Origin of the sequence: Pseudomonas sp. P5_109 (assembly GCF_034009455.1) — a bacterium.
GTDB lineage: Bacteria > Pseudomonadota > Gammaproteobacteria > Pseudomonadales > Pseudomonadaceae > Aquipseudomonas.
This window is the reverse complement of the sequence record NZ_CP125380.1, coordinates 635,436-750,778: the sequence shown is the minus strand read 5'-3', so window position 1 is coordinate 750,778 and position 115,343 is coordinate 635,436. Positions and strand designations below refer to the sequence as shown.

The 115,343-nt window shown below is 60.5% G+C and carries 106 protein-coding genes and 1 pseudogene (2 of these 107 cut by a window edge); 63 read left to right on the top strand and 44 right to left on the bottom strand.

All coding sequences use genetic code 11. The features are described 5' to 3' along the window. Positions 1-249: the start of an acetyl-CoA C-acetyltransferase gene (locus QMK54_RS03240; RefSeq protein WP_320402054.1), read on the bottom strand. The gene continues 1,029 nt to the left of window position 1, outside the view; the window shows 249 of its 1,278 coding nt (coding positions 1-249); it begins with the start codon at positions 247-249; its stop codon lies beyond the left edge, outside the window. 238 nt (positions 250-487) lie between these two features. Between QMK54_RS03240 and QMK54_RS03235 the strand changes: the two genes are divergently transcribed. Together QMK54_RS03235 and QMK54_RS03230 are read left to right on the top strand one after the other, a co-directional pair. Next, positions 488-1,840, top strand: a complete 1,353-nt coding sequence (locus QMK54_RS03235; protein WP_110662327.1) for a 3-oxoacyl-ACP reductase — start codon at positions 488-490, stop codon at positions 1,838-1,840. Positions 1,841-1,842: 2 nt separating this feature from the next. Then, on the top strand, positions 1,843-2,697 hold the full coding sequence (locus tag QMK54_RS03230; protein WP_320402053.1) for a MaoC family dehydratase: 855 nt from the start codon (positions 1,843-1,845) through the stop codon (positions 2,695-2,697). 1,035 nt (positions 2,698-3,732) lie between these two features. On the opposite strand, the gene QMK54_RS03225 is transcribed toward QMK54_RS03230, so the two are convergent. Both QMK54_RS03225 and QMK54_RS03220 read right to left on the bottom strand, forming a co-directional pair. Then, entirely contained in the window at positions 3,733-4,146 is a 414-nt protein-coding gene (locus QMK54_RS03225) for a response regulator (RefSeq protein WP_110661099.1), read from the bottom strand. Positions 4,147-4,211: 65 nt separating this feature from the next. Then, entirely contained in the window at positions 4,212-4,421 is a 210-nt protein-coding gene (locus tag QMK54_RS03220) for a Flp family type IVb pilin (RefSeq protein ID WP_110661098.1), read from the bottom strand. 324 nt (positions 4,422-4,745) lie between these two features. Between QMK54_RS03220 and cpaB the strand changes: the two genes are divergently transcribed. From cpaB to QMK54_RS03195, 5 genes are read left to right on the top strand one after another with little or no spacing between them, the layout of a single operon-like run. Next, a complete protein-coding gene (cpaB, locus tag QMK54_RS03215) occupies positions 4,746-5,690 on the top strand; it encodes a Flp pilus assembly protein CpaB (protein WP_320402052.1) in 945 nt (314 codons plus the stop codon). A 26-nt stretch (positions 5,691-5,716) separates the two neighbouring features. Further along, positions 5,717-6,907 carry an AAA family ATPase gene (locus QMK54_RS03210; RefSeq protein WP_110661096.1) on the top strand — a complete coding sequence of 397 codons (1,191 nt, stop codon included), beginning with the start codon at positions 5,717-5,719 and terminating at the stop codon, positions 6,905-6,907. Then, positions 6,904-8,184, top strand: a complete 1,281-nt coding sequence (locus QMK54_RS03205; RefSeq protein ID WP_110661095.1) for a CpaF family protein — start codon at positions 6,904-6,906, stop codon at positions 8,182-8,184. The genes QMK54_RS03210 and QMK54_RS03205 overlap by 4 nt, the downstream gene beginning before the upstream one ends. A gap of 9 nt (positions 8,185-8,193) precedes the next feature. Then, positions 8,194-9,078 (top strand): type II secretion system F family protein, encoded by an 885-nt coding sequence (locus QMK54_RS03200; protein WP_110661094.1) that lies wholly within the window; start codon positions 8,194-8,196, stop codon positions 9,076-9,078. Positions 9,079-9,080: 2 nt separating this feature from the next. Next, positions 9,081-9,971: a type II secretion system F family protein gene (locus QMK54_RS03195; protein WP_320402051.1), complete on the top strand. Its 891-nt coding sequence runs from the start codon at positions 9,081-9,083 to the stop codon at positions 9,969-9,971. Here QMK54_RS03195 and QMK54_RS03190 read toward each other — a convergent pair. From QMK54_RS03190 to QMK54_RS03180, 3 genes are all read right to left on the bottom strand, one after another. Continuing rightward, on the bottom strand, positions 9,968-10,273 hold the full coding sequence (locus QMK54_RS03190) for a DUF6124 family protein (protein ID WP_320402050.1): 306 nt from the start codon (positions 10,271-10,273) through the stop codon (positions 9,968-9,970). The two genes, QMK54_RS03195 and QMK54_RS03190, sit on opposite strands and share 4 nt — an antisense overlap. A 945-nt stretch (positions 10,274-11,218) precedes the next feature. Beyond that, positions 11,219-11,992 carry a response regulator transcription factor gene (locus QMK54_RS03185; RefSeq protein ID WP_110662346.1) on the bottom strand — a complete coding sequence of 258 codons (774 nt, stop codon included), beginning with the start codon at positions 11,990-11,992 and terminating at the stop codon, positions 11,219-11,221. 114 nt (positions 11,993-12,106) lie between these two features. Beyond that, positions 12,107-12,577: a prepilin peptidase gene (locus tag QMK54_RS03180; protein WP_223594058.1), complete on the bottom strand. Its 471-nt coding sequence runs from the start codon at positions 12,575-12,577 to the stop codon at positions 12,107-12,109. Between the two features lie 75 nt (positions 12,578-12,652). Here QMK54_RS03180 and QMK54_RS03175 point away from each other — a divergent pair, with 75 nt between their 5' ends. Both QMK54_RS03175 and QMK54_RS03170 read left to right on the top strand, forming a co-directional pair. Further along, on the top strand, positions 12,653-13,093 hold the full coding sequence (locus QMK54_RS03175; RefSeq protein WP_223594055.1) for a TadE/TadG family type IV pilus assembly protein: 441 nt from the start codon (positions 12,653-12,655) through the stop codon (positions 13,091-13,093). After that, positions 13,090-15,831, top strand: coding sequence for an ATP-binding protein (locus QMK54_RS03170; RefSeq protein WP_320402049.1), 2,742 nt, complete (start codon positions 13,090-13,092; stop codon positions 15,829-15,831). Before QMK54_RS03175 ends, QMK54_RS03170 begins: the two co-directional genes overlap by 4 nt. Here QMK54_RS03170 and QMK54_RS03165 read toward each other — a convergent pair. From QMK54_RS03165 to QMK54_RS03145, 5 genes are all read right to left on the bottom strand, one after another. Then, positions 15,828-17,810 carry a pilus assembly protein TadG-related protein gene (locus QMK54_RS03165; protein ID WP_320402048.1) on the bottom strand — a complete coding sequence of 661 codons (1,983 nt, stop codon included), beginning with the start codon at positions 17,808-17,810 and terminating at the stop codon, positions 15,828-15,830. The genes QMK54_RS03170 and QMK54_RS03165 overlap by 4 nt on opposite strands. 141 nt (positions 17,811-17,951) lie before the next feature. Continuing rightward, a complete protein-coding gene (locus QMK54_RS03160) occupies positions 17,952-18,515 on the bottom strand; it encodes a DUF4136 domain-containing protein (RefSeq protein ID WP_223594047.1) in 564 nt (187 codons plus the stop codon). Between the two features lie 55 nt (positions 18,516-18,570). Continuing rightward, positions 18,571-19,179, bottom strand: coding sequence for a DUF4136 domain-containing protein (locus QMK54_RS03155; protein WP_223594045.1), 609 nt, complete (start codon positions 19,177-19,179; stop codon positions 18,571-18,573). A gap of 12 nt (positions 19,180-19,191) precedes the next feature. Further along, positions 19,192-19,941 (bottom strand): methyltransferase domain-containing protein, encoded by a 750-nt coding sequence (locus tag QMK54_RS03150; protein ID WP_223594042.1) that lies wholly within the window; start codon positions 19,939-19,941, stop codon positions 19,192-19,194. Then, a complete protein-coding gene (locus tag QMK54_RS03145) occupies positions 19,941-20,243 on the bottom strand; it encodes a MazG-like family protein (RefSeq protein WP_007971343.1) in 303 nt (100 codons plus the stop codon). The genes QMK54_RS03150 and QMK54_RS03145 overlap by 1 nt, the downstream gene beginning before the upstream one ends. 173 nt (positions 20,244-20,416) lie before the next feature. On the opposite strand from QMK54_RS03145, the gene QMK54_RS03140 reads away from it, so the two are divergent. Both QMK54_RS03140 and QMK54_RS03135 read left to right on the top strand, forming a co-directional pair. Further along, complete coding sequence (locus tag QMK54_RS03140; protein ID WP_110659980.1) at positions 20,417-20,710, top strand: hypothetical protein; 294 nt, start codon at positions 20,417-20,419, stop codon at positions 20,708-20,710. Between the two features lie 194 nt (positions 20,711-20,904). Beyond that, entirely contained in the window at positions 20,905-22,254 is a 1,350-nt protein-coding gene (locus QMK54_RS03135; protein WP_110659979.1) for an MATE family efflux transporter, read from the top strand. A 16-nt stretch (positions 22,255-22,270) separates the two neighbouring features. On the opposite strand, the gene QMK54_RS03130 is transcribed toward QMK54_RS03135, so the two are convergent. The 6 genes from QMK54_RS03130 to QMK54_RS03105 form a co-directional block, all read right to left on the bottom strand. Then, the gene (locus tag QMK54_RS03130; RefSeq protein ID WP_223594033.1) at positions 22,271-23,071 is read right to left on the bottom strand and encodes a DUF4123 domain-containing protein; all 801 of its coding nucleotides are present in this window, start codon (positions 23,069-23,071) and stop codon (positions 22,271-22,273) included. Continuing rightward, positions 23,068-24,387, bottom strand: coding sequence for a type VI secretion system Vgr family protein (locus QMK54_RS03125; RefSeq protein WP_320402047.1), 1,320 nt, complete (start codon positions 24,385-24,387; stop codon positions 23,068-23,070). Before QMK54_RS03125 ends, QMK54_RS03130 begins: the two co-directional genes overlap by 4 nt. 231 nt (positions 24,388-24,618) lie before the next feature. Beyond that, positions 24,619-26,532, bottom strand: a complete 1,914-nt coding sequence (gene speA / locus QMK54_RS03120) for an arginine decarboxylase (protein ID WP_103397199.1) — start codon at positions 26,530-26,532, stop codon at positions 24,619-24,621. 218 nt (positions 26,533-26,750) lie between these two features. Next, positions 26,751-27,122 carry a translation initiation factor Sui1 gene (locus QMK54_RS03115; RefSeq protein ID WP_007991289.1) on the bottom strand — a complete coding sequence of 124 codons (372 nt, stop codon included), beginning with the start codon at positions 27,120-27,122 and terminating at the stop codon, positions 26,751-26,753. A 301-nt stretch (positions 27,123-27,423) separates the two neighbouring features. Next, entirely contained in the window at positions 27,424-27,981 is a 558-nt protein-coding gene (locus QMK54_RS03110; RefSeq protein ID WP_110661300.1) for an NUDIX hydrolase, read from the bottom strand. 3 nt (positions 27,982-27,984) lie between these two features. Then, positions 27,985-29,052 carry a DUF2333 family protein gene (locus tag QMK54_RS03105; RefSeq protein WP_110661298.1) on the bottom strand — a complete coding sequence of 356 codons (1,068 nt, stop codon included), beginning with the start codon at positions 29,050-29,052 and terminating at the stop codon, positions 27,985-27,987. A 486-nt stretch (positions 29,053-29,538) separates the two neighbouring features. On the opposite strand from QMK54_RS03105, the gene gcbA reads away from it, so the two are divergent. From gcbA to QMK54_RS03035, 14 genes are all read left to right on the top strand, one after another. Then, the gene (gene gcbA, locus QMK54_RS03100; RefSeq protein WP_320402046.1) at positions 29,539-31,209 is read left to right on the top strand and encodes a diguanylate cyclase GcbA; all 1,671 of its coding nucleotides are present in this window, start codon (positions 29,539-29,541) and stop codon (positions 31,207-31,209) included. Positions 31,210-31,261: 52 nt separating this feature from the next. Next, positions 31,262-33,208 carry a methyl-accepting chemotaxis protein gene (locus QMK54_RS03095; RefSeq protein WP_320402045.1) on the top strand — a complete coding sequence of 649 codons (1,947 nt, stop codon included), beginning with the start codon at positions 31,262-31,264 and terminating at the stop codon, positions 33,206-33,208. A gap of 207 nt (positions 33,209-33,415) precedes the next feature. Continuing rightward, positions 33,416-35,161: a protein-disulfide reductase DsbD gene (locus QMK54_RS03090; protein WP_320402044.1), complete on the top strand. Its 1,746-nt coding sequence runs from the start codon at positions 33,416-33,418 to the stop codon at positions 35,159-35,161. Between the two features lie 132 nt (positions 35,162-35,293). After that, positions 35,294-35,749 (top strand): type II 3-dehydroquinate dehydratase, encoded by a 456-nt coding sequence (gene aroQ, locus QMK54_RS03085; RefSeq protein ID WP_110662152.1) that lies wholly within the window; start codon positions 35,294-35,296, stop codon positions 35,747-35,749. A gap of 24 nt (positions 35,750-35,773) precedes the next feature. Further along, positions 35,774-36,232 carry an acetyl-CoA carboxylase biotin carboxyl carrier protein gene (accB, locus tag QMK54_RS03080; RefSeq protein ID WP_110662153.1) on the top strand — a complete coding sequence of 153 codons (459 nt, stop codon included), beginning with the start codon at positions 35,774-35,776 and terminating at the stop codon, positions 36,230-36,232. A 17-nt stretch (positions 36,233-36,249) separates the two neighbouring features. Then, a complete protein-coding gene (gene accC / locus QMK54_RS03075; RefSeq protein WP_110662154.1) occupies positions 36,250-37,608 on the top strand; it encodes an acetyl-CoA carboxylase biotin carboxylase subunit in 1,359 nt (452 codons plus the stop codon). A gap of 282 nt (positions 37,609-37,890) precedes the next feature. Beyond that, positions 37,891-38,769, top strand: coding sequence for a 50S ribosomal protein L11 methyltransferase (gene prmA / locus QMK54_RS03070; protein ID WP_110657352.1), 879 nt, complete (start codon positions 37,891-37,893; stop codon positions 38,767-38,769). A 30-nt stretch (positions 38,770-38,799) separates the two neighbouring features. After that, on the top strand, positions 38,800-40,044 hold the full coding sequence (locus QMK54_RS03065) for a DUF3426 domain-containing protein (protein WP_320402043.1): 1,245 nt from the start codon (positions 38,800-38,802) through the stop codon (positions 40,042-40,044). A gap of 184 nt (positions 40,045-40,228) precedes the next feature. Further along, complete coding sequence (gene dusB, locus QMK54_RS03060) at positions 40,229-41,239, top strand: tRNA dihydrouridine synthase DusB (protein WP_103397188.1); 1,011 nt, start codon at positions 40,229-40,231, stop codon at positions 41,237-41,239. After that, the gene (fis, locus tag QMK54_RS03055) at positions 41,236-41,556 is read left to right on the top strand and encodes a DNA-binding transcriptional regulator Fis (protein ID WP_015093301.1); all 321 of its coding nucleotides are present in this window, start codon (positions 41,236-41,238) and stop codon (positions 41,554-41,556) included. Before dusB ends, fis begins: the two co-directional genes overlap by 4 nt. 82 nt (positions 41,557-41,638) lie before the next feature. Next, entirely contained in the window at positions 41,639-43,246 is a 1,608-nt protein-coding gene (gene purH / locus QMK54_RS03050) for a bifunctional phosphoribosylaminoimidazolecarboxamide formyltransferase/IMP cyclohydrolase (protein ID WP_320402042.1), read from the top strand. Between the two features lie 157 nt (positions 43,247-43,403). Further along, on the top strand, positions 43,404-44,699 hold the full coding sequence (gene purD / locus QMK54_RS03045) for a phosphoribosylamine--glycine ligase (protein ID WP_110657359.1): 1,296 nt from the start codon (positions 43,404-43,406) through the stop codon (positions 44,697-44,699). A gap of 100 nt (positions 44,700-44,799) precedes the next feature. Beyond that, complete coding sequence (locus tag QMK54_RS03040) at positions 44,800-47,577, top strand: hybrid sensor histidine kinase/response regulator (protein WP_320402041.1); 2,778 nt, start codon at positions 44,800-44,802, stop codon at positions 47,575-47,577. 65 nt (positions 47,578-47,642) lie between these two features. Beyond that, a complete protein-coding gene (locus QMK54_RS03035) occupies positions 47,643-48,239 on the top strand; it encodes a MarC family protein (protein WP_223594022.1) in 597 nt (198 codons plus the stop codon). Between the two features lie 18 nt (positions 48,240-48,257). On the opposite strand, the gene QMK54_RS03030 is transcribed toward QMK54_RS03035, so the two are convergent. The 7 genes from QMK54_RS03030 to cobG all read right to left on the bottom strand — a co-directional run bounded on the left by QMK54_RS03030 (position 48,258) and on the right by cobG (position 55,319). Further along, a complete protein-coding gene (locus QMK54_RS03030; RefSeq protein ID WP_320402040.1) occupies positions 48,258-48,941 on the bottom strand; it encodes a hypothetical protein in 684 nt (227 codons plus the stop codon). 51 nt (positions 48,942-48,992) lie between these two features. Further along, a complete protein-coding gene (locus QMK54_RS03025) occupies positions 48,993-49,802 on the bottom strand; it encodes a hypothetical protein (RefSeq protein WP_223594017.1) in 810 nt (269 codons plus the stop codon). A 152-nt stretch (positions 49,803-49,954) separates the two neighbouring features. Further along, positions 49,955-50,722, bottom strand: coding sequence for a hypothetical protein (locus QMK54_RS03020; RefSeq protein WP_320402039.1), 768 nt, complete (start codon positions 50,720-50,722; stop codon positions 49,955-49,957). A 236-nt stretch (positions 50,723-50,958) separates the two neighbouring features. Further along, entirely contained in the window at positions 50,959-52,662 is a 1,704-nt protein-coding gene (cobJ, locus tag QMK54_RS03015; protein WP_320402038.1) for a precorrin-3B C(17)-methyltransferase, read from the bottom strand. After that, positions 52,662-53,393 carry a precorrin-2 C(20)-methyltransferase gene (locus QMK54_RS03010; RefSeq protein ID WP_110657399.1) on the bottom strand — a complete coding sequence of 244 codons (732 nt, stop codon included), beginning with the start codon at positions 53,391-53,393 and terminating at the stop codon, positions 52,662-52,664. The genes cobJ and QMK54_RS03010 overlap by 1 nt, the downstream gene beginning before the upstream one ends. Next, positions 53,393-54,019, bottom strand: a complete 627-nt coding sequence (locus QMK54_RS03005; RefSeq protein WP_320402037.1) for a precorrin-8X methylmutase — start codon at positions 54,017-54,019, stop codon at positions 53,393-53,395. The genes QMK54_RS03010 and QMK54_RS03005 overlap by 1 nt, the downstream gene beginning before the upstream one ends. Further along, positions 54,012-55,319, bottom strand: coding sequence for a precorrin-3B synthase (gene cobG / locus QMK54_RS03000; protein ID WP_320402885.1), 1,308 nt, complete (start codon positions 55,317-55,319; stop codon positions 54,012-54,014). The genes QMK54_RS03005 and cobG overlap by 8 nt, the downstream gene beginning before the upstream one ends. A 183-nt stretch (positions 55,320-55,502) precedes the next feature. On the opposite strand from cobG, the gene cbiE reads away from it, so the two are divergent. The 19 genes and pseudogenes from cbiE (at position 55,503) to urtE (ending at position 74,510) form a co-directional block, all read left to right on the top strand. Then, positions 55,503-56,714, top strand: a complete 1,212-nt coding sequence (gene cbiE, locus QMK54_RS02995) for a precorrin-6y C5,15-methyltransferase (decarboxylating) subunit CbiE (protein ID WP_320402036.1) — start codon at positions 55,503-55,505, stop codon at positions 56,712-56,714. Next, positions 56,707-57,804 carry a cobalt-precorrin-5B (C(1))-methyltransferase gene (locus tag QMK54_RS02990; RefSeq protein WP_110657379.1) on the top strand — a complete coding sequence of 366 codons (1,098 nt, stop codon included), beginning with the start codon at positions 56,707-56,709 and terminating at the stop codon, positions 57,802-57,804. Before cbiE ends, QMK54_RS02990 begins: the two co-directional genes overlap by 8 nt. Beyond that, positions 57,801-58,523 (top strand): cobalt-precorrin-6A reductase, encoded by a 723-nt coding sequence (locus QMK54_RS02985; protein ID WP_320402035.1) that lies wholly within the window; start codon positions 57,801-57,803, stop codon positions 58,521-58,523. Before QMK54_RS02990 ends, QMK54_RS02985 begins: the two co-directional genes overlap by 4 nt. A 258-nt stretch (positions 58,524-58,781) precedes the next feature. After that, complete coding sequence (locus QMK54_RS02980; RefSeq protein ID WP_110657383.1) at positions 58,782-59,180, top strand: DUF2946 domain-containing protein; 399 nt, start codon at positions 58,782-58,784, stop codon at positions 59,178-59,180. Positions 59,181-59,227: 47 nt separating this feature from the next. Next, positions 59,228-59,707 (top strand): copper chaperone PCu(A)C, encoded by a 480-nt coding sequence (locus QMK54_RS02975; protein ID WP_320402034.1) that lies wholly within the window; start codon positions 59,228-59,230, stop codon positions 59,705-59,707. A gap of 21 nt (positions 59,708-59,728) precedes the next feature. Beyond that, a complete protein-coding gene (locus QMK54_RS02970; RefSeq protein WP_320402033.1) occupies positions 59,729-60,172 on the top strand; it encodes a DUF2946 domain-containing protein in 444 nt (147 codons plus the stop codon). A 192-nt stretch (positions 60,173-60,364) separates the two neighbouring features. Beyond that, on the top strand, positions 60,365-62,482 hold the full coding sequence (locus QMK54_RS02965) for a TonB-dependent copper receptor (RefSeq protein ID WP_110657389.1): 2,118 nt from the start codon (positions 60,365-60,367) through the stop codon (positions 62,480-62,482). Positions 62,483-62,592: 110 nt separating this feature from the next. Then, a complete protein-coding gene (locus tag QMK54_RS02960) occupies positions 62,593-63,972 on the top strand; it encodes a PepSY domain-containing protein (RefSeq protein WP_320402032.1) in 1,380 nt (459 codons plus the stop codon). Positions 63,973-64,134: 162 nt separating this feature from the next. Continuing rightward, positions 64,135-64,923, top strand: coding sequence for an ABC transporter ATP-binding protein (locus QMK54_RS02955; protein WP_320402031.1), 789 nt, complete (start codon positions 64,135-64,137; stop codon positions 64,921-64,923). Continuing rightward, a complete protein-coding gene (locus QMK54_RS02950) occupies positions 64,920-65,879 on the top strand; it encodes an ABC transporter substrate-binding protein (protein ID WP_223593994.1) in 960 nt (319 codons plus the stop codon). Before QMK54_RS02955 ends, QMK54_RS02950 begins: the two co-directional genes overlap by 4 nt. Next, a complete protein-coding gene (locus QMK54_RS02945) occupies positions 65,876-66,886 on the top strand; it encodes an iron ABC transporter permease (RefSeq protein ID WP_320402030.1) in 1,011 nt (336 codons plus the stop codon). Before QMK54_RS02950 ends, QMK54_RS02945 begins: the two co-directional genes overlap by 4 nt. Positions 66,887-67,086: 200 nt before the next feature. Next, a complete protein-coding gene (locus QMK54_RS02940; protein WP_320402029.1) occupies positions 67,087-67,500 on the top strand; it encodes a hypothetical protein in 414 nt (137 codons plus the stop codon). A gap of 243 nt (positions 67,501-67,743) precedes the next feature. After that, a pseudogene (locus tag QMK54_RS02935) lies at positions 67,744-67,839 on the top strand (transporter substrate-binding protein); the annotation flags it as partial. Between the two features lie 212 nt (positions 67,840-68,051). After that, positions 68,052-68,474 carry a hypothetical protein gene (locus QMK54_RS02930; protein WP_320402028.1) on the top strand — a complete coding sequence of 141 codons (423 nt, stop codon included), beginning with the start codon at positions 68,052-68,054 and terminating at the stop codon, positions 68,472-68,474. A gap of 329 nt (positions 68,475-68,803) precedes the next feature. After that, positions 68,804-70,069 (top strand): urea ABC transporter substrate-binding protein, encoded by a 1,266-nt coding sequence (urtA, locus tag QMK54_RS02925; RefSeq protein WP_320402027.1) that lies wholly within the window; start codon positions 68,804-68,806, stop codon positions 70,067-70,069. A gap of 164 nt (positions 70,070-70,233) precedes the next feature. Next, complete coding sequence (gene urtB / locus QMK54_RS02920) at positions 70,234-71,736, top strand: urea ABC transporter permease subunit UrtB (protein WP_320402026.1); 1,503 nt, start codon at positions 70,234-70,236, stop codon at positions 71,734-71,736. Then, positions 71,736-72,815: an urea ABC transporter permease subunit UrtC gene (urtC, locus tag QMK54_RS02915; RefSeq protein WP_110658159.1), complete on the top strand. Its 1,080-nt coding sequence runs from the start codon at positions 71,736-71,738 to the stop codon at positions 72,813-72,815. Before urtB ends, urtC begins: the two co-directional genes overlap by 1 nt. After that, positions 72,812-73,681, top strand: a complete 870-nt coding sequence (urtD, locus tag QMK54_RS02910) for an urea ABC transporter ATP-binding protein UrtD (protein WP_320402025.1) — start codon at positions 72,812-72,814, stop codon at positions 73,679-73,681. Before urtC ends, urtD begins: the two co-directional genes overlap by 4 nt. A gap of 130 nt (positions 73,682-73,811) precedes the next feature. Then, entirely contained in the window at positions 73,812-74,510 is a 699-nt protein-coding gene (gene urtE / locus QMK54_RS02905; RefSeq protein WP_320402024.1) for an urea ABC transporter ATP-binding subunit UrtE, read from the top strand. Positions 74,511-74,528: 18 nt separating this feature from the next. Here the strand turns inward: urtE and QMK54_RS02900 are convergent, their stop codons facing one another. Then, on the bottom strand, positions 74,529-75,899 hold the full coding sequence (locus QMK54_RS02900) for a DUF4329 domain-containing protein (protein WP_320402023.1): 1,371 nt from the start codon (positions 75,897-75,899) through the stop codon (positions 74,529-74,531). A gap of 253 nt (positions 75,900-76,152) precedes the next feature. On the opposite strand from QMK54_RS02900, the gene QMK54_RS02895 reads away from it, so the two are divergent. The 6 genes from QMK54_RS02895 to ureC all read left to right on the top strand — a co-directional run bounded on the left by QMK54_RS02895 (position 76,153) and on the right by ureC (position 80,662). After that, a complete protein-coding gene (locus QMK54_RS02895; protein WP_320402022.1) occupies positions 76,153-76,992 on the top strand; it encodes an urease accessory protein UreD in 840 nt (279 codons plus the stop codon). Between the two features lie 136 nt (positions 76,993-77,128). Continuing rightward, on the top strand, positions 77,129-77,431 hold the full coding sequence (locus QMK54_RS02890) for an urease subunit gamma (protein ID WP_007999380.1): 303 nt from the start codon (positions 77,129-77,131) through the stop codon (positions 77,429-77,431). Between the two features lie 9 nt (positions 77,432-77,440). Beyond that, positions 77,441-77,974, top strand: coding sequence for a GNAT family N-acetyltransferase (locus tag QMK54_RS02885; RefSeq protein WP_110658149.1), 534 nt, complete (start codon positions 77,441-77,443; stop codon positions 77,972-77,974). A gap of 6 nt (positions 77,975-77,980) precedes the next feature. Continuing rightward, the gene (locus QMK54_RS02880; protein WP_223593981.1) at positions 77,981-78,514 is read left to right on the top strand and encodes a GNAT family N-acetyltransferase; all 534 of its coding nucleotides are present in this window, start codon (positions 77,981-77,983) and stop codon (positions 78,512-78,514) included. After that, a complete protein-coding gene (locus QMK54_RS02875; RefSeq protein WP_223593979.1) occupies positions 78,514-78,819 on the top strand; it encodes an urease subunit beta in 306 nt (101 codons plus the stop codon). Before QMK54_RS02880 ends, QMK54_RS02875 begins: the two co-directional genes overlap by 1 nt. Before the next feature lie 142 nt (positions 78,820-78,961). Then, on the top strand, positions 78,962-80,662 hold the full coding sequence (ureC, locus tag QMK54_RS02870) for an urease subunit alpha (RefSeq protein WP_223593976.1): 1,701 nt from the start codon (positions 78,962-78,964) through the stop codon (positions 80,660-80,662). Positions 80,663-80,727: 65 nt separating this feature from the next. Here the strand turns inward: ureC and QMK54_RS02865 are convergent, their stop codons facing one another. Next, a complete protein-coding gene (locus QMK54_RS02865; RefSeq protein ID WP_320402021.1) occupies positions 80,728-85,998 on the bottom strand; it encodes a dermonecrotic toxin domain-containing protein in 5,271 nt (1,756 codons plus the stop codon). A 248-nt stretch (positions 85,999-86,246) separates the two neighbouring features. Between QMK54_RS02865 and QMK54_RS02860 the strand changes: the two genes are divergently transcribed. Beyond that, complete coding sequence (locus tag QMK54_RS02860) at positions 86,247-87,374, top strand: sensor histidine kinase (RefSeq protein ID WP_110658139.1); 1,128 nt, start codon at positions 86,247-86,249, stop codon at positions 87,372-87,374. A 125-nt stretch (positions 87,375-87,499) separates the two neighbouring features. On the opposite strand, the gene QMK54_RS02855 is transcribed toward QMK54_RS02860, so the two are convergent. Then, complete coding sequence (locus QMK54_RS02855) at positions 87,500-87,805, bottom strand: chaperone modulator CbpM (protein ID WP_057712199.1); 306 nt, start codon at positions 87,803-87,805, stop codon at positions 87,500-87,502. A 27-nt stretch (positions 87,806-87,832) separates the two neighbouring features. After that, positions 87,833-88,780, bottom strand: coding sequence for a DnaJ C-terminal domain-containing protein (locus QMK54_RS02850; protein WP_110658138.1), 948 nt, complete (start codon positions 88,778-88,780; stop codon positions 87,833-87,835). 297 nt (positions 88,781-89,077) lie between these two features. Between QMK54_RS02850 and QMK54_RS02845 the strand changes: the two genes are divergently transcribed. Then, the gene (locus QMK54_RS02845) at positions 89,078-90,352 is read left to right on the top strand and encodes an Hsp70 family protein (RefSeq protein ID WP_110658135.1); all 1,275 of its coding nucleotides are present in this window, start codon (positions 89,078-89,080) and stop codon (positions 90,350-90,352) included. Positions 90,353-90,512: 160 nt separating this feature from the next. Here the strand turns inward: QMK54_RS02845 and QMK54_RS02840 are convergent, their stop codons facing one another. The 3 genes from QMK54_RS02840 to QMK54_RS02830 form a co-directional block, all read right to left on the bottom strand. Then, complete coding sequence (locus QMK54_RS02840; protein ID WP_110662478.1) at positions 90,513-91,526, bottom strand: AI-2E family transporter; 1,014 nt, start codon at positions 91,524-91,526, stop codon at positions 90,513-90,515. 177 nt (positions 91,527-91,703) lie between these two features. Next, on the bottom strand, positions 91,704-92,012 hold the full coding sequence (locus tag QMK54_RS02835; protein WP_320402020.1) for a PsiF family protein: 309 nt from the start codon (positions 92,010-92,012) through the stop codon (positions 91,704-91,706). Positions 92,013-92,076: 64 nt separating this feature from the next. After that, positions 92,077-92,871 carry a helix-turn-helix transcriptional regulator gene (locus tag QMK54_RS02830; RefSeq protein ID WP_320402019.1) on the bottom strand — a complete coding sequence of 265 codons (795 nt, stop codon included), beginning with the start codon at positions 92,869-92,871 and terminating at the stop codon, positions 92,077-92,079. A gap of 97 nt (positions 92,872-92,968) precedes the next feature. On the opposite strand from QMK54_RS02830, the gene QMK54_RS02825 reads away from it, so the two are divergent. Next, entirely contained in the window at positions 92,969-93,844 is an 876-nt protein-coding gene (locus QMK54_RS02825; RefSeq protein ID WP_320402018.1) for a DMT family transporter, read from the top strand. Positions 93,845-93,858: 14 nt separating this feature from the next. Here the strand turns inward: QMK54_RS02825 and QMK54_RS02820 are convergent, their stop codons facing one another. The 3 genes from QMK54_RS02820 to QMK54_RS02810 form a co-directional block, all read right to left on the bottom strand. After that, positions 93,859-94,749, bottom strand: coding sequence for a triacylglycerol lipase (locus QMK54_RS02820; RefSeq protein ID WP_320402017.1), 891 nt, complete (start codon positions 94,747-94,749; stop codon positions 93,859-93,861). 96 nt (positions 94,750-94,845) lie between these two features. After that, a complete protein-coding gene (locus QMK54_RS02815; RefSeq protein WP_320402016.1) occupies positions 94,846-95,151 on the bottom strand; it encodes a multidrug efflux SMR transporter in 306 nt (101 codons plus the stop codon). Continuing rightward, complete coding sequence (locus QMK54_RS02810; RefSeq protein ID WP_320402015.1) at positions 95,152-95,790, bottom strand: FMN-dependent NADH-azoreductase; 639 nt, start codon at positions 95,788-95,790, stop codon at positions 95,152-95,154. A 109-nt stretch (positions 95,791-95,899) separates the two neighbouring features. Between QMK54_RS02810 and QMK54_RS02805 the strand changes: the two genes are divergently transcribed. From QMK54_RS02805 to QMK54_RS02795, 3 genes are all read left to right on the top strand, one after another. Continuing rightward, a complete protein-coding gene (locus QMK54_RS02805) occupies positions 95,900-96,814 on the top strand; it encodes a LysR substrate-binding domain-containing protein (protein WP_320402014.1) in 915 nt (304 codons plus the stop codon). Positions 96,815-97,019: 205 nt separating this feature from the next. Continuing rightward, a complete protein-coding gene (locus tag QMK54_RS02800) occupies positions 97,020-97,799 on the top strand; it encodes a hypothetical protein (protein WP_320402013.1) in 780 nt (259 codons plus the stop codon). Between the two features lie 78 nt (positions 97,800-97,877). Further along, the gene (locus tag QMK54_RS02795) at positions 97,878-98,567 is read left to right on the top strand and encodes a hypothetical protein (RefSeq protein ID WP_320402012.1); all 690 of its coding nucleotides are present in this window, start codon (positions 97,878-97,880) and stop codon (positions 98,565-98,567) included. 65 nt (positions 98,568-98,632) lie between these two features. Here the strand turns inward: QMK54_RS02795 and QMK54_RS02790 are convergent, their stop codons facing one another. Then, positions 98,633-100,702, bottom strand: a complete 2,070-nt coding sequence (locus tag QMK54_RS02790) for an AsmA family protein (protein WP_320402011.1) — start codon at positions 100,700-100,702, stop codon at positions 98,633-98,635. Between the two features lie 387 nt (positions 100,703-101,089). Here QMK54_RS02790 and QMK54_RS02785 point away from each other — a divergent pair, with 387 nt between their 5' ends. From QMK54_RS02785 to QMK54_RS02755, 7 genes are all read left to right on the top strand, one after another. After that, entirely contained in the window at positions 101,090-101,602 is a 513-nt protein-coding gene (locus tag QMK54_RS02785; protein ID WP_320402010.1) for a hypothetical protein, read from the top strand. Positions 101,603-101,775: 173 nt separating this feature from the next. Then, the gene (locus QMK54_RS02780) at positions 101,776-102,408 is read left to right on the top strand and encodes a TetR family transcriptional regulator (protein ID WP_110662896.1); all 633 of its coding nucleotides are present in this window, start codon (positions 101,776-101,778) and stop codon (positions 102,406-102,408) included. Between the two features lie 268 nt (positions 102,409-102,676). Beyond that, complete coding sequence (gene ureE / locus QMK54_RS02775; protein ID WP_320402009.1) at positions 102,677-103,177, top strand: urease accessory protein UreE; 501 nt, start codon at positions 102,677-102,679, stop codon at positions 103,175-103,177. After that, entirely contained in the window at positions 103,174-103,848 is a 675-nt protein-coding gene (locus tag QMK54_RS02770; RefSeq protein WP_320402008.1) for an urease accessory protein UreF, read from the top strand. Before ureE ends, QMK54_RS02770 begins: the two co-directional genes overlap by 4 nt. A gap of 24 nt (positions 103,849-103,872) precedes the next feature. Continuing rightward, positions 103,873-104,487, top strand: coding sequence for an urease accessory protein UreG (ureG, locus tag QMK54_RS02765; RefSeq protein WP_320402007.1), 615 nt, complete (start codon positions 103,873-103,875; stop codon positions 104,485-104,487). Positions 104,488-104,514: 27 nt separating this feature from the next. After that, complete coding sequence (locus tag QMK54_RS02760; RefSeq protein ID WP_320402006.1) at positions 104,515-105,087, top strand: HupE/UreJ family protein; 573 nt, start codon at positions 104,515-104,517, stop codon at positions 105,085-105,087. A gap of 173 nt (positions 105,088-105,260) precedes the next feature. Continuing rightward, the gene (locus tag QMK54_RS02755) at positions 105,261-106,394 is read left to right on the top strand and encodes an AGE family epimerase/isomerase (RefSeq protein ID WP_320402005.1); all 1,134 of its coding nucleotides are present in this window, start codon (positions 105,261-105,263) and stop codon (positions 106,392-106,394) included. Between the two features lie 153 nt (positions 106,395-106,547). Here the strand turns inward: QMK54_RS02755 and QMK54_RS02750 are convergent, their stop codons facing one another. The 9 genes from QMK54_RS02750 to QMK54_RS02710 form a co-directional block, all read right to left on the bottom strand. Continuing rightward, the gene (locus QMK54_RS02750; RefSeq protein WP_320402004.1) at positions 106,548-107,453 is read right to left on the bottom strand and encodes a cation diffusion facilitator family transporter; all 906 of its coding nucleotides are present in this window, start codon (positions 107,451-107,453) and stop codon (positions 106,548-106,550) included. A gap of 166 nt (positions 107,454-107,619) precedes the next feature. Beyond that, positions 107,620-108,390 (bottom strand): SDR family oxidoreductase, encoded by a 771-nt coding sequence (locus QMK54_RS02745; protein ID WP_320402003.1) that lies wholly within the window; start codon positions 108,388-108,390, stop codon positions 107,620-107,622. A gap of 297 nt (positions 108,391-108,687) precedes the next feature. Further along, the gene (locus tag QMK54_RS02740; protein ID WP_320402002.1) at positions 108,688-108,936 is read right to left on the bottom strand and encodes a hypothetical protein; all 249 of its coding nucleotides are present in this window, start codon (positions 108,934-108,936) and stop codon (positions 108,688-108,690) included. Between the two features lie 307 nt (positions 108,937-109,243). After that, the gene (locus QMK54_RS02735; protein ID WP_110660051.1) at positions 109,244-109,960 is read right to left on the bottom strand and encodes an ABC transporter ATP-binding protein; all 717 of its coding nucleotides are present in this window, start codon (positions 109,958-109,960) and stop codon (positions 109,244-109,246) included. Further along, complete coding sequence (locus tag QMK54_RS02730; RefSeq protein ID WP_110660052.1) at positions 109,957-110,832, bottom strand: ABC transporter ATP-binding protein; 876 nt, start codon at positions 110,830-110,832, stop codon at positions 109,957-109,959. The genes QMK54_RS02735 and QMK54_RS02730 overlap by 4 nt, the downstream gene beginning before the upstream one ends. Beyond that, a complete protein-coding gene (gene livM / locus QMK54_RS02725) occupies positions 110,829-112,112 on the bottom strand; it encodes a high-affinity branched-chain amino acid ABC transporter permease LivM (protein ID WP_110660053.1) in 1,284 nt (427 codons plus the stop codon). The genes QMK54_RS02730 and livM overlap by 4 nt, the downstream gene beginning before the upstream one ends. Positions 112,113-112,115: 3 nt before the next feature. Continuing rightward, a complete protein-coding gene (locus tag QMK54_RS02720) occupies positions 112,116-113,030 on the bottom strand; it encodes an ABC transporter permease subunit (protein ID WP_110660054.1) in 915 nt (304 codons plus the stop codon). A gap of 237 nt (positions 113,031-113,267) precedes the next feature. Beyond that, complete coding sequence (locus tag QMK54_RS02715; protein ID WP_110660055.1) at positions 113,268-114,401, bottom strand: ABC transporter substrate-binding protein; 1,134 nt, start codon at positions 114,399-114,401, stop codon at positions 113,268-113,270. A gap of 364 nt (positions 114,402-114,765) precedes the next feature. Further along, positions 114,766-115,343, bottom strand: the final stretch of a protein-coding gene (locus QMK54_RS02710) for an FAD-binding oxidoreductase (protein WP_320402001.1). 706 nt of this gene lie beyond the right edge of the window; only the last 578 of its 1,284 coding nucleotides appear in the window; its start codon lies off the right edge, out of view; the stop codon is at positions 114,766-114,768.

Sequence of the window (115,343 nt, the reverse complement as noted above, 5' to 3'; positions counted from 1 at the left end):
CGGGGTGGCGGGCGACAGTCGCGAACCGAGTACGCACTCGCGTGTCAGGTTCATGTCCCGCGACAACTTGAGCACGGCCCCGGCGACCACTTCGCCAATGCGCTGGCCGTGCAGGTTGTAACGTTCGATCAGGCCTTCGAGGGCGGCGGTGAGCATCACCTGGTTACTGGCCGTGGCGTAGGGGCCGTTGGAACGGGCGAAGGGAATCCGGTTACCGCCGATGATCGCGACACGGCGCAGCTGGGTCATGAAAGGCTCCTGACAAATTATCTGATTTCAACACCATCCCCTTGTGGGAGCGGGCTTGCTCGCGAAGGGGCCTGCTCATTCAACATCGATGCTGGCTGATACACCGCCATCGTCGGAACGCCGCCCGGAACAAGCTCGCTCCTACAATGTAACCAAGCGTAGGCCTTATCTCGTGGATCGAACGACTGATCGCCATTCATGGTCCACACTTTGAACCCCAGCTTTCGGAGCGCGTTCCATGTCTGACCGCTATATCGACTTCGCCAATTCGTCCATCGGCCATCGTCTGGTGGGCGCCCTGGGGTTGCCGGCGCCGACCCGGCTGGAGCGCTGGCAAGCAGGCCGGCTGCGGCCCGTGGAAGGTGCGCTGCTGATCGGCGGCGGGCCGTTGGTCGAACACGTCAGTGCCTTCGCCAACCGCCTGACCGACGCGATCTACAGCTACGGCACCGAGCCATCGATAGCCACCGCGTGGATTCCCGGCCATGGACCGAAACTCAAGGCCGTGGTGTTCGATGCCAGTGATCTGCTGCATACCGATCAGCTCAAGCAGCTGCGCGAATTTTTCCAGCCACTGATGAAGAATCTCGATCACTGCGCGCACCTGGTGATTCTCGGACGCGATCCGCAAACCCTGCGCGACCCGTTCGCCGCCAGCGCGCAACGAGCCCTGGAAGGTTTCAGCCGTTCGCTAGCCAAGGAGTTGCGCAGCGGAGGCACCCTGCAATTGATCTACGTCGGCGAAGGTGCCGAGGCGCAGCTGGAAGGCCCGCTGCGGTTTTTCCTCTCGCCCAAAAGCGCCTTCGTGTCCGGGCAAGTCATTCGCTTGAATCCGTGTTCGACGCCCGTCACCGACTGGACACGCCCGCTCGCCGGGCGCAAGGCACTGGTCACTGGCGCGGCGCGGGGCATCGGTGCCGCCATCGCCGAAACCCTGGCCCGTGACGGTGCCGACGTCATCCTGCTCGACGTGCCACCAGCCAAAACCGATCTCGAAGCCCTCGCCGCGCGCCTCGGCGGGCGTAGCATCACCCTCGACATCTGCGCCGAAGACGCCGCCGCGCAGTTGGTCGAACAGTTGCCCGACGGCCTCGACATCCTGGTGCACAACGCTGGAATCACGCGGGATAAAACCCTGGCCAACATGACCCCGGAATTCTGGGACGCGGTGCTGGCGGTCAACCTCAATGCACCGCAAGTGCTGACCAAGGCCCTGCTCGACAGCGGCGCCCTGCACGACAACGGCCGGGTGATCCTGCTGGCGTCCATCAGCGGCATTGCCGGCAATCGCGGGCAAACCAATTACGCGGCGAGCAAGGCCGGGCTCATTGGCCTGGCGCAGGCGTGGGCGCCGTTGCTCACCGAGCGCGGCATCAGTATCAACGCCGTGGCGCCGGGCTTCATCGAAACGCAGATGACCGCGCACATTCCCTTCGGCCTGCGCGAAGCCGGACGCCGCATGAGCTCCCTCGGCCAGGGCGGCCTGCCACAAGATGTCGCCGAAGCCGTGGCCTGGCTCGCGCAACCGGGCACCGGCGCCTTCACCGGGCAAGCATTGCGCGTATGCGGGCAAAGCGTTCTGGGGGCTTAAGGATGATCACCGACTGGCACACACTCAACCGCGAACCCAGTCTGCCGGGGCTGTACGCCCGTGCCGCAACACGGCGCAAAATCACCGGCACCACCCTGCCCGATTCGGCTTTGCGCTGCTGGGTCGATGTCGACCCCAAGCGCCTGGCGGCTTATCGCAAGGTCTGTGGCTTCGCCGACAACGGCCTGCTGCCGCCGACTTATCCACACATCCTCGGGTTCGCCTTGCAGATGCAACTGCTCACGGCCAGGGACTTCCCGTTCCCGCTGCTGGGCCTGATTCACCTGAGCAATCGCATTCGAGTGGTGCGCCCCATGGGCGGAGTGAGTCGGGTGCGCGTCAGCGTGCAGGTGCAAAACCTGCAACCCCACGCCAAGGGCGCGACATTCGATCTACTGACCACCCTCGACGATCAGTTGGGACCATTGTGGGAAGCACAAAGCAGGATGCTCTGCCGCGGCGTCAAACTCGAGGGCGAACCGCTCGAAGAGCCTCTGGCAAGCAACCTGGCCTTGAGCGAAATCGAGCACTGGAAAGCGCCCTCGGACATCGGCCGGCAGTACGCCAAAGTGTCCGGCGACTACAACCCGATCCACCTCAGCGCGGCCAGCGCCCGACTCTTCGGCTTCCCGACCGCCATCGCCCATGGCCTGTGGAACAAGGCACGCACGCTGGCTGCGCTGGCCGGGCATCTGCCGACGGCGAATGTCGAGATAGCAGTGCAGTTCAAGAAACCGGTACGGTTGCCCAGTGAAGTGACTTTGCTGGCCAGTGCGCCGGGGACGAGCGGGGACTTTCAGTTGCTGGGTGTCGGGGATCTGGAGCATATGGTCGGGCATTGGCAGCCGGTGGCCTGACAAGGCGGGTATGTACAGCAAGATAATCAGGCCGGCTGGCCGCCTTCGCGAGCAAGCCCGCTCCCACAGGTACTGAGTGCATCTGCAAGAAATGGGTTGGCTGGCAGGCCGCCTTCGCGGGCAAGCCCGCTCCCACAGGTACTGAGTGCATCTGCAAGAAATGGGTTGGCAGGCAGGCCGTCTTCGCGGGCAAGCCCGCTCCCACAGGTACTGAGTACATCTGCAAGAAATGGGTTGGCTGGCAGGCCGTCTTCGCGGGCAAGCCCGCTCCCACAGGTACTGAGTGCATCTGCAAGAAATGGGTTGGCTGGCAGGCCGCCTTCGCGGGCAAGCCCGCTCCCACAGGTACTGAGTACATCTGCAAGAAATGGGTCGGCTGGCAGGCCGTCTTCGCGAGCAAGCCCGCTCCCACAGGTACTGAGTGCATCTGCAAGAAATGGGTTGGCTGGCAGGCCGCCTTCGCGGGCAAGCCCGCTCCCACAGGTACTGAGTACATCTGCAAGAAATGGGTCGGCTGGCAGGCCGTCTTCGCGAGCAAGCCCGCTCCCACAATTTGACCGAGTACATTTGGTAGAGACAGGTTGGCTGGCAGGCCGTCATCGCTGGCAAGCCAGTTCCTACAGAAGAGTAACGGCAGCGCGGCGTACACCCACGCTCCTCACCACTCATCAGGCCGAGCGTTAGCTCGCCTGCAGCTCTTGATCTTGACTCACCCGCCCCCTCGGGAGGCTGAGGGGAGGTGTTCATCCGGGGACTGGCGCGCAGCGCCGTTCGACGCAGTCGAACTCATTGCATGTAGGTCGAAGCGAAGCCGACCGGAGGGCAATGCCCCCGGATGAATGCCGGAGCGAAGGAACGCCGAGCCTTAGCGAGGGGCCGGACGCCAGGGGCGAGCGTTTTTTGCTTACTTTTTTAGGCGCTTGTAAAAAAGTGAGTCGCCGTAAGGGCGAAACCGCCAGTGGCCGCTACCGCAAAAACGGATATGTACTCAATCAACCACAACATGGTCGGCCCAGAGGCCGCCAAGTCAACGGCTCAACCTGTAACCCGATAAACCTGCGGCTGCGGAAACAGATTATTCAGCGTCTCCAACAACCGCACGTGATAAATCGGCTTGCGAAAAAGATCCAGCACCTGCAAACGCAACAAGTCACTGACATCATCCATGCCCGCATGCCCCGACATCACAATCACCGGCAAATGCTGGCGCGACGTATGCTCGCGCAAACGCTTGATCAACGACATCCCGCTCTCCTCCGGCATGCGCAAATCAGTGATCACCAAAGCGATATCAGGATGCCGGGTCAGATGCTGCAGCGCGAGCTTGACCGAAGTGGCCGTAAAACAATTGAACCCCTCACCCTCCAGCAACTCCGCCAACTCAAGCAATGCCTCCTCTTCGTCATCCACCAGAAGCAGTTGTTGGCGCGGCTGTGCGAGAGCGTTCATGAGCTAACACCTGCAAGGGACTGGACACAAACGTTGAGATCGGACAAGTCAGCCAGCCACCGCACTCAGGGCGTCGGAACCAGATTTAACTTGATGATGTCAAAAATCCCCTTTACCGCTCCGGCAATAGGCGTCATGAAAGTCACCAGGACAACCGCCGCCATCCCGGCAACAATCGCGTACTCGATACCGGATGCACCCTCGGTATCCTTGACCAGACCTTTGTAGAAAGCGATTTCGGATTTGACCTTCTGAACAAGCTTGGAAAAAGACATGGCATTTCTCCTGGACGACGACGGGTGTTGCACGGACGCAACATGATTCCCCAGTGCCAGCACCAGCATTGTCGGCATTCCCCGCCCCAACAACTGTAAATACGCATTAACACGAAAGTATTAACCGTTTCGTTGACGTCAAAAAACAGGTCATTTCAGCGCAACTTTGCACTTTCGTTAGATATTTCCCCTGCACTAATGGCATTTCGCTCTACCTGCGCTACGGTCAAATAGCGAAATAGTTCCATGTTCATAGCTGCCTGATTGCGAAGTTGTCTCGTTAGATATGACGGGGTTTTGCGCAGCAGGAAAGGGAGAGCCTACATGAACAGCCGTGTCACCCTGGGCCTCGCCGGATTGCTTCTGGTCGGTGCAATCATTACCGGTTACTGGGGGCTCACATTGAGTCGTCAACCGGTCCCCGAATCCGTTGCCCAATCCACAGTCAGTGCACCGCTCGCCAACACACAGGCGGCCGTACCGGCAGATGACCCTACCCGCCATCCCGTGGTCGTGCTGGTCAACGACGTTGCGCCGTTTGCGCCGATCACCGCCGCCGATGTCACCCTGGAAAAACTGCGCACCGTCCCGGCCGGCAGCCTGACCAGCCTCGACCAGGCGATTGGCCGCACACCCTGGCGCACCCTGACGGCCGGGAGTTGGCTCAACGACGAAAGCTTCGAAGCCGGCAGCAAACTGTCGCGGATGATCCGCTCCGATGAGCGCGCCCTGGCGGTCGCCGTGGACGAAGTGATCAATATCGGCGGGCAACTGACACCCGGCGACTATGTCGACGTGCTGCTGTTCCTGCGCATGGACACCCTCAATCCTCAGCCAACGGCCCAACTCGTGGTGCCGGCCTTGCGGGTGCTCGGGGTCGGCGAGCAGTTGGGTTTGACCAACGACGGCCAGCCTTCCAGCCCGGCCCGCAGCGCCGATGAACAGCTCAGACAGGATCAATCGCGCGCCACGGCCCGCACCGTGTTGCTCGCCGTTCCTGAACAACTGGTGAGCCGCCTGATGCTCGCGACCCAGGCCGGCGTGTTGCGCCTGGCCGTGCGCAGCGCCGATGAAAAACGCCTTGCGCACTACTGGGCCGGTGAAAGCAATTCTGCCGCGAGCCTGGCCAATGCCAACCGCGAGTTACTGCAATTCAGCCAACTGGCCATGACCGCGCCGCCCAAACCCGCTGCCAGTCCTGGCGCCGCGCCGCGCAAAACCAGCGTGGCAGTCATTCGCGGCAATGAAATCACTCAACAAACACCCTGAATCGAGCACCACAGCGGGTTATCGCAATGAGCCAGAACCTGAGTCAAACCTTCCTCGCGATTACGCGCAACAGCACCGATCTGGAATGGTTGCAAGGCGCACTGGCGCCCCTGGGTCAGGTGGTCAGTGCCGGTGGCGGCAGCCTCGACGAGCTGTTGGCACTGGTGGACGTGACGTTCGCCAGCCTGGTGTTCATCGGCCTGGACCGCGACCACGTGGTGGCCCAGAGCGCGTTGATCGAAGGCGCGCTGGAAGCCAAACCGATGTTGGCGATCGTCGCGCTGGGCGACGGCATGGACAACCAGCTCGTATTGAATGCGATGCGTGCCGGGGCCAGGGATTTCGTGGCCTATGGTTCACGCTCCAGTGAAGTCGCGGGGCTGGTGCGGCGCCTGAGCAAACGCCTGCCCCCCGTCGCGCCAAACACGCACCTGGGTCGCCTGACCGTACTGTACGGCGTGCAGAGCAGTGCCGACGGCGCGCTGCTGGCCACGCACATGGCGCAGGTGGTGCAAAAAAGCGGTCAGCACACGCTGCTGCTGGACCTTGGTTTACCTCGCGGGGACAGCCTGGCTTTGCTCGGCCTGGAGAGTTCGTTTCATTTCGGCGATGCGTTGCGTCATTTGCGCCGCCTCGACGCGACGCTGATCGACAGCGCCTTCACCAGTTGCGAAGCCGGGCTGCGCATCCTCGCCTACGCCAGTGGCGATGAACCGCTGGAACACACCAGCGCCGCCGAGTTGTACATGCTCCTCAGCGCCCTGCGCCAACACTTCCAGCACATCGTGGTGAACCTCACCGGGCAGCCGGACAGCGAAGCGTTGCGTACCTTCGTCAGCCATTGCGACAAACTGCTGTGGTACACCGATCAAAACGTGCTCGACTGCCGCCGCAACCTCGCGGTGCTCAATCTCTGGCGCGAAAAAGGCATGAAGCTCGATCACGCCAAATTGCTCGTGGACCGCTACCTGCGCAGCGTCGCTCCGGACTCCGACACCCTGGGCAAGACGTTCGGCCTGGAGATCATCGCCACCCTCGCCTACAGCCCGGAAGTACGGCTCAACGCCAAGAACCAGGGCCTGACCTTGTTCGAACTGGCCCCACGCGAAGGCCTCACCCAGGGCCTGCGCACCCTCGGCGAGCGCCTGGCCAAGCACTCCGAAGGCCTGGCCAAACCCAAGACCGGCTGGTTCAACCGCTTGAGGGGTGCACAATGAACAGTGAAAAACTCTTTGGCTCACCCCAGCGTGGCGCGGTTGGCAATACCGACCACGATGGCCTGAAACTGGTGCTGCACCGCTACATCATCGACGCCATCGAAGAGTCGGGGAAAAACCTGCTGGAAGGTTCGCGGCAGGTGTTGTCACAGTTCGTGATCGACAAAGTGGCCGAGTACATCGCACGTTTGCACCTGGCCATTTCCCGCTATGAGATGGAGCGCCTGGCCGAGGAGATCGTCGACGAACTGACCGGTTTCGGCCCGCTGGAAGTACTGCTGCGCGACACGGCGGTGACCGAGATCCTGGTCAACGGCCCGCACCGGGTATTTGTCGAACGCGAAGGCGTGCTGCATCTGAGCGACTTGCGCTTTATCGATTCACACCACGTCGAGCGTGTCATGCAACGGATCCTCGCGCCGCTGGGTCGGCGGCTCGACGAGTCCTCGCCGATGGTCGACGCGCGCCTGCCGGACGGCAGCCGGGTCAACGCCATCATCCCGCCGATTGCCCTCGATGGCCCGTGCCTGTCGATCCGCAAATTCCGCCAGGACATGCTCAAAAGCTCCGACCTGATGGCGATGCAAACCATCGACCAGGCGATCTACGAATTCATTCAGGACGCCGTGGGCAAACGCTGCAACATCCTCATCAGCGGCGGCACCGGCACCGGCAAGACCACGCTGCTGAACATTCTCAGCCAGTTGATCAGCCCCCACGAACGCCTGGTCACTATCGAAGACGTCGCCGAACTGCAACTGGGCCACCCTCACGTCGTGCGCCTGGAAACCCGTCCACCGAATGCCGAAGGCCATGGCGAGGTGAAAGCCAGCGACCTGATTCGCAACGCCCTGCGGATGCGCCCGGACCGGATCATCCTCGGCGAAATTCGCGGTGTCGAAGTGGTCGATGTGTTGACCGCCATGAACACCGGCCACGACGGCTCGATGAGCACCGTACACGCCAACAACGCCCAGGATGCGTTGCTGCGCCTGGAGACCCTGGTGGGTTTGACCGGTCGCAGCATCGCCGAGCGCACGTTGCGGCAAATGATCTGCGCGGCGCTCGATGTGGTCATCCAGCTCACGCGCATGCCTGACGGTCGCCGTTGCGTCAGCGAAGTGGTGGAAGTCGTCGGCGTGCGCGACGACGTGTATGTCACCAACACGCTGTTCCGTCTCGACCGTCGCAGCGGGTTCGGTTTCCTGCGCGAGGCGGTCAACCCGGCTGGCGACAAATTGCGCCGGGACTCGGCGCTATCTCCCTCGGCGTACTGAGGCCACGGCATGCTCAAACCAGTGCTGCTCATCCTCGTTTGCGTGATCTTTCTCGGCCTGTCGCTGCGCCTGCTCTACAACGGTTTGCGCCAGACCGGCAACGAACGGATTCTGGGACGCCTGAGCCAGGGGCAGCCGCAACGGGTCGTGCAGAAATCATCGTGGACAGGGCTTGAGCGGGCGTTCCTGCGCGCCGGGCTCGGACGCCCCACCGAACGCCTGGGCCAATGGCTGGTGCTCTGGATACTCGGGGTGCTGCTGGGGTTTGCCTTGGCTGGCTGGATCGGCGCACTGCTGTTGCTGCTGATTCCTCCGGCAGTGGTACGACTGTTCATCAGCTGGCGTTATCAGCGTCGCCTCAGTCGCATGATCGAACAACTGCCGATGCTGCTCGACCATGCCGTACGCAGCCTGAAGTCCGGGCGGACCCTGGCCGATGCCGTGCTCGGCGCCATCGATGCCGCCGAAGACCCGCTGAAAAATGCCATGGGCCGGATTCAGCGCAATGTGCAACTGGGGGTCAGCCTGGCGGACGCTGCGTCGGACTTCGCCGAGCTGTACGAAAAAGATGAACTGCGCCTGCTCGCACTCGGCTTGAAGGTCAACCACCGCTACGGCGGCAATGCCAGTGAACTGCTGGAAAACCTGATCAAGATGATCCGCGAACGCGAGCAAGCGGCTCGCCAATTGAAAGCCATGACCGGCGAAACCCGCATCACGGCCGTGGTCCTGGCCCTGCTGCCGGTCTCGGTCGCGGGCTACTTTCTACTCACCAATCCGACCTACCTGCTTTCCATGTGGCACGACAGCTCGGGGCAAACCATGCTGGCGAGTGCCTTCGGATTTCAGGTGATCGGTTGCCTGGCGCTGTGGCGCATGTTGCGTAGCCTATGAATATGAAGATGCTCTTGCTGATCAGTGCACTGTTCCTGTTCGGGGCGGCCCTGTTGCTGCTCAGCGCCTTGCTGGAGCAACGCCGACGAGCGCGCCAGGTGGCCCATCGACTCGATGGCAAGACGCCTGGCGATAGCCGCTTCAGCGAACTGCTGCATGCCCTGGGCGCCAGCCGCCTAGGGCAAAAGTCGGTAAAGATGGACAATGAAACCCACACTTTGCTCAACCGCCTGGGCTGGCGCAGCGTTCGCCAACGTTCGATGTTTGCTGCCTTGCAGGTGGGTGCTCCGGTGCTGGCACTGTTCTTGTGCCTGCTGATCCAGGGGCTGTTCTACCCGAATGTGGAGAACCACTGGATCGCCCCGATACTCGCCACCAGCTTCGGCTATCTGCTACCCAAACGCTGGCTGGCCGCCGCCGCACAGCATCGGCAAAAACAACTCGCCACCGAGACATCAACCTTCATTGCGCTGCTGCGCACCCTGTTCGAATCGGGCATGGCGGTGGAGCAATCGCTGCGTGTACTGAGCCAGGAGGGCAAACAGTTGCTGCCCGCCCTGACCCATGAATTGCGCCTTGTCCTGGCCCGTGTCGATTCAGGCATGGAACTCGGCGAAGAGCTGAACAAAAGCACCCGACTGCTTTCGGTAGACGAGTTCACCGACACCTGCGTGATCCTTCAACAATTGATCCATCAGGGGGGTGGCGCGATGAAGTCCCTGCTGGCGCTCAAACAGTTGCTCGATGACCGACGCCTGACACGCCTGCAGGAATACGTCTCCAAGATGTCCGCCAAAATGTCCGTGGTGATGATGCTGTTTCTCTTCCCGGCGCTATTGATCGTCCTCGCCGGCCCGGGCTTCACGGCCCTGGGTCGGGCCTTTGCCCACTAATCCTGCGGATCGAGAATATCCAGCGCCCGATTCACCGCCAACTCGCCCAGCATGATCACCTGAGCAATCCCCAGCAGCGTATTGCGCTGCGAGCCCTGCAGAAACCCCGCGAAATCACTCGCCATCACACTCGCCGACGCCAGTGATTCACAGGCGTGGGCCAGCAGGGTTTCGGTATTGATGTCCGGGGCGATGACGAACATCGTGCCGGGTTTGTGGGGGACTGGTTGCTTGGGGGGATTCAGGTAGTGATCGTGGGTACGGTCGGGGGTTTCGGGGGGATTGGGAGTGGGTTTGATCATGGTGAAGCTCCAAGTATGAGATAGAGCTGCCACTGATCGCCGCGACAGCAATCAAGGGTGGCAGCTGTACGCGGGGTCGCGGACCGAGCTACTTGGAAACCCGGCATACCCGAAGGTATCCCGCGCACAGCCACCATTACATCAAACGACAAGCACCGAAGCGCTCCGGTTTGGGCCGGTGGATTATGCACCAAGTAGACTTAACAGGCCGCGACAGCCCGATCACTGAACTTGCAGTGACGGAGAAAGGCTAGAGATCACACTTCCGATGGACAACCTGAAAAACATGTCGGAGGTTTCCTCGGGGATTTGAGGAAAACTACACAGGAATGTGTGGGCTGAAAGGACGTCATCGCGAGCAGGCTCGCTCCTACAGTTGGGACGGGTACATCTGAAAGAAATGGGTTGGCTGGCAGGCCGTCTTCGCGAGCAAGCCCGCTCCCACAATTTGACCGAGTACGTTCGGTAGAGACAGGTCGGCCGACAGGCCGCCATCGCGAGCAAGCTCGCTCCTACAGAAGAGCAAAGGCAGAGCTGCGTACACCCATGCTCCTCACCACTCAACAGGCCGAGCGTTAGCTCGCCTGCAGCTCTTGATCTTGATCTACCCGCCCCCTCGGGAGGCTGAGTGGAGGTGTTTATCCGGGGATGGGCGCGCAGCGCCGTTCGACGCAGTCGAACTCATTGCATGTAGGTCGAAGCGAAGCCGACCGGAGGGCGATGCCCCCGGATGAATACCGGAGCGAAGGAACCCCGAGCCTCAGCGAGGGGCCGGACGCCAGGGGCGAGACCTTTTGGTTCCTTTTGGGGCGTTTGCCAAAAGGGACTCGCCGTAAGGGCGAAACCCTAAGCCGCCGTTACCGCAGCAACGGATATGTACACCCGCAAATAAACACATAGCCTGACGCAAAGTCTTCGCGAGCAAGCCCGTTCCCACAGTGGATATCAGTGCGCCGAAACCCGCAGCCGCCCCCCGGAACCACTGGGCGACAAGGCCAACGCCAACTGCGTCCGATTATGCATATGCGTCAACCGCAACACCTGCGACACATACAACTTCACCGTGTTCTCGGTAATCCCCAACTCACAGGCAATCTGATAATTGGTCTGCCCCTTGCCCACCAACTGCGCCACCTCCAGTTGCCGCGGTGACAGCTGATTGAAAATCGCCGGAATCTCCACTGCATCAACCTCGGCAACACCCCGGTCACCCGCTTGCGGTCCCCGCCGAACCTTGTCCAGGTCCTGATACAGATCATCGATCGACTCGGACAAATACTGCAGCTTCTGATTCAAATGCCCCAACTGCAGGTTCTTGTGCTTCTCCTGCAGGGCCACTTCCTGACGTTGCAAACCTTCGAGCAACTCATTCAGATCGATTGGCTTCTGGTAATAGTCGGCAACACCCGCGCGCAGGGCCTTGATCACGTCCTGCTTGTCGGCGCACCCGGTGAGCATGATCGCCTCGAACGCCCGGTGCTTGCCCGAAAGCCGCTGCAGCTCCTGCATCAGCTCAAGGCCATCCATGCCAGGCATGTGCAAGTCCAGCAGGACCAGGCCGATATCGAGGTCCTCGTTGAAACGCTCGATCGCCTGATGGCCCGACTCGCAGGGAACACAACGGTAACCTTTGCCCTCCAGAAACTCGCAAAGCTCTTCAACGATCAATGGCGCATCGTCGACCACAAGGACTTTTACTGCCGAAGTAAACTTGCTCACGTGTAACTCCCTGTCAGGCCAAAGGTTGACCCGTCCCTCACCGACAGCCACCGGCTGTACACCTGCTGTCTGAAAAGTAGACGTAGTTTCAGGCTCTGTACATAAAAGGGCCGACTAGTGGAGCCAGGCCAATGTCAGCATCAGCCCCACCAGCACGAACGGTGCAAACGGCTGCTTCTTTGACATTTCAGGCGCCATATAAAAAAGATGGGTTCTAAGCCCTTGACTCATATGAAGCCAGACTCTTGGCGCCAGCAGCAGCCAGAAAACACTGGCCAATCCGGCGCCAATAAACGTACCGAGCACGTGCATACCGTCCGTCGCAAGACCCAGCGCGGCCATGAGTTTCACGTCGCCGCCGCCCAGGCGCTTCATCGAATAGCCAGGTAGCGTGAAGCCCAGGGCCAGTAACAACGCCCAGCCGCCCTGTTGCGCCTCGGCACCCAGCCAGGTCGTGCCGCTCCACAGCAACCAGGCCAGGGCCAGGGCGCCAGCACCCAGGGTCAGGCCATTGGCAATGTGCCGTTGCCGGGCATCCTGCGCGGCACACAGTGCCAGCCAGATCAGTAGGACAAAGCTCTGCATTCGGTAAAAACCGTCCGTTTTGGCTGAATGATTCTATGCTGACATTACACAGTGTTGGTCAGGGTAGACACACTCATGAAAGCCAGCCTCCCCCACAAACAAAAAGGTGCCGCCGCGATTGAATTCGCCCTGGTGTTCATCATTTTTTTCGGCGTGTTCTACGCCATCATCAGCTACAGCCTGCCGCTGTTGTTGATGCAGTCGTTCAACCAGTCGACCGCCGAAGCCGTGCGCCGCAGCGTCGCGCTGGATCCGTCCACCCCCGGTTACGCTGCCGCGCTGATCGCCCGCGCGAAAACGGAACTGACCACGCAAACGGCCTGGATTCCGCCGGCCCTGAATTTCAATACCGCCACCGATGCCACCGTCACGTTTGTAAGCGGGTTGCTGACAGTCCGCATCAGTTACCCCACCAATAAAATCAAAGCCGCCATCCCGTTCCTGAACCTGCCGGGCATCGGTCAGGTGCCGAATCTGCCAGCGACCCTTACGGCTAGCGCGAGCCTGCAATTTTGAGTGCCGGCGACAAACTCTTCGGGCGCCTGCTCAACCGCCATCCGCCCCCTCCGCCGGAGCCGCAAGAGGCACAGCGGGTGCACAGCTTCGGCTTGCAGATGCAGCTCGATGCCGGGGGGCGTGTCATTCAACTGAGCGGTCCGCTGCGGCACCTGCTCGCGCAGCAAAGCCCCGGCGCGCAGGCAGCGCATCTGCTCGACTTCCTGTTGCCCCACAGCAGCCTCGTCATCGAAGGTGCGCCGGCGGACTGGCGGGGACAAACCCTGGACCTGGACTTCTACAGCCTCAACGGTCCACCGCTGCATTTGCGCGGCTGGGTGCAACCCTTGGCCGATGCCTGGCTGTTGCAGATGCTCGACATCGGCGACTTGTTGCTCGAACGCCGGCAATCACGCAACCGAGAGCAATGCCAGGTGCTGGCGATGCAAATCGCCGAACAGCTGCGCCTGTGCAGCCTGACGCGCCTGCCCGAGGTGCTGGGCGAACAACTGCAAAGCCTGGCCCAGCGTTTTCAGGTGCCCTGCATTGCCCTGGCCTTGCTCGATGAGCAGGAGCAGGGTTGGCAGATTCACCAGCACTACGCGGCCTTCGATGCACCGCAACTGTGGCAAAACGATCAACGCCTGGGCACGGGGCTGGACAGTTTGAGCGGCTCGGCACCGCAGCACCTGACCCTGCGTGAACACCCGCGCCTGCAAGACACTTTCGGCAATACCGATGGCTTCGCCGTGCCCTATCACGATGCGCAAGGGGTGGTCGCCTGGTTGCTGTGCGGTTTCTTCACGGCGCCCCAACGCGCCCCCGATGTCACTGAACGCGACTGGCTGCAAATCACCGCCGCGCTCGCCAGCCCCTTGCTCGAACGCCTGCGCGAGCATCGTCATCATCTGCAACTGGAACGCCTGGAATCGCTGCAAGCGCTGCTCGGCACCGGCTGGTGGGAAGTTTTCAGCCACAGCAACGAGGTGCAATTGGCACCGTCGCTGGCCACGGCCCTGAACCTTGGAACGTCACGTTTATCCGTGCAGGACTGGCTCGATCAGGTGTATCCCGCCGACCGCGAAGAGCTGCGCATCGGCCTGCAAGACTTGCAGGACTCAGGCATGCCACTGCTGTCGTGCGTGCGCCTGTATCGCCCCGACGATGGCCCCGAACCGGTCTGGTATCGCCTGCAGGGCCAGGCGCTGGGCGTGGGGAAAAACCGTCGGCTGGTGGGCTTCATGCTCGACATCAGTGACATCAAGAATCAGCAGCAGAGCGCCGCCGCCGCCCATGCGCGCCTGGACAACCTGATCGCCAGCTCGCCGGCGGTGATTTATGTCCAGCGCTATGACGAAGGTGCATTGCAACCGGTGTTCTTCAGCGACAGTCTGTTGCCGCTGCTCGGCTGGACCCTGGCCGACTGCGCACCCGGAACGCTGGTGGAACGGGTGCATCCCGACGACCGCCCGCAGTATTTCGAGCGCACCCGGCAGTTGCTGCGTGAAGGCTCGGTGCGCGCCCGCTATCGGTTGCGCGACAGTCGCGGCGACTATCACTGGCTGCTCGATGAAGCGAAGTTGTTGCGCGACGACCTCGGCTTGCCCGTGGAAGCCGTGGGCCTGTGGCTGGACGTCACGGACGCGACCCTGGCCACCGAACAGGTCAGGCAGAGTGAAGAACGCTACCGGATTCTGGTGGAAGATTCGCCGGCGATGATCTGCCGCTACCTGCCCGACCTGACCCTGACCTTCGGCAACCGACCGTTGGCCACGTATCTGGAATTGGCGCCGGAGCAGTTGCCGGGGGTGAATCTGGGCAGCTGGATGTCCGCGGAACAGCGCGATGCGTTCACCCAACGACTGAGCCAACTGAGCCCCGAGTTCCCGGTGAGCACCGCCGAGATCAACCTGCAACTGCCCGGCCGCGAACACGCCTGGTGGGTCTGGTCCGATCGCGGGGTGTTCGATGAACAGGGCCGCTTGCTCGAAATCCAGGCCGTGGGGCGCGACAACACCGAGGTGCGGCGCTCGCAGCAGCAGCTCACACAAAGCGCGAAAATGGCCACCCTCGGTGAAATGGCCACCGGCCTGGCCCATGAGATCAACCAGCCGTTGAACGTGATGCGCATGGCCATCGTCAATGTCCTCAAGCGCCTGAGCAACGGCGATGTGCAGGTCGATTACCTGATCGACAAACTCACCCGCATCGATTCCCAGGTGCAACGCGCCGCGCGGGTGGTGGACCACATGCGGGTGTTCGGCCGCCGCTCGGAAATCGAACAGCAACCGTTCAACCCGGCCCAGGCCATCGAAGGCACGCTGTCGCTATTGTCCGAGGGCATGCGCGGCAAAGGCGTCGACCTGCGCATCAGCGAGACCGGTTTTGAAGTACAGGTGCGCGGTTACGTCGACCAGCTTGAACAGGTGCTGATCAACCTGATGGTCAATGCCCGGGATGCCCTGCTCGACAAGCGCGAAAAACACCCCGGATTCAAGCCGTGGATTTCGCTGTACGCCGAACGGGATACGCACTCGGTACGCCTGTGGGTCGAAGACAACGGCGGCGGTATCGACCCTCGTTTGCTGGAGCGGATTTTCGAGCCGTTCTTCACCACCAAACCGGTCGGCGTTGGCACCGGTCTGGGGCTGTCGGTGAGCTACGGCATCGTCGAGAACATGGGCGGCAAACTGAGCGTCAGGAACTCCACCGAGGGCGCGCGCTTCTGCATCGAACTGCCGATTGTGCCGGCAGACTAGATCACCAGGGATGGGCGTCCCGAGTGACAACTGAGGTTGGCACCCACCTCGACTTTGTTCAGGTCGATCCCCAGGCTCGCCAGCAGCGTGTTGATCAATGTGTCCAGCAACGGGCTGAGTACGGTGTTGATCGCATTGACCAGCGCGGCACTGACATCACTCAAAATGCCCCCCAAGCCACCCACGATACTGCCCGACGGCCCATACATATTGACGCCAAGGTTGCTGACGGTGGTGCTCAGGCTGTTGACGATATTGGTCGTGGTGAAGGCGTAGTAAAACGGTGGCTGATTGATCTCCGGCAGGTTGGCCGCTGCCGGCGCTGAATAGACGTGGGACATGTTGGCATTTTGAGCAATCGGGATGTTGACCATGATATCGATGCCACCACCAACGCCGGGCTGGTGGTTGTAACAGGTTGGCGGCAGGATCAGCAGCCGTTGGCAGGTCTGCACGCCGATATCAATGACCTTCAGAGGATTGACGTTGTTGCTGGGTGGAACTGTGGGTGAGCCAAACACATCGGCAGGGCTGATCTGCCCGATCTTCAATCCGATCAGCGTGGTGGTGGTGTTGGTCGTCAGACTTTTATTCGTTGCACTCACGCAACTGTAAGCCGTGACATAACTCCAGGCTCCAGCCGCTTCCAGTGCCACGTCGATCCGTATCGGTGGTGGCAACAGCTTGATTTCCGGCGTGTCACACGGCACGAGCAACGCGCAGGTCAATGAGTTGACAACACCCACCAGGTCCAGATGCAGCAATGCATTCAGGGTATTGGTCAACGGCGCAACGAGATTGATGACGGCATTGACCAGAGGCGTGATGGCGTCCAGTACGGGCAGGTTGATCGACAGCAATGTCTTGACCTGAGCCGTGCGCACATAGATGCGGTTGGGGCCCAAGGGGGCCAATGCCGCGTTTTTCGGATTGCCGATGGCAGACAGTTGCGGCGGCTCCATCACCTGCACCCGTGCAGTGATTTGCGCCAGCCCTGCAATGTTGATCGGCAAGCTCGCGACCAGGGCGTTCTTCTTGTTGGCCAGTTGCACGAACCCTTCGACCAGATCGAACGCTTTCAGATTCACGGCAAGGGCCGAGATGTCGGTGCCACTTTCAACATGCAACATATTGCCCAGCACGACGGACGTCGTCCCCGCTGCCACTTTCAGTGCTTGCAGGCTGACGATCGTTGCGGTTGCGCCAAGTGTGCTGGTGGGGTCCAGCACGTTGATGGCGGTCTGGATCAACTGGCTGACATTGACTGTATTGCCCAGAACCTGGTTGTAGCCGGCGGCGGTCAAGCCGAGGTCAATTTTCAACCGATCGAGGTAGCCGAGCAGGCTGATGTTGGTATTGACCAAACCGTTCCAACCCGCCGCACTGACAGTGACGTTCCCCCCCAGCAAGCCCCCGAAAAGCAGACTGGTAATGGCGGCCTTGCTGGTATCGAAGGTCAGGGCTGTACTGCGGATCGTCAATGAAGCCAGGGGTGGCGGCAGCGCAGCGACCGCCGTGGCGCTCAGCGTCATCGTTGAACCCGCCGGTGCGCCGCCGAACAAAGCGCCGATGCCGCCGGCAATACTCTGTTGCACGACATGGCTGGCGATAACCCGAATAGCCTCGCTTTTGCTTGGGTCTGCACCGAATACCCGAAGGTTGTTGGCATCAAGGGTCAGTGCGCCGCACGCCACAGCCAGCGCGCGCCCGGTGGAGGGAATGGCGAAACCATTTCGTTGTGCACTGGCCGTGGCATAGGTGTTCGCGGTTGAGCTGGCGGAACAGTCGCCACCCCGTGTTGCAGCTTCAAGCGCGGCCATGTCGGCCACGCGCTGCAAACTGCGTTTTTCCAGGTACAGCCTGCCGGTATCGACCACCAACAACATGAATGCCAACGCCAGGGTCAGGGTCAAAGCAGCCATCAGGCCGATCGCCCCCCGTTGCCGGGCCGGGCCGCGAAACTGCAGGCGGGGAGACATGGCGCACTCCTTTGCCGGCACACAGCCGGGCGCAACCTCCATGGGTGACCAGCAGTGTAGACAAGGGTGGCGGTGGTTGCTGGCAACTTGCCAGCGCAGACAATAAAAAACCCTGTGGGATGATTGTTAGTATTTAGCGGATCAGGTTGAGTGCGGTGGGTAGTTGGCCAATATCCGCGTGACCGTTTCCCAGATGGCATCGCGCCGATCCGTCGGGTTCGGCGTGCGGCTGAGTATCTGCTCGTCACTGCCGCGCCACACCAGCTTGCCGTCCTTGCCATCGAGCAGGTCGATCTGGATGGTCGCTACTTTGTAGCTGACGCTACGGGTTTCGTTATACATGGGGGCGCCATAGTAGCCATACCACGGGTTACCCCAGCCGCCGCCGTAATTGGTGGTCACCTGTTGCTGGCGCTCTTCGACAATCAGGTAGGCCTGTACATTCAAATCGCCCTTGGCGCCTGCGGCAGCCGGGCGCAGACCGCGCTGATCCAGTTGATCGGCAACCGCCTGACGGATGCGCTGTTCGGTCAGGTCGCTCTTGATCCGTGGATCATCGGGACGGTACTGCAGGGCGGGTTCTTTCCAGGTCCAGCTGCGATAGGCAGCAAAATCGCGGCTGGCGTCGAAGTCATGATTGACCTGGTTGGCGGTGCAGGCGCTGAGCAGCACAGCCACTGCCAGTAAAATAAAGCGGCGGAACATGATGGTTCTCCGGTTGAAGGCATGATCCTGTGGAATGCTTCTTATCTACAAGAAGCTAACTAGGAGGATACGCCGACATTGCCTTTTCCACAGCCTCCCGTATCGCATCGGCCCGCTCGCTTTCGCTGCCCCGGTTGCCGGTTTCAGCGCTGGCGCTCCATATCGGCTGACCGCTTTTGGCGTCAAACATGTCCACCTGCACGACCACGACTTGTTCCTGGTAAGTACGGATGACCGGTACGGTGGCGTACCCGCCATATCCAGGGCCGTAGCCGTTGTAGCCACCATAAGCGCCGCCGTAATAGTCGTCCTGAACCTGACGCAAGCGAGTTTCCAGGCGCAGGTCGGCGCTGACAAACAAGTCGGCCGGGCGATTGTCATGCAGCGGGCGCAGGCCGCGTTGATCCAGCGCATTGCTGACCGCTTCGGCAACCTGCGCCGAGTCCGCCCACGCGGTGCCCGGTGGCAGATGGCCGTTGAGCCAGGCCCAACTGCGGTACTTGGCGTAATCACGGGGCGCCGCCGGGTAGGCGCTTCGATCGAAGGTATTGGCAGCCTGTGGCGGCGCCGGGGGCAAAGGATTGGAGGTGGCGACATAGGGGTTGCTGCCCTGACAAGCGGCCAGCCCCAGGCAGAACATCAGTACACCTGAATGACTTTTCATCTTGTGCTCCGATCAGACAGGCCGACAGATCCAGTGCAAGTAACGCCCAAGCCCGGCAAAGGCTGGATGACGGCGGTGGGCCAGTTCCATTTCCAGCAGGTCCACCAGCTCGGCGCGGGCCTGGAATTCCACCGGCATGTAATCGTGAAAAACCCGCACGCCACTCTGGGTTTCGACCTGCCACAGACCTTCAAGTTGCGCCGCCAGTTCGCGCGGATCAAGGGGCTGCTGCGGGGTCAGGCTCTGCTTCTCACCGGCCATGTCGTTCTTGCGCATCTTGCGGAAATGGCCCTTGAGCAAGTTGCGATAAATCAGCGCGTCGCGGTTGTAGAACGCCAGGGACAGCCAGCCATCCGCCTTGGTCAGTTGATGCAGCACCGGCAAAATGGCGTGGGGTTCGGCCAGCCATTCCAGCACTGCGTGGCACAGCACCAGGTCGTAGGGTTCCGTGAGCTGGCCGAGCAGCTCCTGCCAGGGCGCCTGAATGAACGTGGCGCTCTGCCCGGCTTCGGCAAAGCGCTGGCGGGCGCCTTCGAGCATTGGCTCGGCAGGTTCGGCGAGGGTCACCTGATGGCCGCGCTGAGCCAGCCACAGCGACATGTGGCCAAGGCCGGCGCCGATGTCCAGCACGCGCAGCGGCCGGTCGGGCAAGGTTTCGGCCAGATCGGCCTGCAACACCGCCAGGCGGATCGCACCTTTGGCACCGCCGTAGATTTTTTCGGCGAAACGGGTCGCCAGTTGATCGAAATGACGGTCGCTCATCAGCTGAACCTCCGTTCGCTGTCCGCCAGCTTGCTGCGCACCACGGCCTCCATGTCCAGGCCCAGCTCACTGCACAACAGCAACAGATAAAGCACAATGTCACCGACTTCCTGCCCGGCGTGGGCGAGTTTGTCCGCTGGCAACTGGCGTGACTGGTCTTCGGTCAGCCACTGGAAAATCTCCACCAGCTCGGACATTTCCACGCTCGCGGCCATGGCCAGGTTTTTCGGGCTGTGAAATTGCCGCCAGTCATTGCGGTCACGAATGGCGTGCAGGCGTTCGGTCAGTTCAACAAGGTTCATCGGGCTCTCCTGAAGGCGTATAGCTTCGGGGGGATGACCGAGGATGGCAAGTGACAACGGTTGAGTGCCCTGTAGGTTTTTTGTGGGAACGGTGCAACCCTCTATGCTTGTGGGAACTCGACAGCATGATCGACAGCCCAAGACTCGATTCTCTTCAATCAGGACGCCACTCCATGCAGGTAGAAGGTTTTTCCGAATGGCTCGGCCAGGTACTCGGCTCGATCATCCGCTTTATCGTTGATGGCCTCAGCGGGCTGTTCAATCTGTTGAGCAACGCCAGCAGCAATTTTGTCGAAGGCCTGTCCCAGGCGCTGGGCATGGATACCTCGGTCGTCAGCATCGTGACCTTGATCCTCGGGCTGATACTGCTGTGGTCGGCGATCCGCGCATTTCTCAATGCGTCGTTCATCATGGGGATCATCTGGTTGATGCTGGGGCTTTGGTTGCTCAGCTGGATCATTCACTGACACCACCCCACACACTGTGGCGAGGGAGCTTGCTCCCGTTCGGCTGCGAAGCAGTCGTAAAGTCAGCCCACGCGGTTGCATGAAAAAATGCTGGGGCCGCTCCGCGACCCAACGGGAGCAAGCTCCCTCGCCACAATTGATCGCAGCAGGTTATTGATGTGTCGCTACAATGCCCGCTCCCCCAAGGAGCCTGCATGTCCAACCTGACCGCCGACTGGCGCGACCGCCCGACCCATCGCCGGGTCTGGGCGCTCGCCGCGCCGATGATTCTCTCGAACATTTCCGTACCGCTGGTGGCGCTGGTCGACAGCACCGTCATCGGTCACCTGCCCCACGCCCATCAACTCGGCGCTGTCGCGGTCGGGGCCAGCCTGTATACCTTCCTCGCCTGGGCCATGGGTTTTCTGCGCATGGGCTCCACCGGGTTCGCTGCCCAGGCGGCGGGACGCGGGGATGGTGCGGCGTTGCGGCAGATTCTGTTGCAAGGCCTGTTGCTCGCCCTCGGCCTGGCCGTGGTGTTAGGTGCGGTGGGCGTGCCTTTGAGCGGGGTGGCGCTGCACTTCATGCAACCGTCGGCGGAGCTCGATCAACTGACCCGCGAGTTTTTTCACACCCGCCTGTTTGGCCTGCCGGCGGCGCTGGCCAGTTATGCGCTGGTCGGCTGGTTCCTCGGGACCCAGAATGCACGAGCGCCGCTGGCGATTTTGCTGAGCACCAACCTGGTCAACATTGCCCTGAACCTGTGGTTCGTCCTCGGCCTGGAATGGGGCGTGGTGGGTGCTGCCCGGGCCTCGGTGATTGCCGAGTGGACGGGGGCACTGATCGGCTTGCTGATGACCCGCAAAGCCCTGCGCGCCTATCCCGGGCATATCGCCTGGGCAGCATTGGCCCTGTGGCAGAGTTGGCGGCCATTGCTGACGGTCAACCGCGACATCTTCATCCGCAGCCTGGCGCTGCAATCGGTGTTCTTCCTGATCACGGTGCAAGGCGCACGGCTGGGCGACGCCACGGTCGCGGCCAATGCCCTGCTGCTCAACGGGTTACTGCTGACCGCCCACGCCCTCGATGGCCTGGCCCACGCCGTCGAAGCCCTGTGCGGGCATGCGCTTGGCGCCCGCGACCGCGATGCCCTGCGCCGTTCATTGGTGGTGGCTGGCGGCTGGTCGCTGCTGGCGAGTCTGGGTTTTGCCGCGCTGTTTCTGCTCGCCGGGCACTTGTTCATAGAGATGCAAACCGACATTCAAAGCGTGCGCGACACCGCGTTCATCTACCTGCCCTACCTCGCCGTGCTGCCGCTGATTGCCGTCTGGAGTTACCTGCTCGACGGCCTGTTCATCGGCGCCACCCGGGCCAGGGAAATGCGCAACGGCATGCTGCTGACCGTGGTGCTGGTGCTGCCCTTCGGCTGGGCACTGCAGGGGTGGGGCAACCATGGCCTGTGGCTGACCTTTCTGTTGTTCATGCTCCTGCGCAGCCTGACCCTCGGCATGATCGCCTGGCGCCTGCGCCGTAACGATGGCTGGTTCGCTGGCAGCACTCACTGAACGGACTGTTTCGACCTCACGGCCAGGGTCGGTCGTTCTGCCACAGGCTTCGCAGGCTATCGAGGCGTTCCTGTTGAGTCCGCCCCGACAGCGGCTGCACGGGGACCGCGTCGGGATACTGCAGGCGAAGCCATATCCAGCCATCAAGTACCGGGCGTTCGCTGAAACCCAGCGCCAGTCCCTCCTGCACATGGGTCCACAGGCGGGAAAAATCGGCACCGGTGGATTGGCTCCAGCGCCAGGCATGTTGCTCAAGCAGGCAGGTCTGCAGTTTTTCCTGTTGTCCGGCGCTCAGGCTCTCCTCGACTGCCAGCGGCCTGACCGCCAGTCCCGGGTTGGACAAGCGCTGCCAGCCCTCACACCCCATCGCGCGGTCGGCCCAACTGCCGCCGAACCAGCGTAACTGGTGGATAGGCCCTAGCCAGCGACTCAGTTCAACGGCATCGCAGGCATCGAAAAAATAGCTGGCGGTGATCGGGTTGTAGTAACTCAAAAGGGCCCGGTGCAGGCCAAGCGTAACCGTGAGCATGCGCCGCAAATGCGCCAGTAACGACGCAGTGCTGGCCTCGCTGACCATCAGCAGTCCGGGCCAGCGTTGTCCGTCGACGATGCATAAGTCGGCGAGCGCCGGGCAGGTGCGCAGATCGACCAGCACCGGTCCCTGCTCATGCAGAGCATGCCACTGCGTACCTTCGAACAACCCGGACCACCGGGCTCGCGCAAACATCTGCCGAAGTGTGGCCCCCGCCTGCGGCGTGCCCGGCACATCCAGCAACAGCCACTGCGGGGGTGCCTCGGGCGTGCATGTGACGATCATGCTCCAGAGCTCTGGCCAAACTGTGTCGCCAGACGACAGGTGCACAACGCCTGCGCGCAATGGTTGAAGCTGCCACCGCCGAGCAGCAGGCACAGCATCAGTAACGGCTCCGCCGACCGTAACCATTGCTCCAGGCCAGCGTCATTCGTGCAGATGGGCTGGGGCCCGGCAGCGCCTGTCACCTCGACCGGTGCCGGGGCATGCAGCACCCCGGATATCTGCGGCTGGTCGGGATCGCCTTCGACAAAACTCACGACCAGCTCGGTTCCTTCGCACAAGGGCGAGAACGTCTCGGCCTGCAACGGTCCGGCCAATGGCAACCAACAGTGACTGGGTGCCGCCCCTTCGCCCTGATAAAGCCAGTCGAACTGCACCGGTACCGGTCTTGTCGGGTCGGGACCCGGTTCATCGACCTCGACGACCCACGCCCGTTGCAGGCTATGCATCTGTGGCTTGACCACCGCACGGGGCGGCTCGAAGGGTGCCGGCCACTGCACGGCGCGGACCTGATTGTGGTAAGGCGTCGCCGTATCCTGGCTGCCCCAATGCTCAACGTGGGTCAGCAGCCAGAGTCGATTGCAATCGGCAACCGGATGACCGGACAGCGGCATCAGCCGACCGCTGCGCAAGGTCGCCAGGTCTGTCCGGCTTTCAGCACACTGCGCCGCTGTCGCCGTGCAGCGCTGGCGTTCGAGCTGCCGCACCGCTGGCCGATCGCCCTCGTTGCGCAATACCGCCGGTTCGCCGGTTTGAAAATGCTGCTGATCATCGCCAAACACCACACAGTGCCCGCGGGCCCGGTGTTCGAAGTGGTAGTGAAGCCGTTCCTGGGCGCACAGTCGCTGGAGAAATTGCAGGTCTGACTCTCGATATTGCGTGCAAAAATCCCGGGGTGGGTGGTCGCCACTCAGCTCCAGGCGTCGATCCTTGCCGGTAATACCGTGCTCCTTGAGTACCTGATCGAGGATTTGCGGCACTGAACGGGCGTTGAATATTCGTTGGCTGAAGCGCTGGGCCAGGCAAGCCAGTTTTGGCCCCAGGCGCACCTGGCAGAGTCGGGGCCCCGATGCATGATCACGCTGGACGAGTTCATGCAGTTGTCCATGCACATGGCTTCCTGCTGGCCCAAAGTGCAACGAGGCCGGGCGGTACAGCAAACTGGCAAGGTCAAGCAGCGGGTCATCGATCAGCAGTTCCAACTCGAACACGAACGGCTCGCTGATGGCTTCTCTACCGGTAAAGGCCAGAACTTCAAAGGAGTCAGGCAGACCTGCAACATCCAGACGAAAAGACGGTTCGCTGACTGGATTGAACATCGGCGTTTCTCTACAGGAGGGGCGGCCGGGGATTCTCGCTGAGAGACATGGCCGAGTAGAGTGCCGAAATACAAATTAGGAAATAACCTACGCAAAAAGAAGACCAAATGCGTTGGGTCGCCAAGGTGCGGGAAAATTCACCTGGAACAGGTGAATTTCCCTACCAGGTCATCTGAAATTTCCGCGGCAAACGGAAAGTTTTCAGACAACCTGATCAGCCTGGCGCTTACCTCAGGAAGACAGGTAAGACGAACGGGTCAGCCCCAGACGCAAGGCATCGAGGAACTGCGTGCGCTCGGATGCACTGATGCGGGCATTGGCGCACTTGTCGCGGTAGTGAGTCATCAACTCCTCCGGCGACAAGTGCACGTAACGCAGCATGTCTTCGATGGTGTCGTGGGTTTCGATACCGGCGTGATACACACTGCCATCGGCGTTCTGGTAGATGTTCACCGAGTCGGTGTCACCGAACAGGTTGTGCATGTCACCAAGAATCTCCTGGTAGGCACCGACCAGGAACACACCCAGCAAGTAGTCTTCGCCTTCGTTCAGCGCGTGCACCGGCAAACTGGTTTCGATGCTCTGCTCGTCGACGTACTGGTTGATCTTGCCGTCGGAGTCACAGGTCAGGTCCTGCAGTACCGCACGACGCAGCGGCTCTTCGTCGAGGCGGTGCAGCGGGATGATCGGCAGGACCTGATCGATGGCCCAGGTGTCCGGCAAGCTCTGGAACACCGAGAAGTTGCAGATGTATTTGTCCGCCAGCTTGTCGTTGAGCTCGTCCAGCACCTGACGGTGGGAACGCTGGCGCGCCTTCAGCGAGTTGTGCAGGCGACGGCACACGGCGAAGTAGCATTGCTCGGCCAGGGCTTTCTCGGCCAGGGTCAGCTTGCCGTCGGCGTACTGGGCGGCGACATCGCTCATGTAGTGCGTGGCGCGCCAGTAGGTTTCGGTGACCATCTCGATGTCGGTCGGGCCCAGCAGGTCCACCAGCCACTGTACGGTTTCCGGCAGCGCTTCCTTGTTCTCGATCTGCGGCACGTCGTCGTTGTGTTTCTCGACGTCGGTCACCTGGATCACCAGCATGGCGTGGTGCGCGGTCAGGGAGCGGCCGCTTTCGGAGAAGATGTTCGGGTGCGGCAGGCTCTGCGCATCGCAGAATTCCTTGAGCATCCCGACCACGACACCGGCGTAATCGTCCATGTCGTAGTTGATCGAACTGGCGTTACGCGAGTGCGTACCGTCGTAGTCCACGCCCAGGCCACCGCCGACGTCGATGTGGTCCACCGGCAGGCCAAGGTTGCGCAACTCGCCGTAGTAACGAATCGCTTCCTTGAAACCGTGCTGGTAGTCCGCCAGGTTGGCGATCTGCGAACCCATGTGGAAGTGCAGCAGGCGGATGCCCTGGTCCAGGCCCGCCGCGCGGAAACGCTCGACCACCGACAGCAGTTGCGCCGCCGACAGGCCGAACTTGGATTTTTCGCCGCCGGTGTCCGCCCACTTGGACGAGGCCAGGGACGACAGGCGCACGCGCAGGCCGACCTGAGGCTTGACCTTGAGCGAGGCTGCTTCTTCGATCACCAGGCCGACTTCGGATTCTTTCTCGATCACGATGAACACGTTGTGGCCGAGCTTCTGGCCCATCAGTGCCAGGCGAATGAACTCGCGGTCCTTGTATCCGTTGCAGACGATGGTGCCGCCCTTCGGCGCCAATGCCAGCACCGCCAGCAGCTCAGGCTTGGAACCGGCTTCCAGGCCGATGGAAACGTTCTGGGTGGCGATGATGTTTTCGATCACCGCTTCCTGCTGGTTCACCTTGATCGGATACAGCGCGGTGTACTTGCTCTGGTATTCCAGGCGTTCGATGTTGGCGTCGAATGCGCCCGTCAGCTGACGCACACGGTCTTGCAGGATGTCCGGGAAACGGACCAGCAACGGCAAGGACAGGCCGCTTTTACGCAGCTGGTCGACTTGCTCGAACAGGTCGATAGGCGAGCTGCTCGGACCGTTCGGACGAACTTCGACGCGACCGGCGTCATTGATCGCGAAATACCCGGCCCCCCAATGGCGAATCCCGTAAACACTGCGGCTGTCCGCAACTGTCCATTGGCTGCCATCGTCTTTGCGTGTGCGTCGTACGGACATCGAAGTCCCCTATAAAGAAGTCATAGTGCGTCGCCTGGGTTCAGGCCGGCGCAGTCTAAAGAATGAAAATGACGGTTCGTCAACGAGGCAATAGACCCCGCCGACCGCAGTGAGTTTAGAAACCGGTCATGAACAGGCTCTGTGAAAACCATGTGGACGACACCAGGCCTGAATGCCATCAGGACCGGATCAGCCGAGGGTGGTTTTCACAGAGGCTGCTAGCCGCCGGACTTCTTCGCTTTGAAACCGAGCTTGATCAGTTCTGCCAAGAGTAGCTCGACATGATCGCCCTGGATTTCGATGACACCGTCTTTCAGCGCCCCACCGGTCCCACAGCGTTTCTTCAACGTCGTGGCCAGTTCCTTGAGCGCGTCTTCAGCCAATGGCACGCCGGTGATGGTGGTCACCGTCTTGCCGCCACGGCCCTTGCTTTCGCGACGCACGCGCGCGATGCCGTCGCCGGCCGGGATAACGGTCTGTTTGCAGATGCAGGCGTCCACCGGTTTACTGCATTCCGGACAATGACGACCTGCGTCGGTGGAAAATACCAGGCCGCCCAAGGCGGCGAAGGATGCGGCTTTTTTGGCCACCGGCAATCCTCTTCGGAGGACAAAGACTGGTCGCAGCACTTGGGAAGGCTATCGACCGCGAAGCCCCACTCAGGCAGGGGCAGCGCTACTGAAACGGTACAACCCTAACTTGTAGGAGCTGGCTTGCCAGCGATGGACGTCAACGATAACGCGTGGCATCAGGCTACACGTGTCGCACTCTCGTTCTTCGCGAGCAAGCTCGCTCCTACAACAGCAACAACCAGCAATACCGGTTCAGTTTGAAAAGGTCGCGCAGTGTAACGGCAAAAACGCCGATTGCTAAGAGCCAATCGGCGCCAATTTATAGCTGTTTTGCGACGTCGATCCCGCGTGAGCGCAAATAGCGCTTCAACGCGGCCAGAGAGTCCGGACAGTAAGGCTTTTGCTCGATTTCCAGCATGACTTGATCGATGGGGATAAAGCGCGCTTCGAGCACCTCTTCCGGTTGCAGGGTCAACGGGCCGTCCCACACCGCCGAGAACGCCGAACACCACAGGCGATTACCGGTGTCCTCGAAGAAAAAGTGGTCATGGGCAGTCAGTTCCACGCCACTCACGCCCAGTTCTTCCTCCAGCTCCCTTGCCGCCGACTCGGCGTAGGTTTCACTGGCGAGCACCATGCCCCCCGCCGCCACATCCCAGTAACCGGGATAGATCGCCTTGCTCAGGGTGCGCCGGTGCACGCACAGCTCGCCAGCGGAGTTGAACAACATGATGTAGGTGCCGCGCCCGATCAGCCCGCGCTCGCGTAAATCGGAACGGACCAGGGCGCCGAGCAGGTTGTCCTGCTCGTCGACCCAGGCAATTTGTTCGGCATCGGAGGCCGCACGGTGCGCGGCTTCCCTGGTGTTATCAACCATGACTCAGCCCTGATTGAGCAGTTGACGCAAATCGATCACCGCGGCGTTGGCCCGGGAAATGTAGTTGGCCATGACCAGCGAGTGGTTGGCCAGTACGCCGAAGCCACTGCCGTTGAGGATCATCGGGCTCCAAACCGGTTCCTGCGACGCTTCCAGTTCACGAATGATCTGGCGCACGCTGACCGTGGCGTTCTTCTTGGCCAGTACATCGGCGAAGTCGACTTCGATGGCGCGCAGCAAGTGCGACAAGGCCCAGGCCTGACCCCGAGCTTCGTAGAACACGTTGTCGATCTGCAGCCATGGCGTCTCGACGATCTCTTCATCGACTTGCGGCGCCACACCCGGCGTCACCACTTCGGTCTTCAGCGCAGTGTTGAGCTTGACCCGGCCGACACTGGCCGACAGCCGTTGTGACAGCGAGCCCAGACGGGTACCGACATCACCCAGCCAGTTGTTCAGGTTGTCGGCGCGGGCATAGAACAGCGCGCTCTTCTGGTTCGGATCGGACAGGCGTGCCTGATAGCGGCTCAGGGAATTGATGCCTTCCTGGTACTCGGACTCACTGGACGGCAGCACCCAGCTCTTGTTGTCGAAGTTGAAACGCGGTTCGGCCTTGGCCAGGTCGGCGTCTTCGGCGGACTGCGACTGCGAACGGGCGAAGTCTTTACGCAGTGCACGGCTCAGGTCGCGAACCTGCACCAGCACGCCATATTCCCAGCTCGGCATGTTGTCCATCCACAGGCCTGGCGGGAACCGGTCGTTGGAAATATAGCCACCCGGCTTGGTCAGCAAGGTACCGGCGACAGTCTTGAGGGTTTCCACCGTGGTGTAACCGACGACCATCTGTTTGCCTTCTTTCTCGGCCGCCATCTGCGCGGTTTGCTGGACCGGGAACAGTGCCGGCTCCTGGCTCCAGTACCAGCCCAGGACACTCGCCACCAACAGGTAGATGCCCAGCAGAGTGGCCAGCGCCCGGCTGAACAACAGACCGCCCAGATAACTGCGGGCCTCCGACTTCGGTTCAGCGGCACGTTCAGGCGCACTGCCTGTGCGGTTCTTCCAGTCCAGCATGGCGATATCCTTTCAATCTCTTGAGTTCAACGGTTCGACCACAACCATACAACAACGTGCCTTGGCCCGGCACCCGCCATCGCACCGATGGGGAAAATTACCGGGTTTACGGATAAACAGTGTTCCCGCCCATACGATGACACTGCGGCCCTCGAAAACCACCTAATGGTTTGGATTGCGCCTCTAAGGGAATCCCCGACCCTCGCAAACCCGAAAAAACCAACCGATCAGAACTGACAAAAAACTCAGGCGCAGCCCAAAGCCAGTCACTCGTCATTGGCCACCCCACACCTGCCAAGTGCCCTGATCAAGGCACTTCGCCCTCCGCACACCGCGACCCTAAAGGCTAGAACAAGACCGTACGGTCACAAACTGAATGAGGCTGCATTGCAGATTATTGACGCACAGCACTCATGTAACGGAAAAGTGGTGCTAGCATAGAGCCACCAGTCGACCTCAGTGTGCACCCTAACTAGTAGTCAGGATATGACCGAGCCAGAAGACCCCAGCCGCGAGCGCCTCAAGCACCACTTTGCCCAGCGGGTAATTCATCAGGCTCGTCAGATTCTTGAGATATGGCAGCGCCTGCAACGCAGTGAGTGGTCCACCGCCGACCTTTCGGAACTGAGCGAGGCCAATCTGCGCCTGCTGCGTTTCGCCGAGCGCTTCGAGCAACCGGAACACACGCAACTGGCGCGCCATATCGGTCAATCCCTGGAAGCGGTCGACGCCAATCGCGGACGCCTGAGCAGCGGCCTGATCACCGATCTCAATCGTTTGATGCAGCGCCTGTCGCGCACCGGCCTGCGCCATGGCGACCAACTCGATCAAACCTTCCTGCCGCCGCTGCGCAAGCCCATCTATGTAGTGTTGCAGGATCACGACCGTGCCGAGCGCCTGGCCAAACAACTGGAGTTCTTCGGCCTCAGTGCCCAGTCCCTGGACAGCGTAGACGCGTTTCGCTCATCAATGGTCGAGCGTTTACCGGCGGCGATTGTCATGGACGTCGATTTCAGCGGCCCCGGCGTCGGCCTGAAACTGGCCGCCGAAGCCCAGGAAGGCCTCGACCATCAACTGCCGCTGCTGTTCTTCAGCCTGCACGAAACCGACACCCCGACCCGCCTCGCCGCCGTGCGTGCCGGCGGCCAGGAGTTCCTCACCGGCACCCTCGAAGCGTCGAGCCTGCTGGAGAAGATCGAAGTCCTGACCTGCGTGGCCCAGTACGAACCTTATAAAGTGCTGATCATCGACGACTCCCGCGCCCAGGCCCTGCACACCGAGCGCCTGCTCAACAGCGCCGGGATCGTCACCCGCACGTTGATCGAGCCGATCCAGGCCATGGCTGAGTTGGCGGATTTCCAGCCGGACCTGATCATCCTCGACATGTACATGCCGGCCTGCACCGGTACGGAATTGGCCAAGGTAATCCGCCACAACGACCGTTACGTCAGCGTGCCGATCATTTACCTGTCGGCCGAAGACGACCTGGACAAGCAACTTGACGCCATGAGCGAAGGCGGCGATGACTTCCTGACCAAACCGATCAAGCCCCGGCACCTGATCACCACCGTGCGCAACCGCGCCGCCAGGGCTCGCAACCTCAAGGCGCGGATGGTTCGCGACAGCCTCACCGGGTTGTACAACCACACGCATATCCTGCAATTGCTCGAAGACTGCTCGTTCCGCGCCCGTCGCGAAAGCAAGCCGCTGAGCTTTGCCATGCTCGACATCGACCACTTCAAACGGGTCAACGACAGCCACGGCCACCCCATGGGCGACCGGGTGATCAAGAGCCTGGCGCTGTTTCTCAAGCAACGCCTGCGCAAAACCGACTTCATCGGTCGCTACGGTGGCGAGGAGTTCGCCATCGTCATGCCGGACACCGATATCGAAGCGGCCTATAACGTGCTCGATGAAATCCGCCAACGTTTTGCCGAGATTCACTACCCCGCGCAACCCCAGGACCTGTGGTGCACCTTCAGCGCCGGGGTGGTGGAGTTATGCGAAAGCTCCGACAGCCTGATGATGGCCAGCCTGGCCGATGAAGCGCTGTATCGCGCCAAGGGTGGCGGACGCAATCGCGTACAAGCGGCGCGCACATCAAAGCAAAGTGCCACTTTTTTATCGGATTCGACCGATACAGTCATAACCCTGTAACAGAAATGCAATAACTTCAGGCACTTACCATTTCTGCCGTTGGTAGTCCGTAATGCGCCTGAAGCTGCTGACCAATCTCAATACCCTCCTTCTGGTGGCCGTGTGCGTCGCCCTCGGCGCTACGCTGTGGTGGTCGCATAAGGCCCTTGAGCGTCCGTATCTATTAATGGAGCGCTACCTGGGCCTGTCGCAGCAGTTTCAGAATGAAGTCGCGCGCAGCGTCGAGGATTACCTCGGCAGCGGCGATGCACTGCGCCTGAGCAGTGCCGCCCAAGGCATCGACAGCCTGCAAAAACAACTCGGCGAATTGCCACCGGCCCTGGCCGAGACCTTGCGTCCCAGCCTGTCGACCCTCGAAGAATTCAGCAAAACCGACCTGTTGGCTGCCGGCAAACTGGCCGGCGACCCACAGGCCTTGCTGCTGCAAGCCGAACGGGAACTGGGCGCCAGCCTCGATCAACTCAGCCAGTACGCCAGCGGTAATGCGGCCTACCTGACACCGCTGCTCACCGCGTCGCAGCACCTGGGTAAATTGTCCCTGGCCCGGGACAAACTGGTCAGCAGCGGCCGCAGTGAACTGGCCGCCGACGTTGAGCGCGAAGTGGCCAGCATCCGCACCCAGGCCGAAAAACTCGACGCCCTGCCATTGTTGGGCGTGACCACCAGCAGTGAGTCGAACACCGACGATTTCGCCTCGATGATGGGCCTTGAGAACAAGGAAAAAACCGTTGCCGAAGATGCCGGCGTCGGCCTCAAGCGCGAGCTCAACAGCCTGCTCACCCGCTACCCGGCCGAGCTCGCGCGCACCCGCGACCAAATCCAGAAACGCGCCGACCTCAGCAGCGCGACTCACTTGAAAATCGCCGACGTGCAACAGGCCATTGCCGGGCTGGAACCGGTTGTACGCGCCCAGCACGGGCAGATCCAGGGTGAAGTGCGGCTGATGCAAGGCGTGATGATCGGCCTGATTCTGCTGATCGCACTGCTGATCGACACCCTGCAGCGCAAACTCGCCCGGACCCTGACCAACCTCGCCCCGGCCCTGTCGACCTGGGCCGAAGGCGACTTCAGCCGCGACATTCAACTGGGCAACACCAACCGCGAATTGCATGACATCGAAGCCTCGCTCAACCGCTTGCGCGCTTATCTGGTGGACCTGGTGGGGACCATTCGCGTCAATGCCGAGCAAGTGGCCGGCAGCAGCCGCACCCTGGCCGACCTGAGCAACGACTTGCACAGCGGCGCCGAGCACCAGGCCGGCGACACGGCACTGATCCGTGACTCCCTCAGCGAACTGGAAGCGACCATTCAACAAGTCGCCGGCGATGCCAGCCAGGCCGCCGACGCCAGTCGCCACGCCGGCCTGGCGGTGGAGCACGGGCAGAAAGTCATCGGCCTGAGCCTCACCGGCCTGCATGCGCTGGTGGACGAAGTGCAAGGCAATGCACAAATGATCGAACACCTGGCCGAAGAGTCCGCGACCATCGGCGGCGTGTTGACGGTGATCCGCTCGATTGCCGACCAGACCAACCTGCTGGCCCTGAACGCCGCCATCGAAGCGGCCCGCGCCGGGGAAATGGGGCGCGGCTTTGCCGTGGTGGCGGAAGAGGTGCGCTCATTGGCGCAACGGACCGCCGGGGCCACGGCAGAAATCCAGACGCTGATCGCCGGGCTGCAGACCGCCGCGCGGCAATCGGTGGAAGGCATGCGCGCCCAGGTCGAACACGCCGAAGCCACGGCCAACCAGGCCCAAGCCGCCGATGGCGCGCTGGATAAAATCGTCGGGGCGATCCAGACCATTTCCGACACGGCGGTACGCATTGCCGATGTCACCGCCCAGCAGAGCGGCGCTGTCAGCGAGATTCGTGACCATAGCGAACGGATTCACCAGTTGGGTGGGGATAACTTGCTGCGTATCGGCGAAGGGCGCGAGCAAGGGGAGAATTTGCTGGTGCTGGGTGGACGATTGCACACGGCCGTTCAGGCGTTCCGCGTCTGATAGACCCTTGTGGCGAGGGGGCTTGCCCCCGTTCGGTCGCGTAGCGACCGCAATGTCAAACCACACGTTCAGACAGGAATCACGGTGTCGCTTGTTTTGGGCCCGCTACGCGGTCCAACGGGGGCAAGCCCCCTCGCCACAAACGCGTGCCTGCATACACTTCGACTGTCCGCTATCATCCCCCCAATTCCGATACGCGAGATCGTCATGCGCCGCTTGCTCTGCCTGCTGTTTTTAGTGTTCGCCCTGCCGGCCGGCGCCACTGGCCTGCTGGAGAACCGACCCAGCTCCACCTTGGGCTCGATCAACAACAGCGCCGATTTCCTGCCGGTTCGCGAAGCCTTCAAGCTGAGCCTGGTAGAAAGTACACCGCAATCGATCAAGCTGCGCTTCGTCGCCACCGAAGGTTATTACCTCTACCGTCACCGTTTTCAGTTTCGCGCCGATCCGGCCGAAGTCGTCCTCGGCGCGGCGAAACTGCCCGACGGCCAGAAAAAACACGATGAATACTTCGGCGATGTCGAGGTCTACCACGGCATTCTCGATGTCGAGCTACCGCGCACCGACCCACGCGCCTTCACCCTGGCCGTGACCTATCAAGGCTGCGCCGACAAAGGCCTGTGCTATCCGCCGGAAACCGAGCGTTTGAGCATCGACGGCGGCGGCGCTCCGGCGACGGCTTATGCTTGGAGCTGGCGCGAACTGGCGTTGTTTTTCCTCGCCGGCCTGGGCCTGACGTTCACGCCCTGCGTGTTGCCCATGTTGCCGATCCTTTCCGGTGTGGTACTGCGCGGCCAGGTCGGCGGCTGGCGTGGTTTCAATCTGTCACTGGCCTATGTGCTGCCGATGGCCGCCTGCTTTGCCCTGCTCGGAGCCCTGATGGGCCTGTTCGGTGCCCAACTCAATCTGCAGGCGCGCCTGCAATCGGCCTGGGTGCTGGTGCCGTTCGCAATGTTTTTCGCCGTATTTGCCTTGGCGATGTTCGGCGTCTTCGAACTCAAGTTACCGCACGCCATCAGCAGTCGCCTGGACCGCATCGCCGGCCGCACCGAAGGTGGGTCCCTGTGGGGCGCCGCGGTGTTGGGCGTGGTCTCCAGCTTGCTGGTTTCACCCTGTGTTTCCGCGCCCTTGGCCGGCGCACTGCTGTACATCAGCGCCAGCGGCGATGCGCTGGGCGGCGGCTTGAAACTGTTCATGCTCGGCCTCGGCATGGGCGCACCGCTATTGCTGGTGGCCACCGGTGGCGCAGCCTGGCTGCCGAAAAGCGGCCCATGGCTGGTCTACGTGAAAAACGCGATTGGTGTGCTGTTGCTGGGACTGGCGATAGGCCTGCTCAGCCGCGTACTGCCGGGCCAGATCACTTTGTTGTTGATCGGCCTTCTGGCCGGTGGCGTCGGGTTGTTCATGGGCGCGCTGGAGTTCGTCTACAAGCCGCCGCGCAAGCGCCTCGGGCAGTTGCTCGGAATGTTCCTGGTGTTTTACGCCCTGGCCTGCTGGTACGGCGCATTCAGCGGCCAGACCGACCCCTTCAATCCGATTGGCCAGCCGCGCGTCGTCGAGAGCAACCAGCTTGGGCAAGACTCCAGTGCCTGGCAAACCATCAGCACACCCGCCGATCTGGACCGCGTGCTCGCCGAGGCCCGGTCGTCTGGCACCCCGCTGCTGCTCGACTGGTACGCCGACTGGTGTATCAGTTGCAAAGTCATCGAGCACGAAGTGCTCAACGACCCTGTCGTCGTCGAACACCTCAAGGGCTACCGGCTGGTCCGCTTCGACATCACCGCCAGCAACGCCGAGCAACGCGCCCTGCTCGACCGTTACCAGTTGTTCGGCCCGCCCGCCCTGATATTTTTCGGCAAGGACGGCGTCGAACGCGCCAATGTGCGGGTGATCGGCGAGATCAACGCCAAAGACTTCGCCGATCGTGTTGCCAGGGCGAATGACCACATTTAATCAAGCAGTTATATATTTCGCGCAAACATCGGTCATCGTGCTGGCTATTGCAGAGAACTGGACAGTCACAAAGGCTTTGCGGCATAGTCGCCGGGTTCTGACAACTGCACACAGATAACAAAGGAACCGCCGATGGCGACGCTACTCGTTCTGCACGGACCCAACCTGAACCTGCTCGGCACTCGTGAACCGGGCACCTACGGCGCCACGACGCTGGCGCAGATCAACCAGGACCTGGAACGCCGTGCCCGCGAAGCCGGTCACCATCTGCTGCACCTGCAAAGCAATGCCGAGTATGAATTGATCGACCGCATTCACGCCGCCCGCACCGAAGGCGTGGACTTCATTCTGATCAACCCAGCAGCTTTTACACATACAAGTGTCGCATTACGTGACGCGCTGCTGGCGGTGAGCATCCCATTCATCGAAGTGCATTTGTCTAACGTGCACAAACGCGAACCTTTCCGCCATCACTCTTACTTCTCCGACGTAGCGGTGGGAGTGATCTGCGGCCTTGGCGCCAGCGGTTATCGACTGGCCCTGGAGGCCGCCCTGGAACAGCTTGAACTACAAGTTAACCGCCCCTGACCGACCCTTGGGAGTTGATGATTCATGGATATCCGTAAAGTTAAGAAACTGATCGAATTGCTGGAAGAGTCCGGCATCGACGAGCTCGAGATCAAGGAAGGCGAAGAGTCCGTACGTATCAGCCGTCATAGCAAGACCCCGGCTCAGCAGTACTACGCACCGGCTCCAATGCCTGCTCCGGTTGCCGCGCCTGCCGCCGCTCCGGCTGCCGCTGCGGCACCTGCTGCTGCCGCCGCTCCAGCGTTGAACGGCACCGTTGCCCGTTCGCCGATGGTTGGTACGTTCTATCGCAAATCTTCGCCAACCTCGCCGTCCTTCGTAGAAGTCGGCCAGACCGTGAAGAAAGGCGACACCCTGTGCATCGTTGAAGCCATGAAGATGATGAACCACATCGAAGCTGAAACCAGCGGTGTGATCGAATCCATCCTCGTCGAAGACGGCCAGCCGGTTGAGTACGACCAACCGCTGTTCACCATCGTTTGAACCGCGGAGAGCCTTTGATGACTGCGAAGTTGGAAAAAGTTCTGATCGCCAACCGCGGTGAGATCGCCCTGCGGATCCTGCGCGCCTGCAAAGAGATGGGCATCAAGACCGTCGCCGTTTACTCCAAGGCTGACAAGGAACTGATGCACCTGGGCCTGGCAGACGAATCCGTCTGCATCGGTCCGGCATCGGCGGCCCACTCCTACCTGCACATTCCGGCAATCATTGCCGCGGCCGAAGTGACTGGCGCCACCGCCATTCACCCGGGCTACGGCTTCCTTGCGGAAAACGCCGACTTTGCCGAACAGGTCGAGAATTCCGGCTTCGCGTTCATTGGCCCGAAAGCCGACACCATTCGCCTGATGGGCGACAAGGTATCGGCCAAGCACGCCATGATCGCTGCTGGCGTACCGACCGTTCCGGGTTCTGACGGCCCGCTGCCGGAAGACGAAGAAACCGCCCTGCGCATTGGTCGCGAAGTCGGTTACCCGGTGATCATCAAGGCCGCTGGCGGCGGCGGTGGTCGCGGCATGCGCGTGGTACACAAGGAAGAAGACCTGATCTCCTTCGCCAAACTGACCCGCACCGAAGCTGGCGCGGCGTTCGGCAACCCGATGGTCTATCTGGAAAAATTCCTGACCAACCCGCGTCACGTCGAAGTCCAGGTGCTGTCCGACGGCCAGGGCCAGGCCATCCATCTGGGTGACCGCGACTGCTCGCTGCAACGTCGCCACCAGAAGGTTCTCGAAGAAGCGCCAGCACCGGGCATCGACGAACAGGCCCGCCAGGAAGTTCTGGCTCGTTGCGTCAAGGCGTGCATCGACATCGGTTACCGTGGTGCAGGCACTTTCGAGTTCCTGTACGAAAACGGTCGTTTCTACTTCATCGAGATGAACACTCGTGTCCAGGTAGAGCACCCGGTTTCGGAAATGGTCACCGGTATCGACATCGTCAAGGAGATGCTCAGCATCGCCGCCGGCAACAAGCTGTCGTTCACCCAGGATGACGTGGTCATCCGCGGTCACGCGCTGGAATGCCGGATCAACGCCGAAGACCCGAAAACCTTCATGCCGAGCCCGGGCACGGTCAAGCATTTCCACGCCCCAGGCGGCAACGGCGTTCGCGTCGATTCGCACCTGTACAGTGGTTATGCCGTTCCGCCGAACTACGACTCGTTGATCGGCAAGCTGATCACTTACGGTGCAACCCGTGACGAAGCCATGGCGCGCATGCGCAATGCGCTGGACGAGATCGTTGTCGACGGGATCAAGACCAACATCCCGCTGCACCGCGACCTGACCCGCGACGAAGGCTTCTGCAAAGGGGGCGTGAACATTCACTACCTCGAGCACAAGCTGGCTGCCGAGAAGCACTAAGCTTCGACCCCATCGACAAAGCCGCCTTCGGGCGGCTTTGTTGTATCTGGAAGTAACTCAAATCCCATTGTGGGAGCGGGCTTGCTCGCGAAAGCGGCGTATCAGCCAAACATTCATTAACTGACACTCCCTCTTCGCGAGCAAGCCCGCTCCCACAGGGCCCTGCTTCGCTCAACATCTGCGCAGCTAATGCAGCTCCCACAAAACCCGCACTCTCGCGTAAACTTGCGCGCTTCTCGCAGCCCGCTAGGCTGCAATCAACATTTTTCAAAGGTGCCCGCCATGCCTTGGCTGCAAGTACGTCTCGCCATCAGCCCAGAACAAGCCGAAACCTATGAAGACGCTTTCCTTGAAGTGGGCGCCGTGTCGGTGACCTTCATGGACGCCGAAGATCAGCCGATCTTCGAGCCGGAACTCAACACCACGCCACTGTGGTCGCACACGCACCTGCTGGCCCTGTTCGAGGGTGGCACCGAGCCCGGCCCGGTACTGGCCCACCTGGAGTTGCTGACCGGCAGCCCACTGCCTGAACACCACAGCGAAGTGATCGAAGACCAGGACTGGGAACGCAGCTGGATGGACGGTTTCCAGCCGATGCGTTTCGGCCAGCGCCTGTGGATCGTGCCGAGCTGGCACGCCGCGCCGGAACCTGATGCCGTGAATTTGCTGCTGGACCCAGGCCTGGCGTTCGGCACCGGCACCCACCCGACCACCGCGCTGTGCCTGGAATGGCTCGACGGTCAGGACCTCAAAGACTGCAATGTGCTGGACTTCGGTTGCGGCTCGGGGATCCTGGCGATTGCTGCGCTGCTGCTCGGCGCCAAAGAGGCCGTGGGCACCGATATCGATGTGCAGGCGCTGGAAGCCTCCCGCGACAACGCCGGACGCAACAACATTGCCGAACATCTGTTCCCGCTGTACCTGCCGGAAGACTTGCCGCAAGTGCAGGCGGACGTGCTGGTAGCCAACATTCTCGCCGGCCCGCTGGTCTCGCTGGCACCGCAGCTGTCCCGCCTGGTCAAGTCGGGCGGGCGCCTGGCGCTGTCGGGCATCCTCGCCGAACAGGGCGACGACGTCGCTGCCGCCTACGCCAAGGACTTCGATCTGGACCCGATCGCCAATCGCGATGGCTGGGTGCGCATCACTGGCCGTCGGCGCTAGAATGGCCGCCTGCATAATCCGGATCGCCGCATGACCGATAGCTTCGTCACCCAGTGCCCGCATTGCCAAACCAGCTTCCGCGTCAGCCATGCCCAATTGAGCGTGGCTCGCGGAGTGGTTCGTTGCGGCTCCTGCCTGCAAGTGTTCAACGCAGCCAAACAGCTGCTTGAGCAGGCCGGCAAAGAACCGGTTGCTCCGACCGCTCCGGTCATTGCCGAAACGCCGGACCCCGCAGAACCGCGTGCCATCAGCCAAAAGCAATGGAGTGCGACCGAGCTGGACCTTGACAGTCTCGACCTCGACGAAGAACTCGCCCGGCTCGAACAGCGGGAAATCCAGCCGACCACCGAACTCGGCCGCCATCGCGACGACTCGCTGAGCGCCCGTCGCGACAGCACCGGGCAGGATGACGAGGAGCAATGGTCCGACAGCCTGTTCAGTGAATCGGCGGCTGATCGCGCGCAAGTCGACGAACCGCTCGACAGCCTTGAATCGCCAGAGCCGTCGACTGAACCGGGCAAAGCCTCGCGCACCGAGCCTTCGCTGTCCCTGGAGCCGGTTGATCTCGACGACGAACCGCAGCCACCCCAGTTGCGCCTGCACGACCCTCTCGATGCGCCGCTGCACCACGAAAGCCTGTCGGCCGCCGACGAGAGCGAAATCGACGACGACCTGCCCTCGATCGAACCGCTGCGCAAGCGACGCGAACGCAGCGAGCAAGGCGTACGCGCCGAAGTGCTGCAAGACCTGACCGACGACCCGCTGCAACTGGACTGGCAAAAACGCCGCTCGCCCTGGGGCCGACGGCTGCTGTGGTTGCTGCTGGTGCTGATTGCCGCTGGCGCCCTCGCAGGCCAGTACATCGCCTACCATTTCGACGAACTGGCGCGACAGGATCAATATCGCCCGTGGTTCCAGCAACTGTGCCCGCAGATCGGCTGCACCGTGCCCTCCAAAGTCGACATTGCGAAGATCAAAAGCAGCAACCTGGTTGTACGCAGCCATCCCGAGTTCAACGGCGCCCTGGTGGTCGACGCAATCATCTACAACCGCGCGCCCTTCTCCCAGCCCTTCCCGCTGCTGGAACTGCGCTTCGCCGACCTCAATGGCCATCTAATAGCCAGTCGCCGCTTCAAACCCGGTGAATACCTCAATGGTGATCTCGAAGGCATGGCGGAAATGCCTCCGCAAACGCCGATCCACATCGCCCTGGACATTCTCGACCCCGGCGCCAAGGCCGTGAACTACAGTCTGAGCTTTCACTCGCCGGAGTGAAACGCTTCATCGATCCCCGATTGACGCTGACTTTCTGACTCCCCCTGGCAAACCAAACCACGGGTAATAACAGATTAACTGTTCAGATTTTGTTCAATTCAGCCTTTATCCAGTCATCGAGAGCGGGTATCATGCCAACCCTTTTTCGAACTCTCATGATCCGGCCCCACAACAGGGAAGTCCTATGTCGGCGGTACGCATCGGTCCATACACATTGCATAACAGCTTGATCCTCGCCCCCATGGCGGGTGTCACCGACCAGCCCTTTCGTCAGCTGTGCAAGCGCTTGGGCGCGGGGCTAGTAGTCTCGGAAATGGTCACCAGCGACATGAGTTTGTGGAACACCCGCAAGTCGCGCATGCGCATGATCCACGAAGGTGATCCCGAGCCACGCTCGGTACAGATCGCCGGTGGGGACGCGCAGATGCTGGCGGACGCCGCCCGTGCCAACGTTGAAATGGGCGCGCAGATTATTGATATCAACATGGGCTGTCCGGCGAAAAAAGTCTGCAACAAGGCTGCCGGTTCCGCACTGTTGAAGGATGAACCTCTGGTAACCGAGATCCTGCAGGCCGTCGTGGCTGCGGTCGATGTGCCGGTTACCCTGAAGATCCGGACCGGTTGGGACCGGGACAACAAGAACGGCCTGACGGTGGCGAAGATCGCCGAGCAGGCAGGCATTACGGCGCTGGCAGTGCATGGCCGCACCCGTGCCGACCTGTACACCGGTGAAGCCGAGTACGACACCATTGCCGCGATCAAGCAGGCGGTGTCGATCCCGGTCTTCGCCAATGGCGATATCGATTCGCCGGAAAAAGCCCGGTACGTGCTCGACGCGACCGGTGCCGATGGCTTGTTGATTGGCCGGGCTGCCCAGGGGCGGCCATGGATTTTTCGCGAGATCGACCACTACCTGCGTACCGGCGAGAAACTCCCGGCGCTGGAGCTGATCGAGGTGGAACGCATTCTGCTAGAGCATCTGGCTGCCCTGCACGCCTTCTATGGCGATGTCATGGGCGTGCGCATTGCTCGAAAGCATGTGGGCTGGTATCTCGCAACCCTGCCGGGCGCCAGGGAGTTTCGCGCCCACTTCAATCGTTTGGATGGTACGGATACACAATGCGCCAACGTTCGGGCATTTTTCGCCGAGCGTTACAAGAGCCTGACAGGGGACGGAGAGTGGGTGGCCGCATGACGATGATGACCGAGACTTTAGTGAGTGGAACAACACCCGTGAGCGACAACGTAAATTTGAAACAGCACCTCAATACGCCAAGCGAAGAAGGCCAGACCCTTCGCGGGAGTGTCGAGAAGGCGCTGCACAATTATTTCGCCCACCTTGAGGGCGCTGCCGTCACGGATGTGTACAACCTGGTGCTCTCCGAAGTCGAGGCTCCCCTGCTCGAGTGCGTGATGAACTACGTCAAGGGCAACCAGACCAAGGCCAGCGAGATGCTCGGACTGAACCGGGGCACGCTGCGCAAGAAACTCAAGCAGTACGATTTGCTGTAAGCATTCAATAAAACCAGAAAGGCGCCCGCGTAAAACCGGTCGCCTTTTTTGCTGACTTCCTTTGCTTTTGATGGAAATTGAGATGACCGACCAGACTACCCGCCTGCCGATCCGCCGCGCCTTGATCAGCGTTTCCGACAAGACCGGGATCCTCGAATTCGCCAAGGAGCTTGAAGCCCTGGGCGTCGAGATCCTCTCCACCGGCGGGACGTTCAAGCTGCTGCAGGACAACGGCGTTGCCGCAGTGGAAGTCGCTGATTACACCGGTTTCGCGGAAATGATGGACGGCCGGGTGAAAACCCTGCACCCGAAAATCCACGGCGGGATCCTCGGTCGTCGTGGTATCGACGACGCCATCATGAACGAGCACGGCATCAAGCCGATCGACCTGGTAGCGGTCAACCTGTACCCGTTCGAAGCCACCATCAACAAGCCAGGCTGCGACCTGCCGACCGCCATCGAGAACATCGACATCGGCGGCCCGACCATGGTCCGCTCCGCGGCCAAGAACCACAAGGACGTGGCCATCGTGGTCAACGCCAGCGATTACGCCAGCGTTCTGGAAAACCTCAAGGCCGGTGGCCTGACCTACGCTCAGCGTTTCGACCTGATGCTCAAGGCCTTCGAGCACACCGCCGCCTACGACGGCATGATCGCCAACTACATGGGCACCGTGAACCAGGCTGCTGACACCCTCAGCACCGAAGGTCGCAGCGAATTCCCGCGCACCTTCAACAGCCAGTTCATCAAGGCCCAGGAAATGCGCTACGGCGAGAACCCGCACCAGAGCGCGGCGTTCTACGTGGAAGCCAAGCCTGCCGAAGTCGGCATCGCCACCGCGACCCAACTGCAAGGCAAGGAACTGTCGTACAACAACGTGGCCGACACCGACGCCGCGCTGGAATGCGTGAAGAGCTTCGTCAAGCCGGCTTGCGTGATCGTCAAGCACGCCAACCCGTGCGGCGTGGCTGTCAGCCCTGATGCCGAAGGCGGCATCCGCAAGGCCTACGACCTGGCCTACGCCACCGACACCGAATCCGCTTTCGGCGGCATCATCGCCTTCAACCGCGAGCTGGACGCCGAGACCGCCAAGGCCATCGTCGAGCGTCAGTTCGTCGAAGTGATCATCGCCCCAAGCGTCAGCGAAGAAGCCCGCGCCATTGTCGCCGCCAAAGCCAACGTGCGCCTGCTGGCCTGCGGCGAGTGGTCGGCTGACCGCGCTGCTGCCTGGGATTACAAGCGCGTCAACGGTGGCCTGCTGGTGCAGAGCCGCGATATCGGCATGATCAGCGCCGACGACCTGAAAGTGGTGACCAAGCGCGCTCCGACCGAGCAGGAAATCCACGACCTGATCTTCGCCTGGAAAGTCGCCAAGTACGTGAAGTCCAACGCTATCGTCTACGCCAAGAATCGCCAGACCATCGGTGTCGGCGCCGGCCAGATGAGCCGCGTGAACTCCGCGCGCATTGCCGCGATCAAGGCCGAGCACGCTGGCCTGCAGGTAGCCGGTTCAGTGATGGCCTCCGACGCATTCTTCCCGTTCCGCGACGGTCTGGACAATGCGGCCAAGGCGGGCGTGACTGCCGTGATCCAGCCAGGCGGTTCGATGCGTGATGCTGAAGTGATTGCTGCTGCCGACGAAGCCGGCATCGCCATGGTCTTCACCGGCATGCGCCACTTCCGTCACTGATACACCGATTCAAATGTGGGAGCGGGCTTGCTCGCGAAGACGGCAGCACATTCAGTATTCATGTGACTGACACACCGCTTTCGCGAGCAAGCCCGCTCCCACAGGTAAAGCATCCCAGCGGTGCTCAACAGAATTAGCGTCATCCGAGGTTTTTGAAATGAATGTTTTGATCATTGGCAGCGGTGGCCGTGAACACGCCCTGGCCTGGAAAGTGGCTCAGGATCCGCGCGTGCAGAAGGTCTTCGTGGCTCCGGGCAATGCCGGTACCGCCATCGAAGCCAAGTGCGAGAACGTCGCCATCGACGTACTGGCGCTTGAGCAACTGGCAGACTTTGCCGAGAAAAACGTTTCCCTGACCATCGTTGGCCCAGAAGTGCCGCTGGTTGCCGGTGTTGTGGATCTGTTCCGCAGCCGCGGCCTGGATTGCTTCGGTCCAACCGCTGGCGCTGCGCAGCTGGAAGGTTCGAAAGCCTTCACCAAGGACTTCCTGGCGCGCCACAAGATCCCGACTGCCGATTACCAGAACTTCACCGAAATCGAGCCAGCCCTGGCTTACCTGCGTGAAAAAGGCGCTCCGATCGTGATCAAGGCCGACGGCCTGGCCGCCGGCAAAGGCGTGATCGTCGCCATGACCCTGGCCGAAGCCGAAGACGCCGTGCGCGACATGCTGGCGGGCAATGCCTTTGGCGAAGCCGGTTCGCGCGTGGTCATCGAAGAGTTCCTGGACGGCGAAGAAGCCAGTTTCATCGTCATGGTCGACGGCAAGAATGTGCTGCCAATGGCCACCAGCCAGGACCACAAACGCGTCGGCGACGGCGACACCGGTCCAAACACCGGCGGCATGGGTGCTTACTCCCCGGCGCCAGTGGTCACCGCCGACGTGCACAAGCGCGTCATGGACCTGGTGATCTGGCCGACCGTGCGCGGCATGGCCGAGGAAGGCAACGTCTACACTGGCTTCCTGTACGCTGGTCTGATGATCGACAAGGCTGGTAACCCAAAAGTCATCGAATTCAACTGCCGTTTCGGCGACCCTGAGACCCAACCGGTAATGCTGCGTCTGCAGTCGAGCCTGGTACTGCTGGTCGAAGCCGCCCTGGCCCAGGCACTGGATAAAGTAGAAGCACAATGGGATCCACGCCCAAGCGTCGGCATCGTCCTGGCCGCTGGCGGCTATCCTGGTGACTACGCCAAAGGCGTGGCCATCAATGGCCTGGATGCAGCCGCCGCACTGGAAGGCAAGGTTTTCCACGCCGGCACTGCGCTCAAGGATGGCCAGGTAGTGACGGCCGGTGGTCGTGTGCTGTGCGCCACAGCCATGGGTGCCAGCGTCGACGCTGCACAGCAGCAGGCCTACAAGCTGGCGGCAGCGATTGACTGGGAAGGCTGTTTCTATCGCAAGGACATTGGCTACCGTGCCATCGCCCGCGAGCGTGGCGAAAACCAGGAATAAGGTAAACACCGCGCCAGGCAATGAACACCGTTTATTGCCTGGCTATTCTGGCGCCGCGCATCGTTATATTCTGGCATCAACCTAACGAAGGGATTTCGCCGTGCGCTGGCTCAGGATCGCCATAAGCTTGACCGTCACGTTGCTGACCTTGCTCTGCATGCTACCGGCCCAGGCCGCGCAAGGCAGTGGCTGGGCAGTATTGCTCGACGAACAGGGCGACCTGCAACTGAGCGACATCCGTTCCGCACGCTACACCAATCAATTCAGCCCTATCGAACTCGACCGCATCACCGCGGCCGAGCCCGATGGCGCGTTATGGTTGCGATTCAAGCTTGCACCGGGCAAACACGAACAGGTGCTGCGGGTGTTCGCGCCTGACCTGCGCCAGTTCAACATGTATGTGCTGGACGGCGACAAGCTGATCGATCAATCCAGCACAGGCAACGAACAGCCCCAATCCGAGCGGCCATTGCCCAGCAGCGACTTCATGCTGGCCCTACCGCAAAGCGACAGCCCCCTGGACGTATACCTGCGGCTGGCCTCCGACCATCAGTTGCGACCCTACATCACCCTGCAATCGGCGGTCATCGCAGCGGCCAACCACAACCAGACGCTGATCTATGGCCTGTTGTTCGGTTGCATCGCCATGTTGATCCTGCACAACCTCATCCGCTACGCCTACACTCGTTCGCACAGCGCCCTCTGGCTGGCGGCGTGCGAAGGGCTGCTGATGCTCAGCCTGCTACTGTTGCTGAACCTCGCCGGCCCCTGGCTCCCGGACTGGCACGCACTGCAAACGCCGGGGGCTTATCTGGCATTGCTACTGACTGCGCCCTGCGGCCTGATGCTCGCCTATCGCTTCTTCTCCCCGCTCGGGCCGCACCCGCTGAACCGGTTGCTGCTCGGCGAGGTCCTGCTCATCACCGCCTGCGGATTGATGCTGCTGTTCGTCAACACCTTGCCGCTGAACTTCATTACCTATGGCCTGGTAGCCCTGGCGGGCCTGACCATGCTGTTCATCAGCGCCTATCACTGGCAGAAGGGTTATCGCCCGGCTCGCCTCTTCGTAGCGGCCATGGTGGTGTTCAACCTCGGGACGCTGGTCATCCTGCCCGCACTGTTGGGGCTGACCCTGATCGAACCCCATGGCCTGATCACCACCTTGCTGGCATTCATCTGCATCAGCGGCCTGCTGATGAGCATTGCGTTAAGCGAGCGTCAGCGCCGCATCACCGAAGACCGTTTCAGCATCAGCCGAGACCTGGCGGCCAGCAACGCCGAGATCAACGCCAAGGCCGAGTTCCTGGCGAAGATCAGCCACGAGATCCGCACTCCGATGAACGGCGTCCTTGGCATGACCGAGCTGCTGCTGGGCACACCGCTTTCGGTCAAGCAACGCGACTATGTGCAGACGATCCACAGCGCCGGCAACGAGCTGCTGACCCTGATCAACGAAATTCTCGACATTTCCAAACTCGAGTCCGGACAGATCGAACTGGACGATGTGCAGTTCGACCTCAACGCACTGATCGAAGACTGCCTGAGCATCTTCCGCGCCAAGGCCGAACAGCAAAACGTCGAGTTGATCAGTTTCATCCAGCCGCAAGTGCCGCGGGTGATCAGCGGTGATCCGACACGCCTGCGCCAGACGCTGTTGAGCCTTTTGGAAAACGCCCTGAAAAAAACCGATGAAGGCGAAATCCTCATCGTCGTGGCGCTCGATGAGCGCAACTCCAAACCACGCCTGCGTATCGCCGTACAGGACAGCGGCGAGCCCATGGACGCCGAAGAGCGCGACGCCCTGATGCACGCCGAACTGCACAGCCGGCATTTTCTGTCGGCCACCCACCTGGGCGGCAACCTGGGGCTGGTGATTGCCCGCCAACTGATCCGCTTGATGCAAGGGGAGTTCGGAATCAAGAGTGGCAGCAACCAGGGCAGCACCCTGTGGCTGACCCTGCCGCTGGACCCGGATCGCCTCGAACACCCGACCTCCGACCTCGACGGCCCACTGCAAGGTGCGCGGGTATTGGTGGTGGACGACAACGACACTTGTCGCAAGGTGCTGGTGCAGCAATGCAGCGCCTGGGGCCTGAACGTCAGCGCCGCGCCTTCCGGCAAGGAAGCACTGGCACTGCTGCGCACCAAGGCGCATTTGCGCGATTACTTCGATGTGGTCTTGCTGGACCAGAACATGCCCGGCATGACCGGCATGCAACTGGCGGCCAAGATCAAGGAAGACCCGAGCCTGAACCACGACATCCTGCTGATCATGCTCACCGGCATCAGCAATGCGCCGAGCAAGATCATCGCGCGCAACTCCGGGATCAAGCGCATCCTCGCCAAACCGGTGGCCGGCTACACCCTCAAGACCACCCTGGCCGACGAGCTGACCCAACGCAACAAAGGTCTGGTCGTCACCCAGCCACTGCCAAGCGGCCCTGCCCTGCCGGTCAAGGTCCCCAGCGATTTCCGTATTCTGGTGGCCGAAGACAACAGCATTTCGACCAAGGTGATCCGCGGCATGCTGAGCAAGCTCAACCTGCAACCGGATACCGCCTGCAATGGCGAAGAAGCCTTGCAAGCGATGAAAGCCCAGCGTTACGACCTGGTGCTCATGGACTGCGAAATGCCGATCCTCGACGGCTTCTCGGCCACCCAGCAATTGCGTGCCTGGGAAGTCGGCAACCAGCGTGTCCGTACGCCCATAGTGGCATTGACCGCCCATATCCTGGCCGAACACAAAGAACGGGCACGGCAGGCCGGCATGGACGGACACATGGCCAAACCGGTCGAACTGTCGCAGTTGCGCGAGTTGATCGAACACTGGGTCGCCCAACGAGACCAACAGAATCGGGCAACGACCCAAACGTCCTGAGCCGACAGACTGCGCAACCCCTGATAGACTCCCCCTCGACTTCCCTCGCCAGTGAGCCCGGCATCATGCTCCAAGTGTTGTTCAGCGTTTACTTGAAGATGCTGGTGCTCTACAGCCCATTCTTCGTATTGTCCTGCTTCATCAGCCTGACCCGTGGTTACTCGCGCAAGGAACAGCGTCGGCTGGCCTGGAAGGTAGCGGTCGCCACACTGGTCTCAAGTGTGCTGCTGTACCTGTTCGGCCGAGTGATTTTCAGTGTTTTCGGCATTACCGTGGACGCCTTCCGCATCGGCGCCGGCAGCGTCCTGTTCATCTCGGCACTCGGGATGGCGCAAGGCAAGTCGGCGGTACAGACTGACAACGTGCAGCAGGATGTGACCATCGTCCCGCTGACCATTCCCCTGACCGTCGGCCCCGGCACCATCGGTGCCTTACTGGTGATGGGCGTGAGCCAGCCGCACTGGGACGACAAGCTCACCGCCATTGTCGGCATTGCCCTGGCCAGTTTTACCGTGGGCGTGGTGCTGTTTTTATCTGGTCGCATCGAGCGCATTCTTGGCGACCAGGGACTGCAGATCGTCAGCCGCTTGATGGGGTTGTTCGTGTGTGCGCTGGCGGCGCAGATCATTTTTACCGGGGTGAAGGGTTATCTGGTGCCGTGATGGGTTAACAAGAACACATCAGTAAAGTCTTTCAACCTCCTTTTCACGCCGTCCACCGAGAGTGTCGAGCACCCTCTTTCTTTTGTACTCTGCGTAGTCTTCGCCCAGTTGGGCGACAACGCATCTCGTTTCAACATCTCCGACAATCTCGCTCAACATGAAACTCTGGTTGAGAAAACCCGGTTCAATGGGTGTACGGGTAGCGAGGTTGATTGTCAGCATTCTCAGGGTTGCAGACTCATCCACCACGCCGGCATGGATCCTGATACGGTTGACAACTTGGGCACTACCGCTATCCGCCCTTCCCGCTTCTACGGCGTATCGCGTCAACAAATCGAGACCAGGGCTCTGCACTCCAAGACTCAAGGCGTGTTGCAGCAAAAGATCCAACGAGCTGCATTCATCAGGCGCCAACAAAGGCGTCAGCCGTTGCCTGACAAGGCTCTCGAACGTTACGCTTTTATCCACAGAAGACGAAAAGAAACCATCCCCCACCCGGCCCGATTCTTTATAGAGAAGAAATTTCAATGCCTCGGTACACCTGGCATTCCACGCGTTGAAGTCCTTGAATTCCGGGTAACTCTTGGTCGAGGTCAATTGTGCATAGAGAAATGAAGAAAGGACATCTTCACGCACCGATGCCGACAGCGATGATGAAATGACCAATAAGCACCCTGCATTAACATAACCACTACTACTCATACTGCACACTCCGTAAAAGGTCAGGTGCAGCGCACCTGACCAGACTGGAAATCAGATACCAAACTCCATTTCCAGACGCTTATCGACAGCCTCATAGAACTTGTTGGCTGCATCCTCCTTCCTCTCGGTATAGTCATCGGCATGGATGCTGAAAACACCCTTGGATTGAAACAACCTGCCAGATGAAGAGGTCTTGTCAAAGAAAGCGATCTTGGTATTTCCGGACGTGGTGTAATAACTGATAGCGCTCATCACCAGGCTGACTTCACCATCGCTATCCTGTGCACAGCTTGCGAGACCGAAGTTTGCGCCATCGCCTTTCTTGCCGTTATTTTCATAGAGCTTCAATGCTTCTTTATTGGCTTGCAGACCTTCGATCGCCTTTTCCGCCCCTAGCTTCAAGATAGGTCCTAGACCACCGCCAAGACCGCCTATCATCGATTTGGCAATGTCCAGCACCAGGTTGGACATTAGCAGGCCGCTCGCCGACTCCTGGTAATTGATCGTCGGGTTGCCGAACATGGTCCAGCCCATGACCCGCATCCCTTTAAGCATGTGTTCCCAGCGTTGAACCTGATCTTGCTCGTTGGGAAACTTGATCTGCGCAGACAGGTCGGCAAACAAAAAGGTTCGCTTTATGATTGTTTTATTGCGGGAACTCATGCCCACGGGTAACGAAACCATCGTGGAGTTTAGAATTGCCGCATTCAACTTATCGGTATCAATAACCCCGCCGGCGGCACGGCGAACTCGTCCACCGGAGTTCTGCTGCTGAATGACAGGCAAAGTTTCATTCAGACTTTCCTCGATAAACTCCAGACATTGCGCTTCGTTCATTTCTACTGCAGTAATATTAGTCATTTTGAATATCCATATAATGTATTAAAAGAGCCAATCCCGGCCCAAAACCAAAGCTAATCAATTCACAACTGAGTGTCAATACCGGCCAAATTTAAAAACGACACACAACAAATCACAACAACCACTACTTACAAAATAGCGGCAACGTGCTTTCAAAGCCTTAGCTCGATTTCGGCCATATCGTTTTCCTCGAGGACAGCCTCCAATTCCTGTTTCGTTTCCGCGTAAGCGTTTCTGTCGAGATAAAAGCTTCGGTAATTATGCTGCAACTCGGCCTCACCCTTCTGCCAACTGACAAACAGGAAACTCTCGGTTTTTCGCTTGACGTTCAACCGCGCATGATTAAGCTCCATCGTCAGTCTCCCCTTACTATCACGCCCTGCTGGTGCAACTTGAAAGGATTTGCCGTACAGCGTAGCTCCGGCATAAGCCGTCAGCCCACGAGAGTCAGATTCCAGCGCCTTGAATGCCGCTATACTGTTGGTCAGCATGGGTTCGTTACCCAGTTGCCGAACCGTTTCAATCATTTTCCCGGAAACTGTACTGGACAGGTCCTTATAAACTTTTTCACCCGGATGTCGATCCGAATACCATCCAAAATGATTAAGCGTTCTCGCGTAGCGATTCAGCCAATCGCCAAGACCAAGTTCCTCATTTTCGTATGTATCACACAGCAGACTGGCAATCTTGATGCTGTTCTTGATTTCTTTCTTTTCTTCCCGGCTCAAGCCTGCCATACAGCCCAGCAGCGTTCTGCCAATCAACATCGCACTTTGCGCTCGATCATCATATGCCCCGACGTTATCGCCAACGGCAAACTTCCTGATCTTGCCTGAACGCTGGACACGAAGAAGGTCCATACTCAGAATAAACTCAAGGCGTTGTTCAAGATTAGGGATAACAGAAAAATCAAAATCCATATTTATTGCTCTCCACTAACACATATTGCACACCCTATCGAAACAACGAAATTCCCGACATATAAAAACATACGCCAAGAAATCGTTATCAACAGGCACACCACACAATATCAAAACAGCCACTTATAAATACTTTCAATATTTAAACTTATATTTCCAGAAAAAAACCCACAAACCAGAAACTTGTTGATGCAGGATTCTTCGCAAAAAAAACGCCTCCAAAGAGGCGTCTTGATTCAGGAAGCGGGTTTGTCGCCATACCAACGCGGCGTGTAGACCCATTCGCCCCCCCCAGGACGAGGGAAAGAGCAGGTGGTGGACGAGCCGATCAGCACCATGGTGCGCATGTCAACCTGATCCGGGGTCAACTGCCCCAGCGTCGTAACGCGCAAGGTCTGGCCCGGACGACCAATGTCCCGACCCAGGACCACTGGTGTTTCAGGCGCGCGATGCTCGGCGACTATCTCTAACGCCCTCCCTAACTGCCACGGCCGTGAACGGGAGATCGGGTTGTAGAAGGCCAGGGCCAGATCGGCTTGAGCGGCCAAATCCAGGCGTTTCTCGATAATCGACCAAGGCTTGAGGTTATCCGAGAGCGACAGCACACAGAAGTCATGCCCCAGCGGTGCGCCGGCCTGGGCAGCCGTCGCCAGCGAGGCGGAAACTCCCGGCAAAATCTCGAGATCGACGTTGTGCCAATGGACGTCAGTGGATTCGTGCAGCGCCTCCAGCACCGCCGCGGCCATGGCAAAAACCCCCGGATCCCCCGAAGAAACCACCACCACCGAACGTCCCTGGGCCGCCAGTTCGAAAGCGTGACGGGCGCGCTGCATCTCTTCGCGGTTGTCGGTGCAATGCAGCACCTGATCGGCGCGAAACGGCCCAGCCATGCGCACGTAGGTTTCGTAGCCCAATACATCGTTGGCGCGGGCCAGCTCCGCCTTCACTGCCGGCACCATCAGTTCAGCAGCGCCCGGCCCAAGGCCGATCACCGCCAACCGTCCACGAGGCCGGCCAATCTGCAACGAGTCCAGCGGCTGCTCTGCTATCGCAATGGCAACGGTGTCGTTACCAAGCAGGGAAACAGGTTGACCCACGGCAGTACGCAGACGTTCGCCAAGGACCTTCCCAGTCTGGCCAAAGCGCAACGGCACGCCCAACTCAAGCGCCGCTTCACGCAGCGCCGGACTGGCCATTTCGGTATCGGCGGCCAACAGACAGGCCAGCGACTGCACGGCGATTTTGGCCTGATGCAATACCTCGCGAACTACCACCGCTACGTTAACCAGACCAACCTCAACAGCGACCACCACATTGCGCGGGTAGATCAACAGTTCATTGGCTGCGGGTGCCCGTTCGGCATGACTGACGTGCACCGCCAATCGGGCCTGCGCATCTTCAGGCAACTGCGCCTGCGCCAGCCACGGGGCCTTACCCTCAATGCGCACCGTTTCCCCGGCGAGCAAATCGGAAACGAAACGCTTGCCCAGTTCCAGATCGCCCAAGGCATAGCCGCTGGGCGGATTGAGCAGGCAGGTGCCAAAACGCAACTCGCCGCTGGTGGTGATCGCCGCAGCGACTTCAAGCGTGGCGGCAATCTCGCGCGCCATCACATTCACCCCACCGAGACCGCCTAGCAGTGGAACCACGGCGCTGCCGTCTTCGGCCACCGCCAATACCGGTGGTTCGGCGCCTTTTTCCAGCAACAAGGGCGCCAGCGTGCGAATCACGATCCCGGCCGCGCACAGGGCAATGATCGGTGTGCCCTGTTGATAGAGCTCGCGCAGGGTCGCGCCGAATTCGTGATAGACCCGATCCGCGCCTTCGACCCGTTCGGCCAGGCCAAGGATCTGGGCTTCGGGGTACACCTGCTGAATACGGCGCGCGGTCGCGAGGCTGCCATTGCCAAGAATGACAATCGCCGGAACTGGACGGGTCATCAGCCTTGCCACCTTTCGCCGGGAACGATGATCAACGAGAAATACGGCGAGGACATCGGCTCGACCTGATCCAGCGGCACGATCTTCTGATTGGCCATGGTCGCGCGTTCGACGTACAGCGCACGCTCGGCCAGACCGAGTTCTTCCAGCACCTGGCGAACCTTGGGAAAGTTGCGCCCCAGTTTCATGACGACGGCCGCATCGGCATCGGCCAGGCGACGCTTGAGTTCGTCATGCGGCAACACACCGGACAGCACCGACAAACTCTGATTGCGATACACCAGCGGTGCACCGAGCACCGAGGCACCACCCAGCATGGAGCACACACCGGGCACGACTTCAGCCTGATAACGCTCGGCGAGCCGGTCGTGCAGGTACATGTAGGAGCCGTAGAAAAACGGATCGCCCTCACAGATCACCGCCACATCGCGGCCGGCATCCAGATGCGCCGCCAGCTCTTGCGCAGCGTCATCATAAAAGTCGCTGATCACTTGCTCGTAGGACAACGGCGCCGGCAAGGCTTCGGTGGTCACCGGGTACACCAGTGGCAACAGATTCTGTGCTTCCTGCAGATGCGCTTCGATGATGCCGAAGGCGTTGCCTTTCTTGCCCTTGGCGACGAAGTACGCCACTACAGGCGACTCGCGCAGCAACCGCAGCGCCTTGACTGTAATCAGTTCCGGATCACCAGGGCCGACGCCGAGACCGATCAAACGTCCAGGTTGCTGCATCATTCGATCTCCGTGGCGAGGGCATTGACAGCGGCGGCGGCCATGGCGCTACCGCCCAGCCGGCCTTGCATGATGACAAAAGGCACGCCGCGGCTGTCAGCCGCCAGCGCAGCCTTGGATTCGGCGGCGCCGACAAAGCCCACTGGAAAACCGAGGATCAGCGCCGGCTTCGGCGCACCGGCGTCGAGCATTTCCAGCAGGTAAAACAGCGCCGTCGGAGCGTTGCCTATGACCACTACACTGCCTTCCAGATGTGGACGCCACAGCTCCAACGCTGCGGCTGAGCGGGTATTGCCCAATTCACGGGCCAGTTCCGGAACGCTCTCGTCGCGCAAGGTGCAGATCACCGCATTGTTCGCCGGCAGGCGCGCGCGGGTCACACCTTCGGAGACCATCCGCGCATCGCACAAAATCGGCGCGCCGGCCGCCAGCGCATCACGCCCGGCCTTGCCCGCCCCTTCGGAAAACTGCAAACCGTCGATGGCCTCGACCATGCCGCAGGCGTGAATCACACGAACGGCGAGTTTCTCCAGATCGGCCGGAATGCGCTCGAGGTTGGCCTCGGCGCGAATGATCGCGAAGGAGTTGCGATAGATCTCCTGACCGTCGCGGATGTAATCAAGCATCAAGGGGGCTCCGTGAGCGGGCGTCGAGCAAGGTCGCGACCGCTTCAATAGTAAGGTTGTGTGCGTGCAGCACGCCGAAACCCGGCTGCGCTGCATCGCGAAAATAGAGATCGTAGTGGCCGGGGGCAACGGCCAACAGTGTGACGGGCGCGGTATGTGCGGCAGCGCAGGAACGCGGACAGCCACTCAGGTGTATGTTCAGCGCCGGTCCATGGCGGTGCAGCAGCGCGGCCAGTTTCAGGGCATCGCCCTTGGTCTCGGCCAGGCCTTTACCACAGCCGTTTGAGCCGGTGCAGGCGATCAACCGGGACAAGGGTTGATCGGCTTCGCACTGCAAGCCCAGACATTGCAATTGCCGAATGACCTCAGCGGCGTTTTTCGCGCGGACGTTGGGCAGCAGCAGGCTTTGCCAGGGCGTGAAGCGCAGACTGGAATCACCGAACTCGCGTGCCAGTTGTGCCACACCGCGCAGCATCGTCGGATCGAGCCGCCCCAACGGCGGGACAGCCCCTACATAGACAACACCAGGCTCGGCCTGGGGATGTGCGCCAATGTGCAAATCAGCGCCACCCGAAACCCGCTGCCAATCGACGACCGCTTGCAGCGATACACGCCCAGCCAACCGAAGCAGAAGGCCCTCGACCGAGTACTCGGCCAGCAAATGACGCATACGCGTCTGCTCGGGACGCGCCAGTTCAAGGAACAATTCCAGGACCGCCACCACCAGCGCGTGCCCGTCAGCGAGAGCAATCGAAGCGGCGGGTCTGTCCGTCGGGCACCCCGCCAAACCAAACGCCAGCCGCTGCTCGCCGTTTTGCGCAAACGCAGAGAGCCACAGGTCATGGGGATGTTCGAGCATCGCCAGGTCTTCACCGCCATCCAGCTGCACGGCGAACTTGGCACTGAGATCGTGAAAAGCTTCGTGGCTTTGCAATGTGGCGAGGATCTGCCCGGCCAGCGGGCGAGTGTCGAACAGCATGCGTCGATCGATCCCGGCACCGGGGCTGAGCATCAGGTTGCGTACATCGTCGCCCGCCGCGTTTTGCGGTCCCAGATCGGCGGCCAGCAGGTTGTCGATCAACGCCGTTTGCTCGCTGACGATGCCGCGGATCTGCAGGTTGGCCCGATTGGTCGCCTCGATCGCTCCGCTGGCGAAATGCTCCGCCGCCAACGCCACGGCCTCGGCCTGGTCGCTGTTGATCGAGCCACCGTTCAACTTGATCCGGCAAATGCCGCCATCCAGTGCCGGGACAATACGCAACAACCCCGGACAGGCCGAGGGACGTAAGGCAGTGGACAGCGGACGTTGGTTCAAGGCGGACCCGTTCAGGTGGCGAGGCGATTCACGGCGAAAGTGCGCGGTATTATGCCTGCTTTACTTCGCTGCATGAAAAGACTCCGGTCGGGAAGAGAAGGCAGTCAGCTCAAGGAACCCGCGCTATCATGCCGCCCTACAAGGTTGAACGCGTGATAGAGGAACGGCATGGCACCCTGGCTGACGGTAGTAGGCATCGGCGAAGACGGTTTCAAGGGCCTGGGCAAGAACGCCCGGCATGCGCTGTTGCGCGCCTCGAAAATCTTCGGCGGCCAAAGGCATCTGGATTTGCTCCCGCCGTGCATACGCGGCGAGCGCCAGCCGTGGCCAAGTCCTTTCTCCCTTGAGTCGCTGCTGGCACACCGTGGCGAACCCGTTTGCGTGCTGGCCAGCGGCGATCCGATGTTCTTCGGCGTCGGCGCCAGCCTCGCCCGGCAACTCCCCGCGGCCGAAATGCTGACGCTTCCCGCGCCGTCCTCCTGCTCACTGGCCGCAGCGCGAATGGGTTGGCCCCTGCAGGATGTGGTCACTCTGTCGGTGGTGGCCCGGCCTGTCGCCGCACTCAACGCCCACCTGTCCAGCGGCGTGCGCTTGCTGGTATTGAGCAACGACGGCCGCAGTCCCGCCGCCATCGCTGCACTGTTGCGCGAACGTGGCTTCGGCCCTAGCCGCCTCACCGTGCTGGAGCACCTGGGCGGGGAAGCCGAGCGGCGTGTCGACGGTATCGCCAGCGGCTGGAACGATCCGCTGATCGCCGACTTGAACCTGATCGCCATCGAGTGCATCGCCGAGCCGAACACGCTACGCCTGTCGCGACTGGCCGGCCTGCCGGACTCGGCCTTCCAACACGACGGCCAACTGACTAAACGCGATGTGCGCGCCATCACCCTCGCGCGCCTGGCCCCAGTCCCCGGCGAGTTGTTGTGGGACGTCGGTGCCGGCAGCGGCTCGATTGGCATCGAATGGATGCGCGCTCACCCAAGTTGTCGCGCGCTGGCCATCGAAGCCGATGCGGGCCGACAAGCGTTGATCGAACACAACCGCGATGCCCTCGGCGTTCCCGGCCTGCAACTGGTTCGCGGCAGCGCGCCACAGGCATTGGCCGGGCTGGAGCGGCCGGATGCGATTTTCATCGGTGGCGGTGTCACCCGCGAAGGCGTGCTCGATACCTGCTGGGCCGAACTCAAGCCCGGCGGCCGGTTGATTGCCAACGCGGTCACCCTGCAAAGTGAAATGACCCTGATGACCTGGCGCGAGCAACATGGCGGGGAGTTGACCCGCATTCATATCGCGCAGGCACAACCGCTGGGCGACTTCGACACCTGGCGCCAGGCCTTGCCGATTACCTTGCTGGACGTGACGAAACCCTTCGATGCGTGACGAAACCGCCGAACAACCCGCCCCCCTGCGCAGTGGCCTGACCACCGGAAGTTGCGCCACGGCTACCAGCCTCGCCGCCGCGCGCCTGCTGCTGGATGGCACATCGGCCGATGCAGTGGAAATCGTGCTGCCCAAAGGCAAGCAGGTGCAGATGCGCCTGGAATTCTGTCGCCTCACCGGGGACGGCGCCGAAGCGGGAACCCTCAAGGATGCCGGTGACGATCCCGACGTGACCCACGGCGCCCTGCTCTACTCCCAGGTGCGCCTGAGCCCCGAGCCGGGGACTCGCTTCCATGCCGGCCGCGGCGTGGGCACCGTGACCCGGCCCGGGCTGGTGCTGGGTGTCGGCGAGCCCGCGATCAACCCGGTGCCACGCAAAATGATCAGCGAACACTTGGCCCGTCTGGCCGACGAACTCGGCTACAGCGGTGGTTTCGAGGTCACGGTCAATGTCGAGGACGGCGAGGCACTGGCACTGAAAACCATGAACCCGCGCCTGGGCATTCTTGGTGGCCTGTCGATCCTTGGCACCAGCGGCATCGTCCGGCCATTTTCCTGCGCGGCCTACATCGCCTCGATCCATCAGGGGATCGACGTGGCGAAAACCAACGGTTACCTGCACATCGCCGCCTGCACCGGCAATGCCAGCGAAGACACCATGCGCCGGGTCTACAACCTGCCGGAAATCGCCCTGATCGAAATGGGCGACTTCGTTGGCGCCGTGCTCAAGCACCTGCGCAAAGTCCCTGTGGATAAACTCAGCCTGTGCGGTGGTTTCGGCAAGATCAGCAAACTGGCGGCCGGGCATATGGATCTGCACAGTCGCCATTCGAGTATCGATCTGCCGCAACTGGCGCTATGGGCAGCGCAGGTCGGCGCCGATGCGGCGTTGCAGCAGAGCATCCGCGAGGCCAACACCAGCCAGCAGGCATTGGCCATGGCCGCCGCCGCCGGGGTCGCCCTGGGTGATGCAGTCTGTCAGCACGCCCTGGATTTTGCCCGCAGCGTGGTGCCGACTCAGGTCCAGGTGGAAGTCTTTGCCATCGATCGCCAGGGCGGGATTGTCGGCCATGCGGGAGCTTTTCAATGAAGCGCATCCTGTTGCTCGGCGGTGTGACCGAAGCCATGGCGATTGCCCGCACGCTGGGACCGCAGCATATCTACAGCCTGGCCGGGGTCGGTCGGGTGCCGACCGATCTGCAATGCCAGGTTCGTGTCGGCGGCTACGGCGGTGCCGAGGGCCTGGCGCAATTCATTCGCGATGAAGGGATCGATCTGCTGCTCGACGCCACTCACCCCTACGCCGCCCAGATCAGCCAGAACGCCGCGACTGCCGCGCACTTGAGCGGCGTTCCCTGCTGGGCGCTACGGCGTCCGGCCTGGCAAGCCCAGGTGGGAGACGACTGGCGGGAAGTCGCCGATTGGGGCGAACTGATCGAAGCCCTGAAGCTTTTCCGCCGGCCGCTGTTCACCCTCGGTCGCGAGCCCCTGCAACACCTGGATGAAATTCCCCCGGAGCAATTCTGGACCCTGCGCGCACTGGACGTGTATCCGGGCAACGAGCGCTGCGAAGTGATCGGCGCACGGGGGCCTTTCCTGATTGACGATGAACGTGAGCTGTTCGAACGGCGAAACATCGACGTGCTGATCAGCAAAAACAGCGGCAGCACGGCGACCGAGCCGAAGCTGGAAGTGGCGCGTGAGCGTGGTCTGCCGGTGATTGTATTGAAACGGCCGACGTTGCCTGGGGTTGATCGGGAGTTTGAAAGGGTGACAGAAATCCTGACCGCCTTGTCGCTCTTCGACTGATCTTGATCCCTACCCGCCGAGATTTTTCTTACGGCTCTTTCGGAGCACGCCGATTATCCATTCCCGGATTCCAACCCTATAGTCCGGCGGAATCTGAACAAAGCTCAAGCACTACTGGCACTTTGAAATTCACGACTATCATTAAAGCTACGAAAGGATCGCGCTGCGACACCACACCGCACGTCGCCTTTTTACTTATCGGCCCTGATCAGGCTAAATAGCCCGCGCCTGATCGCCCACCCAAACGGATTTTGTCCCATGTCCCGACAACGGCTCGCAATTGCCTGGATAGCCTGCTTCGCAGTGCTGTTCAACCTGCTCGCCATGCCGATGTCCGGAGCGATGGCGCAAACGGCGAAGTCATCCGCCGAGCAATTGTTGTGGGGTAGCTTCTGCAGCTCCAGCGGCACCAGGATGGTGGCGATTTCCATCGGCGACCTTGAACAGAAAGCCCCGCAAAACGACGATCATTCCAACATGCAGCATTGCTGGTGCTGCTCGGGTTCGGCGCCATTGGTGGCGTTGCCAGGGCATACGCCACAGATGTATTTCGCGCACTTCGAGTCCAACCGAAGCCTGCCTGCGACCTCTCTCCAAAGCCCGTCACCGCGCCAGCAATGGCCGAGTCTCAACCCCCGCGCGTCCCCTCTGGTGTGATTTTTTCTCGCAATTGACCTGCGTTTAAATCGTTCCGGAGAACTGCCATGTTGAACAAATTCATCGTTCTGGCCGCGTTGCTGCTGCCTGCCTGCTTTGCCAATGCCCACGAATACAAGGTCGGCGCACTGGAAATCGCTCATCCGTGGTCCCAGGAATTGCCACCCAATGCGCCTACCGTCGCGGCGTATTTCGTGATCGACAATAAAGGCCAGACCGCGGACCGCCTGCTCAGCGTCGACACCCCCATTGCCGGCGAAGCGCAATTGCATGAGCACCTGATGCAAGGCGACGTGATGAAAATGCAGCACGTACCGAGCGTGGAAGTGCCCGCCGGTGGCGAGGTCACTTTCGCCCCGATGGCCTATCACGTGATGTTGCTTGGCCTCAAGGACCGCAGCCTGCTGGTTGATGGCAAGCGCTTCCCGATGACGCTGCACTTCGAGAAGGCCGGTAATGTAACGGTCGAAGTCGCGGTGCAGAAGCAGGCGCCGGACAGCATGCAAGCGCACGTGCACAATCCGTAATCGCCTGAGCTGAAAACGCCCATGCGCCCGCTTAGCGCCAGGTCATCCAGGTCGCGCAATCAGGCATTGAGTCTGACACGCGGCAGCTGGATCAGCCTGTTCGCCATGCTGATGATCTTTATCGGTCCGCTGATTTCCCAGTCGATGCCGATGGATTCGCGCACCATGTCGATGACCATGCCAGTGGGTATGAGCATGGACATGTCGGCGATGGAGCATGCCGACCATGGCACGCAAGCCACTGCCGAGCATTGCCCGCCAGCCCCGGGGCACCACGTGCTGTGGGAAAAGTGCGGCTATTGCAGCCTGCTGTTCAATTGCCCGGCACTGACCGGTGGCGTGTCTTTCGCCAACTTCGTCATCCCGCCCGTCAACACCTTCACCACACCCTCTCCGCGCCTGGGCCATGCCCGGCAAACCTTCTTCCCCGGCGCCCGCACCCGCGCCCCGCCCGTCGTCGCGTAAACACTCACATCTGATTTCACACGGTCCGCAAGACAGCCACAGCAACCTGTGGGAGCGGGCTTGCTCGGGAAAGCGGTGTGCCAGGCGACATCTGTGTTGACTGACACGCCCTCTTCGCGAGCAAGCCCGCTACTACAGGGAATTGCGCAGGCTGTCGGCCGTGTCGTTTACGACTGTTCGATGGAAATTGTCATGTCCAGCTTTTCTGCTGTCCCGTGCTTGAGCCCTGCCCAAGCCTCTTATGCCCTGAACGAATCCGGCGTTCGTTTCAGGCACGCCACCGCGATTTTGTGCGGTGCTTTGCTGGCGCCCTCTGCGCTCGCCGATGAACATGCCGGTCATAGTGAAGAATTGAGCCCGACGGTGATTACCGCCATTGCGCCCAGCTCACCCTTGACCATCGTCACCAATCCCAAGGACCCGCGCCAACCGGTGCCGGCCAGCGACGGCGCCGACTACCTGAAAACCATCCCCGGCTTCGCCATGGTGCGCAATGGCGGCACCAACGGCGATCCGGTGCTGCGCGGCATGTTCGGTTCGCGGCTGAACATCCTCACCAACGGCAGCATGATGCTCGGTGCCTGTCCGGGCCGGATGGATGCCCCGACCTCGTACATCTCGCCGGAAACCTACGACAAGCTCACCGTGATCAAAGGCCCGCAAACCGTGTTGTGGGGGCCGGGTTCTTCGGCCGGCACCATCCTGTTCGAGCGCGAGCCGGAGCACTTCGGCGAACTTGGCACACGGGTCAACGCCAGCGTGCTGGCCGGCTCCTACGGCCGTTTTGACAAACTGGTGGACGCCGCAGCCGGCGGCCAGTCGGGTTACATACGGGTCATCGGCAACACCGCGCACTCCGACGACTATCAGGACGGCAACAACGACACCGTGGCGTCGCGCTATGAAAAATGGAACGGCGATGTGGCACTAGGCTGGACGCCGAATGCCGACACCTTGCTGGAACTGACCGCCGGCCGTGGCGACGGTGATGCCCGGTACGCCGGCCGCGGCATGGATGGTGCGCAATTCCTGCGCGAAAGCCTCGGCTTGCGTTTCGAGCAGTCCAACATCGGCGAGGTACTGGATAAGGTCGAAGCGCAGGTCTACTACAACTACGCCGACCACGTGATGGACAACTACACCCTGCGCACGCCGTCCGGCACCGGAATGATGGCCGGCCCCATGGCCTCCAACGTCGACCGCCGCACCCTCGGTGCACGGGTCAAGGCCACCTGGCGTTGGGCTGATGTGCAGCTGGTCAGCGGCATCGACGCGCAGACCAACGAACATCGTCAGCGCAGCGCCATGGGCGTCGACACCTACAAGGACCTGCCGTACACCAAGGATGCCGACTTCCATAACTACGGTGTGTTCGGCGAACTGACCTGGTACGCCGCCGACCGTGACCGCTTGATCAGCGGCGCACGCCTGGACCGCGCCTCGGCCAAGGATTATCGGCAAACCACCGGCTCGGGCATGATGACCCGCCCGAACCCGACCGCCGACGACACCCGCGCCGATACCCTGCCGAGCGGCTTCATCCGCTACGAGCACGACCTGGCCGATAGCCCGACCACGCTGTATGCCGGCCTCGGTCACACCCAGCGGTTCCCGGATTACTGGGAGCTGTTTTCACCCAACTCCGGCCCCGCCGGCTCAGTGAATGCCTTCGATTCGATCAAGCCGGAAAAAACCACCCAGCTCGATTTCGGTCTGCAATACAAGACCGAAACCCTCGAAGCCTGGGCCTCGGCTTACGTCGGGCAGGTACGCGACTACATCCTGTTCAACTACACCCCGACGATGATGGGCATGACCTCGCAAGCCGAGAACACCGACGCGCGAATCATGGGCGGCGAACTGGGCGCCGCTTACAACTTCACCGACAACTGGAAAGCCGACGCGACCCTGGCCTACGCCTGGGGAAAGAACAGCAGCGATGGCAGTGCATTGCCGCAGATGCCGCCGCTGGATGCCCGTTTCGGCCTGACCTACAGCGAAGACAACTGGAGCGCCGGCGCACTGTGGAGAGTGGTCGCCGCGCAAAACCGCATCGACCAGAACAAGGGCAACGTGGTCGGCAAGGACTTCGACAAGACGCCGGGCTTCGGCGTGTTCTCCCTCAACGGTGCCTATCGGATCAACAGCAACTGGAAGGTCAGCAGCGGCGTCGACAACCTGTTCGGCAAGGCGTACGCCGAGCACTTGAACCTGGCCGGCAACGCCGGTTTCGGCTACCCCGCCAATGACCCGCAAGCCATCAAGGAACCGGGGCGCACGCTCTGGACCAAGGTGGACATGAGCTTCTAAAAGCTTCGCGAGCAAGCTCGCTCCTACAGGGGAGCGGGTTTGCCCGCGATCGGTTGCAAGGCAACCGCAAAACAAACAACTAAAAGATCCAGCCAAGCGGAGCACACGTGATGAAACAGCCCAAAGTGAATTTCTACAACCTGGCCTGGCGCTGGCATTTCTATGCCGGATTGTTCGTGGCGCCCTTCATGGTGATGCTGGCCCTGACCGGCACCATCTACCTGTTCAAACCGCAACTCGACTCGTTGATGTACAGCAGCCTGCTCAACGTCCCGGCCGGGCATCACACCGTGCCGGCCGACGACCTGCTGACGCGGGTGAAAACGGCTTATCCACAAGGCCAGGTCACCCAATACCTGCCGCCGGTCAACGCCGAGCGCAGCGCACAGTTTGTCGTGCTCAACGATGGCAAGGAGCTGAATGTTTTCGTCGACCCTTACCACGGCGATATCCTCGGCGAGCAAGACGCCAAGAAGAACCTGCAAGCCATTGCCCGTGCGATTCACGGCGAACTGATGATCGGCACCGTGGGTGATCGACTGATCGAACTGGCCGCCGGTTGGGGCGTGGTGCTGGTGGTGTCCGGCATCTTCCTGTGGTGGCCGCGCGGTCAGGCGGCAGGCATCTTGTGGCCACGCCTGAACAGTCGTGGTCGCGTATTGTGGCGCGACCTGCACGCGGTCACCGGGTTCTGGGGCGCGTCCCTGCTGCTGGTGATGCTGCTCAGCGGCATGACCTGGACCGGCTTCTGGGGCAAGCAATACGCCGAAGTGTGGAACGTGTTTCCGGCAGCCATGTGGGATGACGTGCCGAAGTCCGATATCGAGGCGCGCAGCCTCAACACCGCGACCCGCCAGACCGTGCCGTGGGCCATGGAAAACACGCCGATGCCGATGTCCGGCGACCACGCCGAACACATGGCCCACGACGGTGCATCGGCCGGCCCGGCCGCGCCGACAATCCGCCTGCAAGACGTGCAAAACATCGCCAGCGAGCGCAAGGTCGAACCGGGTTACAGCATCACCCTGCCGACCACCGCGACCGGGGTGTTCACCATCGCCGTGTTCGCTGACGACCCGCGCAATGACGCCACGCTGCACATCGATCAATACACCGGCAAGGTCCTGGCCGATGTTCGTTTCGAGCACTACGGCACCGTCGCCCGCGCCACGGAAATCGGTGTGATGCTGCACGAAGGCAAAATGTTCGGCACGCTCAATCAGATCATCGTACTGCTGATCTGCCTGATGATCCTGCTCAGTGCCGTCAGCGGTGTGGTGATCTGGTGGAAGCGTCGCCCGCAAGGAAAACTCGGCGTACCGCCACTGCGCCACGACCTGCCGAAATGGAAAACCGCCATGGTGATCATGTTCGCCCTGGCGGTGGCCTTCCCGTTGGTGGGGGCTTCGCTGGTGGTGGTGTGGGTGCTGGATCGCGTGCTGTTGTCGCGTTTTACCCGGCAGACTGAGAGCGCCTCATCTTCATCATGAAACAGGCGAGATGCGTACAGGGGTCAGCAATGTAGACTTCCCCCGCGTTTCACCCTTATGGGCCCCATCGCTGGCAAGCCAGCTCCTACAGAATTCGCACGAACCCTGTAGGAGCTGGCTTGCCAGCGATGAGGCCATCAGCATCACCTCAAGAGTCACTGCATGACCTCGCTGAACCTCACAAACCTGACCTGGACCCCACTGGGACACGGCCATTGCCACCACCAATTCCAGCTGCGTGATGCCTCGCTACACGTAGCCGCCGGTGAGTTCGTCGGGCTGATCGGCCCCAACGGCAGTGGCAAGACCAGCCTGTTGCGCTGTGCCTGGCGCTTCAGTAAACCGGAAAGCGGCGAGGCCAGGCTCGATCACCAGAACGTCTGGAAACAGTCCTCGCGTTGGTGCGCACAACGCATCGCCGTGGTCTTGCAGGAGTTCCCCGACGCCTTCGGCCTCACCGTCGAGGAAGTGGTTGCCATGGGCCGCACACCGCACAAAAGATTGTTCGATGGCGACACGCTTGAGGACTCGAAACTCATTCATCAGGCCCTGGAATCGGTCGGCCTCAAGGGGTTCGAAGACCACGGCTTCGCCACCCTCTCCGGAGGCGAGAAACAGCGGGTGATCCTCGCCCGCGCCCTGGCCCAGCAGCCACAGTTGCTGATCCTCGACGAGCCGACCAATCACCTCGATCCACGCTATCAGCTGGAGCTGTTGCAGTTGGTCAAGCGCTTGCACATCGGCACCCTGGCGAGCATCCACGACCTCAACCTGGCCGCGGCTTTTTGTGATCGGCTGTACGTGATCAACCATGGCCGTATCGTCGCCAGCGGCACACCGAAGGAAGTCCTGACGGCTGCATTGCTGCGCAATGTGTTTGGTGTCGAAGCGTTGATCGATGAACATCCGCTGCACGGCTACCCACGAATTACCTGGATAACCCAATCATGACTTTGCGTTCCCTGCTGCGCTCCTGCCTCTCTCTCGTGATGCTGCTGGGCAGCGCTCAAGCCTTGGCCGAAGCCACCCATTACCCGCTGACCATCAAAAGCTGCAACCGCGAAGTGACCTTCAAGCAGGCACCGCAACACGCCCTCAGCCACGACATCAACATGACCCAGATGATGCTCGCCCTCGGCCTCAAGCCCCGGATGGCCGGCTACAGCGGCATCAGTGGCTGGAAGGCCGTGACACCCCAGATGCAGGGCATTCTCGAAGGCCTGCCGGAGCTGGCGGCCAAGTACCCGTCGGTGGAGACCCTGCTCAATGCCAACGTCGATTTTCTCTTCGCCGGTTGGGACTACGGCATGCGCATCGGCGGCGACCTCACGCCGCAAACCCTGCAACCGCTGGGCATCAATGTGTATGAGCTGAGCGAATCCTGCGCCTTCGTGATGAAGCGCCCGCCGGCCAGCCTCGAAGACACCTACAACGACCTGCGCAACCTCGGCAGAATCTTCGACGTGCAGGATCGCGCCAACGCCCTGATCGCCAACATGCAGGCGCAAGTGGCGGACATTGGCAAAGACCTGCCCGCGGAAAAACCACGGGTCTTCCTGTATGACAGCGGCGAAGACCGGGCCATGACCTCAGGCCGTCTAGGTATGCCACAGGCGCTGATCGACGCCGCAGGCGGGCGCAATATTCTGGAGGATGTCGACGCGAGCTGGACCCGGGTCAACTGGGAAACCGTGGTCGAGCACAATCCGCAGGTGATCGTGATCGTCGACTACAGCGAAATCACCGCCGAACAGAAGATTCAATTCCTGCTGGCCAACAAAGCCCTGCAATCGGTGGACGCGATCAAGCAGCGGCGCTTCATCGTCATCCCTTACGTACAAGCCACGCCGGGGATCGATAACGTGCTGGCGGTCGCAACCCTGGCCAAGGGCTTCCACGGCGAATGATCAACCGTCGCTACGCCTTGTTGTTGATTGCCCTCGCTGCGCTGTTGCTGGTGTCATGCGTGGTGTCCCTGGGTTTCGGCCCGGCACGGGTGCCGCTGGATGTGGTGTGGCGCATCCTGTTGCACAAACTGTTCGGTTTCGCTGTGCCGGACTGGAACCCCGGACAAGAGCACATCGTCTGGCTGATCCGCGTCCCGCGCATGCTGCTCGGCGCGCTGGTGGGCGCCGGCCTGGCGTTGATCGGCGCAGTGCTGCAAGCGGTGACGCGCAATCCGCTGGCGGACCCGCACTTGCTCGGCGTCACCTCCGGCGCGACGTTGGGCGCGGTGATCGTGGTGCTGCATGTCGGGGAAATCGCTGGCTTGCTGACCTTGCCCATCGCGGCTTTTATCGGTGCATTGCTGAGCATGCTGGTGGTGTTGATGATCGCCAGCCGCCACGGTCGCCTCGACAGTGATCGGCTGTTGCTGTGCGGCGTGGCGGTGTCGTTCGTGATGATGGCGATGGCCAATCTGCTGCTGTTCATGGGCGACCATCGAGCCAGTTCGGCGGTGATGTTCTGGATGCTCGGCGGACTCGGGCTGGCACGCTGGGAATTGCTGGCGGTACCGACAGCCAGTGTGTTGCTCGGGCTGGTTTTACTGCTGGGCATGGCGCGACCGTTGAATGCGCTGATGGCCGGTGAGCAGACGGCGGTGACCCTCGGCCTGAATACGCGCACCGTGCGCCTGCGAGTGTTTTTGATCGCGTCATTGATGACCGGCGTGCTCGTGTCGATCAGCGGTTCGATCGGATTTGTCGGGTTGATGGTGCCGCATATCGCACGGCGCCTGGTCGGGGCCGAACACCGAAGAGTGCTGCCGGTGTGCGTGGTGCTCGGCAGTCTGTTTCTGGTCTGGGTCGACGTCGCAGCACGGACGCTGATCGCCCCCGAAGACTTGCCCATCGGTGTTGCCACTGCGGCGATTGGCGGGTTGTTTTTCATCGGCTTGATTCGCCGTCGTTAAAGCCAAGTTTAATTAAAGCAAAGTTAAAAACTGCAGTTATGCCTGGAAAAACCTCGTATTGAGTTAGCGCTTAACAAACTCACTGCCACGGCCATACTCTGCCTCCGCAAGTTTGAACAATAAAACACTCACACACTTCAATGACAATTATTCCTACACTTAAATCGTCATAACTCCCACAAAAGCGGAAAGAGGTAACTATGCTCAAGAAATTCATCGTATCCCTTGCACTTGTTTCAGCGCCCGCATGGGCAGTGCAGCCACCCTTTATTGGCGTTGACTACAGCGGCCAATATCATTGCACCGGACAAGACAGCGACATCGGTGCTGTCCTCGACATGAAGCTCAATGCCGAACAAAGTACCGGCCATCATGGCGCCTATGATTTTACCCTGACGCTGCCCAACAACGCCTGGTTTAACGGGTTTGCTGCCGCCAACTTGAGTACGCTGGCAACTTATTTTGCCCATTCGGATCCGTCGATCAAGGATTACGGCGTCGGGATTGCGAAAATTGGTACAACTTCTGACGGGAAAATTTCATTTACCCAATACTATTACACCCCGGAGTACGAAGGTCGCGGCCATGGTTTTCAAACCTGCATTAAAAGCTAAGCTAATGCGCCGCTGACCTTGTGGGAGTAGGCTTGCTCGCGAACGCGGTGTTTCAGTTGCCACTTATGTTGTCTGACACACCCGCTCCCACAATTGATCGATGTTACTCGCCCCAATCTGGCGCACCTCTTCGCACCAACGCGCCAGACGCGATCCTTCATGGTGCGCCAGCAAACCGCTCAACCTTTCTAGAACGACACTTCCATGCCTTTTGCCGACCGGGCACAGCCCTTGCGAAACACGGTCGTGGCGTTCTCGGTGGACGAGGAAGAACTGCGCGGCATCGATACCAAGCCATGGGTGGGCAACCTTGCGGCTTGGAACTACTTCGAATCGGTCGTGCGACGTCGTTAACGCCATTTTTAATTAAAAAGTTTCAAGACTGCATTTACGCCTGGAAAAACCTCGCATTGAGTTAACGCTTAAAAAGTTAACCATCATGTTCATACTCCGCACTCGCGAGTTCAACTATAAAACGCTCGCGCACTTCAATGGCGATTATTCCTACAATTTAATCGCCACAATTCTTACAAGAGCGGAAAGAGGTAAGCATGCTCAAGAAACTCATCGCATCCATTGCACTTGTTTCAGCGCCCGCATGGGCAGTGCAGCCACCCTTTACTGGCGTTGATTACAGTGGCCGGTATCAATGCACCGGAGTGGACAGCCATATCGGTCCGTTTGAAGGTGTTGTAGAGATGAAGCTCAATGCCAAACAGAGTACCGGTGAACACGGTGCCTACGGTTTTACCCTGACGTTGCTCGACAATTCCCGGTATGACGGATTCGCTGCCGCCAATTTGAGTTCCCTGGCGATTTACTTTGCCCATACGGATCCGTCCCTCAAGGATTACGGTGTCGGGATTGCGAAAATTGCTACAACTTCTGACGGAAAAACTTCATTCACCAAATACTATTACGGCCCGGAGTACGAAGGGGGCGGCCATGGTTTTGAAACCTGCATCAAAAGCTGAGTTGATGCGCCGCTGACCTTGTGGGAGCGGGCTTGCTCGCGAATGCGGTGTTTCAGTTACCATTTATGTTGTCTGACACACCCTCTTCGCGAGCAAGCCCGCTCCCACAGTTGATTTTTGTTGCCCACAAACTCTTCGCCCCAATCTGGCGCAACTCTGCGCACCAACGCGCCGGACGCGATCCTTCATGGTGCGCCTTCAAACTGTTCAACCGCTCTAAAACGACGTTTCCCTGCCTTTTGCCGACCGGGCACAGCCCTTGCAAAACACACCTTCAGTAGTCCGCATCTGCCAACCAAGAAAACTCATAAGTTCATGGAGATCGCACAATGAAGCGTCGCAGTTTGATCAAGGCTTTCACTCTCTCGGCATCCATTGCCGCTATGGGCATGACCTGGACTGTCCAGGCCGCCGAGACCATCAAGGTCGGTATTCTGCATTCGTTGTCCGGGACCATGGCAATCTCAGAAACGTCGTTGAAAGACATGGCGTTGATGACCATTGACGAGATCAACGCCAAGGGCGGCGTCAACGGCAGGATGCTCGAGCCGGTTGTGGTCGACCCGGCCTCGAACTGGCCACTGTTCGCCGAAAAGGGCCGCCAGTTGCTGACCCAGGACAAAGTCGCCGTGGTGTTTGGTTGCTGGACCTCGGTGTCGCGCAAATCGGTATTGCCGGTATTCGAAGAACTCAACGGCTTGCTGTTCTACCCGGTGCAATACGAAGGTGAAGAAATGTCGCCAAACGTGTTCTACACCGGCGCCGCGCCGAACCAGCAAGCGATCCCTGCCGTTGAATACTTGATGAGCGAAGAAGGCGGCAGCGCCAAGCGCTACTTCCTGCTCGGCACCGATTACGTCTACCCGCGCACCACCAACAAGATCCTGCGTTCGTTCCTGCATTCCAAAGGCGTGGCCGACAAGGACATCGAAGAGGTCTACACGCCGTTCGGTCACAGCGACTATCAAACCATCGTCGCCAACATCAAGAAGTTCTCGGCCGGTGGCAAGACCGCGGTCATCTCCACCGTCAACGGCGATTCCAACGTGCCGTTCTATAAGGAGCTGGCCAACCAGGGCCTGAAGGCCACCGACGTTCCGGTCGTGGCGTTCTCGGTCGGTGAAGAAGAACTGCGTGGCATCGATACCAAGCCACTGGTGGGCAACCTCGCGGCATGGAACTACTTCGAATCGGTGGAGAACCCGGTCAACAAGAAGTTCGTCGACGACTGGAAGGCCTACGCGAAGAAACACAACCTGCCGGGCGCCGACAAAGCGGTGACCAACGACCCGATGGAAGCCACTTACGTCGGTATCCACATGTGGGCGCAAGCGGCGGAAAAAGCCAAATCCACCGACGTCGACAAAGTCCGCGAAGCCCTGGCCGGCCAGACCTTTGCCGCGCCGTCCGGCTACACCCTGACCATGGACAAGACCAATCACCACCTGCACAAGCCGGTGATGATCGGCGAGATCCAGTCTGACGGTCAGTTCAACGTGGTGTGGCAGACCGAAGGGCCGATCCGCGCCCAGCCGTGGAGCCCCTTCATCCCGGGCAACGACAAGAAGCCGGAGTATGCGGTGAAGAGCAACTAAGCCCCGCGATGTCGGGCCCGGACACTCCCGCCGGGCCCGACACAACACCTGTAGGAGCTGGCTTGCCAGCGATGCAAACGATTCGGTGCACCTGATGCACCGAGCTGATGCCTTCGCCGGCAAGCCGGCTCCTACAGGGTCCGCGCATGACCAGGACGTTAGACATGCCCACCGCCCTTTACCGCTTCATTTTCGCCATCGCCCTGCTGTTGCCGATGGCCACCCACGCCGGCGACGCCGAAGACTTCGTCGCCGCCAATCCCGTGCAGCAAGCCAGGCTGCTGGAGTCTTGGGCCGCGCAGCCCGATCCGGCCCGTATCGAGTTGATCAACGCCCTGCAGCAAGGCGAACTGACCATCGATGGCCAACCGAAAACCCTGCGCCTGAACAACCGTCTGCGGGGTCTGATCGATACGGCCCTGGCCAGTCATCAATTACTCGCTGTCGATGCCAGGATCCGACTGGCCGCCGCCCAGCAATTGCAGAAAAGCGCCAAGCCGGCGCAGTTGAAATTCCTCGATCAGCAACTCGCTGGTGAGCACGACGAAGGTGTCCACGCAGCATTGAGCCTCGCCTTGGCCAACCTGCAACTGGTGGACGCAGACCCGGCCGTGCGCCTCGCTGCTGTGCGCCTGCTCGGCGAAACCGGTGATCCGCTGGCCCGCACTCGCCTCGAAAGCTTGCTCGATCCAGGGGTCGAAACCGACGCCAACGTGCGCACCGCTGCCGAGACCAGCCTCGCCCAGGTCAAACGCAAACTGCTGATCGGCGAGATGCTCGGCCAGGCCTTCAGTGGCATGTCACTGGGCTCGATCCTGCTGCTCGCCGCCCTGGGACTGGCGATCACCTTCGGCCTGCTGGGCGTGATCAACATGGCCCACGGCGAGATGCTGATGCTCGGTGCCTACTCGACCTACGTGGTGCAACTGATGTTCCAGCGCTTCGCCCCGCAGGCGATCGAGTTCTATCCGCTGATCGCGCTGCCGGTGGCGTTTTTCGTCACCGCGGCCATCGGCATGGCGTTGGAGCGCACGGTGATTCGCCACCTCTACGGCCGTCCACTGGAAACCCTGCTCGCCACCTGGGGCATCAGCCTGATGCTGATCCAGCTGGTGCGCCTGGTGTTCGGCGCGCAGAACGTCGAAGTGGCCAACCCGGCGTGGCTGTCGGGCGGGATTCAGGTGCTGCCCAACCTCGTGCTGCCGTACAACCGCATCGTCATCATTGCTTTTGCCCTGTTTGTGGTGGTGCTTACGTGGCTGCTGCTGAACAAGACCCGCCTGGGTCTGAACGTGCGTGCAGTCACGCAGAACCGCAACATGGCGGCCTGCTGCGGCGTGCCCACCGGGCGTGTGGACATGCTCGCCTTCGGCCTCGGCTCGGGCATTGCCGGCCTCGGTGGCGTGGCCCTGAGCCAGATCGGCAACGTCGGCCCGGACCTCGGCCAGAGCTACATCATCGACTCGTTCCTGGTGGTGGTGCTCGGCGGTGTCGGCCAATTGGCCGGTAGCGTGCTGGCCGCATTCGGTCTAGGCATCGCCAACAAGATTCTCGAGCCGCAGATCGGTGCCGTGCTCGGCAAAATCCTCATCCTCGCGCTGATCATTCTGTTCATCCAGAAACGTCCGCAAGGCCTCTTCGCGCTCAAAGGACGGGTGATCGACTGATGAACCAGCCCCTGATGCTCACGGCCACGCAAAAGGCCGGCCCGAAAGTCACGATTGCCGTCGGTGTGGTGATCCTCGTTCTGTTGCTGGCGCTGCCACTGCTGTCGCTGTTACCGGCGGACAGTACGCTGCACGTCTCCGCCTACACGCTGACGCTGGTGGGCAAGATTCTTTGCTACGCCATCGTCGCCCTGGCGCTCGATCTGGTCTGGGGTTATGCCGGCCTGCTGTCCCTCGGTCACGGCCTGTTCTTCGCCCTCGGTGGTTATGCCATGGGCATGTACCTGATGCGCCAGGCCTCGGGCGATGGCTTGCCGGCGTTCATGACGTTCCTGTCGTGGACCGAGCTGCCGTGGTTCTGGACCGGCACCAGCAGCTTCCTCTGGACCTTGTGCCTGGTGGTACTGGCGCCGGGGTTGCTGGCGTTGGTGTTCGGGTTCTTCGCCTTCCGTTCGCGGATCAAGGGCGTGTATTTCTCGATCATGACCCAGGCCCTGACCTTCGCCGGCATGCTGCTGTTCTTCCGCAACGAAACCGGCTTCGGCGGCAACAACGGCTTCACCAATTTCCGCACGATTCTTGGTTTTGGCATCACCGAACCGGGCACCCGCGCGGTGCTGTTTTTCGCCACGGTGCTGTTGCTGGTGGCGAGCCTGTACATCGGCTGGCGCCTGGCGCAAAGCAAATTCGGCCGGGTGTTGACCGCGCTGCGCGATGCGGAGAACCGCCTGATGTTCTGCGGCTATGACCCGCGCGGATTCAAGTTGTTTGTCTGGGTCTTGAGCGCGGTGTTGTGCGGCCTGGCCGGTGCGCTGTACGTGCCGCAAGTGGGGATCATCAACCCGAGCGAGATGTCGCCGACCAACTCTATCGAAGCAGCCGTCTGGGTCGCGCTTGGCGGTCGCGGCACCTTGATCGGTCCGTTGCTCGGTGCCGGTGTGGTCAACGGCATGAAGAGCTGGTTCACCGTGGCGTTCCCCGAGTACTGGCTGTTCTTCCTCGGCGCGCTGTTCATCGTCGTGACCCTGTATTTGCCCAAGGGCGTGATCGGCCTGTTGAAGAAAAGAGGTGAGCAATGAGAGTCACTGCAACCGCTGAATTCATGCTCGAACCGGCGTTCTTTCCTGTGGAACCGAACAAGGACGCCGGCAGCAGCCGCGATGCCATCGGTCTCGGCCAACGCGTCGGGCCAGGCCTGAACACGCGCCACGGCACCATCCTGACGCTGGAAGACATCAGCGTCAGCTTCGACGGTTTCCGCGCGCTGAACAATCTGAACCTGTACATCGGCGTCGGTGAGTTGCGCTGCATCATCGGCCCCAATGGTGCGGGCAAGACCACGCTGATGGACGTGATCACCGGCAAGACCCGTCCCAGTCACGGCAAGGCCTGGTTCGGCGAAACCCTGGACCTGACGCAAATGAGCGAAGTGCAGATCGCCCAGGCCGGTATCGGTCGCAAGTTCCAGAAGCCGACAGTGTTCGAAGCCTTGAGCGTGTTCGAGAACCTGGAACTGGCGCAGAAAACCGACAAATCGGTGTGGGCCAGTCTGCGGGCACGCTTGAACGGCGAACAGAAAGACCGCATCGCCGAAGTGCTGGAGACCATTCGCCTGACCTCGTCGGTCAATCGCCCGGCCGGCCTGCTGTCCCACGGGCAGAAGCAGTTCCTGGAGATCGGCATGTTGTTGATGCAGGACCCGCAATTGCTGCTGCTCGACGAACCGGTCGCGGGCATGACCGACGCCGAGACCGAGTTCACCGCCGAACTGTTCAAGCGCCTGGCTGGCAAGCACTCGCTGATGGTGGTGGAACACGACATGGGCTTCGTCGGCTCGATTGCCGACCACGTCACGGTGCTCCATCAGGGCAGCGTGCTGGCGGAAGGATCGCTGGAGCAGGTGCAGGACAACGAGCGGGTGATCGAGGTTTATCTCGGTCGTTAATCTGCAAATACATACCCCCTGTAGGAGCCGGCTTGCTGGCGATAGCGGTGGGTCAGGCAATATTGATGGTGGCTGGTACGCCGCCATCGCCAGCAAGCCGGCTCCTACAGAGGCGGAGAGGAATTCGAACATGCTGCAAGTCGAAAAACTGCACCAGTACTACGGCGGTAGCCACATCCTGCGCGGCCTGACGTTTGACGTGAAGGTCGGCGAAGTCACCTGCCTGCTCGGCCGCAACGGCGTGGGCAAGACCACCCTGCTCAAATGCCTTATGGGCCTGTTGCCGGCCAAGGAAGGCGCGGTGAACTGGGAAGGCAAACCGATCACCACGTTCAAGCCGCACCAACGCGTGCATGCCGGCATCGCCTACGTGCCGCAAGGCCGGGAAATCTTCGGCCGCCTGACCGTGGAAGAAAACCTGCTGATGGGACTTTCACGTTTCCCGGGCAGCGAAGCCAAGGTAGTGCCGGCGTTCATCTACGAATTGTTCCCGGTGCTGCTACAAATGAAACAGCGGCGCGGCGGCGATCTGTCCGGTGGCCAGCAACAGCAATTGGCGATTGGCCGAGCGCTGGCCAGCCGCCCTCGCCTGTTGATCCTCGACGAGCCCACCGAAGGCATCCAGCCGTCGGTGATCAAAGAGATCGGCGCCGTGATCAAGAAGCTCGCGGCCCGGGGCGATATGGCGATTTTACTGGTGGAGCAGTTCTACGACTTCGCCGCCGAACTGGCCGATCAATACCTGGTGATGTCCCGGGGCGAGATCGTGCAACAGGGCCGCGGTGAAAACATGGAAGCCGAGGGTGTGCGCGGGTTGGTCACGATCTGAGCCGTTATCTATCAGCGCTCATTCAGGGTCCGAGGTGATGCGGCTTGTCCCTGCATAGGGCAGCCATCCAGAACCCACAACGCCGCCAACATCCCAGAGCGGGCTGCTGTTTTCGACCGTCAGCACGCCCGTTACGGCAACACTCAAGACAAAATCCTTAGCGCTCAGATGTCCACCCAGCAAGAGCTTATCGATGTTGGCGCCCATCGCCCCTTCGGTCTTGATAACCCAGGCTTCGGCTTCAGAAAACGTGCTGTGGTACTTCAGCAATGCACCATCCGGGGTCTGGAGGAACACCGAATAACCCAAGGCGGTGTCCACCAACCCTGATTCCCGAGCCTGCAGAACGCCGAAAACCAATGACTGGGGTGAGAAAAACTGCTGATACAGGTCAGCCTCTTTTTCCGGTAGTGGCGTCGCCAACCGCTCTGGCCCCAGATACATACCTGCCAACGCCTGATTGTCTGGCAACAGAAAACCGTCTGGAATGGCAGGAAATACCTGCTCGATTGCCAACAGTCCATCAGGTCGGTGGAGCGGCAATGTCGCGATGTATTCCTCACGGTCGTGGCGTTTGAGAATAAACCCTACGCGCTGGTGTTCCGCTATCGCTGGCACACGACGCAAGGCATCGTTCAACGCAGAGGCCGGGTCTTCAAAAACCGACGTATAGAACGGTTGGAGAGTGGGAGGTCCGGGTATGGCCGGTTGGAAGGGAATCCATTCAGAAGTGATGCGGCCGCGAAACCCACCCCAGACCGTGCCTGGATCAAGGACACGTATCTGGCCGATGGCCGCAATCCTCCTGACCCGATCTTCGGGGGGCGGCCCCATAAGGTATATGGGGCTATAGGGTGAGTCCGGCGGATTGATGGAGTAAGCCACCAGAGAACCAGCTGGACCTGAAACATAACTGTGTTTAAAGAAATCTCTCTGATTGAACGCAGTATGGAGATCGGGTAACGAAGGGAGCGAATTTAACAGTTTGACCTGTCCCTCGTTGAAGGTGCGGTAATTCTTGGCAATCCACTCGGAAATGTCCGGGTGGCTATGGCATTTGCCCACGCAAAGATATCCCGCTGGATGACTGATCGTTCGGGTAACTCGGTCGTAAGAAAGCAAACGCTCAAAATCAAAAGTGTTCGTCTCATCCTGTATGGGGGTAGTCGCGACAAACTTGCCATCCGGGCGCTGCAAAATCAGTGAACCGCTCTCTCTGTCAGTCACGCGCTCATGCTGGTGAAACCAATTCGCAGCATCGTCTGCGCAAATAAAGGGTTGGCTAACGGGTGGCAACACCGGCGCAGTCGTCGGTGGTTGCTCATGCGATTGTTTTTCAAGTTGCCCAAGCAATTCGCGTGCATTTTCACGATCTGTATCGGTAGTCATCAAGAAACTCCAGGTTGTTCGGTCGCCCCGCAGAAAGAGGGAGCGCACGCCTGGATCCTGAGTTTTCCGGGGGCACGGATGGCGGTACATATGTATGTCTGGAAAGACGAGCGAAGCACCAATTTGTTGCGCGACATTTCATGGCGCGCCTCTTGTTGGTGCACCGAGCCACGCAATAGCTGTGTCCTGCCGGGGGATACCTTGCGGCACAGCCTTTGCAAACATCCTGACGAGCTCACGATAAGCACTGACTATGACCCTTCTCGCTTCCGGCGCCTTGTTCACTCCCAGTTGGCACGCCGAACTGGAACTGGGCTATGCCCGGTTCGACAACACCACGCGCCCAGTCCAGCGCCGTCACAAGGGTCCGTTGCGGGTACAAAAACACCTTTATGCCGAAGGGCCAGAAGTCTGCCAGCACATCATTGTCCACCCGCCCGGCGGGATTGCCGGTGGCGATCGGCTGGACATCTCGGCCAGCGTCGAGGGCGATGCCTGGGCACAAATCACCAGCCCCGGCGCGGCCAAGTGGTATCGCGCTGCCGGCCCGGCCTATCAGCAGTTGCACTTGAAGGTGGCGGCCGGCGCGACACTGGAATGGCTGCCCCAGGAAACGATCATTTTCAGTGCGGCCCAGGCGCAGCTCAGTACCTGCATCGACCTTGAGGGCGATGCGCGGTTGTTCTACTGGGACATCGTGGCCCTGGGCCGGCCGGCCAGCGGCGAACGCTTCGATCTTGGGCACTTCCAGGCGCAACTGGACATCCGCCGCGACGGCCAGTTGCTCTGGCATGAACGCCAGCGCATTGTCGGGGCGGACGGTTTGCTTGATTCGCCCATCGGGCTCGACGGGCAACCGGTGTTTGCGACGTTGTTGGTGACGGGTGAAATTGATAGCGAGCTGCTGGAAACCTGCCGCACGCTGCCCAACGATGTGCGCGGGGATCTGACTCAGTTACCGGGCTTACTGGTTGCACGGTGCCTGGCGAGTGAAGCGCTGTTGGCGCGGGGGTGGCTTATCGATTTGTGGCGGTTGCTTAGGCCCGCGTTGCTTGGTCGCGAAGCAATACCTCCAAGAATATGGAACACCTGACACCGATCCCTGTAGGACCTGGCTTGCCAGCGAAGGCGTACTTGCCGACGCCAAAGGCATCGCTGGCAAGCCAGCTCCTACAGGGTCGGTATTAACAGATCCAACACTTTTTAATCTGCCCAGATGGATGTCTACAATGGACCTGACCCCACGCGAAAAAGACAAGCTGCTGATCTTCACCGCCGGCCTGGTGGCCGAGCGGCGTTTGGCTCGCGGCGTGAAACTCAACTACCCGGAGGCCATGGCCTACATCTCCGCGGCACTGCTCGAGGGCGCCCGCGATGGCCAGACCGTGGCCGACCTGATGCACTTGGGCACCACCCTGCTGACCCGCGAACAGGTGATGGAAGGCATCCCGGAAATGATCCCGGAAATCCAGGTCGAGGCCACCTTTCCCGACGGCACCAAACTGGTCACCGTCCACCAACCCATCGCCTGAGGCCGCGCCATGACTTACCACATCCGCGATGCCGTGCATGCCGATCTACCGGCCATCCGTGACATCTACAACGACGCGGTGCTCAACACCACGGCGATCTGGAACGAACAGGCGGTCGACCTCGGCAACCGCCAGGCCTGGTTCAGCGCCCGGCAGTCCCAGGCCTATCCGATCCTGGTGATCGTTGATGTCGACAACACGGTGCTCGGCTACGCCTCGTTCGGCGACTGGCGGCCTTTCGACGGTTTCCGTCACACCGTCGAACATTCGGTTTATGTGCGCAGCGACCAACGCGGCAACGGCCTCGGCCCGAAACTGATGGACGTGCTGATCGAACGCGCCAGGGGCTGCGGCAAACACGTGATGGTCGCGGCCATTGAAAGCGGTAACGCTGCCTCGATCCGTCTGCATGAACGCGTCGGCTTCATCACCACCGGGCAGATGCCCCAGGTGGGCACCAAGTTCGGCCGCTGGCTGGACCTGACATTCATGCAACTGACCCTCAACCCAGGCGCCGAGCCGCCAAGCGCCCACAAGGAGTAATGCCCGATGAACGCCGCTCAACTGCGACGCGTCAACGTTGAAAGCTTTGCGCATTATCGCCAGGGCCTGATCGACCTGCTGCTCGATGCCGTCGGCTACGGCGCCAGTGTCGGCTTCATGGCTGACCTTGATGCGACTCAGGCCCACGCCTATTTCGATGAGGTCCAGGACAACCTCAACAAGGGCAACGTGCTGCTGTGGGTGGTGGTCAAGGACGAGCAGGTGCAGGCCAGCGTGCAACTGGGCCTGTGCCAGAAAGCCAACGGCCTGAACCGCGCCGAAGTGCAGAAACTGCTGGTGCGTGAACATGCGCGGCGGCGCGGCCTGGGCCAGCAACTGATGAGCTCCCTGGAGGCGGCCGCCCTGCAGTACAAGCGCGGCATGCTCTTCCTCGACACCGAGGCCGGCTCGCCCGCCGAAGATTTCTATCAATCGCTGGGCTATACCCGCGCCGGTGAAATCCCCGACTACGCCTGCGACCCGAGCGGCCGCTACAAGCCGACCGCCCTCTACTACAAGATCCTCCAGGGAGCCCACTGATGATTCCCGGTGAATACCAGATCGAACCCGGCGAAATCGAGCTCAACGTCGGCCGGCGCACGATCAGCCTGAAGGTGGCCAATAGCGGCGACCGGCCGATCCAGGTCGGTTCGCACTACCACTTTTTCGAAACCAACGACGCGCTGACATTTGACCGCGCCGCCAGTCGTGGCATGCGCCTGAACATCCCTGCCGGAACGGCCGTGCGCTTCGAACCGGGGCAGAGCCGCGAGGTGGAGTTGGTGGATTTGGCGGGGCATCGTCGGGTGTTCGGGTTTGCCGGCAGGATTATGGGTGACCTCTGAGTCATGCGGTGTCCCTATTGACGCCTTCGCGAGCAAGCCCGCTCCCATAGGGGAATGCATTCCAAATGTGGGAGCGGGCTTGCTCGCGAATCTGTGAGCGAAGCGAACAGTCTCAAATTCAATTGAATCTCAAGGCGAACGAATGAAGATTTCCCGTCAAGCCTACGCCGACATGTTCGGCCCCACCGTCGGTGACAAGGTGCGCCTGGCCGATACCGAGTTGTGGATCGAAGTGGAACAGGACTTCACCACCTACGGCGAAGAAGTGAAGTTCGGTGGCGGTAAAGTCATCCGTGACGGCCAGGGGCAGAGTCAGTTGCTGGCCGCCGAGGTGGTCGACACCCTGATCACCAATGCGCTGATCATCGACCACTGGGGTATCGTCAAGGCCGACGTCGGTCTCAAGGATGGGCGTATCGCCGCCATCGGCAAGGCCGGCAACCCGGACATCCAGCCCAACGTCACCATCGCCATCGGCGCCAGCACCGAAGTCATCGCGGGCGAAGGCATGATCCTCACCGCCGGTGGCATCGACACGCACATCCACTTCATCTGCCCGCAGCAGATCGAAGAGGCATTGATGAGCGGCGTCACCACCATGATCGGCGGCGGCACCGGACCGGCCACCGGCACCAATGCGACCACCTGCACCTCGGGGCCGTGGCACCTGGCGCGCATGCTTCAGGCTGCCGATGCGTTTCCGATGAACATCGGCCTCACCGGCAAGGGTAACGCCAGCCTGCCGGAACCGTTGATCGAACAGGTCAAGGCCGGTGCCATCGGCCTCAAGCTCCACGAAGACTGGGGCACCACCCCGGCAAGCATCGACAACTGCCTGAGCGTGGCCGACCGGTTCGACGTGCAGGTGGCGATCCACACCGACACCCTCAACGAATCCGGTTTCGTCGAAACCACCCTCGCCGCCTTCAAGGGCCGCACCATTCACACCTATCACACCGAAGGGGCCGGTGGCGGGCACGCGCCGGACATCATCAAGGCCTGCGGGTTTGCCAACGTGCTGCCGAGTTCGACCAACCCGACCCGGCCGTTCACCCGCAACACCATCGACGAACACCTCGACATGCTGATGGTCTGCCACCACCTCGACCCGAGCATTGCCGAAGACGTTGCCTTCGCCGAGAGCCGCATCCGCCGCGAGACGATTGCCGCCGAAGACATCCTCCACGACCTCGGCGCGTTCTCGATGATCAGCTCCGACAGCCAGGCCATGGGCCGCGTCGGCGAAGTCATCACCCGCACCTGGCAGACCGCCGACAAAATGAAAAAACAGCGTGGACCGCTGCCCGGCGATGGCGCCGGCAACGACAACTTCCGCGCCAAGCGCTACATCGCCAAGTACACCATCAACCCGGCGATCACCCACGGCATCAGTCATGAAGTGGGTTCGGTAGAAGTGGGCAAATGGGCGGACCTGGTGCTCTGGCGCCCGGCATTTTTCGGCGTGAAACCGACGCTGATTCTCAAGGGCGGTGCCATTGCGGCCAGCCTGATGGGCGACGCCAACGCCTCGATTCCGACACCGCAACCGGTGCACTACCGTCCGATGTTCGCCAGCTTCGGCGGCTCGCTGCACGCCACCAGCATGACCTTCATCAGCCAGGCCGCACAGGATGCAGGCTTGCCCGAGGCGCTGGGTTTGAAGAAGAAAATCGCCGTGGCCAAAGGCTGCCGCGACGTGCAGAAAACCGACCTGATCCACAACGATTACCTGCCGAAAATCGACGTCGATCCGCAGACCTATCAGGTCAAGGCCGACGGCGTGTTGCTGTGGTGCGAGCCGGCAGACACCTTGCCAATGGCCCAGCGTTATTTCCTGTTCTGAAGCTTTGTTGCGCCATACACAAAGGCCTCGCACACAGTGTGTCGAGGCCTTTGCCTTGCTTGTGGTTATTGAGTGGATAAAATCCGCAGCCGGTCCAGTTTGGCGCGAATCATCGCTTCTCGGGTCAACGTTTTCAGTTGCTCCGTGATTCGCCCGTCGATGTCATTCAAGGCTTGAAAATACGCCTCGTCCGTCATGATCTGGCCATCCGCGAAATCACTTTCACTTTTGCCCAGTTCGCGGCAAAGCGCTGTTATTTCTACCTCCACATCCGCTTTTTCCTTTGCCGTGAGCCGTGCGCCTTCGGCCCTGCGCTGCAACGCATCCTGCAAATCGGTGGTGGCATCGATCTGGTGTTTCAAGCCATTCAATTCCTCGCGGTAAGTCGACTCCAGCCAGGTTTTCCAGAGTGGTTGCTCGAAGATCCGTTCGATCAGCAGATCACCCTCCTCCAACGCCTTGATCCGCTGGAACGCTGCCTCGATCAACTCTTTGCTGACCTCGGCGATACCACGAAACTGCATGCCCCGAGCCTGCCATGGCAAATCCAGGCGCTCAGCCAGATCGGTCATGTAGGCCAGGTGCACTTCCACTTCATCGATAGTGCCGGTCACCTCGCCATCGGCGCCGGTCCGACGCAGCTGCTCTCCCTTCGCCAACCGCTCGGACACCCGGTGACGGGCGATGGCGCCGAGTTCATCGAGCCGGGATTTGCCCAGGGCCAATTCCAGCAATTGTGTTTCGATCAAGTCCGCTCGCTCCAGGGCGTAAGCTTCGTGGACCAACACCTGCACGCCCATGGCGTTGAACAGCTGCGTGCCGCCATCCACGCATCGGGCGGGAACTGCAGCTTCGCCGAACAGATTGACTCGAAGTTCAGTGTCGCTGGCCATGGCCTCAAGCATGCGCCAGACCTTGGCCGTCAGTTCCGTTTGATAGGTGCCGCCGGCCTTGAAGTCGGCGGACTCGGTGAGCCTGCGGACTTCGTTGAAAAACGGCACCGAATCGAACTCATCCTCGACTGCGTTCCAGGCTTGCTGTTTTTCCTGCCATTGCCGCTCGGTCATGCCCGCCGCCCAGTCCGAACTGTCGAGCACGCCACGGGGCGGATAAGGACGCTCCGGGTCCATGCCGACCGACTCGATGTAAGACTTCAGGATGTCGAGGTTTTCCGCCGAGATCCACTCTGGCTCACGGCTGATCACCGTGCGTGCCAGCAACTCGGCGCGAAACGATCCGGGTGCAACTTCCGGTATCCGGCTGATGGGATTGCGGCTCAGTTCAATGAAAATACTGCGTGGCCGCGATTGAGCAAACAGCCCGACAGGCCAAGTGTCCAGACCGGCATCAGTCAACACCAGCACCTGCAAATGCGGCATCCGACTGACATCCGGTATGAGCTTCAATGGATTGCCGCGCAGCCCCAACGCCCTCAAGCGCGTCAGATTCTTCAGACGATCCACCGCCAGTACATCCAGTTCAATGCGGTTGTTGTTGAGGGACAGATCGGTGAGATGACGCATGTCCTTCAGCACTTGCGGAACGGCCGTCAGCAGATTGTCTTGCAGGTTGAGATAGCGCACTTGGCGGAACGAATCGAGAAAAGGCATGTGCTCGACACCGAGCCCGCAGTTGCGCATGGTCAGGCTGGTAACGTGACTGAAGTCGGCCTCCAGCCTGGGCAGCGTCTCCAGATGCCGGCCCAAGTGAGCAATGTTGTCCAGCACCAAGGCTTGCGGCCGCATTATCCCCGCAATCTGTACCCCTTCCGGTCCCGTTCGCTGCAAGCACTGCCTGAGCGCCGCGTAAAACCTGTTTCGCGAAACCCACTCCGCAACACCCGCCGGGGAGAACCGAAAGGAAGCCGTCGGTGAGTTCATCCAGCGTTGCATGTCACGGTTGAATTGATTGAACGCGTTCTCCCGAGCGGTGAGGTTAGCCTCCACCGATCCATCGTTCTGACTGAACTGCGTCAGTCGCGTTTCAATTTCTTCATCTGTAAAACCCGGATGTAACGCACGCAGCCGATGTCGATATCCCCGCCCTCGCGGCACCTGTCGTGCGTAGCCGGGCATGCCGCCACGCAGACGCATGGCCTTTGGGTCGAAGGCCGGTTTGACGTTGGGGTTGTCCCGCAGGACGGGCTCGAACAGCGAACGCTCCAGTGGCCGGGACCTGATCGCTTGCTCAAGCCTCGAGCCTTCGTGGATCTCGAAGCCCAGGGCCTTGCGCGGCGAGTCGGGCAAGGCGTGCAGGACCGACGCATAAAAATCGTCGGCGCCGTGCAGTTGTTGATCTTGCGCGTCACGCGCCTCGTAGCGCCCGTCCTCAGCCAGCACCAGGACCTTGCGCACCGATGCATCCTCCGCACCGATACTGTCCTTCAATACGCCGTTCAAACCGTACTCGCGAACTTCCAGGCGCAGGTCCGACGGCCAACCCGGCAGGGTTTCCAATGAGTGCAATTGCAGGTGCAGGGTATCGCTGTTGTGCAGCGCGTCGAGGTAAAGGCCCTCATAGGCCCGCGTCACGCGCAGTTGCTCTGCGGCTTCCCGGGCTTGTTGGGCGAGCCTCAGGGGCACGCGCTTTTTCTCCGCCAGATACTTCACATCCGACGGGTCTGCGCGCTGTAGAAGTTCTTGCGCCTGACGGGTCGAGAGTTCGGCCCAGTCGTTCTTGAGCAGGTTCACTGACGAGTCTGTCGAGCGCGTACGGCGCAAGTACAGCAAATCGAACAGGCGCTTTTTCTGCCCTCGTGCGTGCTCGGCGAAACGATCGCGCAGGGCCTCGATCCGCGCTTCCCGGTCACTGGAATACCATTCCCCCAACATTTCACGCAGCGCCTGTTCATCAAGAAACTCGACCACACGCTCGGGCAGCTTGCCGCCAAGCAGCTCCTCCCAGGTCAACTGCAACGCATTCACCGCTGTCGCATCGGCAAAGCCTTCCTTGATCCTTGCACCTTGCAGCCCTGGCTTCTCGAAGACCTCTATGGCTTTGTCGCCTGGCCAGCCCGGCAACTCCGTCATGAAACGCACAGCACAATCGGCCCATTCCTCGCCCACCCGGTTGCCCAGGATCTCGTCCACGCAGCCCGCCGCATCGACATCGGCCCTGTAGCGCGTGAGTGTGTCGCCAAGCAGCGCGGGCGGGGTTTCATGCTCGACATGCAGCCTGCGCAGTGCATTTTCATGCACGCCACTGGCGGTCAGAATCTGCTCCAGGGCCTCATCGGAGATCCCGTCCACCGAAGCGCCCAGCCGCCTGAGCAACTGGCGCTTGTCCCATTCGAGTGGCTGGTCGAGTTCGGTCTTCCAGGTGCCGGCGCCATTGTGTTCCAGCAGCGGCTGATAAGTGTCGGCGCGGGTCGGGTGTTGCAAACGATGCTCGCCGGTGCCCGGGTCTTGCTTGACCCCATAGCATTTGTCATCAAGGCGCAGCAGGTCCTGATCCTGATGTCGATACAGCCCTTGATCGCCGGCCTGTGCCTCTTCAGGCAACACGATCAGTTGCTCATAAGGGCCGAGGTCCGGGTTCCATAATCGCGTCTTGCCGCCAACCTCTACGGGCTTGAGGCCCTCGACAAATGACGAAACCTTGACTGGCGCGACACTGGTGCCCGGCAACACATGGCCGGCCCCCATGAGCGCCAATTGCGCGAAGTTGATCAATACCCCGTTGAAGTAGGCAGAGGCTTCTTCTTTGTCACCCTTGCTCCAGTCCTCGACCCCTTCGGCCACCTCGGCGAGCATCTGCGCGACCATGATGCCGAGCATGGCTTCACCCAGGCCGGGGACCAGCATTGCGGCAAAATTGAACACATTCCAGCCGATTGAAAGGTAACTGGTCAGGCGCTTGAAGCGTGCGTTGGCATCCTCGTCGTCGGTTGGTACGGCAATCAGCCGGGCATCGGCGATGGCCTTGTCGCGCCGCTCCAGAAACAGCGTGACCCACAGATCATCCGCGATCTGGTTAGTGACCGGTTCCGCATCGGGATTTTCGACCGCTGTTTCACGCCACCACGGGCCCATGTCCAGCGGTTCGCGCTCATGCCAGGTGACGGTCGTCAGACGCTCTTTGACCCGGGTGAAAAACAGCCCTTTGTCCTTTTGCGCCACAAAGCGGCTGAAAAAGGACTGGTAATCCGTACTTCTCAACTGCCCCAGGAGCACCTTCATGAACGCGGTGAGCGAGGGATACTCCTTCAAGGGATGGTCTGGATCGTCCGGGACATAGGCGATCAATGGGCCGCTCAATCGGCTCTGCTTAAATATATCTTCGCGGCGCAACAGCTCATCGCTCAAACCTTGCGGCCCATTGGCAAAGAAGGCCTGCAGCAGTTTGAATTTGTCGTATTCCTGGCCTGGCAGAACAGGGATGCGGCGCGACCAGTTTATCCAGAAGCTCAACAGGGTCGGCGTCAACGCTTTAACTTCGCGCTCTATTTGCGATGGATCGCTGACCGCACTGAACAACACAATACCGGTCAATCGACAGCCCATCAGCGACAACCGATGACACTGCAAAGGCAGCTCGTACAGCGTGATGTTTGGCTGCCCCTCACGCATCTGCCCCAGTTTGCCGTAGGCATGATCACTGATGTCTCCCTTCAAACGGGCAATCAGTGCGGCCACATGAAAGGCGGCCTTTTCACTGGTGACCGAATCCTTTTGCAGGGTTTTTCGTGCCTTTTCGGTACCAGGCGACAAAACGGACTTGATGTGCCGTTGGTATTGCCCGCCGATGTCGAGGCTGCGGCACAGGGTTGCAAACGCCGGGAGGCTGATGGCCGGTTCAAGGCTGAGACTGCCCTGATTGTCCTTGCGGTAAATACCGGAACTGTTTCGAAACGCACCTTCGGCGGTTTCAGCTTCCTCAAAGTTGTGCAGCGCCGCCTCCAGTAATGTGGACTGCCGGACACGGCTGGCACCGATGTCGATGACGAAGCCGATGGTGCTGGGCACTTCGAGCTGTACAGTCAGTTCGCTGATTCGTTCGACCGATGGGTAATTCGCCTGCAATTTCTCACTGACCAGCGGTTCGGCGAAGGCCTGGATGTCGTCCTGCAAGTTACCCAGGGTCTTGTCCAGTACGCCTTGTGCACGCCAGCGCTCGTCGATCAATTGCTTCAGGTACTGGCGGTCAATGACCCGTGCTCCGCTGAACCAATCTGGAATCGCGGGCTTGCGGGTTTCGAGGGATTTCAGCCTGGCTAGCGGGGCATTTTTTATGGCGCCCGGTATCGCGTCAAACACACGGCGAAAATGCACGCCGTTGTGTTCGCCGCCCGCGGCTTCAATCGTTTGCTGTGAATGGCTTCCATGCAATTCAGACACTGCTTCATCACCTTGATGGCTGGATGGGAGCCCACAGGTTCAACAACTTTGCCCTCAAACAAAAGTGCAAAAAACGGTTGGACCAGCCCTCGAAAAGGGCTCCCATCGTTCGAAAATCAAAGAGCCTTCAACACATAAGTACCGCCATGGAGGCGTTGGTTTATGCCACGGCATGAGCGGTCGTGTTTTTTCCGGCAAAGGGACTACTATTCGATTCGCTGCCCCCGATTCATGCCCAGGTAACCGCCATGCGTCTTTCCGAATTCATCGTGTCGCACGTTGATCGCATCGTCGATGAGTGGGAGCTGTTTGCCGAAACCATCACTCCGGCCGCCGAGACCATGGACAGCGTCGCCTTGCGCGACCATGCCCGGTCGATCCTGCTGGCCGCGGCCCGGGACATGTGCAAACCCCAGACACCCTCCGAACAAGCGGCCAAGGCACGCGGTGAAGGGCCGGAAAAAACCCCGAGCCTGAACGAGGCCGGGGCCAGCCATGGCGAATTGCGCCATACCGTGGGTTTTGACCTGGTGCAGATGACCAGTGAATTCCGTCATTTGCGCGCCTGCGTCATCCGCCTGTGGGTCAACAGCCTGCAATCGCCTGACTTGGCCTACTTCCAGGACATGATCCGTTTCAACGAAGCCATCGACGAAGCGCTCGCCGAGTCCACCGCCACCTACGCCGAAATGGTCAATCGCTCGCGGGATATCTTTCTGGCGATCCTCGGCCATGACCTGCGTGCGCCGTTGCAAGCGGTGAGCATGTCCACCGAATTACTCCTGCGCAAAGCCGCCCTCGAGGGTGATGCACTCAAGTGCGCGATCAATATCCAGCGCAGTACCGGGCACCTGGCGGTGATGGTTGGGGATTTGCTGGAACTGGTGCGTAGCCGCCTGAGCAAGCGCCTGCCGATCGAACCGGCGCCCATGGACATGGCCGATGCGGCACGGGAAGCGATTGCCCGGGCGTGCGCCGGTCAACCGGAATGCGATCCGACCCTGGATGTACAGGGTGACACCCGCGGCACCTGGGACCCGCGCCGGCTGGATCAGATGCTGCAAAACCTGATCGGCAATGCCTTGCAGCATGGTTCCAGCAAACGTGAAGTGAAGCTATGCCTCAAGGGCGAGGCCGACAGCATTCGACTGACCGTGCACAACGATGGCGTCCCGATTCCCACCGATGCGATCCCGACCATTTTCGACCCGCTGGTGCGCAGTGCCAGCGAAGAACTCGGTGAGCCCACGACCAGCCTTGGCTTGGGGCTGTTTATCGTCAAGGAAGTGGTCGACGCCCATCAGGGGACGATTGAAGTCAGCTCCAGCGAGATGGATGGCACGATGTTTACCGTGGTGTTGCCGAGGAAGGTGTGAGGTCGGGAGACTGCGTTATCGTTCTTCGCGAGCAAGCCCGCTCCCACATTTGAAATGCATTCCCCTGTGGGAGCGGGCTTGCTCGCGAAATCGGCCTGACAGGCCCTGCAAAAGCCACAGCATACCTACTCGACCACCAGCCGCCCCAACCGCTGCTTCAACATCCGGTTCTCGGCCCGCAGTTGCTGGACTTCCTCAAGCAGGTCCAGCGCCAGGGCGACGCCTTCCCATTCCAGGTCAAGGTCGCGCCGCAGCTTGGCGGCGCGCTTGGCCAGGGTCAGCTCGTAGTCGTTGAAAACCCAGTCCTTGGGCTGAGCGCCCTGAGGTTCGAGGATGCCGTGTTCGACGATTTCGATCACGTAGACGTCCGACAGCTCGGTCGCCTCACAGAATTCTGCCATGTCCAGTTGAACGATCAGGGGACTGCTCATTGTCAGTGACTCCTTGGTTCTAAGGGATCAAAAATTCTCACGCGGATCGAATGCCGCTTTTTTCGCCAGCTCCTGCCACAGGGCCTTGGTGTCTTCGTCGGACTTCTTCGGCATCACGGCCTTCAGTTGCACGAACAGGTAACCGCGCTCACCGGCCTTGTTCATCAGGCCGTGGCCCTTGGCGCGCATGCGCTGGCCGTTCTGGCTGCCGGCCGGGACCTTGAGGTTGATCTTGCCGGTCAGGGTCGGCACGGCGACTTCAGCACCCAGCGCCAGCTCCCACGGAGCCAATGGCAAGGTGATGATCAGGTTCTCGCCTTCGACGTCGAATTTCGGGTGCGGTGCGAAACGGATCGTCAGGTACAGGTCGCCATTGGCCCCGCCACCCACACCCGGAGCGCCCTGCCCCTTGAGGCGAATGCGCTCGCCGTCGGTCACGCCGGCGGGAATCTTCACGTTCAGGCTCTTGCTGGTGTTGCTCACATGCTGGCCGGCCGCGTTGTACTGCGGTACCTGGAAGGTGACCTTCTTCGATTCGGTCGACAGTGTTTCTTCGAGAAAAACCCCAAGTTCCATTTCCACGTCCTGCCCTCGACGTCCGGTGCTGCGACGCGACTGTTCTCCACCACCAAAGCCTGGCCCACGGTTGCCGAATATCGAACTGAAAAAGTCCGAGAAATCGCCCGTGTCCTGGCCGCCACCACCGAAACCACCACGGCTCTGCCAGCCTGGTGGTCCCTGGAACGGCTGGCCGTGCTGGCCATAGCGGCGCAAATCATCGTATTCGGCGCGTTTGTCGGCGCTTTTCAACGCTTCATAGGCTTCCGAGGCGTCCTTGAACTTGGACTCGGCATCCTTTTCCTTGCTGACGTCGGGGTGGTATTTGCGCGCCAGCTTGCGATAGGCGGCCTTGATCGCCTTATCGTCTGCGGTCGGTTCCACACCGAGAATCTTGTAATAGTCTTTAAAGTCCATCGCGGGAATCACCATCCGTTATCAAATCGCGCCACAGGCCACAGCATGCGCTTGTTTGCAGCCATTGGTCCGACCGATCTCAAGTTTGTGACCGGCTGGCGCAGCAGAAGTTTATCGGCAGCAGGCGGGGCTTCTTGCGAGCACTCCCGCGGCTGTCCGGTTGATGCAGGGTAGTTTGGGGAGAATGTCCCATCTTTCAAGGCATTGTTTGCGAAGAATTAGCAGATAACCGGCCTTCGAATCTGGCGCGCTCTGACATACACTGCGCGGCCGTTTTTTAACCGGAACCTGAAAGACATGAACAACGCATCTCCAGCCCGTGCCGTGGGTATCGACTTTGGCACGTCCAACTCCACCGTCGGCTGGCTGCGCCCCGGCATGGAAACGCTGATCGCGCTGGAGGACGACAAGATCACCCTGCCGTCGGTGGTCTTCTTCAACATCGAAGAACGCCGCCCGGTGTACGGCCGCCTGGCGCTGCACGAGTACCTGGAAGGCTACGAAGGCCGCCTGATGCGCTCGCTCAAGAGCCTGCTGGGCTCCAAGCTGATCAAGCACGACACCAGCGTCCTCGGCACGGCGATGCCGTTCAAGGACCTGCTCGGGCTGTTCATCGGCCAGCTCAAGAACCGCGCCGAAGCCGCCGCCGGTCGGGAATTCGAAGAAGTGGTGCTGGGTCGTCCGGTGTTCTTTGTCGATGATGATCCGATGGCCGACAAGGAAGCCGAAGACACCCTGGTCGATGTGGCGCGCAAGATCGGCTTCAAGGAAGTCTCCTTCCAGTTCGAACCGATTGCCGCGGCATTCGACTACGAGTCGACCATCGAGAAAGAAGAGCTGGTGCTGATCGTCGACATCGGCGGTGGTACCTCCGACTTCTCCCTGGTGCGCCTGTCGCCGGAACGTCGCGCTGTGGATAACCGCCAGGACGACATCCTCGCCACCGGTGGCGTGCACATCGGCGGGACCGACTTCGACAAACAACTCTCGCTGGCCGGCCTGATGCCCCTGTTCGGCTACGGCAGCCGGATGAAGAGCGGCGCCTACATGCCCACCAGCCACCACATGAACCTGGCGACCTGGCACACGATCAACTCGGTGTACTCGCAGAAGTCCCAACTGGCCCTGGGCAGCATGCGCTATGACATCGAAGACACTGGTGGCATCGACCGCCTGTTCAAGCTGATCGAGCAACGCGCCGGGCACTGGCTGGCCATGGAAGTGGAAGAAACCAAGATCCAGCTGACCCACGCCGACAACCGCCACGTGCCGCTGGATCGCATTGAAGCGGGCCTGAGCGTGGACTTGAGCCGTGTACTGTTCGAGTCGGCCATCGACAATCTGCTGGAGCGGGTGCGCAACAGCGTCACCCAATTGCTGACAGACGCCGACGTGCGGGTCGATCAGGTGGATACGGTGTTCTTTACCGGTGGTTCGAGCGGGATTCCGGCGCTGCGCAACAGTGTTTCGGCGATGTTGCCGAATGCTCGGCATGTGGAAGGGAATATCTTTGGCAGCATCGGCAGTGGTCTGGCGATCGAGGCTGCCAAGCGTTACGGCTCGATGGACTGATCCGAAATCTCTGTGGCGAGGGGGCTTGCCCCCGTTGGGCTGCGCAGCAGCCCCGAAATCAGACACCGCGTACAGTCAGATTTGTTGATTCAAACTGACTGCGGTTGCTGCGCAACCGAACGGGGGCAAGCCCCCTCGCCACAATCAGATCAACAGCGGATCAAACCATCCCCACCTGCTTCAACTCACTCTTCAGATACGCGTAGTAAATCGGCCCCGCCACCACCCCCGGCAGGCCGAACGCTGCCTCGAACACCAGCATCGCCAACAGCAACTCCCACGACTTGGCACTGATCTGCCCGCCGACGATGCGCGCGTTGAGGAAGTATTCGAGCTTGTGGATGAAAATCAGGTAACCCAGCGCCGCCATGGCCACCCAGATCGACAGCGACATACCGACGATGGTGATCAGGGTATTGGACATCAGGTTGCCGATCACCGGCAGCAGGCCGAGCAGGAACGTCAGGACGATCAGGGTCTTGGTCAGTGGCAGCTTGATGCCGAACATCGGCAGCACCACGGCCAGGAAAATCCCGGTGAAGAAGGTGTTGAGCAGGGAAATCTTGATCTGGGCGAACACGATGTTGCGAAACGCCTGGACCAGCAGGTGCAGGCGATCGAACAATGCGGCGGCCAATGGCTTGCGCTTGGTCAGGTCCGGCACACGCTGCAAGGCGATGATCGCACCCAGAACCATACCGATCAGCAACGTCACAAACATGTGCGCTGCGTCCTTGCCGACCAGTTGCAAATCGCTGAGGTGCTTGCTGACCCATTCGCCAATCGCCACGCGGAACTCGGCGGCACTGGCCGGCAGATAGGCGTCGATGAACGGCGGCAGTTGCCCGCGTGCGCGGTCGACCACCCCCATGAACTTGTCGAGGGAAGCGCCGGGGTTTTCCGCCTCGTGCAGCAGGAAGCTGATGGCGCCGGCAAAGATCAGCGACAGTACGCTGACAATCAGAGTCCCCAGCAACGCCACCGCCAGCCAGCGCGCACGTCGGCCCTCGATCAGTCGTTGCAGTTGCGGGGTGAGCATGTTGACCAGTTCGAACACCAGCAACCCGGCGAGCAGGCTCGGCAGCAACCGCAGCGGCAGGACCAGTAGCAGCCCGCCAAAAATGATGACCCAGCTGATGACCAGCAAAACTTGACGCTGAGAAAACGTTGGCATACAGCCTCAACAACGAACGGCATAAAAAGGATTGGCAGTCTGCCAGCGATCCGGGGCGAGCACTAGGATTGTGTGGGGCGACCTGTAGGAGCTGGCTTGCCAGCGATAGGCTCACCACGGTGACCTGATACGCCGCGTCATCTTCATCGCCGGCAAGCCGGCTCCTGCAAGTGCAGATTATTTTTTCTTCAGGCAATCGCTCATGAACGCCTTGCGCTCGTCACCCTTGAGGGCTTTGGTGGCAGCGTCGGCGTTGCAGGTTTTCATTTTCTCCTGCTGTGGAGTCAGGGCCTTGCCGGCATCGTTTGCCGCCGGAGTAGCCTTCAGGCACGTGCTCATAAAGGCTTTGCGCTCGTCGCCCTTGAGGCTCTTGGCCGTGGCGTCGGCGTTGCAGGTAGTCATCTTTTCCTGTTGGGCTGTGGCGGCGAAGCCCTGGGAACAGAGCAGCAAACCGATCATCAACAAAGGGACGCGCATTAGCTTCATGGAGTTTTCTCCTTGTTGCCGCACCGAAGGACGCGGCCTCGTACTGGAGTGTAGACAACCCCTGTTACACCTTCCTGTTCTCCAGGTGACTGCGTCGATATTGCTCCGGCGTGCACCCGGCCTGGCGCTGGAACATGGCGATAAACGCCGAGCCGGTGCTGTAGCCCATGTCGAAGGCGATTTCCTGAATGCTGCGCTGGCTGTCCAGCGCTTCGATCGCCGCCAGAAACCGCAGGCGCTGGCGCCACTCGCCGAAACTCATGCCCAACTCCCGCACGAACTGCCGCGCCAGGGTGCGTTCACTGACATGGATGCGTGCGGCCCATTGCGACAGGGGCCGGTTATCCCCGGGCTCGGCCTGCAACGCCTCCAGGATCCCCAGCAGTCCGGGGCTGCTGGCGTAGGGCAGATAGCACTCGTGCACCGGAGCCTGTTGCAACTGGTCCACCAATACCTGGGCCAGACGCTGGTCGGCAACCTGCTCGGGGATTTTCACGTCGCGGGCGGCGAAGTCCTTGAGGATCGCCTTGAGGATGTCGCTGATGGCCAGGGTGCAGGCGCGCGACGGCAGATCGGCGCAGACCTTGGGGGCCAGGCAGACGGCGCGGTAGTTGACCGGCTGGTGGCTATAGAAACTGTGCTCGATCTGCGGCGGCACCCACACCGCGTATTGCGGTGGCGACATGAAGCGACTGCCGTCGACGTCCATGTGCAGCACGCCGTGGGCGGCATACTCCAGCGTCCCCCAGGGATGCCGGTGGGGGGCGGCGTATTCGTGGGCGTCGAAATCGGCGTAGCGGAAGTACACCGCCGACGGCAGCTCGCTGAAATCCAGCAGGTCGATGTGTTTACTGCTCATGCTGTCCGTCATCAGGGGCCGGTTGTCTGGATCGAAGTATAGGCTTGTATCCAGACAAGCGGATAATTGCCCTTCATTAACGTTCTGGTTTTTCCCGATGCAATACGCTTATCCCCTGCTGGCCATTTTCATCTGGGCCGGCAACACCGTGATCACCAAAATGTCGGCCGGGGCGATCTTCCCCGCCGAGATCGGTTTCTACCGCTGGCTGCTGGCCGGGTTGCTGTTCACGCCCTTCATGCTCAAACCGGTGCTCACCCATTGGCCGCTGATCCGCCCGAACCTGGGCAAGATCTTTGTCCTTGGTGTTCTCGGCATGGCGGTCTATCAAAGCCTGGCGTACTTCGCCGCCAGCCTGACCTCGGCCACGAACATGGGCATCATCCTGTCGCTGATGCCGCTGATGTCGCTTGCCATGGCGATCATCAGCCTCGGCCAGCGCCTGACCATGGGTGCCCTGGCCGGTGCGGTGCTGTCATTCACCGGCGTCCTGGTGGTGGTGTCGGCAGGCAGTCTTGGCGCATTGCTCGAACATGGGGTCAACCTGGGCGACGCGATGATGCTGATCGCCACCCTGGCCTACGCGGTCTACAGCACCCTGTTGAAAAAATGGCAGCTGAAACTGCCGCCGCTGGTGCTCCTGTATTTGCAGGTGCTGGTGGCCGTGGTGGTGCTGTTTCCGCTGTTCCTCGCCTCACCGAAAGTCGGCCCGACCCTGCAGAACATTCCGCTGGTGCTGTATGCCTGCCTGCTGGCTTCGATGGTCGCGCCGCTGGCGTGGATGCAGGCCGTGGTCCGTTTGGGGCCGAGCCGGACCACCCAGTTTTTCAATTTGCTGCCGTTGATTACCGCCCTGATCGCGGCGGTGGTGCTGCATGAGCAGTTGGCGCTGTATCACCTGGTGGGCGGGGTGTTGACCTTGGGTGGGGTGATTGTTTCGGAGCGTTGGACGACGGTGTTGGGGCGCACTTAGCTTTTTGTGGCGGTCTACAGCCCTGCCGCGTTCAGTCGCGCCGCATGTTCGACAAACAAGCGAATCGGCTCGGCCCCCTTGCCCACCAGCCCCAGCGACTGGTTGACGATGTCGAAGTGATCCAGCGGATACTCATCGCCAATCACCGTGCCCAGGTGCGAGCTGTAGCGCCCGACCATGCCGTCGCAATGCCCGGCTTCGCGGACGAAGGTTTTGGCGAACAGCCGGCAGCTGCGGTTGGTGCCGTCCAGCAGATTGCGCCCGCGATCGGTAATGCCCGGTTGCAAGGTGCCGGACCAGGAGTAATAGCGCACGCCATTGACCTCTTCCGGCCCGTGACCGCCCCAGGTTTCAGGCAAGCCCTGTGGATAATGCAGGTTGAACAGCGCCACGCCAGCGGTGGTAAGGGAATGGTGTGACGCATGGATATCCACCGGCAGCTTCGGCCCGCGGTAGCCGGTATCCAGCCACCCCATCAACACGCCGATCAGCCGCAGCAGAAAGCTCAGCAGACGACCACGCACGCTGTCATGGGGATAATGCTCGTGCAGGTAATCGGCGAGTTCCGAACCGTGATTCGGCCCCGCTACCGAAGTGACCGAGGCGATCAGGTCCGGGCGTTTGGCCGCCGCATAACGGGCGGTCAGCGAACCCTGGCTATGGCCGATCAGGTTGACCTTGGCGGCCCCGGTTTCCCGCAGGATTTCGTCGATACGCGCCAGCAGTTGCTCACCGCGCACTTCGTTCGAATTAAGCGGCGAAACCTGCACGGCGAACACCACCGCTCCGCCGCGGCGCAGCGCCTCGACGATCCCGTACCAGTACGGGTAAAGCACCAGGCGGATGAACCCGAGCATTCCCGGGACCAACACCAGCGGGTAACGCGGGGCAGAACCTTGGGACATGGGCGGACATCCTTGTGGTCGGGTGGTGACGCAAGGCGGGACGCAAGACATCCGCCTAGCATCGCCAGCGAAGATGACAAGTCTATGTCATGCGCCCTACTTCAACCCCACCACACCCGCGACGATCAGCCCGACCGAGACCAGTTTGATCACGCTCAGGCTTTCGCCCAGCAGCGCGAAACCGAGAAACACCGTGCCCAGGGAACCGATGGCGGTCCAGATCGGGTAGGCGATGCTCACCGGCAACTCACGCATGGCCAGGGTCAGGAAGTAGATCCCGGCCACAGCGGCCACCACCGTGATCACCGAAGGCCAGAGCCGGGTGAAGCCCTCGGCGTACTTCATGCCCATGGCGAAGGTGACTTCGAACCCGGCGGCAACCAGCAGAAACAGCCAGGCCATCTAGAACTCCCCGGCCAGCGCCAGCAAGCGCTGTTCGGCCTCGGCAGAGGATATTGCGAAGCTGCGCTCGGCGGACTCCTCACCCTCGGCAGCCACCACGGTGACGTCCGTGATGCCGATGAACCCGAGCACCGTGCGCAGTAGTTTGTCGGCATGGTTCATGGCTTCCAGCTCACCTCCCGGGCCAAAACCGAAGCCGCCACGGCTGGTGATGATCAGGGCTTTTTTGCCCTGCACCAACGGTTGGTACTGGGCCACGCCATTGTCCAGGGTGTGATCGAAGGTCAACCCGACGCGCACGATCTGATCGATCCAGGCCTTGAGGCCACTCGGTACGCTGAAGTTGTGCATCGGCGTGGAAATCAGCAACACATCGTGGCCGAGCAGTTCGCCGACCAACTCGTCGCTGAGCGCCAGATCGGCCTGCATCGACAGCGGCCGAGCGTCGGGCTCGGGGTAAAACGCGGCGGCCACGAATGCCTCGTTGACCGGTGGAATCAACGCCCGACCGACTTCGCGTCGGGTCAACTGTGAGTGTGGATGACGGGTCTGCCAGGCCGACAGAAATACTTCGGCCAAACGGCGCGAGTGCGAGCGATCACCACGGGGACTGGCATGAACGGCAAGAATTTTACTCATCTGAATCTCCTCAGGGTTAAACTCAAACGGCTTGTGGCTTGCAGCTTGAAGCTCGCCACCGCTCTCGTTCAAATGAGCAGAAATCAGTCTGGATGAATGTATTTCATCCATGGAGTGTTCAATGTTTGCTTCGTTGCCGTTGACCGCCCTGCGTGCCTTCGAATCCGCCTCACGCCTGTTGAGCTTCAAGGCCGCCGCCGAAGAACTGTCGGTCACCCCGACGGCTGTGTCCCATCAGATCCGCTCCCTGGAGAGTTGGCTCGGCGTGCCGTTGTTCGAGCGCTTGCCACGCCAGGTGCGCCTGACCGAATGCGGCGAACGGCTGTTCCAGAGCCTGCACGGGGCCTTCCTGGAAGTGGCGCAAAGTGTCGATACACTGCGCCCACAACGCAGCAGCGCCAACCTGACGGTCTCCACCACCGCGGCCTTTGCCGCGCTGTGGCTGGTGCCACGGTTGGGACGTTTCTACGCCCGGCACCCGAACATCAGCGTACGTCTGGATACCCATTGCGAAGTCATCGATCTGCATCAGGACGCCAGTGTCGATCTGGTGGTGCGCTACAGCCTCGACGATTACCCCAACCTGTACGGCCAGTGCCTGTTCGATGAGTCCTTCGGTGTCTATGGGTCCCCCGAGCAAGTGGCCCTGGCGTCGAGTCGCACACCGGTGCTGATCAGCGTGCGCTGGCACAACTCCAAACTCTATGCCCACGGCTGGGAGGCTTGGTGCGCGCGATCCGGTGAAACCTGGCTGAACGACCGGCCCGCCGTGCGCGAATACGACGAAGAGCATTACGCCCTGCAAGCGGCGATTGCCGGGCAAGGCCTGGTATTGGCGAGCAATATTCTGGTGTCGGAAAGCGTGGCCAGCGGGCTGTTGTTGCCTTACCGGGGGGAAATCCAGGTCGAGGGTGCCGGCTACAGCGCGTTGTGTGTGCCGGGGCGTGAGCGGCATCCACCGGTTCGGGCATTTTTTGCGTGGCTGCGTGAAGAGGCATTGTTGTCCGGGCATGCGGTGCGCTGAGCGGAATCGACAACAGTTCAAATAGTTTTTAGTTGAGCAATAACTTTAGATTGCCCCGCACACTAAAAACAACCACACACCACCAACACTAAACACAACTAAAAAATCCAAGTTACAAACCTCAACTAGACTTTAAGAATAATGGAATTATCCTAACAACTCCAGCCAACCGGCTATTCACACAAACAAGTAAAGGATTACTTTTATGCTACTTGAACAACGACTGGAATTCATTGACTCCCTGCCGTCCTTACCGATCCAGATACAGCGTTCGGCATTTTACTCTGATTCGCTTTCAAATGAACCTGAGCACGACATCAACAAACCAACCGCCAGTGTAATGCCCGGCACTATCGACGCCTTCCTGCCCGGCGTTTCGAAGGAAAACATCAGCGACATCAACTTGTGCAAACTCGTCATGCAGAACGCGGCCACCAAAAAATTCCCCGAAGATGCGCAACTTTTCGAATGGTACCGCTACTATGTCGACGGCCTGAGCAAACTGGGCTGGGTGACGCAAAACAGGAATATCCAGGAAGTTACCATCCGGAAAGTTGGCCTGACGATGGATCAGGTTGCGCTCGAAGTGACCGCAGGGTTGATTGGCGGCAATGCTGCAAAGGTTCTGGCTGATGTTGCTAAAAAGACCGTCGAAGCAGTGCAGAAAAATCCCGGCGTCATTCAGTTGTTTGATCGTAACCAAAAGCTGGGCAAGCAGGCGAAATTCGACATTGCACCGATCTGGGTGGACAACAACATGCAACCGAATATGGTCCTCAACTGCATTTCCCTGGATGCAAGGGAGAGCACCCGCGGCATTCTGTTCTGGAAGTCGACCCAGCAGTCCACCACAATAAAAACCGGCGCTGTTCGTACTTACCTGGACAGCAAAGTTTTTTCCGGCCTGCGCGATGACCTGTACAACAAATTCAGCGCGACCGGCAAGAAGTACATTATCGATATGCCTGACCTCGATGAAATGTAACCGCCACCAACATGTTTAAATCGGCCTAACCTTCCGATTTAAACAACTTTTTGTGCACACTTTCGCGCAGGACAACACATGAAAAATATCATTTTCGACACTTGGCTAATTAATGGAAACATAACAGTTTTTTGTGGACTGCACGAAGACAGCTTTAAAAAAGACATCTTATCGTCCAGCCTGTTTGGCGAACTGGTAGCGTCAAAAAAAAGCGATAACCCTGTGGTTTCCTGGCCAACTTATACAGCTACCGTTCAAAAAATTGGCTGGATGGGTAATAGCCGAGGGAACCAGCGCCTCGACTTTGAAAACAGCAGTCTGTTGAGTCTCATTGGAGAATGCGCAGGGAGTACCTTGTCAAAAGATGAACGGCAAGCGCTCACCAATGCATGGGGTCACCTGACAAATCTCCAGCCTGACTCACCAGCGATCAGGGCAATCGTCGAGAAACTTCAAAGAAACGCTACCGTGAGTGAATCCAACCCCCATGCAACGGCTTCAACGGCTGCATTGCTCACAATTATTCGCAACGATAAAACCGTAGTCACCCTGCAAGTGACATTCGAAACGACCCACGAGCTGGAAAGCGAACTACTCGTCCAGCCTGTACTGAACGCCATCAATAACGACCAGACCAACAGTTGGCAGTTGTGCTGTTTACTGGATGAGCGTTATTACAATGAGATACGAGAAGATGTCCTCAAGAAACTCGGGTGCAAAATTGAAACAAAACTGCTGCACATCCCTGCCCCCCCCGACTTGAACTGAAAGATCGAGCCTGCAATACGTTCAAACGCCCCGAATCGGGGCGCTTGAACTGTTCACCGGCACCCTCAGTTTTTTACCGTCTTGGGCGCCTTGCCCATCTTCATCTGCTCCAGCAACGGCGCACACTGATTCGGCTCGCCACCACTCGGCGCCACCAGCGCCAACAACCCGGCCGCCGGTGCGGCGATCACCCCCAGTGCCACCATCCCGGCCCCGCGCAACATCAATGGCACGGCCTTGACCCCCGCATCGGGCTTGATGAACTTGCCGCGCACATACAGTGGCGAGCGCAATGAAATCAGGCGCCAACCCTTGGATTCCGGGGTGATGGTCAGGTCCAGTTGTTCGGTCGCCATGTTCGCGGTGCCATCGATGTAGACGACTGCGTTCTCGGTGTCGAACACAAACAAGCGGGTACTGGCCAGGCCGGACTGGATGCCGAAGTCGGCGGCCGCGCAGTTGATCTTTACTTCCTTGTCACCAAAGATCTTGCCCACCACGTAGTTGCCGACGTTCAAGCCCGCCAGCTCCATCAGTTCGCGACTGATGGCACCATCATTGATCAGCATTTTCAGATTGCCATTGGCGCTGCCCAGCAACTTGGCCACCGAGTTGCCGCGCCCGCTGATATCGGCATCGCCGTTGAGTTCGCCGAAACTGGTTTTCATCGGCTCAAAACCGGGGAACAACTGTTTGAGCTTGAACCCGCGCGCGGTCAGTTTTGCCTGGCCTTCCAGTGGGTCGGTGTGTCCGTTCAGGCGAATCTGCGCATCCAGCTTGCCGCCGGCCACGCCGAAGCGCAGCGGCTCGAGACTGAGCACGCCATCGGTGAGCACCAGATGGGTATAGAGGTCGTTGAACGGCAGTTTTTCACTGTGCACGATGCGCTTGCCGGTGAACTCGACATCGGCGTCCATATCGCGCCAGCGATCGGTCTTGAACTCTTCGACCGGCAGCACTTTGTCCGCCGGTTGTTTGCTGTCACCGCCACGGGCCTTCTGTTTGGCGTTGGAATCGGCACCGATCAGCGGCGCCAGATCGGCGAACAGCAGTTGATTGGACAGCAGCGAGCCGCTGAGTTTTGGCCGTGGCTGGCTGGCGACATAGGTCAGATTGCCGTGGATGTCGCTCTCGCCGATCTTGCCGTTGAATTCTTCATAGCGGAACACCGCGCCACCGGTTTCATGCAGCTTGGCGATCAGATGGCCGTCGGTGGCATAGGGAGGTGTGTCCGGCAGGATCACACCGGTCAGCGGGTAGAGGTTGCCCAGGCTGGTGCCGGTCAGTTTCAGGCGCAGGTCCAGTGCGCCGAGGTTCAGCGGATCGGTCAGGGTGCCGGCCAATTCGACGCTGGAATCGGCAATCCTCACCTGTGCCTGGAGCGGAAACGGCCGCGCCGCGTCCTGCAGCGCCAACAGCCCGCCAATCTTGCCCTGGCCCGCGAGTTTCTGGCCGTGGTACTGGCCGTTGACCTTGAGGGCGAACGCATAATCCTGGGGTGAGGAGCCCTTTTCCTGCGCGGCTTTCGCCGCTTTATCACCGACGATATCGCTGAACGGGATCGGTTTGCCCAATGGATCGATCAGCACGTCGAGTTGAGTCTTCAGACTCTGGTCGTCGAGGGTGACGTGGCCCTTGTCGAAACCGATCGCGCCGATATCCACCTCCCAGCTGGATGGCTCTGCGGTCGGGTCTTTAGGGTCGAACTTGAACGTCCAGTTGGCACGCCCGTCAGCCAGGCGTTGCAGCTCGGCATTCGGTTCAGTGAGATCGATACGCGGGATCACCACCCGCTGCGCCAGCAACGCCAGGGGAGAAATACGCAACTCGACACGCTTGAGGGTGACCATCTGCGCTTGCTTCGACCAGTCCGGATTACCCAGGCTGAGGTCCTCGGCCACCACATGGGGCCACGGCACCCAGGCGCGCCAGCCGCTTTCATCGGGCTCGGGCCGCCAGACCACCGACAGATTGCCGTTGATGGCAAAAGCACGGTGCAGTTCTTCGGAAACTTTGGCGTTGAGCGGCGGTTTGATCCGGTTCCAGTCGAAGAACACGATGATCAGTACCAGCAACACCAGCAAGGTCAGAAAAGTGGAAAGGGTCCAGACAAACGTCTTTTGGGTGCGCGTCATTGCACAGGGCTCCTGATACGACTGAGCGCCCCGACTGCGACGCACATGTGAAACGGTGAGCCGGAAGCGGCTCGCCATGAAGTCTACGACTGATAAAAGCCCGGCAGGTTTAATCGAAAGGCCGATTTCGCCGAATTCGACCAGTCCAATACTGACCCATCAGTCATTCAGCGTTACCGGCCTCGCACTTCTGCATGGCACAGGTGAGTCGAAAATACCCAAACCGGTGCAAGACAACTCGCCGGAAACGCCCGATCTAGAGCCTGCGCAGCAAACAATCAATTCCGTTGATTATTACCATTGCGTTTATGAACTTTTATATCGACTTATCGAGAGTAGCATTGCCCTCGTACCCACTTTTTCGCACCCCCGAGGAGCAAAACAATCATGAAACGCCAACTACTGCTTAGCCTTACCCTCTCAATGCTGGCCAGCACTGCTTTTGCACTGCCTGCCGCTGATCAAGCGACTCCTCAAGTGAAAGACAGCCGCTCGGTGTTCAGCCAAACCGTCGCCGCCGATGGCTCGGACCGCACTCCTCAAGGCCAGACCCTTGCCGAAGGCGGTAACGATCGCCTGAAAGAAAAAGGCCTGATCACTCAGGATGGCTCGGACCGCACCCCACAAGGCCAAACCCTGGCAGCCGATGGTTCCGATCGCACTCCACAAGGTCAAACCTTGGCCGCTGACGGTTCCGATCGCACCCCACAAGGTCAAACCCTGGCTGCTGATGGTTCCGATCGCACTCCACAAGGTCAAACCCTTGCCGCTGACGGTTCCGACCGCACTCCACAAGGCCAGGCCCTGGCTGCCGACGGTTCGGATCGCACTCCACAAGGTCAAACCCTCGCTGAAGGCGGTGGTGACCGTGTGATCGAACGCAACAGCGCCCTGAGCTAAGCCCCATGGCCGCCCTGAAAAAAAGCCCAATCCCCGGATTGGGCTTTTGACTTTTCAGCGGTCCGCTTGATAGATATCGCATCTCCCCGCTTGATCCCCCCTACAGTCGTTCGACGCCGGCAAAGCCGATTTGCTAGAGTGCGCCGCGTCCCCATCCAGAAAACGCCCTTGCAATGCTGCCCCGCGCCGAACAGAAACAACAGACCCGTAACGCCCTGATGGACGCTGCCCGGCGCCTGATGGATGGCGGCCGAGGATTCGGCAGCCTGAGCCTGCGCGAAGTCGCGAAAACCGCCGGCATCGTACCGACCGGTTTCTATCGCCATTTTGCCGATATGGATGAACTGGGCCTGGTGCTGGTCAGCGAAGTCGGCCAGACATTCCGCGAAACCATTCGCCTGGTACGGCACAACGAGTTCGTGATGGGCGGCATCATCGATGCCTCGGTGCGGATCTTTCTCGACGTGGTCAGCGCCAACCGTTCGCAGTTCCTGTTTCTCGCCCGCGAGCAATACGGTGGTTCGCTGCCGGTGCGCCAGGCCATCGGCCGCTTGCGTGAAAACATCAGTTCGGACCTGGCGGCGGATTTGTCACTGATGCCAAAACTGCAGCATCTGGACATCGACGACCTGAGCGTCATGGCGGACCTGATCGTCAAAAGCGTGTTCGCCACCCTGCCGGACATCATCGATCCGCCAGCCGAAGCCTTGCCCGAACACCTGACGCCCCAGGCGAAAATCACTCAGCAGCTGCGGTTTATCTTTATCGGCCTCAAGCATTGGCAAGGGCTGGGAAGCACCGAATAAACCTGTGGGAGCGGGCTTGCTCGCGAAGGCGCCAGCACATTCAGCATTCATGTGACAGACACTCCGCTTTCGCGAGCAAGCCCGCTCCCACACTGAACCTCACCGCCTCAACTTGGTGCGCAAATCAAAAACAGCGCACCAACTTCATCCAAAAAGCCCATCACCTCGCAACTTATCCGACCCATCCCACAGCCATTTCCTACACATCGCGTCGATTGGCAAGCCCCTTGCTCTAGCCTGAGCATTGTCCATTGCTGGAAGCCTTCCGATGCTGGTGATTCATCGCAGAATCGACCCTCAACCCCTTTGGGCCGCCGAACTGCACTTGACGTTCGAGGCTCGCAGCAAAAGCCGTTTGCGCTGTTTCAGTGCCGAGGGCGAGGACGTCGGGTTGTTTCTGGAGCGAGGCCAGCCGCCGTTGTTTGACGGCGAATACCTGCAAGCCGAAGACGGGCGAATCGTGCGTGTCTGCGCCCGCCCCGAACAATTGCTGCACGTCACCTGCGCCAATGCCTTCGAACTGACCCGCGCGGCCTATCACCTGGGCAACCGCCATGTCGCCCTGCAAGTCGGCAGCGGCTGGTTACGCCTGCTCGACGACTACGTGCTCAAGGCCATGCTTGAACAACTCGGCGCCCATACCGAGAACATCGAAGCGCCGTTCCAGCCGGAACATGGCGCCTACGGCGGTGGCCATCATCATTCGCGCCATGGCGATGAAGACTTCAACTACGCGCCGAAACTGCACCAGTTCGGCGTACGCCCATGAACCCGGCCTGGGCGCTGCTGCGCCTGGCCAGTCCGCAATTGCCGATTGGCGGCTACAGCTACTCCCAAGGGCTGGAGATGGCTGTGGATAACGGCCGCGTTCATGACCCCGACAGCGCCCGACGCTGGATCAGCGATCAGTTGCTGTTGAATCTGGCGCGCTTCGAAGCGCCATTGCTGCTGGCTCATTGCGTGGCCGCCACGGCAGAAAACTGGGGCAAATTGCTGCAACGCTGCGAAGAACACCGCGCCAGTCGCGAAACCCGCGAATTGCATCAGGAGAGCCGGCAGATGGGCTACTCGTTGCAGCAATTGCTCAACGGCTTGCCGGAGCTTGACGCTGCGGCTCGCGCATTTCTCGAACAACGCACCGAGCCCCACCTGGCCCTGGGTTGGGCGTTGGCCGCGCGCGCCTGGCAGATCAGCCCGCAGGACGCCCTGGCCGCGTGGCTATGGAGCTGGCTGGAAAACCAGTTGGCGGTGCTGATGAAAACCTTGCCACTGGGTCAGCAAGCCGCCCAGCGCCTGACCAGCGAACTGTTGCCGCTGCTTCAACAAGCTCAACACAACGCCACTCAAATCGATCCCGACCATTACGGCAGCGCCGCTTTCGGCCTGTCCCTGGCGTGTATGGCCCACGAGCGCCAATACAGCCGCCTGTTCCGTTCCTAGGGCCCCCTTGTTTTGGAGAATCACATGAACACACAACCCCTGCGCATCGGCATCGGCGGCCCGGTCGGCTCCGGTAAAACCGCCCTGACCCTGGCCCTGTGCCTGGCCCTGCGCGAGCGCTACAACCTGGCCGTGGTGACCAACGACATCTACACCCGCGAAGACGCCGACTTTCTGGTGCGCAACGAAGCCCTGGCGCCGGAACGCATCATTGGCGTGGAAACCGGCGGCTGCCCGCACACGGCCATCCGCGAAGACGCCTCGATCAACCTCGAAGCCGTGGATCAACTGAACCGCCGCTTTCCGGGCCTGGACCTGATTCTGGTGGAGTCCGGTGGCGACAACCTCTCCGCCACCTTCAGCCCGGAACTGTCCGACCTGACGATCTACGTGATCGACGTTTCGGCCGGCGACAAGCTGCCGCGCAAGGGTGGGCCGGGGATCTGCAAATCCGACCTGTTGGTGATCAACAAGATCGACCTCGCGCCGCTGGTAGGGGCGTCGCTGACGCTGATGGACAGTGACACCACGCGCATGCGCAACGGCAAGCCGTTCGTGTTCAGCAACCAGAAAACCGGCCAGGGCCTGGAACAGATCATCGCCTTCATCGAACGCCAGGGCTTGCTGACCGCGGCCTGATCACGATTTCAACAAGGAAGCTTATCCATGACACTCAAACGCATTCTCGGCGCCTTGGCACTACTGCTGACCCCGGCCCTCGCCTTCGCCCACCCGGGGCACGGCGACAACGGTTTGATCGCCGGTATAAGCCATCCGCTTGGCGGTCTCGACCACTTGCTGGCGATGCTCGCGGTCGGTCTCTGGGCTGCACAGCAACAAGGCGTCGCACGCTGGGCGCTGCCGTGCACCTTCGTCGGCACCCTGCTGATCGGCGGATTGCTGGGTTTTGAAGGACTGAACCTGCCAGCCCTGGAGAGCGGGATTGCCGCTTCCGTGCTGGCTTTGGGGCTGGCGGTTGCGTTGGCAGTGCGTCCACCGTTGGTGATGGCGGTAGGGGCGACGGCGTTGTTTGCGCTGTTCCATGGCGTCGCGCACGGACTGGAACTGCCCGACATGTCGAGTCCCTGGACCTACGCCACAGGTTTTGTCGCGGCGACCGCGGTGTTGCACGCGGCGGGTTATGCGCTGGTGCGAGTGTTGCCGCAGGCCGCAGCGCCTCTGGTGCGACTGGCGGGCGCGGCTTCGGCGGCGACCGGGGTGTGGTTGCTGGCAGGTTAATTCTCTAGCGCCTTCCACGGCCTCTTCGCGAGCAAGCCCGCTCCCACATGGGTGCTGTGTACACAACTCCATTGTGGGAGCGGGCTTGCTCGCGAAAGCGGCCTGACAGACACCACCCCTCTCAGGCCTGCTAACATGTCGCGCAATCGCCCCTGCCGTGACGACGCCAGCCAATGCCGCCTGTTTCCCGCTCCGCCTCTCAGCCTGAACTGACCGCCCTGTTCGCCTCGGTGCAACAGCACTTCCTGAACGTCATCGTGCCGCTTTGGCAAGGTCCGGGTTGGAACGCCGACATGGCGTTGCCCTACGAGGCGCTGGATGCCGAACACCAGCCGCTGCCACCGCAACGCTATCGGGCCATGGCCTGTGCGCGGCAGTTGTATCTGTTTGCCAGCCTGATCGATCAGGTGCCGGGCGCCGAAGAGCGTGCCGCCGCCTTGTTCCGCTCGTTGCAACGGCACTTCCACGATGCCGAGCACGGTGGCTGGTTCTACAGCGTCGATGCACAAGGGGCGCCGCTGGATCAGCGTAAAGACCTCTATACCCACGCCTTCATCCTGTTCGCCTGCGCCCATTACTGGGACAAGGTCCGCGAGCCCTTGGTCGAGTCGGTACTCAACGCCTCGCTGGAAGTGATTGCGCAGCGTTTCGCCACGGACGACGGTCTGTACGAAGCCACGCTCGACCGCGACTGGGCATCGCTGGATAGCGGCCCTTTGCAAAACCCGCTGATGCACCTGGCCGAAGCGTTCCTCGCCACTCTGTCGGTGCGTGAGGACCTCGACGTGCAACACGCGCTCGTCGAGTTATGCACAGCCATGCACGCGCGGTTTATCGATCCGCAGCACGGCGTATTGATGGAAAAGCCGCTGGGGTCTGTGGATAACTGGTTTGAACCGGGGCACCAGTTCGAATGGTATTTCCTGCTGGAATCTTCGGCGCTGTTGCGCACTTCGACGCTGCACGCCGATCTGGAGCGGGCCTTCGCCTTTACCGAGCAAGTGGGCGTCGAACAGCAGACTGGCGCCGTACGGGCGATGCTCGACCTTGAATCGGATGGCGGCGTGCGGGACGCCACGCAGCGTATCTGGGCCCAGGCCGAATACCTGCGCGCGTTGACGCTGCGCCCGGACAGCGAAGCAGCTGTCCTGCGTCAATTGCAGGCATTGCAGCAACGCTCGCTGCATGCGGGCGGTTGGTATGAATGCCGTGATGAACAGGGTGAAGTCAGCCGCCGCGACATGCCGTCGACCACGCCTTATCACCTGGCGACCTGTTATCACGGGTTGGCGGAATATCTCGACTGACTCTGTGGCGAGGGAGCTTGCTCCCGTCGGGGTGCGAAGCGCCCCCCCCACACATTGGCTGCCACCTTTCATCTGACGTAGCGCGTTAACCTGCTTTACGGCTGCTTCGCAGCCGAGCGGGAGCAAGCTCCCTCGCCACAGATCTTTCACTGGTCACTCAATCCACTTGCGGTCCCCGGTAAAGCTGATGGTCAGCCATCGTGCGGCATCCGGCTCGCCAAGCTTTGTGGATATCTCCTCGCGCAAGCTGTCCAACTGCCCCACACCGTCCAGCCAGTAATCCTTCGGCAATACGATGTGAATCTCGATAAAACAGGCCCTGCCGTGTTTCTGCACGTAGGAAATGTAGTCGTCGAAACCATGCTCGACCTTCGCCACCTCCATCACCTGACGCACCTTGTCGTCCAATTGATCCGGGACAATCCCCAAGACATCGCGCAAGGCCGGGCCGAGGATTTTGAAGGCCGGGGGAAGCATGCCCAAGGCCAGCAGAATCAGGATCATCGGGTCGACATACACCGCCCACTGGTCGTAGCCCTGAGTCTTGAGCAGCAGCGCGATGAGGAAACTCACCAACAGTCCCGCCGACAGCATCGCGTCCACCAGCCAACTGATGTTGTCGAACTGGATCAGCGATGATTTGAGTGTGCGATTGCGATGGCGGACGTAAAAGAAATAAATGAGCTCAACGACAGTGAAGAACGCCGCGTAGAAGATCACCAGCCCGAGCTCGACCTCGCGGCCACCACTGATGATGCCGAACACACCGTTGAGAAAGGCATAAATGGCGACCAGGAAAATGAAGCAACCCTCGATCACCAACACCATGGGTTCCAGGTGCCAGGAGCCGAACTGGAAGCGCTGATTGCTTTCCTTGGCGATCAGCTTGGCGGTGATCAGCATCAGCACCTTGATGAAGGCCGCGATTAACGAAAAGAAGCCATCGAACAGGATGGATTGGGCGCCAGAGACAAAACCGGTGATGATCCCGGCGAACGTCACGGCGAGCATCAGGAAGGTCGATTGTTTGAGCAGCGACTGCTCGCCTCGATTACTCACTGGATCTCCTCTAATACCTCTAGACCGCCGGGTGTGGCGGGCTGCTTGAGGGAGGAGTCTAGCTGAAGCTTTGTGTCACCTGAGCCGGCCCCTTCGCGAGCAAGCCCGCTCCCACATTGGATCGCGGTCAAATGCGGGCTTGCTCGCGAAGAACGATGACTCTGTATTAAGCCTTGCCACCACTGCGATCAATAGCAAACCCGGCCCAGGTCTGGCTGACCGGCATCAGTTCCAGGCTGTTGATATTGATGTGCGCCGGAGCGTTAAGCACCCAGAAAATAGTCTCGGCGATGTCTTGCGGCTGAATCGGCTCGGCGCCGGCGTAAGTGGCGTCGTAGCGCTCCTGATCACCGGCAAAACGCACCAGCGAGAACTCGCTCTCGCACAGGCCCGGTTCGATGTTGCTGACCCGTACGCCCGTGCCCTGCAGGTCGCAGCGCAGGTTCAGGGAGAACTGTTTGACGAACGCCTTGGTCGCGCCATAGATGTGGCTGCCCGGGTACGGGTAGTTGCCGGCGATGGAGCCCAGGTTGACGATGCCAGCACCGCGACCGTGAGCGATCAGGCGCGGCAACAGCAGGCGGGTGCTGTACATCAGGCCCTTGACGTTGGTATCGACCATGGTGTCCCAATCGTCCAGGTCGCACTTGGGCGCCGGATCAACACCCAGGGCCAGCCCGGCGTTGTTGATCAACCCGCGCAGTTTGGCAAAGGATGGCGGCAGATTGGCAATCGCCTCCTCCATGGCCTTGCGATCACGCACATCGAGCACCAGGCCATGGACTTCGGTCTGCTTCGACAGCTCGGCGCACAGCGCATTGAGGCGCTCTTCACGACGGCCTGTCAGCACCAGTTTCCAGCCGGCCTCGGCAAAACGACGGGCACAGGCTTCACCAAAACCGGAGGTCGCGCCGGTAATAAACAGGGTGTTGGACATCGTGTTCTCCTTGCTTCGGCTGATCGCCAGCCATTGGAATAGAAAATCAGCAGGCAGCATGCCCGGCCTTGTTCACAGCGGCAACCACCGTTCAAACTGTTCAAAAAACGCTCAACCCCGGCAACCCCTTGGCCAGCGTGGCCTGCAGCCATGTGCGCGCACGTTATCCACAGGCCGGTCCACAGTCTTTGGGGGCAAGTGAAAAAGCTGCAAGCCGCTATCCACAAGGCTCTGCGCGGGGTTTTGAAACTTTTTTGCTTGACCCTCAACCGTCCGCTGTGTAGCCCTTGGCGATTTTCATGACTGGCGGGTCAAACCAGCGATGGCGCCAAGCCAGTAACCACGGCCTTCAGCCGAGTCTTTCCAGAGTTTAACCACAGACTTATCCACAGGCTTGCCGACAGCGATTCCACAGACTTTCACCCCGAACAAAAGGGTTGACAAAGCGGCCTTCAAGCTGAGCAAAAACACTTGATCAAAAAATAGCCAAAGCTCTGCAAGCCACGATTTTAAAGGCCTCCAGCCAGCTACTCCCACGTTATTCACAGCCGGTTCCACAGCAAACGGGGACAAGTCAAAACCGTGGCAAAACAACTATTTGCAGCGGCTTTATGTCGCGGTTTCGGAGCTCGGAAATTTTGTTTTCCACAATTTCCCCGAATGCCGTCACCGAACCCTGTAGGAGCGAGCTTGCTCGCGATGGGCGTCAACGATAACGCGAACATTCTGGATGAACGCGTTGCCCTGGAGACCTTCGCGAGCAAGCTCGCTCCTACAGGGGACTGGTGGGGTAATGGAGATGTAAAAAAGCCCCGGCGATTGCGCGCCGGGGCTTGTGTATAACCACTGAAACTCAGTGACCGCCGAGATAGGCGTTACGCACATCCTCGTTGACCAACAACTCCTTGCCGGTGCCGGTCATGCGGATTTCCCCGTTGACCATCACATACGCCCGGTCCGACAACCGCAGTGCGTGGTTGGCGTTCTGCTCCACCAGGAAGATGGTCATACCGGTCTTGGCCAATTCCCGCAGGGTTGCGAAGATCTGCTTCACCACGATCGGCGCAAGGCCCAGGCTCGGCTCATCCAGCAGCAACAACTTGGGACGGCTCATCAGGGCACGGGCGATGGCGAGCATCTGCTGCTCGCCGCCGGACATGGTCATCGCCCGCTGGGTGCGTCGCTCTTCGAGCCGCGGGAACAGCTCGAACATGCGTTGCATGTCTTCCTTGGCGTACTTGTCACCGATAGGGATGGTGCCCATCAGCAGGTTTTCTTCGACTGTCATGTCGGGGAACACCCGCCGCCCTTCCGGCGATTGCGCGATGCCGTTGGAAGCGATGTAGTGGGACGACTTGTGGGTAATGTCCACGCCCTGGTAGAGGATCTGCCCGTCCGCCGCCCTTGGCTGGCCGAAAATCGACATCAGCAGGGTCGACTTGCCGGCGCCGTTGGAGCCGATAAGGCTGACGGTTTCCCCTTCGTTGATGTGCAGCGAGACTTTCTTCAGGGCCTGGATAGGCCCGTAGAACACGTCCAGGTTCTTGAGTTCGAGGATGGGTTGGCTCATAGCACCACTTCCTCTTCATCGGCGCCCAGGTAGGCCGCGATCACTTTCGGGTCGTTACGAATCGCATCGGGTCCGCCCTCGGCGATGACGATGCCGTGGTCCAGCACCACGATGTGGTCGGAAATACTCATAACCATGCCCATGTCGTGTTCGATCAGCACCACGGTCAGATCGTGCTCGTCGCGCAGCAGCCGTATCATCGCGCTCAGCGCTTCGGTTTCCTGAGGGTTGAGGCCGGCAGCCGGTTCGTCGAGGCAGATGATCTGCGGACGGGTGCACATGGCACGGGCGATTTCCAGACGGCGCTGCTGACCGTAGGACAACTCGCCGGCCAGGCGGTTGGCGCAGTCCACCAGGTCCACGACTTCCAGCCAGTAGAACGCATGGTCGAGCGCATCGCTTTCGGCCTTGCGGTAGCCCTTGGTGTTCAGGATGCCGGCCAGCATGTTGCGGTTGACCCACATGTGCTGGGCCACCAACAGGTTTTCCAGCACCGACATTTCCTTGAACAGGCGAATGTTCTGGAACGTACGCGCCAGCCCGGCGCGGTTTACCAGGTGAGTGCCACCGAACGCCTTGTAGAACAGCCGACTGGCGAAGGATTTCGGCGAAACGAAATCCGTTGGTTTGAACGACTCGCCCAGCAGTTTGATGACGTTGGTCTGTTGCCCACGAATGTTGAGTTCGATCTTGCCGCCGGAGGCCTTGTAGAACCCGGTCAGGCAGTTGAACACGGTGGTCTTGCCGGCGCCGTTGGGGCCGATCAGGGCGAAGATCGAATTGCGTTTGACCTTCAGGCTGACATCGCTCAACGCCTTGATGCCGCCGAAGTGCATCATCAGCTTTTCGACACTGAGTACGACTTCGCTCATGGCGCTACTCCTTTACGCGGGGTCACACCGGTACGGCTGATCCGAATCAGGCCGCGCGGTCTCCAGATCATCATCAACACCATCAGGATGCCGAACAGCAGCACACGGTACTCGGCAAAGCCGCGCAGCAGCTCCGGAGCCACGGTCAATACGAAGGCCGCGATGACCACACCGATGGTTGAGCCCATGCCGCCGAGTACCACGATGGCGAGGATCAGGGCCGATTCGAAGAAGGTGAACGAGGTCGGGTTGACGAAGCCCTGGTAGGTGGCGAAGAACACCCCTGCCAGACCCGCCGTCGAGGCACCAATGGTGAACGCCGAGAGCTTGACCAGCACGTGGTTCAGGCCCATGGAACGGCAGGCGATTTCATCTTCGCGCAGGGCTTCCCAGGCGCGGCCCACCGGCATGCGGGTCAAGCGATGCTTGATATACAGCACGGCCAGCACCACCAGGAACAGCACTGCGTAGATGAAGTAGTACTTCACGTCCGGGTTGTAGGTGAGGCCAAAGAACTCATGGAACGGTACGCCGCCATCCTTCGCCCGCTTGCCGAACTCCAGGCCGAAGAACGTCGGCAGCGGTGCCGGCATGCCATTCGGGCCGCCCGTCAGCGACAACCAGTTGTTGAGAATAAGGCGGATGATCTCACCGAAGCCCAGGGTCACGATCGCCAGGTAGTCACCGTGCAGGCGCAGCACCGGGAAACCGAGGATGCAACCGGCCAGGCCGGCGGTGATCGCCGCCAGCGGCAGCACCGTCCAGAACCCCAGCCCCAGGTATTGATACCCGAGCGCCAGACCGTAGGCACCGATGGCGTAGAACGCCACGTAGCCAAGGTCAAGCAGGCCGGCCAGGCCGACCACGATGTTCAGCCCCAGCCCCAGCAGCACATAGATCAGTCCGAGGATGACCACGCCCAACAGGTAGGAGTTGGAGAAAAACGGGAACACCACGGCGATCACGATGACCAGCGGGATGATCCAGCGCAGCCGCGACTTGTAGTCAGGCGCCAGCACGTGCACCCCGGAGCCTGTCGATTCAAAGCCTTCGAGGATTTTCAGGCCCTTGGGTGTCTGCAGGAACATGCTCAAGGCAAAGCGACCGGCCATGACGATCGCCACGATCCACGCCACCCGGGTGGTTTCCAGGTTGAAGCCATAGCCATCGAGAACGACGCCGACAATCGGTCCGAACACAATCAGGGCAATGAGGCCGGCAAGAATCGCGTCAACCAGACTTTTTTTGATATCAATGGTTTTTTTAGTGGTTGAAGACATCGCTTACACCTTCGACACAAGAGGACGGCCGAGCAGGCCTTGAGGCCGAAAGACCAGAACGAGGACCAGCAGCGAGAAGCTGAAAACGTCCTTGTAGTCCGAGTTCACCAGACCGGAAAACAGCGACTCGGAAATGCCGAGAATGATCCCGCCAAGCATCGCGCCAGGCAGTGAGCCAATCCCGCCGAGTACTGCGGCGGTGAACGCCTTGATCCCGATGATGAAGCCGGCATAGAAGTCGAATGTGCCGTAGTTCATGGTGATCAGCACGCCGGCCAGGGCCGCCATCGCTGCACCAATGATGAACACGTAGGAAATCACCCGGTCGGTGTTGATCCCCAGAATCGAAGCCATCTTGCGGTCTTGCTGGGTTGCACGGCACATGCGGCCGAGCTTGGTGTACTTGATGATGTAGGTCAGCAGGCCCATCCCGACAAACGCGGCGATCAGGATGAAGACCTTGGTGTAGGTCAACTGCACAAAACCGGTGCCGATATCAACGCGCCAGGCACCCGTGAGCAGAGTCGGAACACCTTGTTGCTTCGCGCCCTGGGCGATCTGTGCGTAGTTTTGCAGGATCAGGGAAATACCGATGGCGCTGATCAGCGGTGCCAGTCGGGTGGAGTTACGCAGGGGTTTGTAGGCGACACGCTCGATGACCCAGCCATACACCGCCGTGACGATGATGGTGAAAATCAGTGTGCCGAGCATCAGCAGCGGGAAAGATTCGATACCGAAGTAAGCCAGCAGAGCCAGACTGATCGCCGCGAGGTAAGCGGAGATCATGTAAACCTCACCGTGGGCGAAGTTGATCATGCCGATGATGCCATAGACCATTGTGTAGCCGATGGCGATCAGGCCATAGACCGACCCGAGGGTCAGGCCATTGACCAGTTGCTGCAGGAAAATACCATCCATAACGCAATCTCACGCAATGAGAACCTGCACACCTGAGGGGGGTGCGGTTCTTCTAAGGAAAATACAGATATACGTCGGAGCAATGTCAATCACGATCAGGTAGCCCCCCCTCTGTAGGAGCTGGCTTGCCAGCGATAGCGGTGTATCAGCCAACATTGATGTCGACTGATCTGGCGCATTCGCGGGCAAGCCCGCTCCCACAAGGGATCTGTGGGGTTCAGCCTGTCGAGTCAGCCCTTACTTCTGTTTTTCCAGCTGGTGGTATTTGCCATCCTTGTCCCACTGGTAAACAACGTAGTCGGAGATTTTCAGGTCGCCTTTGGAGTCCCAGGTCTTCTCGCCCATGACGGTCTTGACCGGGTTCTTCTTCAGCCATGCAGCTGCGTCTTCGCCCTTGTTGGACTTGGCGCCGTTGAAGGCTGCAGCCAGGGTCTGCACCGAAGCGTAGGCGTACAGGGTGTAGCCTTCAGGTTCGGTACCGGCCTTGCGGAACGCATCTACCACGGTCTTGCTGTCTGGCAGCAGGCGTGGGTCGGCGCCGAAGGTCATCAGCACGCCGTCAACGAATTGCGGACCGCCAGCGGTGGTCACCAGTTCGTCGGTCACGATGCCGTCGTCGGACATGAACTTGACGTCTTTCAGGCCTTGTTCACGCAGTTGACGCACCAGAGGACCGGCTTCCGGATGCAGGCCACCGAAGTAGACGACGTCAGCGCCGGCACCGCGGATCTTGGTCACGATGGTGCTGAAGTCTTTCTCGCCACGGGTCAGGCCTTCATACAGCACAGGCTTCACGCCGCGTTTTTCAAGCTGAGCCTTGGTGGCATCAGCCAGGCCCTGGCCATAGGTGTCCTTGTCGTGCAGCACGACCACTTTCTTGCCCTTGAGCACGTCGACGATGTAGTCGCCGGCTACGATGCCTTGCTGGTCGTCACGCCCGCACATACGGAACATGGCGCTCAGGCCGCGTTCGGTAACGGCCGGGTTGGTGGAGCCTGGGGTGATCGCGATGATGCCCGCTTCGTCATAGATCTCAGAAGCCGGGATGGTCGAGGAAGAGCAGAAGTGACCGACCACGCCGGCGACTTTCTGGTTGGTCAGATCCTTGGCGACCGTCACAGCCTGTTTCGGTTCGCAGGCGTCATCGCCCTTGACCAGTACGATTTTTTCCCCGTTCACGCCGCCCGACGCGTTGACCGCATCGGCCGCCGCCTGTGCACCCTTCATATACTGTTCGCCAAATGCCGCGTTGGCGCCCGTCATTGGTCCCGCTACGCCGATCTTGATGTCAGCCTGAGCAAACGCAGAAACACCCAACGCAGTTGCCACTGCAAGGGCCAGAAAGCCTTTCTTGTAAAACGTCTGGGACATGAGGTGGTGCTCCATGGTTTTTTTTAGTTGGCACTGCGACTTCACTGAATGCTCAGAGCAAGGGCCGTGCCATCGGTTTTTTATTCTGAAAAAAGTCGCTGCTTTCTTGTTATTTCGACTGTTTCGGACCCATTTTCATTGGGCGTGCAACCGTCTAAACCGCGGAAGGTAAAACCATTATTTCTTTGAGGCGCAACCCGCCTGCGCCATCATTGCAACCGCGGCTTTAAACGACGTGCAACCAGCCTGTAACAACGTGCGTCACCGAAGTGCACACTGCTGGTGCAGGGACTGCTACAACCCGCACCACTACAGGCTAGCTGCAGATCGAAAAAGCGCCGCTTTCCACTGCAAAAATCAACCTTCAGATCACGATCCGCAGGCACTGGCCTGCGTGATACAGCGAGAACCCCGCCTCATACAGACAGCTGCGCAACCCCACCCCGGCCAAAGCCTGCATGGGGGCAAAAGGAATCGGTAGCGCTTGAGGATTTCCGTTACACAGGTAATCGGCAAAGGCCTTGCCGACCACCGTTCCCGTGGTCACGCCTCGCCCGTTGTAACCGGTGACGGCCACTAAACCGGGCGCCGGCTCGAACAGACGCATCAAATGATCGGGGGTGAAGGCAATGCAACCGGTCCAGGTGCACTCCCACTCCACCGGTTTGAGGTACGGAAAATAGTGCTGCTGCACCCGGTCGGCCCAGGCCTTGAGAAACCAGGCCGGTTTCTGATTGCCATTGCCGAGGCTGCCCAGCAGCAGGCGTCCGTCTTTATCCCGACGAATACTGCTCAGGACCTGACGGGTGTCCCAGGAACCCTGGCCGCCGGGAAGAATTTGCTGCGCAGCCTCTTCGGTCAGCGGGACCGAGGCCACCTGATAGTAATAACCGGGGAAGAAATTGCGCCGCAGCTCCGTCCAGTCGCCTTCGGTGTAGGCAT

Coding starts and splice junctions, on each gene's coding strand:
- QMK54_RS02790 (WP_320402011.1), bottom strand. CDS start 100,702: ATGACGCGCACCCAAAAGACGTTTGTCTGGACCCTTTCCACTTTTCTG.
- QMK54_RS02855 (WP_057712199.1), bottom strand. CDS start 87,805: ATGAGCAGTCCCCTGATCGTTCAACTGGACATGGCAGAATTCTGTGAG.
- QMK54_RS02735 (WP_110660051.1), bottom strand. CDS start 109,960: ATGAGCCAACCCATCCTCGAACTCAAGAACCTGGACGTGTTCTACGGG.
- dusB (WP_103397188.1), top strand. CDS start 40,229: ATGTCGGCGGTACGCATCGGTCCATACACATTGCATAACAGCTTGATC.
- QMK54_RS02980 (WP_110657383.1), top strand. CDS start 58,782: ATGTCCCGACAACGGCTCGCAATTGCCTGGATAGCCTGCTTCGCAGTG.
- accB (WP_110662153.1), top strand. CDS start 35,774: ATGGATATCCGTAAAGTTAAGAAACTGATCGAATTGCTGGAAGAGTCC.
- QMK54_RS03205 (WP_110661095.1), top strand. CDS start 6,904: ATGAACAGTGAAAAACTCTTTGGCTCACCCCAGCGTGGCGCGGTTGGC.
- urtC (WP_110658159.1), top strand. CDS start 71,736: ATGAACCAGCCCCTGATGCTCACGGCCACGCAAAAGGCCGGCCCGAAA.
- QMK54_RS02960 (WP_320402032.1), top strand. CDS start 62,593: ATGAAACAGCCCAAAGTGAATTTCTACAACCTGGCCTGGCGCTGGCAT.
- QMK54_RS02990 (WP_110657379.1), top strand. CDS start 56,707: ATGCGTGACGAAACCGCCGAACAACCCGCCCCCCTGCGCAGTGGCCTG.
- QMK54_RS02820 (WP_320402017.1), bottom strand. CDS start 94,749: ATGTCCCAAGGTTCTGCCCCGCGTTACCCGCTGGTGTTGGTCCCGGGA.
- cobJ (WP_320402038.1), bottom strand. CDS start 52,662: ATGACCCGTCCAGTTCCGGCGATTGTCATTCTTGGCAATGGCAGCCTC.
- QMK54_RS03145 (WP_007971343.1), bottom strand. CDS start 20,243: ATGAACCTTGTTGAACTGACCGAACGCCTGCACGCCATTCGTGACCGC.
- QMK54_RS02955 (WP_320402031.1), top strand. CDS start 64,135: ATGACCTCGCTGAACCTCACAAACCTGACCTGGACCCCACTGGGACAC.
- urtB (WP_320402026.1), top strand. CDS start 70,234: ATGCCCACCGCCCTTTACCGCTTCATTTTCGCCATCGCCCTGCTGTTG.
- QMK54_RS02770 (WP_320402008.1), top strand. CDS start 103,174: ATGAACCCGGCCTGGGCGCTGCTGCGCCTGGCCAGTCCGCAATTGCCG.
- QMK54_RS02835 (WP_320402020.1), bottom strand. CDS start 92,012: ATGAAGCTAATGCGCGTCCCTTTGTTGATGATCGGTTTGCTGCTCTGT.
- QMK54_RS02890 (WP_007999380.1), top strand. CDS start 77,129: ATGGACCTGACCCCACGCGAAAAAGACAAGCTGCTGATCTTCACCGCC.
- QMK54_RS03030 (WP_320402040.1), bottom strand. CDS start 48,941: ATGAGTAGTAGTGGTTATGTTAATGCAGGGTGCTTATTGGTCATTTCA.
- cpaB (WP_320402052.1), top strand. CDS start 4,746: ATGAACAGCCGTGTCACCCTGGGCCTCGCCGGATTGCTTCTGGTCGGT.
- QMK54_RS02940 (WP_320402029.1), top strand. CDS start 67,087: ATGCTCAAGAAATTCATCGTATCCCTTGCACTTGTTTCAGCGCCCGCA.
- QMK54_RS02720 (WP_110660054.1), bottom strand. CDS start 113,030: ATGGATGGTATTTTCCTGCAGCAACTGGTCAATGGCCTGACCCTCGGG.
- QMK54_RS03155 (WP_223594045.1), bottom strand. CDS start 19,179: ATGAAAAGTCATTCAGGTGTACTGATGTTCTGCCTGGGGCTGGCCGCT.
- fis (WP_015093301.1), top strand. CDS start 41,236: ATGACGATGATGACCGAGACTTTAGTGAGTGGAACAACACCCGTGAGC.
- QMK54_RS02730 (WP_110660052.1), bottom strand. CDS start 110,832: ATGAGCGAAGTCGTACTCAGTGTCGAAAAGCTGATGATGCACTTCGGC.
- QMK54_RS02860 (WP_110658139.1), top strand. CDS start 86,247: ATGCGTCTTTCCGAATTCATCGTGTCGCACGTTGATCGCATCGTCGAT.
- QMK54_RS03175 (WP_223594055.1), top strand. CDS start 12,653: ATGAAAGCCAGCCTCCCCCACAAACAAAAAGGTGCCGCCGCGATTGAA.
- QMK54_RS03105 (WP_110661298.1), bottom strand. CDS start 29,052: ATGCTGGACTGGAAGAACCGCACAGGCAGTGCGCCTGAACGTGCCGCT.
- QMK54_RS02715 (WP_110660055.1), bottom strand. CDS start 114,401: ATGTCCCAGACGTTTTACAAGAAAGGCTTTCTGGCCCTTGCAGTGGCA.
- QMK54_RS03025 (WP_223594017.1), bottom strand. CDS start 49,802: ATGACTAATATTACTGCAGTAGAAATGAACGAAGCGCAATGTCTGGAG.
- purH (WP_320402042.1), top strand. CDS start 41,639: ATGACCGACCAGACTACCCGCCTGCCGATCCGCCGCGCCTTGATCAGC.
- ureC (WP_223593976.1), top strand. CDS start 78,962: ATGAAGATTTCCCGTCAAGCCTACGCCGACATGTTCGGCCCCACCGTC.
- QMK54_RS02795 (WP_320402012.1), top strand. CDS start 97,878: ATGAAAAATATCATTTTCGACACTTGGCTAATTAATGGAAACATAACA.
- QMK54_RS03165 (WP_320402048.1), bottom strand. CDS start 17,810: ATGTCTCCCCGCCTGCAGTTTCGCGGCCCGGCCCGGCAACGGGGGGCG.
- QMK54_RS02965 (WP_110657389.1), top strand. CDS start 60,365: ATGTCCAGCTTTTCTGCTGTCCCGTGCTTGAGCCCTGCCCAAGCCTCT.
- QMK54_RS02800 (WP_320402013.1), top strand. CDS start 97,020: ATGCTACTTGAACAACGACTGGAATTCATTGACTCCCTGCCGTCCTTA.
- QMK54_RS02885 (WP_110658149.1), top strand. CDS start 77,441: ATGACTTACCACATCCGCGATGCCGTGCATGCCGATCTACCGGCCATC.
- QMK54_RS02780 (WP_110662896.1), top strand. CDS start 101,776: ATGCTGCCCCGCGCCGAACAGAAACAACAGACCCGTAACGCCCTGATG.
- QMK54_RS02810 (WP_320402015.1), bottom strand. CDS start 95,790: ATGAGTAAAATTCTTGCCGTTCATGCCAGTCCCCGTGGTGATCGCTCG.
- QMK54_RS03225 (WP_110661099.1), bottom strand. CDS start 4,146: ATGAACGCTCTCGCACAGCCGCGCCAACAACTGCTTCTGGTGGATGAC.
- QMK54_RS02945 (WP_320402030.1), top strand. CDS start 65,876: ATGATCAACCGTCGCTACGCCTTGTTGTTGATTGCCCTCGCTGCGCTG.
- QMK54_RS03140 (WP_110659980.1), top strand. CDS start 20,417: ATGCAGGTAGAAGGTTTTTCCGAATGGCTCGGCCAGGTACTCGGCTCG.
- QMK54_RS03010 (WP_110657399.1), bottom strand. CDS start 53,393: ATGCAGCAACCTGGACGTTTGATCGGTCTCGGCGTCGGCCCTGGTGAT.
- QMK54_RS02745 (WP_320402003.1), bottom strand. CDS start 108,390: ATGTCCAACACCCTGTTTATTACCGGCGCGACCTCCGGTTTTGGTGAA.
- QMK54_RS02830 (WP_320402019.1), bottom strand. CDS start 92,871: ATGAGCAGTAAACACATCGACCTGCTGGATTTCAGCGAGCTGCCGTCG.
- QMK54_RS02845 (WP_110658135.1), top strand. CDS start 89,078: ATGAACAACGCATCTCCAGCCCGTGCCGTGGGTATCGACTTTGGCACG.
- QMK54_RS02850 (WP_110658138.1), bottom strand. CDS start 88,780: ATGGACTTTAAAGACTATTACAAGATTCTCGGTGTGGAACCGACCGCA.
- QMK54_RS03020 (WP_320402039.1), bottom strand. CDS start 50,722: ATGGATTTTGATTTTTCTGTTATCCCTAATCTTGAACAACGCCTTGAG.
- QMK54_RS03230 (WP_320402053.1), top strand. CDS start 1,843: ATGATCACCGACTGGCACACACTCAACCGCGAACCCAGTCTGCCGGGG.
- QMK54_RS03005 (WP_320402037.1), bottom strand. CDS start 54,019: ATGCTTGATTACATCCGCGACGGTCAGGAGATCTATCGCAACTCCTTC.
- QMK54_RS02785 (WP_320402010.1), top strand. CDS start 101,090: ATGAAACGCCAACTACTGCTTAGCCTTACCCTCTCAATGCTGGCCAGC.
- QMK54_RS02975 (WP_320402034.1), top strand. CDS start 59,228: ATGTTGAACAAATTCATCGTTCTGGCCGCGTTGCTGCTGCCTGCCTGC.
- aroQ (WP_110662152.1), top strand. CDS start 35,294: ATGGCGACGCTACTCGTTCTGCACGGACCCAACCTGAACCTGCTCGGC.
- QMK54_RS02755 (WP_320402005.1), top strand. CDS start 105,261: ATGCCGCCTGTTTCCCGCTCCGCCTCTCAGCCTGAACTGACCGCCCTG.
- QMK54_RS02840 (WP_110662478.1), bottom strand. CDS start 91,526: ATGCCAACGTTTTCTCAGCGTCAAGTTTTGCTGGTCATCAGCTGGGTC.
- ureE (WP_320402009.1), top strand. CDS start 102,677: ATGCTGGTGATTCATCGCAGAATCGACCCTCAACCCCTTTGGGCCGCC.
- QMK54_RS03180 (WP_223594058.1), bottom strand. CDS start 12,577: ATGCAGAGCTTTGTCCTACTGATCTGGCTGGCACTGTGTGCCGCGCAG.
- purD (WP_110657359.1), top strand. CDS start 43,404: ATGAATGTTTTGATCATTGGCAGCGGTGGCCGTGAACACGCCCTGGCC.
- QMK54_RS02825 (WP_320402018.1), top strand. CDS start 92,969: ATGCAATACGCTTATCCCCTGCTGGCCATTTTCATCTGGGCCGGCAAC.
- QMK54_RS03200 (WP_110661094.1), top strand. CDS start 8,194: ATGCTCAAACCAGTGCTGCTCATCCTCGTTTGCGTGATCTTTCTCGGC.
- ureG (WP_320402007.1), top strand. CDS start 103,873: ATGAACACACAACCCCTGCGCATCGGCATCGGCGGCCCGGTCGGCTCC.
- urtA (WP_320402027.1), top strand. CDS start 68,804: ATGAAGCGTCGCAGTTTGATCAAGGCTTTCACTCTCTCGGCATCCATT.
- livM (WP_110660053.1), bottom strand. CDS start 112,112: ATGTCTTCAACCACTAAAAAAACCATTGATATCAAAAAAAGTCTGGTT.
- QMK54_RS03195 (WP_320402051.1), top strand. CDS start 9,081: ATGAAGATGCTCTTGCTGATCAGTGCACTGTTCCTGTTCGGGGCGGCC.
- QMK54_RS03135 (WP_110659979.1), top strand. CDS start 20,905: ATGTCCAACCTGACCGCCGACTGGCGCGACCGCCCGACCCATCGCCGG.
- QMK54_RS03130 (WP_223594033.1), bottom strand. CDS start 23,071: ATGATCGTCACATGCACGCCCGAGGCACCCCCGCAGTGGCTGTTGCTG.
- QMK54_RS02895 (WP_320402022.1), top strand. CDS start 76,153: ATGACCCTTCTCGCTTCCGGCGCCTTGTTCACTCCCAGTTGGCACGCC.
- QMK54_RS03190 (WP_320402050.1), bottom strand. CDS start 10,273: ATGATCAAACCCACTCCCAATCCCCCCGAAACCCCCGACCGTACCCAC.
- QMK54_RS03150 (WP_223594042.1), bottom strand. CDS start 19,941: ATGAGCGACCGTCATTTCGATCAACTGGCGACCCGTTTCGCCGAAAAA.
- QMK54_RS03125 (WP_320402047.1), bottom strand. CDS start 24,387: ATGTTCAATCCAGTCAGCGAACCGTCTTTTCGTCTGGATGTTGCAGGT.
- prmA (WP_110657352.1), top strand. CDS start 37,891: ATGCCTTGGCTGCAAGTACGTCTCGCCATCAGCCCAGAACAAGCCGAA.
- QMK54_RS02880 (WP_223593981.1), top strand. CDS start 77,981: ATGAACGCCGCTCAACTGCGACGCGTCAACGTTGAAAGCTTTGCGCAT.
- speA (WP_103397199.1), bottom strand. CDS start 26,532: ATGTCCGTACGACGCACACGCAAAGACGATGGCAGCCAATGGACAGTT.
- QMK54_RS02760 (WP_320402006.1), top strand. CDS start 104,515: ATGACACTCAAACGCATTCTCGGCGCCTTGGCACTACTGCTGACCCCG.
- accC (WP_110662154.1), top strand. CDS start 36,250: ATGACTGCGAAGTTGGAAAAAGTTCTGATCGCCAACCGCGGTGAGATC.
- QMK54_RS03110 (WP_110661300.1), bottom strand. CDS start 27,981: ATGGTTGATAACACCAGGGAAGCCGCGCACCGTGCGGCCTCCGATGCC.
- QMK54_RS03065 (WP_320402043.1), top strand. CDS start 38,800: ATGACCGATAGCTTCGTCACCCAGTGCCCGCATTGCCAAACCAGCTTC.
- QMK54_RS02815 (WP_320402016.1), bottom strand. CDS start 95,151: ATGGCCTGGCTGTTTCTGCTGGTTGCCGCCGGGTTCGAAGTCACCTTC.
- QMK54_RS02900 (WP_320402023.1), bottom strand. CDS start 75,899: ATGACTACCGATACAGATCGTGAAAATGCACGCGAATTGCTTGGGCAA.
- QMK54_RS03095 (WP_320402045.1), top strand. CDS start 31,262: ATGCGCCTGAAGCTGCTGACCAATCTCAATACCCTCCTTCTGGTGGCC.
- QMK54_RS03235 (WP_110662327.1), top strand. CDS start 488: ATGTCTGACCGCTATATCGACTTCGCCAATTCGTCCATCGGCCATCGT.
- QMK54_RS03160 (WP_223594047.1), bottom strand. CDS start 18,515: ATGTTCCGCCGCTTTATTTTACTGGCAGTGGCTGTGCTGCTCAGCGCC.
- QMK54_RS03220 (WP_110661098.1), bottom strand. CDS start 4,421: ATGTCTTTTTCCAAGCTTGTTCAGAAGGTCAAATCCGAAATCGCTTTC.
- gcbA (WP_320402046.1), top strand. CDS start 29,539: ATGACCGAGCCAGAAGACCCCAGCCGCGAGCGCCTCAAGCACCACTTT.
- QMK54_RS03210 (WP_110661096.1), top strand. CDS start 5,717: ATGAGCCAGAACCTGAGTCAAACCTTCCTCGCGATTACGCGCAACAGC.
- QMK54_RS03090 (WP_320402044.1), top strand. CDS start 33,416: ATGCGCCGCTTGCTCTGCCTGCTGTTTTTAGTGTTCGCCCTGCCGGCC.
- QMK54_RS02930 (WP_320402028.1), top strand. CDS start 68,052: ATGCTCAAGAAACTCATCGCATCCATTGCACTTGTTTCAGCGCCCGCA.
- QMK54_RS02875 (WP_223593979.1), top strand. CDS start 78,514: ATGATTCCCGGTGAATACCAGATCGAACCCGGCGAAATCGAGCTCAAC.
- QMK54_RS02985 (WP_320402035.1), top strand. CDS start 57,801: ATGAAGCGCATCCTGTTGCTCGGCGGTGTGACCGAAGCCATGGCGATT.
- QMK54_RS02805 (WP_320402014.1), top strand. CDS start 95,900: ATGGAGTGTTCAATGTTTGCTTCGTTGCCGTTGACCGCCCTGCGTGCC.
- QMK54_RS02950 (WP_223593994.1), top strand. CDS start 64,920: ATGACTTTGCGTTCCCTGCTGCGCTCCTGCCTCTCTCTCGTGATGCTG.
- urtD (WP_320402025.1), top strand. CDS start 72,812: ATGAGAGTCACTGCAACCGCTGAATTCATGCTCGAACCGGCGTTCTTT.
- QMK54_RS02970 (WP_320402033.1), top strand. CDS start 59,729: ATGCGCCCGCTTAGCGCCAGGTCATCCAGGTCGCGCAATCAGGCATTG.
- cbiE (WP_320402036.1), top strand. CDS start 55,503: ATGGCACCCTGGCTGACGGTAGTAGGCATCGGCGAAGACGGTTTCAAG.
- urtE (WP_320402024.1), top strand. CDS start 73,812: ATGCTGCAAGTCGAAAAACTGCACCAGTACTACGGCGGTAGCCACATC.
- QMK54_RS03035 (WP_223594022.1), top strand. CDS start 47,643: ATGCTCCAAGTGTTGTTCAGCGTTTACTTGAAGATGCTGGTGCTCTAC.